Source organism: Variovorax sp. FW301-JW7, assembly GCF_058788795.1.
Map to the genome: position 1 here is coordinate 255820 of NZ_JBYTBC010000005.1, position 111026 is coordinate 366845.

The 111026-nt window shown below is 68.1% G+C and carries 101 protein-coding genes, 1 tRNA gene and 1 pseudogene (2 of these 103 only partly in view); 46 read left to right on the plus strand and 57 right to left on the minus strand.

Annotated features, from left to right (window positions below; translation table 11 throughout):
* A protein-coding gene (locus tag AC3WQM_RS16345) for a helix-turn-helix transcriptional regulator (protein WP_492680138.1) crosses the window boundary here: on the minus strand, positions 1-83 show its 5' portion. Its footprint begins 1078 nt before the window's first position; only the first 83 of its 1161 coding nucleotides appear in the window; its start codon is at positions 81-83; its stop codon lies off the left edge, out of view.
* 184 nt (positions 84-267) lie between these two features.
* Between AC3WQM_RS16345 and AC3WQM_RS16350 the strand changes: the two genes are divergently transcribed.
* Complete coding sequence (locus AC3WQM_RS16350) at positions 268-1920, plus strand: hypothetical protein (RefSeq protein ID WP_492680140.1); 1653 nt, start codon at positions 268-270, stop codon at positions 1918-1920.
* The gene (locus AC3WQM_RS16355) at positions 1917-2306 is read left to right on the plus strand and encodes a hypothetical protein (protein WP_492680142.1); all 390 of its coding nucleotides are present in this window, start codon (positions 1917-1919) and stop codon (positions 2304-2306) included. Before AC3WQM_RS16350 ends, AC3WQM_RS16355 begins: the two co-directional genes overlap by 4 nt.
* Here the strand turns inward: AC3WQM_RS16355 and AC3WQM_RS16360 are convergent.
* Positions 2257-3804, minus strand: a complete 1548-nt coding sequence (locus AC3WQM_RS16360; protein WP_492680144.1) for a cryptochrome/photolyase family protein — start codon at positions 3802-3804, stop codon at positions 2257-2259. The genes AC3WQM_RS16355 and AC3WQM_RS16360 overlap by 50 nt on opposite strands.
* On the opposite strand from AC3WQM_RS16360, the gene AC3WQM_RS16365 reads away from it, so the two are divergent.
* From AC3WQM_RS16365 to AC3WQM_RS16390, 6 genes are read left to right on the plus strand one after another with little or no spacing between them, the layout of a single operon-like run.
* Positions 3805-4404 carry a YqgE/AlgH family protein gene (locus AC3WQM_RS16365; RefSeq protein ID WP_492680146.1) on the plus strand — a complete coding sequence of 200 codons (600 nt, stop codon included), beginning with the start codon at positions 3805-3807 and terminating at the stop codon, positions 4402-4404.
* Positions 4401-4853: a Holliday junction resolvase RuvX gene (ruvX, locus tag AC3WQM_RS16370; protein WP_492680148.1), complete on the plus strand. Its 453-nt coding sequence runs from the start codon at positions 4401-4403 to the stop codon at positions 4851-4853. The genes AC3WQM_RS16365 and ruvX overlap by 4 nt, the downstream gene beginning before the upstream one ends.
* Positions 4850-5347, plus strand: a complete 498-nt coding sequence (gene pyrR / locus AC3WQM_RS16375) for a bifunctional pyr operon transcriptional regulator/uracil phosphoribosyltransferase PyrR (RefSeq protein ID WP_447747116.1) — start codon at positions 4850-4852, stop codon at positions 5345-5347. The genes ruvX and pyrR overlap by 4 nt, the downstream gene beginning before the upstream one ends.
* Positions 5347-6309 carry an aspartate carbamoyltransferase catalytic subunit gene (locus AC3WQM_RS16380; RefSeq protein ID WP_056577783.1) on the plus strand — a complete coding sequence of 321 codons (963 nt, stop codon included), beginning with the start codon at positions 5347-5349 and terminating at the stop codon, positions 6307-6309. Before pyrR ends, AC3WQM_RS16380 begins: the two co-directional genes overlap by 1 nt.
* Complete coding sequence (locus tag AC3WQM_RS16385; protein ID WP_492680150.1) at positions 6306-7589, plus strand: dihydroorotase; 1284 nt, start codon at positions 6306-6308, stop codon at positions 7587-7589. The genes AC3WQM_RS16380 and AC3WQM_RS16385 overlap by 4 nt, the downstream gene beginning before the upstream one ends.
* Before the next feature lie 56 nt (positions 7590-7645).
* Positions 7646-8392 (plus strand): lysophospholipid acyltransferase family protein, encoded by a 747-nt coding sequence (locus AC3WQM_RS16390; RefSeq protein ID WP_492680152.1) that lies wholly within the window; start codon positions 7646-7648, stop codon positions 8390-8392.
* A gap of 201 nt (positions 8393-8593) precedes the next feature.
* Here AC3WQM_RS16390 and AC3WQM_RS16395 read toward each other — a convergent pair whose 3' ends face one another.
* A complete protein-coding gene (locus tag AC3WQM_RS16395) occupies positions 8594-9391 on the minus strand; it encodes an IclR family transcriptional regulator (RefSeq protein ID WP_492680154.1) in 798 nt (265 codons plus the stop codon).
* Between the two features lie 191 nt (positions 9392-9582).
* Between AC3WQM_RS16395 and AC3WQM_RS16400 the strand changes: the two genes are divergently transcribed.
* The 11 genes and pseudogenes from AC3WQM_RS16400 (at position 9583) to AC3WQM_RS16450 (ending at position 20730) form a co-directional block, all read left to right on the plus strand.
* Positions 9583-11337, plus strand: coding sequence for an FAD-dependent oxidoreductase (locus AC3WQM_RS16400; protein ID WP_492680156.1), 1755 nt, complete (start codon positions 9583-9585; stop codon positions 11335-11337).
* A gap of 33 nt (positions 11338-11370) precedes the next feature.
* Positions 11371-12147, plus strand: coding sequence for an SDR family NAD(P)-dependent oxidoreductase (locus AC3WQM_RS16405; protein WP_139704791.1), 777 nt, complete (start codon positions 11371-11373; stop codon positions 12145-12147).
* A 61-nt stretch (positions 12148-12208) separates the two neighbouring features.
* Positions 12209-13408, plus strand: a complete 1200-nt coding sequence (locus AC3WQM_RS16410) for an ABC transporter substrate-binding protein (RefSeq protein WP_489061643.1) — start codon at positions 12209-12211, stop codon at positions 13406-13408.
* Positions 13409-13463: 55 nt separating this feature from the next.
* Positions 13464-14387, plus strand: a complete 924-nt coding sequence (locus AC3WQM_RS16415; RefSeq protein ID WP_062469725.1) for a branched-chain amino acid ABC transporter permease — start codon at positions 13464-13466, stop codon at positions 14385-14387.
* The gene (locus AC3WQM_RS16420; RefSeq protein ID WP_492680158.1) at positions 14384-16165 is read left to right on the plus strand and encodes a branched-chain amino acid ABC transporter ATP-binding protein/permease; all 1782 of its coding nucleotides are present in this window, start codon (positions 14384-14386) and stop codon (positions 16163-16165) included. The genes AC3WQM_RS16415 and AC3WQM_RS16420 overlap by 4 nt, the downstream gene beginning before the upstream one ends.
* 20 nt (positions 16166-16185) lie before the next feature.
* On the plus strand, positions 16186-16896 hold the full coding sequence (locus tag AC3WQM_RS16425) for an ABC transporter ATP-binding protein (RefSeq protein WP_095746774.1): 711 nt from the start codon (positions 16186-16188) through the stop codon (positions 16894-16896).
* Positions 16897-16924: 28 nt separating this feature from the next.
* Positions 16925-17893 carry an MBL fold metallo-hydrolase gene (locus AC3WQM_RS16430; RefSeq protein ID WP_095746773.1) on the plus strand — a complete coding sequence of 323 codons (969 nt, stop codon included), beginning with the start codon at positions 16925-16927 and terminating at the stop codon, positions 17891-17893.
* Between the two features lies 1 nt (position 17894).
* Positions 17895-18818, plus strand: a complete 924-nt coding sequence (locus tag AC3WQM_RS16435; protein ID WP_492680160.1) for a DMT family transporter — start codon at positions 17895-17897, stop codon at positions 18816-18818.
* 93 nt (positions 18819-18911) lie between these two features.
* Positions 18912-19112 (plus strand): annotated as a pseudogene (locus AC3WQM_RS16440) (oxidoreductase); the annotation flags it as partial.
* A 98-nt stretch (positions 19113-19210) separates the two neighbouring features.
* Positions 19211-20011 carry an oxidoreductase gene (locus tag AC3WQM_RS16445; RefSeq protein ID WP_492680162.1) on the plus strand — a complete coding sequence of 267 codons (801 nt, stop codon included), beginning with the start codon at positions 19211-19213 and terminating at the stop codon, positions 20009-20011.
* Positions 20008-20730 carry an EthD domain-containing protein gene (locus AC3WQM_RS16450; RefSeq protein WP_492680164.1) on the plus strand — a complete coding sequence of 241 codons (723 nt, stop codon included), beginning with the start codon at positions 20008-20010 and terminating at the stop codon, positions 20728-20730. The genes AC3WQM_RS16445 and AC3WQM_RS16450 overlap by 4 nt, the downstream gene beginning before the upstream one ends.
* On the opposite strand, the gene AC3WQM_RS16455 is transcribed toward AC3WQM_RS16450, so the two are convergent.
* Positions 20693-21094, minus strand: a complete 402-nt coding sequence (locus AC3WQM_RS16455) for a hypothetical protein (RefSeq protein ID WP_492680166.1) — start codon at positions 21092-21094, stop codon at positions 20693-20695. The genes AC3WQM_RS16450 and AC3WQM_RS16455 overlap by 38 nt on opposite strands.
* A gap of 457 nt (positions 21095-21551) precedes the next feature.
* On the minus strand, positions 21552-21755 hold the full coding sequence (locus tag AC3WQM_RS16460) for a hypothetical protein (RefSeq protein ID WP_492680168.1): 204 nt from the start codon (positions 21753-21755) through the stop codon (positions 21552-21554).
* A 13-nt stretch (positions 21756-21768) separates the two neighbouring features.
* Between AC3WQM_RS16460 and AC3WQM_RS16465 the strand changes: the two genes are divergently transcribed.
* Entirely contained in the window at positions 21769-22134 is a 366-nt protein-coding gene (locus AC3WQM_RS16465) for a hypothetical protein (protein WP_492680170.1), read from the plus strand.
* A 207-nt stretch (positions 22135-22341) separates the two neighbouring features.
* Here the strand turns inward: AC3WQM_RS16465 and AC3WQM_RS16470 are convergent.
* The 7 genes from AC3WQM_RS16470 to AC3WQM_RS16500 all read right to left on the minus strand — a co-directional run bounded on the left by AC3WQM_RS16470 (position 22342) and on the right by AC3WQM_RS16500 (position 31520).
* Positions 22342-22416 (minus strand) — tRNA-Arg (locus AC3WQM_RS16470).
* 58 nt (positions 22417-22474) lie between these two features.
* A complete protein-coding gene (locus tag AC3WQM_RS16475) occupies positions 22475-26572 on the minus strand; it encodes a translocation/assembly module TamB domain-containing protein (protein ID WP_492680172.1) in 4098 nt (1365 codons plus the stop codon).
* An 8-nt stretch (positions 26573-26580) separates the two neighbouring features.
* Complete coding sequence (locus tag AC3WQM_RS16480; protein ID WP_489061632.1) at positions 26581-28512, minus strand: autotransporter assembly complex protein TamA; 1932 nt, start codon at positions 28510-28512, stop codon at positions 26581-26583.
* A gap of 58 nt (positions 28513-28570) precedes the next feature.
* Positions 28571-29758: a vWA domain-containing protein gene (locus AC3WQM_RS16485; protein WP_489061630.1), complete on the minus strand. Its 1188-nt coding sequence runs from the start codon at positions 29756-29758 to the stop codon at positions 28571-28573.
* Positions 29759-29779: 21 nt separating this feature from the next.
* A complete protein-coding gene (locus AC3WQM_RS16490; RefSeq protein ID WP_492680174.1) occupies positions 29780-30367 on the minus strand; it encodes a GNAT family N-acetyltransferase in 588 nt (195 codons plus the stop codon).
* 46 nt (positions 30368-30413) lie between these two features.
* Positions 30414-30629 carry a hypothetical protein gene (locus AC3WQM_RS16495; protein ID WP_492680176.1) on the minus strand — a complete coding sequence of 72 codons (216 nt, stop codon included), beginning with the start codon at positions 30627-30629 and terminating at the stop codon, positions 30414-30416.
* A gap of 36 nt (positions 30630-30665) precedes the next feature.
* On the minus strand, positions 30666-31520 hold the full coding sequence (locus AC3WQM_RS16500; protein ID WP_056577821.1) for an AAA family ATPase: 855 nt from the start codon (positions 31518-31520) through the stop codon (positions 30666-30668).
* Positions 31521-31670: 150 nt separating this feature from the next.
* Between AC3WQM_RS16500 and AC3WQM_RS16505 the strand changes: the two genes are divergently transcribed.
* Positions 31671-32363: a c-type cytochrome gene (locus AC3WQM_RS16505; protein WP_489061626.1), complete on the plus strand. Its 693-nt coding sequence runs from the start codon at positions 31671-31673 to the stop codon at positions 32361-32363.
* 88 nt (positions 32364-32451) lie between these two features.
* On the opposite strand, the gene pcaG is transcribed toward AC3WQM_RS16505, so the two are convergent.
* The gene (gene pcaG, locus AC3WQM_RS16510; RefSeq protein ID WP_095948067.1) at positions 32452-33063 is read right to left on the minus strand and encodes a protocatechuate 3,4-dioxygenase subunit alpha; all 612 of its coding nucleotides are present in this window, start codon (positions 33061-33063) and stop codon (positions 32452-32454) included.
* A 12-nt stretch (positions 33064-33075) separates the two neighbouring features.
* A complete protein-coding gene (gene pcaH / locus AC3WQM_RS16515) occupies positions 33076-33798 on the minus strand; it encodes a protocatechuate 3,4-dioxygenase subunit beta (RefSeq protein WP_062482599.1) in 723 nt (240 codons plus the stop codon).
* A 103-nt stretch (positions 33799-33901) separates the two neighbouring features.
* Here pcaH and AC3WQM_RS16520 point away from each other — a divergent pair, with 103 nt between their 5' ends.
* On the plus strand, positions 33902-34900 hold the full coding sequence (locus AC3WQM_RS16520; RefSeq protein WP_492680178.1) for a LysR substrate-binding domain-containing protein: 999 nt from the start codon (positions 33902-33904) through the stop codon (positions 34898-34900).
* A gap of 7 nt (positions 34901-34907) precedes the next feature.
* Here the strand turns inward: AC3WQM_RS16520 and AC3WQM_RS16525 are convergent, their stop codons facing one another.
* A complete protein-coding gene (locus AC3WQM_RS16525) occupies positions 34908-35342 on the minus strand; it encodes a DUF1841 family protein (protein WP_062482964.1) in 435 nt (144 codons plus the stop codon).
* 286 nt (positions 35343-35628) lie between these two features.
* Here AC3WQM_RS16525 and AC3WQM_RS16530 point away from each other — a divergent pair, with 286 nt between their 5' ends.
* The 7 genes from AC3WQM_RS16530 to AC3WQM_RS16560 all read left to right on the plus strand — a co-directional run bounded on the left by AC3WQM_RS16530 (position 35629) and on the right by AC3WQM_RS16560 (position 49096).
* Positions 35629-40137 carry a hypothetical protein gene (locus AC3WQM_RS16530; protein WP_492680180.1) on the plus strand — a complete coding sequence of 1503 codons (4509 nt, stop codon included), beginning with the start codon at positions 35629-35631 and terminating at the stop codon, positions 40135-40137.
* A gap of 90 nt (positions 40138-40227) precedes the next feature.
* Complete coding sequence (locus tag AC3WQM_RS16535; RefSeq protein WP_492680182.1) at positions 40228-40725, plus strand: OmpA family protein; 498 nt, start codon at positions 40228-40230, stop codon at positions 40723-40725.
* Positions 40726-40836: 111 nt separating this feature from the next.
* Positions 40837-43932 (plus strand): glutamate ligase domain-containing protein, encoded by a 3096-nt coding sequence (locus AC3WQM_RS16540; RefSeq protein ID WP_492680184.1) that lies wholly within the window; start codon positions 40837-40839, stop codon positions 43930-43932.
* The gene (locus AC3WQM_RS16545) at positions 43929-44222 is read left to right on the plus strand and encodes a hypothetical protein (protein ID WP_489061614.1); all 294 of its coding nucleotides are present in this window, start codon (positions 43929-43931) and stop codon (positions 44220-44222) included. The genes AC3WQM_RS16540 and AC3WQM_RS16545 overlap by 4 nt, the downstream gene beginning before the upstream one ends.
* A gap of 91 nt (positions 44223-44313) precedes the next feature.
* The gene (locus AC3WQM_RS16550) at positions 44314-46143 is read left to right on the plus strand and encodes a peptidase domain-containing ABC transporter (RefSeq protein WP_492680186.1); all 1830 of its coding nucleotides are present in this window, start codon (positions 44314-44316) and stop codon (positions 46141-46143) included.
* Between the two features lie 83 nt (positions 46144-46226).
* Positions 46227-47522 (plus strand): HlyD family type I secretion periplasmic adaptor subunit, encoded by a 1296-nt coding sequence (locus AC3WQM_RS16555; RefSeq protein WP_489061759.1) that lies wholly within the window; start codon positions 46227-46229, stop codon positions 47520-47522.
* Positions 47519-49096, plus strand: coding sequence for a TolC family protein (locus tag AC3WQM_RS16560; protein WP_492680188.1), 1578 nt, complete (start codon positions 47519-47521; stop codon positions 49094-49096). The genes AC3WQM_RS16555 and AC3WQM_RS16560 overlap by 4 nt, the downstream gene beginning before the upstream one ends.
* Before the next feature lie 136 nt (positions 49097-49232).
* Here the strand turns inward: AC3WQM_RS16560 and AC3WQM_RS16565 are convergent, their stop codons facing one another.
* The 16 genes from AC3WQM_RS16565 to AC3WQM_RS16640 all read right to left on the minus strand — a co-directional run bounded on the left by AC3WQM_RS16565 (position 49233) and on the right by AC3WQM_RS16640 (position 65669).
* Complete coding sequence (locus AC3WQM_RS16565; RefSeq protein WP_492680190.1) at positions 49233-50645, minus strand: sigma 54-interacting transcriptional regulator; 1413 nt, start codon at positions 50643-50645, stop codon at positions 49233-49235.
* A 24-nt stretch (positions 50646-50669) separates the two neighbouring features.
* Positions 50670-52439, minus strand: a complete 1770-nt coding sequence (locus tag AC3WQM_RS16570) for a TadG family pilus assembly protein (RefSeq protein WP_492680192.1) — start codon at positions 52437-52439, stop codon at positions 50670-50672.
* A 13-nt stretch (positions 52440-52452) separates the two neighbouring features.
* Positions 52453-52938, minus strand: coding sequence for a TadE/TadG family type IV pilus assembly protein (locus tag AC3WQM_RS16575; RefSeq protein ID WP_492680194.1), 486 nt, complete (start codon positions 52936-52938; stop codon positions 52453-52455).
* Positions 52935-53420: a TadE/TadG family type IV pilus assembly protein gene (locus AC3WQM_RS16580; protein ID WP_492680196.1), complete on the minus strand. Its 486-nt coding sequence runs from the start codon at positions 53418-53420 to the stop codon at positions 52935-52937. The genes AC3WQM_RS16575 and AC3WQM_RS16580 overlap by 4 nt, the downstream gene beginning before the upstream one ends.
* A 46-nt stretch (positions 53421-53466) precedes the next feature.
* A complete protein-coding gene (locus AC3WQM_RS16585) occupies positions 53467-53880 on the minus strand; it encodes a DUF3613 domain-containing protein (protein WP_492680198.1) in 414 nt (137 codons plus the stop codon).
* A gap of 8 nt (positions 53881-53888) precedes the next feature.
* Positions 53889-54812, minus strand: coding sequence for a tetratricopeptide repeat protein (locus tag AC3WQM_RS16590; protein ID WP_492680200.1), 924 nt, complete (start codon positions 54810-54812; stop codon positions 53889-53891).
* The gene (locus tag AC3WQM_RS16595) at positions 54809-55774 is read right to left on the minus strand and encodes a type II secretion system F family protein (protein ID WP_492680202.1); all 966 of its coding nucleotides are present in this window, start codon (positions 55772-55774) and stop codon (positions 54809-54811) included. The genes AC3WQM_RS16590 and AC3WQM_RS16595 overlap by 4 nt, the downstream gene beginning before the upstream one ends.
* Positions 55771-56775, minus strand: coding sequence for a type II secretion system F family protein (locus AC3WQM_RS16600; protein ID WP_492680204.1), 1005 nt, complete (start codon positions 56773-56775; stop codon positions 55771-55773). The genes AC3WQM_RS16595 and AC3WQM_RS16600 overlap by 4 nt, the downstream gene beginning before the upstream one ends.
* Entirely contained in the window at positions 56768-58084 is a 1317-nt protein-coding gene (locus tag AC3WQM_RS16605) for a TadA family conjugal transfer-associated ATPase (protein ID WP_492680206.1), read from the minus strand. Before AC3WQM_RS16605 ends, AC3WQM_RS16600 begins: the two co-directional genes overlap by 8 nt.
* Before the next feature lie 3 nt (positions 58085-58087).
* Complete coding sequence (locus AC3WQM_RS16610) at positions 58088-59371, minus strand: CpaE/TadZ family protein (protein ID WP_492680208.1); 1284 nt, start codon at positions 59369-59371, stop codon at positions 58088-58090.
* 41 nt (positions 59372-59412) lie between these two features.
* Entirely contained in the window at positions 59413-60786 is a 1374-nt protein-coding gene (locus AC3WQM_RS16615; protein ID WP_492680210.1) for a type II and III secretion system protein family protein, read from the minus strand.
* 48 nt (positions 60787-60834) lie between these two features.
* The gene (gene cpaB / locus AC3WQM_RS16620) at positions 60835-61836 is read right to left on the minus strand and encodes a Flp pilus assembly protein CpaB (RefSeq protein ID WP_492680212.1); all 1002 of its coding nucleotides are present in this window, start codon (positions 61834-61836) and stop codon (positions 60835-60837) included.
* A 71-nt stretch (positions 61837-61907) separates the two neighbouring features.
* Complete coding sequence (locus tag AC3WQM_RS16625) at positions 61908-62411, minus strand: A24 family peptidase (RefSeq protein ID WP_260685069.1); 504 nt, start codon at positions 62409-62411, stop codon at positions 61908-61910.
* A gap of 12 nt (positions 62412-62423) precedes the next feature.
* On the minus strand, positions 62424-62642 hold the full coding sequence (locus tag AC3WQM_RS16630) for a Flp family type IVb pilin (protein ID WP_313906287.1): 219 nt from the start codon (positions 62640-62642) through the stop codon (positions 62424-62426).
* 373 nt (positions 62643-63015) lie between these two features.
* Positions 63016-64416: a L,D-transpeptidase family protein gene (locus AC3WQM_RS16635; protein ID WP_492680214.1), complete on the minus strand. Its 1401-nt coding sequence runs from the start codon at positions 64414-64416 to the stop codon at positions 63016-63018.
* A 77-nt stretch (positions 64417-64493) separates the two neighbouring features.
* Positions 64494-65669, minus strand: coding sequence for a nuclear transport factor 2 family protein (locus tag AC3WQM_RS16640; protein WP_492680216.1), 1176 nt, complete (start codon positions 65667-65669; stop codon positions 64494-64496).
* A gap of 205 nt (positions 65670-65874) precedes the next feature.
* Between AC3WQM_RS16640 and AC3WQM_RS16645 the strand changes: the two genes are divergently transcribed.
* Positions 65875-66879 carry a Bug family tripartite tricarboxylate transporter substrate binding protein gene (locus AC3WQM_RS16645; protein WP_492680218.1) on the plus strand — a complete coding sequence of 335 codons (1005 nt, stop codon included), beginning with the start codon at positions 65875-65877 and terminating at the stop codon, positions 66877-66879.
* Between the two features lie 125 nt (positions 66880-67004).
* Here AC3WQM_RS16645 and AC3WQM_RS16650 read toward each other — a convergent pair whose 3' ends face one another.
* Positions 67005-67802 carry an IclR family transcriptional regulator domain-containing protein gene (locus AC3WQM_RS16650; RefSeq protein WP_492680220.1) on the minus strand — a complete coding sequence of 266 codons (798 nt, stop codon included), beginning with the start codon at positions 67800-67802 and terminating at the stop codon, positions 67005-67007.
* Positions 67803-67939: 137 nt separating this feature from the next.
* On the opposite strand from AC3WQM_RS16650, the gene AC3WQM_RS16655 reads away from it, so the two are divergent.
* The 6 genes from AC3WQM_RS16655 to AC3WQM_RS16680 all read left to right on the plus strand — a co-directional run bounded on the left by AC3WQM_RS16655 (position 67940) and on the right by AC3WQM_RS16680 (position 75992).
* Positions 67940-68641 (plus strand): 3-oxoacid CoA-transferase subunit A, encoded by a 702-nt coding sequence (locus AC3WQM_RS16655; protein ID WP_492680222.1) that lies wholly within the window; start codon positions 67940-67942, stop codon positions 68639-68641.
* A complete protein-coding gene (locus AC3WQM_RS16660; protein WP_447747030.1) occupies positions 68638-69285 on the plus strand; it encodes a 3-oxoacid CoA-transferase subunit B in 648 nt (215 codons plus the stop codon). The genes AC3WQM_RS16655 and AC3WQM_RS16660 overlap by 4 nt, the downstream gene beginning before the upstream one ends.
* Positions 69286-69315: 30 nt before the next feature.
* Positions 69316-70521, plus strand: coding sequence for a 3-oxoadipyl-CoA thiolase (gene pcaF / locus AC3WQM_RS16665; protein WP_070062661.1), 1206 nt, complete (start codon positions 69316-69318; stop codon positions 70519-70521).
* Positions 70521-71498, plus strand: a complete 978-nt coding sequence (locus AC3WQM_RS16670; RefSeq protein ID WP_492680224.1) for a Bug family tripartite tricarboxylate transporter substrate binding protein — start codon at positions 70521-70523, stop codon at positions 71496-71498. Before pcaF ends, AC3WQM_RS16670 begins: the two co-directional genes overlap by 1 nt.
* Before the next feature lie 56 nt (positions 71499-71554).
* A complete protein-coding gene (locus AC3WQM_RS16675; RefSeq protein ID WP_492680226.1) occupies positions 71555-72568 on the plus strand; it encodes a Bug family tripartite tricarboxylate transporter substrate binding protein in 1014 nt (337 codons plus the stop codon).
* Between the two features lie 301 nt (positions 72569-72869).
* Positions 72870-75992: an autotransporter domain-containing protein gene (locus tag AC3WQM_RS16680; RefSeq protein WP_492680228.1), complete on the plus strand. Its 3123-nt coding sequence runs from the start codon at positions 72870-72872 to the stop codon at positions 75990-75992.
* 20 nt (positions 75993-76012) lie between these two features.
* On the opposite strand, the gene AC3WQM_RS16685 is transcribed toward AC3WQM_RS16680, so the two are convergent.
* The 3 genes from AC3WQM_RS16685 to AC3WQM_RS16695 all read right to left on the minus strand — a co-directional run bounded on the left by AC3WQM_RS16685 (position 76013) and on the right by AC3WQM_RS16695 (position 77692).
* Positions 76013-76435, minus strand: coding sequence for a ribbon-helix-helix domain-containing protein (locus tag AC3WQM_RS16685; protein ID WP_492680230.1), 423 nt, complete (start codon positions 76433-76435; stop codon positions 76013-76015).
* A gap of 75 nt (positions 76436-76510) precedes the next feature.
* Positions 76511-77089 carry a DJ-1/PfpI family protein gene (locus tag AC3WQM_RS16690; protein ID WP_492680232.1) on the minus strand — a complete coding sequence of 193 codons (579 nt, stop codon included), beginning with the start codon at positions 77087-77089 and terminating at the stop codon, positions 76511-76513.
* Between the two features lie 132 nt (positions 77090-77221).
* A complete protein-coding gene (locus tag AC3WQM_RS16695; protein ID WP_099792795.1) occupies positions 77222-77692 on the minus strand; it encodes a hypothetical protein in 471 nt (156 codons plus the stop codon).
* A 142-nt stretch (positions 77693-77834) separates the two neighbouring features.
* Here AC3WQM_RS16695 and AC3WQM_RS16700 point away from each other — a divergent pair, with 142 nt between their 5' ends.
* Both AC3WQM_RS16700 and AC3WQM_RS16705 read left to right on the plus strand, forming a co-directional pair.
* The gene (locus tag AC3WQM_RS16700) at positions 77835-79106 is read left to right on the plus strand and encodes a TonB C-terminal domain-containing protein (protein WP_492680234.1); all 1272 of its coding nucleotides are present in this window, start codon (positions 77835-77837) and stop codon (positions 79104-79106) included.
* Positions 79107-79292: 186 nt separating this feature from the next.
* Entirely contained in the window at positions 79293-80696 is a 1404-nt protein-coding gene (locus AC3WQM_RS16705) for a WD40/YVTN/BNR-like repeat-containing protein (protein ID WP_492680236.1), read from the plus strand.
* Between the two features lie 70 nt (positions 80697-80766).
* Here the strand turns inward: AC3WQM_RS16705 and AC3WQM_RS16710 are convergent, their stop codons facing one another.
* Positions 80767-81036: a hypothetical protein gene (locus AC3WQM_RS16710; RefSeq protein WP_492680238.1), complete on the minus strand. Its 270-nt coding sequence runs from the start codon at positions 81034-81036 to the stop codon at positions 80767-80769.
* Positions 81037-81343: 307 nt separating this feature from the next.
* Between AC3WQM_RS16710 and AC3WQM_RS16715 the strand changes: the two genes are divergently transcribed.
* Complete coding sequence (locus AC3WQM_RS16715) at positions 81344-83557, plus strand: TonB-dependent receptor domain-containing protein (RefSeq protein WP_492680240.1); 2214 nt, start codon at positions 81344-81346, stop codon at positions 83555-83557.
* A 33-nt stretch (positions 83558-83590) separates the two neighbouring features.
* Here AC3WQM_RS16715 and lhpI read toward each other — a convergent pair whose 3' ends face one another.
* The 5 genes from lhpI to rtcR are packed head-to-tail and all read right to left on the minus strand — an operon-like array spanning position 83591 to position 88763.
* A complete protein-coding gene (gene lhpI / locus AC3WQM_RS16720) occupies positions 83591-84541 on the minus strand; it encodes a bifunctional Delta(1)-pyrroline-2-carboxylate/Delta(1)-piperideine-2-carboxylate reductase (RefSeq protein ID WP_492680242.1) in 951 nt (316 codons plus the stop codon).
* Positions 84538-85407, minus strand: a complete 870-nt coding sequence (locus AC3WQM_RS16725) for an alpha/beta hydrolase (RefSeq protein WP_492680244.1) — start codon at positions 85405-85407, stop codon at positions 84538-84540. Before AC3WQM_RS16725 ends, lhpI begins: the two co-directional genes overlap by 4 nt.
* The gene (locus AC3WQM_RS16730) at positions 85404-85976 is read right to left on the minus strand and encodes a 3'-5' exonuclease family protein (protein WP_159272961.1); all 573 of its coding nucleotides are present in this window, start codon (positions 85974-85976) and stop codon (positions 85404-85406) included. The genes AC3WQM_RS16725 and AC3WQM_RS16730 overlap by 4 nt, the downstream gene beginning before the upstream one ends.
* Complete coding sequence (locus tag AC3WQM_RS16735; RefSeq protein ID WP_492680246.1) at positions 85973-87127, minus strand: 2'-5' RNA ligase family protein; 1155 nt, start codon at positions 87125-87127, stop codon at positions 85973-85975. Before AC3WQM_RS16735 ends, AC3WQM_RS16730 begins: the two co-directional genes overlap by 4 nt.
* 13 nt (positions 87128-87140) lie before the next feature.
* A complete protein-coding gene (gene rtcR / locus AC3WQM_RS16740) occupies positions 87141-88763 on the minus strand; it encodes an RNA repair transcriptional activator RtcR (RefSeq protein ID WP_492680248.1) in 1623 nt (540 codons plus the stop codon).
* Between the two features lie 692 nt (positions 88764-89455).
* On the opposite strand from rtcR, the gene AC3WQM_RS16745 reads away from it, so the two are divergent.
* From AC3WQM_RS16745 to rtcA, 4 genes are all read left to right on the plus strand, one after another.
* Entirely contained in the window at positions 89456-90607 is a 1152-nt protein-coding gene (locus AC3WQM_RS16745) for a slipin family protein (RefSeq protein WP_492680250.1), read from the plus strand.
* A gap of 301 nt (positions 90608-90908) precedes the next feature.
* A complete protein-coding gene (locus AC3WQM_RS16750) occupies positions 90909-92129 on the plus strand; it encodes an RtcB family protein (RefSeq protein ID WP_307589349.1) in 1221 nt (406 codons plus the stop codon).
* Between the two features lie 48 nt (positions 92130-92177).
* Complete coding sequence (locus AC3WQM_RS16755; protein WP_492680252.1) at positions 92178-92531, plus strand: zinc-ribbon domain containing protein; 354 nt, start codon at positions 92178-92180, stop codon at positions 92529-92531.
* Between the two features lie 22 nt (positions 92532-92553).
* Complete coding sequence (gene rtcA, locus AC3WQM_RS16760; protein ID WP_492680254.1) at positions 92554-93657, plus strand: RNA 3'-terminal phosphate cyclase; 1104 nt, start codon at positions 92554-92556, stop codon at positions 93655-93657.
* Here rtcA and AC3WQM_RS16765 read toward each other — a convergent pair whose 3' ends face one another.
* Together AC3WQM_RS16765 and AC3WQM_RS16770 are read right to left on the minus strand one after the other, a co-directional pair.
* Positions 93658-94017 (minus strand): alpha/beta hydrolase, encoded by a 360-nt coding sequence (locus AC3WQM_RS16765; RefSeq protein WP_492680256.1) that lies wholly within the window; start codon positions 94015-94017, stop codon positions 93658-93660. It lies immediately after the preceding gene.
* Positions 94018-94134: 117 nt separating this feature from the next.
* A complete protein-coding gene (locus tag AC3WQM_RS16770) occupies positions 94135-95793 on the minus strand; it encodes an adenylate/guanylate cyclase domain-containing protein (protein ID WP_492680258.1) in 1659 nt (552 codons plus the stop codon).
* Positions 95794-95836: 43 nt separating this feature from the next.
* Between AC3WQM_RS16770 and AC3WQM_RS16775 the strand changes: the two genes are divergently transcribed.
* Entirely contained in the window at positions 95837-96562 is a 726-nt protein-coding gene (locus AC3WQM_RS16775) for a Crp/Fnr family transcriptional regulator (RefSeq protein ID WP_492680386.1), read from the plus strand.
* Position 96563: 1 nt separating this feature from the next.
* Here AC3WQM_RS16775 and AC3WQM_RS16780 read toward each other — a convergent pair whose 3' ends face one another.
* The 4 genes from AC3WQM_RS16780 to AC3WQM_RS16795 form a co-directional block, all read right to left on the minus strand.
* Positions 96564-97037 (minus strand): DoxX family protein, encoded by a 474-nt coding sequence (locus AC3WQM_RS16780; RefSeq protein WP_062479555.1) that lies wholly within the window; start codon positions 97035-97037, stop codon positions 96564-96566.
* A gap of 139 nt (positions 97038-97176) precedes the next feature.
* The gene (locus AC3WQM_RS16785; RefSeq protein WP_139699961.1) at positions 97177-98181 is read right to left on the minus strand and encodes a tripartite tricarboxylate transporter substrate-binding protein; all 1005 of its coding nucleotides are present in this window, start codon (positions 98179-98181) and stop codon (positions 97177-97179) included.
* Positions 98182-98230: 49 nt separating this feature from the next.
* A complete protein-coding gene (locus AC3WQM_RS16790) occupies positions 98231-99640 on the minus strand; it encodes an amidase family protein (RefSeq protein WP_492680260.1) in 1410 nt (469 codons plus the stop codon).
* A gap of 118 nt (positions 99641-99758) precedes the next feature.
* Positions 99759-100541: a FadR/GntR family transcriptional regulator gene (locus AC3WQM_RS16795; RefSeq protein ID WP_070061946.1), complete on the minus strand. Its 783-nt coding sequence runs from the start codon at positions 100539-100541 to the stop codon at positions 99759-99761.
* Between the two features lie 169 nt (positions 100542-100710).
* On the opposite strand from AC3WQM_RS16795, the gene AC3WQM_RS16800 reads away from it, so the two are divergent.
* Positions 100711-101469, plus strand: coding sequence for a sulfite exporter TauE/SafE family protein (locus AC3WQM_RS16800; protein ID WP_492680262.1), 759 nt, complete (start codon positions 100711-100713; stop codon positions 101467-101469).
* Between the two features lie 121 nt (positions 101470-101590).
* Here the strand turns inward: AC3WQM_RS16800 and AC3WQM_RS16805 are convergent, their stop codons facing one another.
* The 5 genes from AC3WQM_RS16805 to AC3WQM_RS16825 form a co-directional block, all read right to left on the minus strand.
* Entirely contained in the window at positions 101591-101953 is a 363-nt protein-coding gene (locus AC3WQM_RS16805) for a DUF1428 domain-containing protein (protein ID WP_492680264.1), read from the minus strand.
* Positions 101954-102023: 70 nt separating this feature from the next.
* Positions 102024-103505, minus strand: coding sequence for a DHA2 family efflux MFS transporter permease subunit (locus AC3WQM_RS16810; RefSeq protein ID WP_492680266.1), 1482 nt, complete (start codon positions 103503-103505; stop codon positions 102024-102026).
* 46 nt (positions 103506-103551) lie between these two features.
* On the minus strand, positions 103552-103971 hold the full coding sequence (locus AC3WQM_RS16815) for a VOC family protein (RefSeq protein WP_492680268.1): 420 nt from the start codon (positions 103969-103971) through the stop codon (positions 103552-103554).
* A 47-nt stretch (positions 103972-104018) separates the two neighbouring features.
* Complete coding sequence (locus AC3WQM_RS16820; RefSeq protein ID WP_492680270.1) at positions 104019-104546, minus strand: SRPBCC family protein; 528 nt, start codon at positions 104544-104546, stop codon at positions 104019-104021.
* Positions 104547-104589: 43 nt separating this feature from the next.
* Positions 104590-105033, minus strand: coding sequence for a VOC family protein (locus AC3WQM_RS16825; protein ID WP_492680272.1), 444 nt, complete (start codon positions 105031-105033; stop codon positions 104590-104592).
* Positions 105034-105155: 122 nt separating this feature from the next.
* Here AC3WQM_RS16825 and AC3WQM_RS16830 point away from each other — a divergent pair, with 122 nt between their 5' ends.
* Complete coding sequence (locus AC3WQM_RS16830) at positions 105156-105809, plus strand: TetR/AcrR family transcriptional regulator (protein WP_492680274.1); 654 nt, start codon at positions 105156-105158, stop codon at positions 105807-105809.
* A 30-nt stretch (positions 105810-105839) separates the two neighbouring features.
* Here the strand turns inward: AC3WQM_RS16830 and AC3WQM_RS16835 are convergent, their stop codons facing one another.
* The 5 genes in view from AC3WQM_RS16835 to AC3WQM_RS16855 are tightly spaced (at most 36 nt apart) and all read right to left on the minus strand, a layout consistent with a single transcriptional unit that may run on beyond the window.
* The gene (locus AC3WQM_RS16835) at positions 105840-106337 is read right to left on the minus strand and encodes a MarR family winged helix-turn-helix transcriptional regulator (RefSeq protein ID WP_492680276.1); all 498 of its coding nucleotides are present in this window, start codon (positions 106335-106337) and stop codon (positions 105840-105842) included.
* Positions 106338-106373: 36 nt separating this feature from the next.
* Entirely contained in the window at positions 106374-108113 is a 1740-nt protein-coding gene (locus AC3WQM_RS16840; RefSeq protein WP_492680278.1) for an acyl-CoA dehydrogenase family protein, read from the minus strand.
* 5 nt (positions 108114-108118) lie between these two features.
* Positions 108119-109111: a Bug family tripartite tricarboxylate transporter substrate binding protein gene (locus tag AC3WQM_RS16845; RefSeq protein ID WP_447746960.1), complete on the minus strand. Its 993-nt coding sequence runs from the start codon at positions 109109-109111 to the stop codon at positions 108119-108121.
* 34 nt (positions 109112-109145) lie between these two features.
* Entirely contained in the window at positions 109146-109910 is a 765-nt protein-coding gene (locus tag AC3WQM_RS16850; RefSeq protein WP_062479514.1) for an SDR family NAD(P)-dependent oxidoreductase, read from the minus strand.
* 21 nt (positions 109911-109931) lie between these two features.
* A protein-coding gene (locus AC3WQM_RS16855; RefSeq protein ID WP_492680280.1) for a feruloyl-CoA synthase crosses the window boundary here: on the minus strand, positions 109932-111026 show its 3' portion. 759 nt of this gene lie beyond the right edge of the window; the window shows 1095 of its 1854 coding nt (coding positions 760-1854); the start codon falls outside the window, past its right edge; the stop codon is at positions 109932-109934.

Consider the following 111026-nt stretch of genomic DNA (forward strand, 5'->3'; position numbering starts at 1 on the left):
GCATCGAGCGTGCGCTGCAGTGAGAGATCCCGATTCATTGCAACCTCCTCCCCCGGACGGACGCCGACGTTTTTCGCCGGCATGATGCGCGCCCGCGTCGCCGGGTGTCAACGCGGGCTGCGGCCCTTCTTCTTATCGCGACCGGCCCCGGCCGCGCATCGTGCATTTACACGATGCGCCGTGCAGAACCCCCTCCCACACTGCCCAGAACCCGGATTCGCTGTCAGGCGAACGGGGTACTCGACACACAACCCGGAGGAAAAAACCATGCAAGTTCGTTGGACCAGAGGGGCCGTTCCGTTGGCCTGCGCAAGCTTCCTGTTGGCACTGTCTGCCTGTGGCGGAGGAGGCAGTGGTGGCGGCGGAGGGGGCGGCTTTCCGTTCGGCCTCGGCGGCGGCGCCGGGCCAGGCACCAACCCGCCGCCGACAACGCCGGGCGAGGTCACCGTCTCCGGCAAGGTGATGGTGCTCGGTGCGGTGAGCGGGGCGCTGGTCTGCGTGGACCGCAACCTCAGCGGCACCTGCGACGAAGGCGAGCCCGTCGCTGCTGCCAAGACCGGTGAAGACGGCGCCTACAGCTTCGGCTACACGCCGGCCGACGAGGCCGCCGCGACCGAACTCGCCGCCGCGCCGCTGCTGGCGCTGGTGGATGGCGACAACCCCTCGCTGCCCGCGTTCTCCAAGGCCTTCACGCTGAGCGCGCCGGCCGGCCACCGCACGCAGGTCAATCCGCTGACCACGCTGCTGCAGGCCGGCATCGCGGCAGGCCTTGCGCCCGAGCGGGCCGAGGCGCTGGTGCTGCTGCAACTGGGGCTGCCCGAGGTCGCTCAGCTGTACGACTACCAGGGCGTGGCCGTGACCGACGGTGGCCGTTTCGAGGACAACGCCTTCAGCGCCGCGCTCATCGTGGCCGATGCACTGGACCAAGGGGTCAAGTTGCGCCTGCTCGATCCGGCCACCGTCACGCCGTCGGCCTCGGACCAATTGGCGCGACTGGATTTCACGAAATTCGATCAGTACGTTGCCCGGACCTACCCGACCGATGGCGTGCCCGATGCGGCCACCGGCAAGATCAAGCTCACCGACCGGCGCGAAGGCCAGACCGCCGGCGCACCGGCCACGCACGACACGCTCTACGGCAACTACCTGCAGCTGGGGCCCAACGGCTGGGTGCGTTGCGACGAGAACTCGGGCTTCACCAGCACCCTCGGCACACCGAGCCGCAGCGAGTATTGCGGGGGCACCTCGGTCAGCCTGGGTCATTCGGTGTCGACCGACATCGCCGGCCGCAAGATGGCGGAGGTTGTGGCCGAGATGCAGGCGGCCGATGGCAACAGCATCTTCGGCGTCGCGCCGGCGGTCGCCTTCGGCAACCAGGACCCCACCTTCCCGGCCGGATCGATGCTGCGCTATCGCCGGGGCCTGGAGCTGACACAGCCCTATTCGATCAACCTCCCCGGGGACAAGACCAACTTCGCGACGCTCGAGGCGTTGATCGCGGCATACCCCGCCGCCAGCGTCGGCCTGCCCGCTGGTTCGGGCACCAACAGCCTGGGGCTGATGGACGAAGCGCAGACCCAGAACCTGCGCTTTGCATTCACCAGTGCCAGCACCGTGCAGTACTACGCCTGCACGTTCCACCCCGCCACCAACACCTTCGACACCTGCGCGGCCGCCGGCACCGGCAAGGTGGAAATCCGCACGCTGGGCGGTGCGCGCGTGATGGTCTTCGACGGCGGCCGTCCGCCGAGCACCGTGCGCACGCTGCGCAGCTTCGGCGAATACGACGGGGCGGTCTACGTGGCGCGCGGCGTCAAGCCCGACACGCGCTACAACGTCGGCACGTCGCGCCGCCTGAACGGCGTGGCCTGGGAGGCGATGAAGCCCCGGCTGGGCATCACGACGGGCGGTGCGCCATGAAGCGCGCCCTGGGGGCGCTGTGCGCGGCCGGCGCCGCCGCGCTGGCCGCCGGCGGGGCCGCGGCCCAGGCGCCCGATGGGCTGGAGGGCGAGTGGAAGGGGCGCATCACGATCAAGAGCGGTCGCCAGTTCGATGCGGACCTGCAGCTGCAGGCCACGGGCGGGACCTGGCGGACGCTGTTCCAGAGCCCCGCCGACCCCTGCGTCGGCATTCCGACGCCGATGCAGTGGCGGCGCCTGGAGGGCGGCGACTACGAACTGCACTTCCAGCCCAGCAAGACGCTCGCCGGCTGCCGCGACACCCTGGTCACGTTCCAGCGCGTCGATGCGAGCACGCTCAAGGGCCAGTCCGACGCGGGCGCGCAGATCGTGCTGACGCGCCGTTGAGCGGCGCCTGTGCGGCGGCTCGCGCCGTCGCATAGCGCTGCATCGTCTTCTCCCGCGCCTCGGCGTGGTCCACCACCGGCTTGGGGTAGTTGTCGCCCAGCCTGACGCCTGCCGCTTCCAGCTCGACCGGCGTGGCCATCCACGGCGCATGGATCGCCACGTTCGACAGGCCCGCGAGCTGCGGCAGGTAGCGGCGGATGAACTTGCCCTCGGGGTCGAAGCGTTCGCTCTGCGTCACCGGGTTGAAGATGCGGAAGTAGGGCTGGGCGTCGCAGCCGGTCGAGCTGGCCCATTGCCAGCCGCCGTTGTTCGAGGCCAGCTCGAAGTCGTTCAGGTGCTGCGCGAAGTAGCGCTCGCCGCGCCGCCAGTCCAGCCCCAGGTCCTTGCACAGGAAGCTCGCCACCACCATGCGCAGCCGGTTGTGCATGTAGCCGCTCTGCCGGATCTGCAGCATCGCCGCATCGACCAGCGGGTAGCCGGTGCGGCCCTCGCACCAGGCGTCGAAGAGCTGGTCGGCGTGCTTGCCGTGGTGCCATTGGATCTTGTCGTACTCGGGGCGGAAGCTCTTCGACTCGCCGTTCGCGTGCACGTGCGGAAAGTGCGCCAGGATCTGGAAGTAGAAGTCGCGCCAGACCAGCTCGCTGAGCCAGGTCGCGGCCCCGCTGTTGCCCTGCAGCGCCAGCTGGTGCGCCACGCTGGCCAGCTGGCGGATCGACACCGTGCCGAAGCGCAGGTGCACGCCCATGTAGCTGGGCCCGCGCACGGCCGGGAAGTTGCGCGCCTCGTCGTAGCGGTCGATGCGCTCGAAGAAATCTTCGAACAGTGCGCCCGCGCCGCGCGTGCCGGTGGGAATCTCCAGCGTCTGGAGGTTGGTGCTTTCAAAACCGATGTCGGCCAGCGTGGGCACGGGCCCGTTCAGGGCCGGGGGCGGCGGGGCGAGCGCGTCGGCGTGGCTGCGCACGGGGTACGACTTCAAAAAGAACGAATCCACCTTCGCCAGCCAGGCCCGCTTGTACGGCGTGAACACCGTGTAGGGCAGGCCGGCCTTGGTCATGACCTCGTCGCGGTCGAAGACGGTGCTGTCCTTGAAGGTGTGGAAGCTGATGCCCGTGTTGGCCAGCGCGCCGAGCACGCGGGCGTCGCGCGCCAGGGCGTCGGGCTCGTCGTCGCGGTTGGCGAACACCGCCTGCACGTCGAGCGTGTGGGCCAGCGCCGGAATCTCTTCGGCGGCCACCGCGTGCCGCACGATGAGTCCGCTGCCCAGGCCGCGCAGCTCGGCTTCGAGCTCCACCAGCGACTCGCGGATGAATTCGACCCGCCGGTCCGCGCGGGGCAGGGCGTCCAGGATTGCCCGGTCGAACACGAAAACGCACACCACCTGCCGGCAGGCCCGCAGCGCCCGGTACAGCGCTGCGTTGTCGTCCACCCGGAGGTCCCGGCGAAACCACATGAGCCCTTTGGGATAGGTCTTATCGACGGCCAGTAAAATCGGGGGCATATGGCTGCTGATTCTGCCCCGATGAACCTGACGCATCACTTTCTGATCGCGATGCCGGGGATGGAAGACAAAACTTTCAACCGCAGCGTCGTTTACCTCTGCGAACACAGCGAGCGCGGTGCGCTCGGGCTGGTGATCAACAAACCCAGCGACATCAACCTCAAGGTGCTGTTCGAGAAGATCGAGCTGCACCTGGCCCGCCCCGAGCTGGGCGAGGCCCCCGTTTTCCAGGGCGGCCCGGTGCAGACCGAGCGCGGCTTCGTGCTGCACGAGCCGGTGTTCACCCAGGCCGAGAAGCCCGAGGAATCGGTCTACGCCTCGACCATGACCATCCCCGGCGGGCTCGAAATGACCACCTCCAAGGACGTGCTGGAGGCCCTGGCCACCGGCGCCGGCCCGCGCAAGGTGCTGGTCTCGCTGGGCTATTCGGCCTGGGGCGAGGGCCAGCTGGAGTCCGAACTGGCCGAGAACAGCTGGCTCACCGTGCTGGCCGACCCGGTCGTGATCTTCGATACACCGGTGGAAAAGCGCTACGACAAGGCGTTGATGCTGCTGGGGCTCGAGGCTTGGACCTTGTCTCCCGACGCGGGCCACGCATGAGCGACGTCATGTCCGACGCGCCCGCATCCGCCCCTGTTCCTGTCCCCGCCGCCGTTCCCGCGCATTTCCAGAGCTTCCTGGGCTTCGACTTCGGCGCCAAGCGCACCGGCGTGGCCAGCGGCAACCGGCTGCTGCGCACGGCGACCCCGCAGACCACCATCAAGGCCGAGGGCGCCGACGCCCGCTTTGCCCAGGTCGAGGCGCGCATCAAGGAATGGCAGCCCGACGCCCTGGTGGTCGGCGTGCCCTACCACCCCGACGGCGCCCCGCACGAGAACACCCGCCGCGCGCAGAAGTTCGCGCGCCAGCTGCGCGGCCGTTTCAATCTCCAGGTGTTCGAGGTGGACGAGCGCTACAGCACCACCGAGGCCTTGTCGTCCGGCGCCCGCGATGCCGACGCCGCCTCCGCCTGCATCATCCTGGAACAGTTTTTGAGGAGTCTCCCGTGAGTTCAATCCCCGATGCCGAAGCGCTCTACACGACGCTGCTGTCCGGCGTGAAGGCGCTGATGCGCCCCGAGACGAAACTGGTGGGCATCACCTCCGGCGGCGCCTGGCTGGTCGAGCGCCTGCAGAAAGACCTGGGCCTGGCCGGTGCCCCCGGCGTCATCTCGTCGGCCATGCACCGCGACGACTTCGCGCGCCGCGGCCTTTCGGCCAGCGCGCAGACCGCGCTGCCCTTCGACGTGAACGGCGCCGACGTGCTGCTGCTCGACGACGTGCTCTATACCGGCCGCACCATCCGCGCCGTGCTCAACGAGCTGTTCGACTTCGGCCGTCCCGCCTGCGTGCGCCTGGCGGTGCTGGTGGATCGCGGCGGTCGCGAACTGCCCGTGGCCGCCGACTTCGCCGCGACGACGCTCACGTTGCCGAACACCCAATTGCTCGCCCTCGCACGCGCCGACGACGGCGCCTTCAGCCTCAAGGTGGAGGACAACACCTAATGCTCTACAAGCGAAACCCGCAGCTCAACAAGAACGGCGAGCTGATCCACCTGCTGTCGATCGAGGGCTTGCCCAAGGACATCGTCACGCACATCCTCGACACGGCCGCCAACTTCACGAGCGTGAGCGACCGCGAGGTGAAGAAGGTGCCGCTGCTGCGCGGCAAGAGCGTGTTCAACCTGTTCTTCGAAAACAGCACGCGCACGCGCACCACCTTCGAGATCGCGGCCAAGCGCCTGAGCGCCGACGTCATCAACCTCGATATCGCGCGTTCCTCGGCCACCAAGGGCGAGTCGCTGCTCGACACCATCGCCAACCTGAGCGCCATGGCCGCCGACCTGTTCGTGGTGCGCCACAGTGAGTCGGGCGCGCCGTACCTGATCGCGCAGCACGTCGCGCCGCACGTGCACGTGGTGAACGCCGGCGACGGCCGCCACGCGCACCCGACGCAGGGGCTGCTCGACATGTACACGATCCGCCACTACAAGAAAGACTTCTCGAACCTCACGGTCGCGATCGTCGGCGACGTGCTGCATTCGCGCGTGGCGCGCTCCGACATCCACGCGCTCACCACGCTCGGCTGCGCCGAAGTGCGCGTGGTCGGCCCGAAGACGCTGGTGCCCGCCGACATGGCCGGCATGGGCGTGCGCGTGTGCCACACGCTCGAAGAAGGCATCAAGGACTGCGACGTCGTCATCATGCTGCGCCTGCAGAACGAGCGCATGAGCGGCGCGCTGCTACCCTCGTCGCAGGAGTTCTTCAAGACCTTCGGCCTCACGCAGGAAAAGCTGCAGCTGGCCAAGCCCGACGCCATCGTGATGCACCCGGGCCCGATCAACCGCGGCGTCGAGATCGACTCCGCCGTGGTCGACGGCAAGCAGAGCGTGATCCTTCCGCAGGTCACCTTCGGCATCGCCGTTCGCATGGCCGTCATGAGCATCGTGGCAGGTAACGAAGCATGAACATCCTCATCACCAACGGCCGCGTCATCGACCCCGCCTCGGGCACCGACAAGCTCACCGACATCGCCATCGTCGACGGCAAGATCGCCGGCATCGGACGCGCACCGGCGGGCTTCAAGCCCGAGCGCACCCTCGACGCCACGGGCTGCATCGTCACCCCCGGCCTCGTCGACCTCGCCGCGCGCCTGCGCGAACCGGGCTACGAGCACGAAGGCATGCTCGAAAGCGAAATGGCCGCAGCCATCGCGGGCGGCGTGACCAGCCTCGTGTGCCCGCCCGACACCGACCCCGTGCTCGACGAGCCCGGCCTGGTCGAGATGCTCAAGTTCCGCGCCGAAAAGCTGCAGTGCGCACGCCTGTTCCCGCTCGGTGCGCTCACGCGCAACCTGGCCGGCGGCGTGCTCACCGAGATGGCCGAGCTCACCGAGGCCGGCTGCATCGGCTTCGGCCAGGCCGACGTGCCGCTGGCCGACACGCAGGTGCTGCAGCGCGCGCTGTCGTACGCCAGCACCTTCGGCTACACCGTGTGGCTGCGTCCGCAGGACCGCGACCTCGGCAAGGGCGTGGCCGCCAGCGGCGCGCTCGCCACGCGCCTGGGCCTGGGCGGCGTGCCGGTGGCGGCCGAGACCATCGCCATCTTCACCATCATCGAGCTCATGAAGAGCACCGGCGCGCGCGTGCACCTGTGCCGCATTTCCAGCGCCCGCGGCGTGGCGCTGGTGCGCGAGGCCAAGGCGCAGGGCCTGCCGATCACCTGCGACGTCAGCATCAACTCGCTGCACCTGGCCGATACCGACATCGGCTTCTTCGACAGCCGCGCGCGCCTGAACCCGCCGCTGCGCCAGCAGGGCGACCGCGACGCGCTCTCGGCCGCGCTGGCCGACGGCACCATCGACGCGCTGGTGTCCGACCACACGCCGGTCGAGGCCGACGCCAAGACGCTGCCTTTTGCCGAAGCCGAACCCGGCGCCACCGGCCTTGAACTGCTGCTGCCGCTCGCGCTGCAGTGGGGCGAGCGCAGCGGTGCGGGCCTGGCGCGCGCCATCGAGGTCGTCACCTCGGCACCGGCGCGGCTGCTGAACGCGGCCGACGCGGCCAGCGGCATCGGGCGCATCGTGCAGGGCGGCGTGGCCGACCTGTGCATTGCCGATCCGTCGCTCGAATGGCAGGTGGTGCCCGAAGCGCTGCGCAGCCAGGGCAAGCACACGCCGTTCTCCAGCTACCCGATGCAGGGGCGCGCGCGCCACACGCTGGTGGCCGGTCGCATCGTGCACGGCTGATCGACGCGCCCGCCACACGGCACGCCGTCAAAAAGAAGAAGAGGGCCCGCGTCCAGATGCTGCACTCGTTGAAGGCCGGCTGGCGATTGCTGCATGCGGCGTCGCATGCGCTGTCGGGCTGGTGGACGATTCGCTTCACCTTTCCGCGGCTGTCGCCCGACGAGCGCAGCGCGCGCGTGCAGGCCTGGTCGCAGCGCATGCTGCAGATCATGGGCGTCACGCTGCGCGTGCAGGGCGAGCCGCCCGTGCACGGGCCCGCGCTGCTCATCTGCAACCACCTCTCGTGGCTCGACATCACCGCCATCCATGCGGCGCGCCATGTGCGCTTCGTGTCGAAGTCGGACGTCAAGCAGTGGCCGGTGATCGGCACGCTGTCCACCGGCTCGGGCACGCTCTACATCGAGCGCGAACGCCGGCGCGACGCCATGCGCGTGGTGCACCACATGACCGAGGCGCTGCGCGGCGGCGACCTGATCGGCGTGTTCCCCGAAGGCACGACGAGCGACGGGCGCGGGCTGCTGCCGTTCCACGCCAACCTGCTGCAGGCCGCGATTTCCTCGGGCGCGCCGGTGATTCCGGCCGCGCTGCGTTTCGCCGACGCCGCCACCGGCGAAACCAGCCAGGCGCCGCGCTACATCGACGACGACAGCCTGCTGACCTCGGTGTGGAACACGCTGCGCGCGCCGCCGCTGTTGGCCATCGTGCGCTTCGGCGAGCCGCAGCCTTCGTACAGCCGTGAGCGCCGCAGCTGGGCGCATTCGCTGCATGAAGACGTGCAGCAGCTGCGCCGCGACACGCACTGACCTGATCGCACGGCGGCGCCGGGCATAAAAAAGCGCCTCCCGGGTGGGGAAGCGCTGAACGACGCCGGGGGGGCGCCGTGAGGAGGAATCGGGCAGTTTCCGTTTCGAAGGCCTTCAGCATGAGGCCCCTGGCATGCGCCGCATGCGGGAAAAGTCAGGCCCCGCGCGTGAGCGCCTGCCTACACGGCACGGGCCGGCGGTTCAGCCCGCTTCGTCGGTGGGCACGAAGCCCAGGCGGCGCGAGATTTCGAGTGCGCAGGCCTTCAGCGGCACGGCCACGCGGCCGTTCCAGTCGCTGTCGAAGGTGGCCTCGGGGCCCATGGCCGTGATGCCCAGCACGAGGTTGTTGGTCGAGTCGAACACCGGCGCGCAGAAGGCGTCGATGCCCGGAATCGGCTGGCCCAGCGTGCGCGACACGCCGTGCAGCCGCGTCTCGACCAGGAGCGCCTCGATCTGCGACTTCGACAGTTCCTCGCTGGCGCCGCGCCCGTCGGCCGGGCGCGTGCGCGCCAGGTCTTCGAGCATCATTTTTTCCACCACCTTCGGCGGCAGATACGCCGCGAAGAGACGCCCTGTGGCCGTGTAGGCCAGCGACATCACGGTGCCGGTGCGCAGGTTCACGTGCAGCGGGTGGATCGGTTCTTCCAGCCGCACCACGGTCGGCCCGAAGTTGCCCCAGACCGCGACCGCGATGCTCTGTTCGGTCTCGGACGCGAGCGCCTCGATGAGCGGCGACGCCTCCTTGATCGGGTCGAGCCGCTGCAGCTTGGCCAGGCCCAGCTGCAGGGCCAGCGGGCCCAGCTCGTAGCGGCCGGCGCCGTCCTGCACCACGAAGCCGACCTTCAGAAAACTGACGAGGTAGGGGTGCGCCTTGCCGACCGGAATGCCGGCCGATTTGCCGAGGTCGCGCAGCGCCATGGGCGCCACGTGCCGCCCGAGCGCGACCAGCAATTGCGTTCCGATTTCGACGGATTGAATGCCACGTCTTGGCTTTTCCATGGGGCGCCCGGCGTGGGGGTTGAGAGTGGGAGCGAGTATAGCCATCAGGGTTTCTACTGAAATTGTCGTGTTCAATCGACGATGACTGATCATCTGATAGTAACTAAACGACTTGACCATATCAACATCGCTGCCTACACTCCGCCGCAACTTAAGTCGTACACACAACACGAGAGCGAACAGAGGCAGAGATGGAACAGAACACGTGGGAATGCGATGTCCTCGTCGTCGGCAGCGGCGCATCGGGCATGGCCACCGCCGTCACGGCGGCGTCGCAGGGTTTGAAGGTGCTGGTGGTCGAGAAAGAGCCGCGCTTCGGCGGCACCACCGCGCGCTCGGGCGGCTGGCTGTGGATTCCGGGCACGCGCCTGGCCACGGAGCAGGGCATCCATGAGCCGCCCGGCGCCGCGCTCGCCTACATGCAGCACGAGACCACGACGCACTTCGACGCCGCGCGCGTGGGCGCCTTCCTCGACATGGGCCCGAAGGCCATCGACTTCTTCACGCGCAACACCTGCGTGCAGTTCGACATGCCGGCCGTCTTCCCCGACTACCACGCCGAAGCGCCCGGCGGCCAGCCCGGCGGACGCTCGATGGTCACGCGTCCGTTCGACGGGCGCGAGCTCGGTGCGCGCATCAAGCACCTGGCACCGCCGCTGCCCGAGCTCACGGTGTTCGGGATGATGTTGGGCTCGGGCCCCGAGATCAAACACTTCATGCGGGCCTTCAAGTCGCCGACCTCGTTCTGGTACGTGACCAAGCGCCTGACCCGGCACTTCCTGGACGTGGTGCGCCACGGCCGCGGCATGACGCTGACCAACGGCAACGCGCTGGCCGGTCGCCTCGCCAAGGCCGCGATGGACCTGGACATTCCCGTGTGGCTCTCGTCGCCTGTGAAGAAGCTCATCGTTGAGTACGACGGCGTCTCGGGCGCCGTGGTGCAGCACGAAGGCAAGACGGTGCGCATCACCGCCAAACGCGGCGTGGTGCTGGCCTGCGGCGGCTTCCCCTACGACGTGGAGCGCCGCAAGCAGCTGTTCCCGCACGCACCGACCGGCAAGGAGCACTACTCGCCGTCGCCTTCCACGAACACCGGCGACGGCCTGCGCCTGGCCGAGGCCGTGGGCGGCCGCGTCGACGGCACCATCCCGCACGCCGCGGCCTGGGTGCCGGCGTCGGTCACCACGCGGCCCGACGGCAGCAAGGGCGTCATGCCGCACTTCATCGACCGCGCCAAGCCCGGCGTGATCGCGGTCACGCCCAAGGGCAAGCGCTTTGCCAACGAAGGCAACTCGTACCACGACTTCGTGCAGGCGATGGTCAAGGCCTGCGAGGGTGAGCCCGAGGTCACGGCCTGGCTGCTGTGCGACCACAAGGCGCTGCGCGACTACGGCCTGGGCTGCGTCGCGCCCGCGCCGCTGCCCATCGGCCGCCACCTGAAGACCGGCTACCTCAAGCGCGGCGCGAGCATCGGCGAGCTGGCGAAAGAAATCGGCATCGCCCCCGCCGCACTCGAAGCCACCGTGCAAACGTTCAACGAAGGCGCGCGCACCGGCGACGACCCCGCCTTCGGCAAGGGCAGCAAGGCCTACAACCGCTACCAGGGCGACGCCAACGTCACGCCCAACCCCTGCGTCGCGCCGCTGGACAACGGCCCGTACTACGCGATCAAGCTCGTCATCGGCGATATCGGCACCTTCGCCGGCCTCGTCACCGACGAGAAGACCCGCGTGCTCGACGCCGACCGCCAGCCGATCAAGGGCCTGTACGCCGTCGGCAACGACGCGGCCAGCGTGATGGGCGGCAACTACCCCGGCGCGGGCATCACGCTCGGCCCGGCGCTCACCTTCGGCTACGTCGCAGGCCTGCAGGTCGCGCAGGCCGAAGTGGCCGTGCCCTTGCACGTCGAACAGCGCGAAGCCGTCGCTGTGCCGCGCGGCGCCTGACCCCGTTCCGATAGTCAACCCAAGGAGCCGACCATGCCCTTTCCTCCTCACGTCGCACCGCGCCTGCTCGAGGGCCGCCTCGCGCTGATCACCGGCGCCGGCCAGGGCAACGGCCGTGCGCTCGCGCTCGGCCTGGCCCAGGCGGGCGCGCGCGTCGTCGTCACCGACATGAACGAAGCCACCGTGGCCGAGACCGCGCAACTGGTGCGCAACGAAGGCGGCGAGGCCTGGTCGTTCGTGCTCGACGTCACCGCGCCCGAGGCCTGCCAGGCACTGGCGGCGCGCGTGGCGCAAGAGGTCGGCCACGTCGACCTGCTGGTGAACAACGCCGGCATCATCATCCGCGAGACCACCAGCAGCCCGAACGCCGCGGCCAACTGGAAGAAGACCATCGACGTGAACGTGCACGGCACCTTCAACACCACGCTGGCCTTCATTCCCGTGCTCAAGCAGACGAAGGGCTCGATCATCAACATCGCCTCCATCGCCGCCTATGCAGGGCAGGCCGCGAGCCTGGGCTACTCGCCCTCGAAGGGCGCCATCAAGATGCTCACGCAGTCGCTGGCGCAAGAACTCGCACCGGCCGGCGTGCGCGTCAACGCACTGGCACCCGGCGTGATCGAGACGCCCATGACCGCCGCCACGCGCGAGAACCCGCAGCGCCTCGAGTCGTTCATGACGCGCATTCCGCTGGGCCGCGTCGGCCAGACCGAAGACCTGGTGGGCCCGGTGATCTTCCTGGCCAGCGACATGTCGCGCTACGTCACCGGCATCACGCTGCCGGTGGACGGCGGCTTCCTCGCCGTCTGACCCACGCCCCTTCCTTTTCGATTTCCCGTTCCCCGTCCGTCAACCCTTCAGGAGACAAAGAATGAAAACGATCCGTCTGTACAAGACCCTGCTCGCGACCGCCGCCTTCGCTGCGTTCAGTGCCGGTGCTTACGCACAAGACATCAAGCTCGGCTACAACGGCGACCTCTCGGCGTCGCCCTCGGCGCAGAGCGGCCAGGCCGCGGTGCTGGGCATGGAAGCGGCCATTGCCGACCTGAACGCCGCCGGCGGCGCGCTCGGACGGAAGTTCACACTGGTCACGCGCGACGACGTCTCGGCGCCGCCGAAGTCGATCCAGAACATGAGCGACCTGGTCGACAACGAGAAGGTCGTCGCCGTGTTCGGCCCCACCAACTCGGGCAACGCCATGGCCTGGAAGCACATCGCCAACCAGAAGAAGATCCCCGTGCTGGGCAACGTGGGTTCGGGCACCGACATCACCAAGCCGATGAGCGCGGGCGCCGACAACTACATGTTCCGTGTCTCGATGGTTGACCGCGAACAGGTCGCCGCGCTCATGGCCTACGTGAAGCGCAACACGGCCGGCTCCAAGGTCGTGGGCCTCATGGCCGAGACCACCGGCTACGGCCAGGGCGGCCTGAAGGACATGGAAGACATCGCCAAGCTGCAGGACATCAAGATCGCGGCCACCGAGCGCTTCGGCGTCGGCGACACCGACATGACCTCGCAGCTCTCCAAGATGAAGGCCGCCAACGTCGACACCGTGGTGGTGTGGGCGCAGGGCACGCCCATCGCGCAGCTGGTGCGCAGCATGGAGAAGATCAACTACTTCCCGCTGACGCTTACTTCGTGGGCCGCCGACAACATCACCTTCTACGACGCGGCTGGCAAGGCGCTGGCCGAGAAGCCGATCTTCATGCGCACCGTGAGCGAGACGCGCACGCCCGTGCAGCAGAAGCTGTTCGACCGCATCGGCAGCAAGCTGAAGGCACCGGGCTCGTTCTCCTTCGCGCTGCACGGCTACGACTCGGTGCTGCTGCTGGCCCAGGCCATGAAACAGGCCAACAGCACCGACGGCGCCGCCGTGCGTGCGGCACTCGAAGACCTGAAGACGCCGGTGCAGGGCGTGCTCAAGACCTACGAGAAGCCTTTCAGCAAGACCAACCACGAAGCCCTGACGGCCAAGGACCTGGTCTGGATCCGCTGGAAGGACGGCAAGCTGCTGCCCTACAGCGACGCGCTGATCGGTGCGCTCAAGCCGGCCGACTTCAAGCAATAAACGTCTGAGACAAAGGAACGGGGCACCGCCCCGTTCCGCAACGGAGATACACACCATGGTTGAAGCGCTCCTGCAGGCGCTCATCAGCGGGCTCGCCGTCGGCGGTGCCTATGCGCTGGTGGCCCTCGGATTCAGCATCACGTTCACGACGACCAAGACGCTGAACTTCTCGCACGGCGAGTTCGTCTCGGCCGGTGCGTTCATCGGCATGAGCGCGCTGTTCCTCGTGCTGGGCAAGCCGCTCAGTTCCACCACCTTCGGCGACGCCGTGCCCGGCGCGGGCGCGCAGCTGTTCGCGCTGGTCGCCGCCCTCGGCGTGATGGGCCTGTTGGGCTGGCTGCTCTACGTGCTCGGCGTGCGCCCGTTCGCGGGCCGCCCGGGCATGGCCTGGGTCATGAGCACGCTGGGCTTCGGCGTGATCCTGCAGAGCGTGGGCCTGGCCATCTGGGGCCCGAAGCCCGTGGTGGTGCCGGCGCCCGTGGGCGACACCGTGATCCGCATGTTCGGCGTGGGCGTGCGCCCGCAGGAACTGCTCACGCTGGGCGTGGCCGTGGTCGTGATGATCGGCTTCGACCGCGTGATGAACCGCACCATGATCGGCAAGGCCATGCGCGCCGTGGCGCAGAACGGCAACGTGGCCAGCCTCATGGGCATCAACACCAACGCCATGATGATCGGCGCCTTCGTCGTCAGCTCGGCGCTGGCGGGGCTGTCGGGCTTTCTGCTTGCGCCCATCGCGCAGGCCTCGCTCTTCATGGGGCTGACCGTGGGGCTCAAGGGTTTCTCGGGCGCCATGATCGGCGGCCTGAGCAACCCGCGCGGCTGCGTCATCGGCGGCTTCCTGCTGGGCGTGCTCGAGTCGATGGTGAACCTGTGGCAGGCGCAGTGGCGCGAGGTGGCGGTGTTCGCGCTCGTGATCCTGGTGCTGGCCTTCCGGCCCACGGGCCTGTTCGGCCGCTCGACGGTGGAGAAGGTATGAAGCGCCTCGCCCATCCCGCCGCCGTGGTGCTGGTGGCGGCCGTGCTGTGCGGCCTCGTCTCGCTGTCCGGCAACGACTACTACCTGCGCATCGCTTTCATGATGTGCGTCTACTACCTGTGCGCGGCCGGCATGAACGTGCTGGTCGGCTACGCGGGCCAGAAATCGCTGGGCCAGGCCGGCCTGTTCGCGGCCGGCGCCTACGCGGTCGCGCTCATCACCTCGCGCACCGAGCTGAGCCCGTGGCTCGCGCTGGTGATCGCGGCGGTTGTCTCTGGCGTGTGCGGTGTGCTCATCGCGCTGCCCTCGCTGCGCGTGAAGGGCCCGTACCTCGCGATGGTCACGCTGGCCTTCGGCATCGTGGTCGAGAAGCTCGTGGGCGAATGGACCGACGTGTTCGGCGGCGCGCAGGGCATCTACGGCATCCGCCCGCTGACCTGGAACGGCCAGCCGCTGAGCAGTGTGCAATGGGTGATCCTGGGCATCGTGCTCAGCGCCGCGCTGCACCTGCTGCTGCGCAACCTGCTGCAGGGCCGCTTCGGCCGCGCGCTGCTGTCGCTGCAGGCGGACGAGATCGCCTCGTCCTCGGTGGGCGTGCGCGTGTACCGCGCCAAGGTCATGGCCTTCGTGGTCGCGGCCGTCACCTGCGGCATCGCGGGCGCGCTCGTGGCGCAGCAGAACCAGTACATCAACTCCGACTTCATCACCTTCCACCTGTCGATCTTCATCCTGCTCCTGGTGCTGTTCGGCGGCGCAGGCTCGATGTACGGTCCCATCGTGGGCGCGGTGCTGCTCACGGCGACCGACGCGCTGCTCGCGCGCTGGCCCTCGGCGCAGCACTTCCTGTACGGCTTCCTGCTGCTGTTCGCGCTGTACGTCATGCCGGGCGGCGTGGTGGGCCTGTTCAACAAGTGGTTCCTGAAGTCGCGCCATCGCGGCGAAGGGGCGGCCGGCAACGGCGTGCCGGGCCGGATCGGTCCCGGCGGCGAAGGCGAGCTGCTGGTGGTGCAGGGCGTGACCAAGTCGTACGGCGGCGTGAAGCCCGCGCAGGACGTGTCGTTCCGCCTGCAGCGCGGCCACATCCATGCGCTCATCGGCCCGAACGGTGCCGGCAAGAGCACCATGATCAACATGCTCACCGGCGTGGTCGAACCCGACGCGGGCGTGATCCGCTTCCTGGGCCGCAACATCGTGGGCCAGCCGGCGCACACCATCTGCTGCCTGGGCATGGGTCGCACCTTCCAGAACCTGCGCCTGTTCGCCGACCTCTCGGTGCTCGACAACGTGATGCTCGGACGGCACAGCCGCATGAGCAACGGCTTCCTGTCGTCGCTCGTGGCCTGGCCCACGGCGGGCAAGCAGGAGCGCGCCACGCGCGAGCGCGCGCTGCAGCTGCTCGACCTCGTGGGCCTGGGCCACCTGGCGCACTGGCCCGCCGGCAGCCTGCCCTACGGCCTGCAGCGTCGCGTGGAGCTGGCGCGCGCGCTGGCCACCGAGCCGCAGCTGCTGCTGCTCGACGAGCCCGCCGCCGGCCTCAACCCGCAGGAAACCGCCGAGCTCGGCGAACTGCTGGTGCGCATCGGCAAGTGCGGCGTGTCCATTCTGATGGTGGAGCACCACATGGACCTGGTGATGTCGATCTCCGACCACGTGATCGTGCTCGACTACGGCGTGAAGATCGCCGAAGGCAAGCCCGCCGAGGTGCAGTCGAATCCGCGCGTGGTCGAGGCCTACCTGGGCGTGGACGACGAAGAAGACATGGCCGCCGTGCCCGCCTGAGCCAGAGGACCGAAACCATCATGTTGAAAATCGAATCGGTGAAGGTCTCATACGGCGCCATCGAGGCCGTCAAGGGCGTGAGCCTGGAAGTGCGCGCGGGCGAGGTCGTCACCATCATCGGCGCCAACGGCGCCGGCAAGAGCACGCTGCTCAAGAGCATCGTCGGGCTGGAGCCCGTGGCCGAGGGCCGCGTGCTCATCGACGGCAAGGACTGCACGCACGTGCCCGCGCACCAGCGCGTGGGCCTGGGCGTGGCGCTGTCGCCCGAGGGGCGCGGCGTGTTCCCCGACCAGACCGTGCGCGAGAACCTGATGCTCGGCGCCTACTCGCGCCGCAACGACAAGGCCTTCGTGGAGCGCGCCATCGAGCGCGAGTTCGCGCGCTTCCCACGCTTGAAAGAACGCGCGCATCAACTGTCCGGCACGCTGTCGGGCGGCGAGCAGCAGATGCTCGCGATTGCCCGCGCGCTCATGAGCGAGCCGCGCCTGCTGCTGCTCGACGAGCCCTCGCTGGGCCTGGCGCCGCTCATCATCAAGGACATCTTCGACGCCATCCGCCAGCTGCGCAGCTCGGGTCTCACGATCCTGCTGGTGGAGCAGATGGCCAAGCAGGCGCTGGGCGTGGCCGACCGCGCCTACGTGCTCGAAACCGGCTGCATCACGCTCGAAGGCTCCGGCCGCGAGCTGCTCGACAACCCCAAGGTGAAGTCGGCGTACCTCGGTACGCATTGAATTCATCGCTCACATCAAAGGACCACTCATGACCACCAAGAAATTCGCCAGCCAGGCCGACCTCGAAGAAAAGAAGGTCTCGTTCACCCGCCTCTCGGAGAACGCCTACGCCTACACCGCCGAGGGCGACCCCAACACCGGCGTCTTCATCGGCGACGAGGCCGTGATGGTGGTCGACACCCAGGCCACGCCCGCGATGGCGCAGGACGTGATCCGCCGCATCCGCGAAGTCACGCCGCTGCCCATCAAGTACGTGCTGCTGAGCCACTACCACGCGGTGCGCGTGCTGGGCGCGTCGGCGTACTTCAAGGAAGGCGCCGAGCAGATCCTGGCCAGCCGCGACACCTACGACCTGATCGTCGAGCGCGGCGAGCAGGACAAGGCCAGCGAGATCGGCCGCTTCCCGCGCCTGTTCCGCAACGTCGAGTCGGTGCCCGCTGGCCTCACCTGGCCCACCATGACCTTCGACGGCACGATGAGCGTGTGGCTCGGCAAGAAGCTCGAAGTGAAGATCGCGCAGGTGGGGCGCGGCCACACCAAGGGCGACACCATCGCCTACCTCGAAGACCAGAAGATCTGCTTCGCCGGCGACCTCGTCGAATACCAGAGCACCGCCTACGCGGGCGACTGCTACTTCCGCGACTGGCCCACCACGCTGGATCGCCTGGCCGGCTTCGGCTTCGAGAAGCTGGTGCCCGGCCGCGGCGCCGCACTGGAAAACGCCGCCGACGTGCGCAAGGCCATCGCCTCCACGCGCGCCTTCATCTCCGACGTCTACACGCTGGTGAACAACGGCGTGGCCGAGGGCAAGTCGCTCAACGTGATCTACAAGGAAACCGTGGCCGCGCTGCGCCCGACCTACGGCCACTGGGTGATCTTCGACCACTGCATGCCCTTCGACGTGACGCGTGCCTACGACGAGGCCACCGGCCACGTGCACCCGCGCATCTGGACCGCCGAGCGCGACATCGAGATGTGGAACGCGCTCGAGAGCTGAGGTGAGCCAACCCGCGCCTTCGCACGGCGCCACGCCCGCGTCCGTGCAGGGCTGGATGCTGCTCGCGATGCTGGTGTGGGGCGTGAACGTCTCGGCCGTGAAGGCGCTCACCGCGTCCTTCGAGACGCTGCCGCTCGCGGCACTGCGCATGGGCGTGGCGTGCATCGCGCTCAGCGCCATCGTGCTGTGGCGGCGCGGCGGCGTGCCCCGGCTCACGGCGCGGCAGCTCGCGGTGATGGCGGGCTGTGCGTTCCTCATGGTCTACGGCAATCAGATCCTGTTCGCGCAGGGGCTGCTGCGCTCCACCGCCACCAACGGCGCGCTCATCATGGCGCTGAGCCCGCTGGTGTCGGCGCTGATGGCCGCGCTGGTCTTCGGCGAGCGCTTCACGCCGCGCCGCATGGTGGGCGTGGCGCTGGGCTTCGCGGGCGTGGCAGCGGTGGTGCTGAGCCACCCGGGCGCGGGGCTGTCGAGCGCCGGCATCGGCGACCTGATGCTCGCGCTGTCGGTGATGAGCTTCGCGGTCGGCGGCGTGGGCGTGCAGCGGCTGGCGCGGCAGATCGATCCGCTGTCGATCAGCTGGGTCATCTACCTCATCGGCACGTTCATGCTCGTGGTGCACACCCTGCTCGGGCCGTCGCGGCTCGGCGCGGCGCAGCTCTTTCCCGGCCTGTGGCCGTGGGCACTGGTGCTGTTCTCGGGCATCGCGGCCACCGCCGCGGGCAACCTCATCTGGAACCGTGCGATCTCCGTCATCGGCGTGGCGCGCACGGCCGTCTTTCTCTACTGGGTGCCGGTGTTCGGCGTGCTGTTCGCGGCGCTGCTGCTGGGCGAGGTGCTCACGTGGTGGCACCTGTTCGGCTTTGCCGCGGTGATGAGCGGCACCTGGCTCGGCACGCGGCCCGTGGCTGCGCCGGCCCCTTGATTCCTTCACATGCCTGATTCATCTCTTCCCCTGCTGTTCCAGCCCTTGCAGCTGCGCGAGCTCACGCTGGCCAACCGCATCGTCATCTCGCCCATGTGCCAGCACGCCGCCGAGCGCGGCCATGCCACGCCGTGGCACCTGGTGCACCTGGGCAAGTTCGCGCTCGGCGGCGCGGGCCTGATCCTCACCGAGAGCACCGCCGTCGATCCGCGCGGGCGCATCGGCACCGCCGACCTCGGCCTGTGGAACGACAGCCAGATCGCGCCGCTGAAGGCCGTGGTCGATTTCGTCCACGCGCAAGGCAGCGCCATCGGCGTGCAGCTGGCGCACGCGGGCCGCAAGGCCGGCAGCGAGCCGCTGTGGGAGGGCGGGCGGCCATCGACCCGGCGCGCATGGCGGCCGATGACGAACCCTGGGAGCGCCTGGGCCCCAGTGCGCTCGCGGCCGGCCCCGGCTGGTCGGCGCCGCGCGCGCTCGATGCCGCAGACATGGCCGAGGTCGTGCAGCGTTTTGTCGATGCCACCGTGCGCGCCCACCAGGCCGGCTTCGACGTGGTCGAGCTGCACTTCGGCCACGGCTACCTGGTGGCGAGCTTCCTGTCGCCCAACGCCAACCACCGCGACGACGCGCTCGGCGGCAGCCGCGACAACCGCATGTCCCTCGCACTGGAAATCGCGCAGCGCGTGCGCGCCGCATGGCCCGCCGGCAAGCCGCTGTTCTGCCGCCTCTCGGCCGTGGACGGCACGCTCGACGGCTGGAGTCTCGACGACTCGGTGGTGCTCGCGCGCGCGCTGAAGCGCTGCGGCGTCGACGTGATCGATTGCTCGTCGGGCGGCCTCACCGAAGAGACGCGCGCGCTGCCCGTGCCGCGCGGCCTGGGCTTCCAGGTGCCGTTCTCTGAACGCATCCGGCGCGAGGCCGGCGTCGTCACGCAGGCCGTCGGGATGATCGTCGACGCGCAGCAGGCCGAGGCCGTGCTCGCCGCCGGACAGGCCGACCTCGTCGCGCTCGGCCGCGAAGCCCTGTTCGACCCCTACTGGCCGCACCACGCGGCCGTCGCGCTCGGCGCCGATCCGCAGTACCAACGCTGGCCCGTGCGCCACGGCGTGTGGCTCGCCAAGCGTGCGCCCGGCCTGGCGCGTGCGCGCGCCGAAGCGCAGAACGCGCCACCCCACAAGGAGACAGACCGATGACCGAACCCACGACGACCACGACCCTGCGCATGGGCCTGATCCGCAAGCAGCCCGGCTGGACCGACGAGGCCTTCAGCCGCCACTGGCGCGAACGCCACGGCCCGCTCGTCGCGCGGCTGCCCACGCTGCGCGCCTACCGCCAGAACCGCGTGACCGACCGGCTGCAGCGCGGCATCGACTTCGCACGCGGACCGTGGGACTTCGATGGCTTCTCGCAGCTGCAGTTCGACGCCGCGGCGCAGGCCGATGCGGCCTTCAGCACGGGTGAACTGGCGGCAGAGATTCGCGCCGACGAGCGGCACTTCCTGGGCGGGCTGCACATCGTGACGGTCGAGCAGACCGAGGTCATCGCGCCGCCGTCGCCTGCATCGTCGGCGGGGCCGGCGATGCTCAAGCGCATCTCGACCCTGCGCCGCCCGGTCGCGCAGTCGGAAGAAGACTTCCGCCGCGAATGGAAGGTGCACGCCGACCATGTGCGCCGCATGCCCGGCGTGGCCGGCTACCGCCAGAACGTGGTGGTTGCGCGCGAGTTCGAGAAGGGCACGCCCTGCGGCTACGCCGAGCTGCCGATCGACGGCATCGTGGAACTGTGGTTCGAGAACACCGACACGCTGAACGCCGCGTTCGCCTCGCCCGAAGGCCAGCGCACTATGGCGCACGCCAAGACCTTCCTGGCGGAGATCACGGCCTTTGTGGTGGAGGAGTTTCGGGTGGTGTGAAGGCCGCGCGCGCGTAGTGCACCGACGTGCTCAGCGCCGGGATCACCGGCTGGTAGGCGGCGGGGTGCGAGACCCGCGCGGGGACGGTGCCGATGGGCGCGATCTCGCGGACCCGGGCGGGCGCCGTGGCCTCTTCGGGCTCCATGCCGCGCCCGGGCGGCTCGGGCAGGAACACCCCGCGCCGCAGCGACCAGATGCAGGCGCCCAGGCGCAGCAGCTTTTCGACCTTCGCGTCATGCGCCGGATCGTCCGGCGACTCCTGCGCAATCAGCTCGCCCAGCTGCGTGAGTGCGTCGGCGGGCGTCAAGCCGCGCCCGATCCGCGCCACTTCCACCATGGCCGCCAAGGCCTCGGTCTTGTTCATCGTGTGCCCCCTGTTGTTTGTCTCTTGCTACGAAGGAAAGCATGCCGTTACGCAGTGCATCCAAAAGTAGTCCATCGCGCCGTCGGGTCGTCGATTGAAATCTCGTCCGTGCGCGGGGCGGGGCGTACGCGGGGTGCGGCGCAGTGCGTCCCGCCGGGGGAGTGACAACAGATCAGGGGGGGCGCCACCGTTCGAGTCGCCGGGGTGGCGGTGGTCGGCTCAGTGCGCGCCATTCGCTCCGGATGGCAGGAAGACCAGACTCTGGTCACGTCCATCTCTCATTCAGGAAATTCAAGCACTGTGTTCTGGCCGTGTGCAGTAAGTGGCGCCAGGGGCCTCAATTTGCCGGCACTCAGACTTTGGGGCATTTTTTCAGTACCGCGACGGAACAATCCGTGACCGTTGACGCTGAGGCATCGGCAGTACATCACATCACCCGTTGCGAGGTGTGCTGCAGTCATGTTGAGTGATCGGGGAGAAAGGCGCGGTGAGAAGAGATATCCACCGGGCCATCTGAAGCGCGGCGCGCGCCATGAATATTGATTCTGGGAATCAGAGAAATACCGAGAATGAAAATAAAAAGAGCCATCGCCAACGTCCTTTTGGCATGCGCATTAATCGCTGCCGCTGGCTGCACGAGCCTGCCATCGCCGGAAGCCATGAAGACTGCCACCATGGACTTCCAGCTTCCGAAGCTGCCGAGCAACGACGAAGCCATGGTCTATGTGGTGCGCCCGTCTTGGGAGAGCGGCTTGAATCGCTTCGATGTCTCTGTTGGTACTCACGACGTGGGCTCCACGCGAGGTGGCCAGTACATCTACTTCAGCGTGCGGCCGGGAGAGCACATGATTCGTTCAAAGGCCGACAACTGGGGCGGCATCTCGGTCTATCTCAGGCCCGGCGAAATCAAGTTCCTCCGGCAGGACCCATTCTTCTTTGTCTTCGGCACTTGGAACCAATTGAATGAGCTCGAGGACTTGCCTGGCAGATACCTCGTGAAGAACCTGCTTCTCGGGACGATTCCCAAAGGCGCAAAGTAGTCCCTCCTGATGAAATACCGATCCATCAGCGCCGTCTTGTTGACGTGCGTTGTGCTCGCCGTTTGCCGAACCGCATCTCGTCGGCGACTACTTGCCCGAGAGCGAGGACGGCGCGGAAATCGCCTGGTGTCGAGTTCCGTTGATCTCTGACCCGGGATTTCCGTCGAATACACACCCTGCGTGATGAGACTCCTTGAATCGGTCTCATGGTGCCTTCGACAGGAATCGAACCTGTATCTGAGTCTTAGGAGGACCCCGTTCTATCCATTGAACTACGAAGACGATGTGCGCCGCTGCTGCAGCGCGGCCCGCACTTTACCAGCTTGGGGCATCCCGGCCCTCAGTCGTACTTCACCGTATAGATCAGGTCCACCCCGCTCGTCTGCCCCGCCTGCCCCCGCAGCGTGAGGCGTTTCGTCAGGTCGTAGAAGATGAAGATCGTGCCGAAGGTGCCGCCCAGGCTGCGTTCGTAGGTGATGTAGAAGTCTTTGGACAGCCGCTTGCCGAGCGTGACGGCCGACTCGCGCAGGTCGCCGCCGTTGCCGGGGCCCTTGAAGCCGAGTTCGTCCAGGCCGAAACGGCTGGCCAGGCTGCCGCCGGTGGTGGTGCCGCCGATCTTGCCGAGCAGCGACAGGGCGGCCTGCTGCAAGAGAGCCGACTCGCCGCCGCTGGTGGCCGAGGCGCGGCCCAGGATGACCCATGACAGCGTCTCGGCGTCGGACAGCGCAGGCTCGGCATAGAGCTTCACGCGCGGCGACTGCGCGGAGCCGGTGATCTGCACGCCGGCGCGCTGCGAGATGTTCGGGCGGATGGCCAGGATGTCGAGCGCGGGGTTGTCGAAGGGGCCGTTGAAGCGCGCGATGCCGGTCTCGACGTCGAGCTGCTGGCCGTAGGCGCGGTACTGGCCCTTGACGGTCTTCACTTCGCCGGTGATGCGCGGCGGGGCATCGAGGCGGGTGCTGCGGATCTCCAGTTCGCCCTCGAGCCGGGTGGTGATGCCGCGGCCCTGCACGGCGAAGTCGTCGCCGAGGTCGAAGGTGACGACGATGTCGGGCGGCTTGGCGGTCTGGGGCTTGTTGGCGGCCTTGGCCGCCTGGGCGTCGGCCTTGGCGGATTCGCGCTGCGCGGCCTCGGCGGCGGCCTTGTCCTTGGCGGCCGAGCGCACGACGACGTCGCTGCCCAGGCTGGGCGCGGTCTCGTCGGGCAGGATGATGACGGCGCGGTCGGTCTTGAGCTTGCCGCGCACGTTGAACTGGCCGTCGTCCAGCCGCGCCTGCAGGTTGCCCGACAGCGACACCTGGCGGTCGGTGCGCACCAGCACGCGCAGGGCGCGCAGCTCGGCCTGCAGCGCCATGCGGATGCCGGTGCTGGTCGTGCTGTTGTTGCTGCCCCAGCTGAGGTCGCCGCGCGCGGTGAGCGAGCCGCCGTCGGTGCGTGCTTCGCTGGCGGCGGTGCTGCGGTTGCCGCTCTGGCCGCCGATGCGCGCGTTGCTGCCGGCGCCGCCCTTGAGCGTGAACTCGGCAATCTCGAGGCGGTCGCCGGTGAGCGAGGCGCGCAGGCGGCCGTCGCGCAGGTCGAGGCCTTCGACCGGGGCGCGCAGCGCGAGCTGGTTGGCGCCGAGGGTGCCGTTCCAGCGCGGCGCGGTGCGGCTGCCCGACAGGGTGGCGTTGGCGTCGAGCGTGCCGGCGATGCGCCAGCCGGGCGGCGCGAGCATGGACCACACGCCCAGGTTGGGCAGCGCGGCGCGCAGGGTGCCGTTCAGGGGCGCGTCGGGCGCCCATTGCCAGCCGCCGCTGCGCTGCTGCATGCGGGTGCCGAGTTCGGCGTCGAGGCGGCCGGCGCGTTCGCTGTCCCAGGCCAGGGTGGCGCGCACGGCGTCGCCCTGTGCGTCGAGCTGCAGTTCGGCGCGGCGCAGGCCGGCCGGGGTGGCGGTGACATCGACGCCGTTGACCTCGTTCTTGCCGCTGGCCGAGCTCATGGTGCGTTCGCTCGCGGTGCCGGTTCCGGTGCTGGTGATGCGGGTGACGAGCGCGGCCTCGCCGGCCTGCACGCGGATGTCGCCGCTCTGGCGCGCGAGCCGGGCCTTGGCGCGCAGGGTGTCGCCGGCGTCGATGTCCCAGTCGCCGTTGAACAGCAGGTCGCCGCTGATGCCGAGTTCGCTCAGCGTGGCGTTGGCGCCGAACGCGCCGGCCCAGGCCATGGGCAGGCCCTGCATCTGGCCCTTGGACTGCAGGCGGAACACGCGGTTGGGCGCGGCGCCGCTCTGGTTGAAGCGCAGCGGCTGCCAGTCGATGCGCACGGTGCCGGGCAGCGGGCCGCGCAGGGTGGCGTCGGCGCCGGAGGCTTCGATGTCGAGGCGGTTGTCGGCGGCGCGCACGGTGGCCGTGACTTCGCGGCCCAGCTCCAGCACCCAGGGGCCCTGGCCGGGGCGCGCGGTGGCGGTGTCCTGCGCTTGAAGCCGCAGGCTGGCGAGGGTGGCGCGCCACTGGTTGGCGCTGGCGAGGCCGCCGCTGGCGTGGGTGTCGAGCGCGAGCTTCTGCGCGCCGGTGGTGGCTTCGCCCTTGAGCGTCAGCGTGGCCTGGGCGATGCTGCCGGCGAGGTCGGCCTGCAGTGCGCGCAGTTGCACGCTGGTGGCCGTGCCGCCGGGCTGGGCCGCGGGCAGGTGCAGGTCGAGGCGCGGCACGGCGAGCGCGGCCTTGAGGCTGGGCTCGGCGTTGCCGCGCGCGGCAGCGCCAGGGTTCTCGATGCGGCGCTGCACGGTCTGCCAGCCGCCTTGCCAGCTGGCGTCGAGCCGGGCGCTGCCCTTGGCACTGGCGTTCGCGAACACGCTCGACAGGCCCGGCAGGCCTTGCACCCAGCGCTGCATCGCTTCGGCATCGTCGATGCGTGCCTGGAGGTCGCCGCCGCCGGTGGTGGGCGCGATGCGGCCGTCGAGCTGCGCGCTGCCGCCCGGCAGCGAGAGGGCGAGCTTGCCGCTGGCGGCCTGCTCGGCCACGCGCACCTGCAGCTTGCCGTCGATGCTGGCGCGCATCGCTTCGACGCGCAGCGTGCGCAGGTCGAGCACCTGGTCTTTCCACTGGCCCTGCGCCAGCGCGCGGTCCAGGCCGAAGCCGGGCAGCGCCTTGCTGCCGGCGCCGCCGTTGCCTTCGGCGCGGAGGGCCACGTCGAAGACGAGGGCGTCGGAATCTTCGGCCTGCCGTGCGCTGATCTGCCCGCCGACGGGCGCACCCGACAGCTCGCTGTACAGCGCGCCGGGCCGCACGCCGCGCACGGTGGCGCGCACCTGCCAGGGCGAAGGCGCGGGGCTCCAGCTGCCTTCGGCGTCGATGCGGCCGCCGCCCGCGCGCACGGTGGCGTCGGGCACGGTCCAGGTCGTGCCGTCGAAGCCGACCTGCGCCTGGACCTGCTCGACCGGCAGCTTCTGTTCGTCCCACGGGCCGGCGACGGCGTTGCGGATGTCGGCCGAGGCCTTCCACGCGGCGGGGCCGGTGGCGGCGTCGGGTGCGAGTTCGACGGTGCCGGTGAGCCGGGTCCGGGGCGCACCGGGCCAGAGGCTGGCGGCGTCGACGTTGCGCAGGTCGGCCTTGGCGTCGACCACGGGCTGCGGCAGCCAGGGCGCGATCTGCGCGCGCAGCTGGGCGGCCATGGGCGCCTCGGCGTCGGGCTCGGTGGGCTGCAGGTCGGCGGCGACCTGCAGGCGCGCCTCGGGGCCGGCCAGCGTGCCTTTCACGGAGGCCTTGGCCTGCACCTCGATGTGGCGGTCTTCGGCGAGCGGGGCTTTCACGCGGCCGTCGAGCGTGGCGTCGAGCGCCATCGGCGCGGGGCCTTGCAGCCGCACGCGGGCGCTGTAGTGGCCGTCGGCGATGTCGACGCCTTCGATGTCCAGCGCGTGCTGCGCGCCGAGGTAGCTGTAGCGGCCCGCGAGGCCTTTGGCTTCCAGCGCGGGCGGTCCGGCCCAGCGCACCTCGTCGATGCGGAAGGGCACCTCGGCCACTTCGACGGGCAGCGCGACCTGCATGAGCGGCTCGGTCGGCGTGTCGCTGGGCGGGCCGCGGCGTTCGATCGACAGGCTCGCGGCGTGGATCTCGCCGAGCTGCACCTTGCGCTGGAACAGCGGCGCGAGTTGCCAGCCGAGCGTGGCGTCGTTCACCTCGACGGCGAGGCTCTCGCTTTGCCACTTGAGCCAGCCGATGCGGCCGCCGGTGCGCAGTGAGCCGGTCACGTCGCGACTCTCGAGCGTCTGGCCCGCGGGCAGGCGCTGCGCGGCCTGCGCGAGCGCGAAGGCCAGCGATGTGTTCGAGCCGAGCCACCACCAGGTGCCCGCGGCGAGCAGCAGCACGACGAGCAGCAGGCCCGTCAGCGTCCAGCCCAGCGCGCGCAGCACGCGGCGGGTGCGCGAGCGGGGACGGGGCGTGGCTGTGGTGGGCGTGGACGGCATGGAGCGGGTCAGAAGGTGAAGCCGAGGCGGAAATGCAGGCGGAATTTCTTCGAGTCGACGCCGTAGGCCAGGTCGGCCTGCACCGGGCCGACCGGGCTGCGCCAGCGCGCGCCGACGCCCACGCCGACCTTGGGCTTGAGCTCGCCGGGCTTGTCGGCCACGGCACCGGCATCCACGAACACCACGCTCTCCCATTCGGTGAGCTTGTCCTTGTAGACGAAGGGGCGCTGCCATTCGAGGCTGGCCACGCCGAGGTAGCGGCCCGCCACGGTCTTGCCGTCGGCGCGCACGGTGCCGATCTGCTTGTAGCTGTAGCCGCGCACGGTGGTGTCGCCGCCGGTGAGGAACATCAGCGTGGACGGGATCTGCGCGCTGTCCTTGGCCGCGACGGCGCCGGCCTCCAGGCGCATCTGCAGCCGGCTGCGACGCGCGCGGGCGTTCTTGTCCTCGGCCGCGCCCAGCGGCAGCACGCCGAGAAAGCGCGCGTAGGTGCGCGTGAAGGGCAGTTGCTGGCCGGTGAGCGTGTAGCCCGCGGCCATTTCGAGCGCCAGGCCGTAGCCGCGCGAGGGCGCCGAGTTGTCGTCGAAGTAGCGCCCGGTCCAGCCCCAGTTGGCGGTGACCGCCGAGGCCGAGGGCGGCGCGTCGGTGCCGCGGTTGTGGGCGTAGTCGTACTGCAGGAAGAGGCTGCGGTCGATGTGGTCGCTCGACTTGCTTTGCCCGCCGCGCAGCCGGCCGCTGTCGACCACGTAGCTGCCCGACTGCTCGCTCTTGAGTTCGCCACCGGCAAACCAGCGCCAGCCGCGGTCGTTGGGCACGGCGTTCCACTCGGTGCCCAGCGACTGGATGTCGTTGTCCAGCGAGAGCCGCGACACCGCGCGCCAGCCGAGCAGCGGCATGCGGTTGTGGGTGTGGTCGATCGACAGGCGCGGGCCGTTGTCGGTGGTGAAACCCACGCCCATCACGACCTTCTGCAGCGGTGCCTCGCGCAGCTGCGCGATCACGGGCGCGGCCAGCGGCGTGTGGCTGTCGGTGTCGAGCGTGAGGAACACCGAGTCGTAGTAGCCGCTGCTGGCCAGGCGCTGCTGGGCGTCGAGCAGCTTCTGCTGGTCGTAGTCGGTGCCGGTGGGCAGGCGCGCGATGCGGCGTGCGGCGTCGGCGTCGTAGCGCTCCACGCCGCGCAGCACCAGCGGGCCGAACTTGTAGGCGGGGCCCGACTGGTAGGTCACGCCGAGGCGGGCCTCGTGGCGGTCGGCGTCGATCTCGGCGCGGCTGATCTCCACGCTGCCGGTGGGAAAGCGTTTGGCCGTGAGGCTGCGCAGCGCGGTGGTCTTGGCGTCGTCCCAGGCGCCTTGCGTGAAGGGCTCGCCGGCGCGCAGCGCCCAGCCGGTGCGGATGGCGTCGCGCTGGGCTTCGGCGCTGGGGTCGTTGGCGATCTGGCCGGCGTAGCGGATCTGCACCGTCGACACCTTCGTGCGCTCGCCGGGTGCCACGGTGATGACGACCTCGCGCGGGGCCTCGGTGCTGTCGGGCGTCTCGTTGAGTTCGAGCGTGAGCGTGGGCGTGAAGTAGCCCAGCGTGCCCAGCAGCTCGCGCGCATTGGCCTCGGCCGCGACCATGAGGCGCGAGACCTCGGTCACGCCCAGGTCGTCGAGCTCGCGGTAGCGCTGGATTTCGAGGTGACGCGCCAGGTAGTCGCGCTCGGTTTCGGGGCCGCGCACGTCGACGGTGAAGGCGCGGCGCCGGCCGTCGGCCTTGGCCTTGTCGTCGTCCTTGGCGGTGTCGCCGTTGGTGTCGCCGCTGCGCACCACGCCCGCGGTGGACGCGCCCGTGTCTGCCGCCTCTTTTTTAGGCAGCAGGCTGCAGCCTTGCAAAAGCAGGACGCCGGAAAAAAGCAAAGCCGGCCACAACGCCGGCGAAAGAACGGATGCCACCCTGACCATGGCGGCATTCTGACAGCACCGGTGCGGGCGGTGCCCCCCACTTGTGCGGGGCCGCGGGTTACTTGGACAGCATGCGCATCGCCTCTTCGAGGCCGCGCAACGTGAGCGGGTACATGCGGTTGGACATGAGCTGCTGCATCACCGCGATGCTCTGGCGGTACTGCCACACGCCCTGGGGCTCGGGGTTGATCCAGGCGAACTTGGGGAAGGTGTGCGTGAGGCGCTGGATCCACTCGGCGCCGGCCTCTTCGTTGTTGTATTCGACGCTGCCGCCAGGTTGCAAGATTTCGTAAGGACTCATCGTGGCGTCGCCCACGAAGATCAGCTTGTAGTCCTTGTTGTACTTGCGCAGGATGTCCCAGGTCGCGAACTTCTCGGAGAAGCGGCGCTTGTTGTTCTTCCACATGAAGTCGTAGACGCAGTTGTGGAAGTAATAGAACTCCAGGTGCTTGAACTCGGTCTTCACGGCCGAGAACAGCTCTTCGACGCGCTGGATGTGCTCGTCCATCGTGCCGCCCACGTCCATCAGCAGCAGCACCTTGACGTTGTTGTGGCGCTCGGGCCGCATCTTGATGTCGAGGTAGCCGGCGTTGGCCGCGGTCGAGTGGATGGTGTTGTCCAGGTCCAGCTCTTCCACGTGGCCCTCGCGCGCGAACTTGCGCAGCCGCCGCAGCGCGACCTTGATGTTGCGCGTGCCCAGTTCCTGCGTGTCGTCGTAGTCCTTGTAGGCGCGCTGGTCCCACACCTTCACGGCACTGCGGTTCTTGCCTGCGCCGCCGATGCGGATGCCCTGCGGGTTGTAGCCGCCGTTGCCGAAGGGCGAGGTGCCGCCGGTGCCGATCCACTTGCTGCCGCCTTCGTGGCGTTCCTTCTGCTCTTCGAAGCGCTTCTTGAGCGTTTCCATGAGCTCGTCCCAGCCCATCTTCTCGATCTTGGCTTTCTCTTCGGCGGTGAACTCGCGCTCCAGCGTCTTCTTGAGCCAGTCGAGCGGCACTTCCTTGGTGAAGTCGGTGAGCATCTCGACGCCCTTGAAGTAGGCGGCGAAGGCACGGTCGAACTTGTCGTAGTGCTTCTCGTCCTTCACGAGCGCGGTGCGCGAGAGGTAGTAGAAGTCGTCGATGCCGTAGGCGCCGTCGGAGTTCGGGCCCACCACGTCGGACTTGAGCGCCTCGAGCAGCGTGAGGTATTCCTTGACCGACACCGGCAGCTTGGCCGAACGCAGGGTGTAGAAGAAGTCGATGAGCATGGAGCGCTCCTTGTGTTTCGTTCAGCCGCGCGGCTTGTCGAGCAGGTACTGCAGCTGGGCCTTCACCTCGGACCATTCGCCCGCGCGCAGGCTGTACATGACGGTGTCGCGGATGGTGCCGTCGCGGCGCATCACGTGGCCGCGGATCACGCCGTCTTTCTTCGCGCCCAGGCGCTCGATGGCGCGCTGCGAGGCGAAGTTGAAGTTGTCGGTGCGCCAGCCCACCACGTTGCAGCCGAGCGTGTCGAAGGCGTGCGTGAGCATCAGCAGCTTGCAGGTGGTGTTGACGTGGGTGCGCTGGCAGCGCTCGGCGTACCAGGTGTAGCCGATCTCGACGCGCTTCACGCCCGGCAGGATGTCGTGAAAGCTGGTGCTGCCCAGCACGGTGCCGCTGGCCTCGTCGGTGACGGCAAAGGCGAAGCGGTCGGCCGTCTTCAGGGCGGTCTCGATGTAGGCGCGCGTGTCCTGCGGCTCGGGCACGGAGGTGACGCGCAGCTTCCACAGCTCGCCGTCGGCGGCCGCGGCACGCAGGCCGTCTTCGTGGGTGAGTGCCAGCGGCACCAGCGCGAGGCCGCGGGCCTTCAGCGTGACGGGTTCGACGAACGCCATGTGCAAACTCTCCGTGTCTCCGTGCAGGTCTCGGTGGATCTGGGGCTCAGGCGCGCGGGTCGCCGTACTTGTGCACGTACCAAGCACGCGCGGCCTGTGCACCGGCGCCGCCACCCAGGCCGATCAGCGCAATGCCGACGATCTCGCGCGTGCCGTACTTGCTGTCGGTGCCGAAGGCGTCGAGCCCGAGCAAGAGCCCGATCCCGCGCCCGATCAGCGCGCCCACCACGAACAGCACCGCCTGGGCGATGCCCAGCTTCATCAGCTGTCTGGTGGAATGCGGTTGCCGGCTCATGGCCTAGCGGTTGTTGCGTTGCATGAAGACGAGCTTCTCGAACAGGGTCACGTCCTGCTCGTTCTTGAGCAGCGCGCCCACCAGCGGCGGCACGGCGACCTTGTCGTCCTTGCTCTGCAGGGCTTCGAGCGGGATGTCTTCGGCCACCAGCAGCTTGAGCCAGTCGAGCAGCTCGGAGGTCGAGGGCTTCTTCTTCAGGCCGGGCAGGTTGCGCACGTCGTAGAAGGTCTTCATCGCCGACGTGAGCAGCTCCTGCTTCAGGTTCGGGAAGTGCACGGCGACGATGTGCTTCATCGTCTCGGCATCGGGGAACTTGATGTAGTGGAAGAAGCAGCGGCGCAGGAAGGCGTCGGGCAGTTCCTTCTCGTTGTTCGAGGTGATGAACACCAGCGGACGGTGCTTGGCACGAATGAGTTCGCGCGTCTCGTAGCAGTAGAACTCCATGCGGTCGATTTCGCGCAGCAGGTCGTTCGGGAATTCGATGTCGGCCTTGTCGATCTCGTCGATCAGCAGCGCGACCGGCTGGTCGGCCGTGAAGGCCTGCCACAGCACGCCCTTGATGATGTAGTTCTGGATGTCCTTGACGCGCTGGCCGCCGTCCACATCGGCGAGCTGCGAGTCGCGCAGGCGGCTCACGGCGTCGTATTCATACAGGCCCTGTTGCGCCTTGGTGGTCGACTTGATGTGCCACTGCAGCAGCGGCATGTCGAGCGCTTGCGCCACTTCCTCGGCCAGCATGGTCTTGCCGGTGCCGGGCTCGCCCTTGACGAGCAGGGGGCGCTGGAGTGTGATGGCCGCATTGACCGCCAGCATCAGGTCCTGAGTGGCGACGTAGTTGTCTGAGCCCTTGAATTTCATGAGTGGAGCGGAGGCAGGGTGGAGAAAAGAACACACTCGAACTGCATTGCGCAGCCTCTTGTGCAGCTCGCGCGAGGTTCCCGTGGGACCCTTGCATATAATCGAATGTTGATTCGAAAAACTGTATCTCCACGAGATTGTGCGCGCAAAATGAACAAGTTGTTGACCACGATGTTTGCCCTTGCTGTCGCTTGCGTGACGCTCTCGGCACAAGCCCAGCAAGTCACTGGCAAGGCCCAGGACGGCGCCAAGAAGGTCCAGATGTGCGTGGGCTGCCACGGCATCATCGGCTACCAGGCGAGCTTCCCCGAGATCCACAAGGTCCCGATGATCGCGGGCCAGAGCGCCACGTACATCTCGTCCGCGCTCACCGCGTACAAGGGCGGTGACCGCAAGCACCCGACGATGCGCGCCATCGCCGACAGCCTCACCGAACAGGACATCGCCGACCTCGCGGCCTACTACAGCCAGCTGGGCGTGAAGGAAGGCGATGCGCCTGCGGCCACACCGGCCAAGGCCGCGTCCGAGAACGTCCAGGCGCTCATCGCGCGCGACAAGGACAACAGCTGCACCAAGTGCCACGGCGCCAACTTCAACACGCCGAACGACGGCACCGTGCCCAAGCTGGCCGGCCAGCACGCCGACTACCTGTTCGTGGCACTGAAGTCGTACCGCGTGAAGAACAACCCCCACCTGGGCCGTTCGAACGCCGTGATGGCCGCACAGGTCGAACCCAAGAAGTTCACCAATGCCGAACTGAAGACCCTGGCCACCTACATCAGCTCGCTGCCTGGCGAACTGAAGATCGTGCCGGAGTCGCGCCTGCATCACGCGCCTCAGTAAAAAGAGGGAGCCAGACGGGCACTGACCCGTTGCCCCAAAGAAAAAGCCCGCATCAGCGGGCTTTTTTTCGTCCGGACTTTCCCGGGGGTCAGACGTCGAAGAAGGCCGTCTCGTCGGCGCCCTGCATGCGGATGTCGAAGCGGTACGTCACCGCACCGCCTTGTTCCACGCGCTCGGCGATCAGCGTGTGACGGCGCTCGGCCGGCACGCTCTGCAGCACGGCGTCCTTCGCGTTGGCTTCGGCCTCGTCGCTGAAGTACACGCGCGTGAAGGCATGCAGCAGCAGGCCGCGCATCAGCACGATCACGTTGATGTGCGGGGCTTCGCCGGGCGTTTCGGCGCCGGGCTTGACGGTGTGGAACACGAAGCGGTTCTGCGCGTCGGTGCCCGTGCCGACACGGCCGAAGGCGCGAAAGCCCAGGGCGCGCGCCTCGTCGGGCGTCTGTGGGTAGCGGCCTTCGCCGTCGGGCTGGCTGATCTCGACCAGCGCGTCGTTGATCGGGTTGCCGTCGCCGTCGATCACGCGGCCTTCGAGGCGGATGCGCTGCCCGCTGGCGGTGTCCAGCGCCAGCACGGCGTCGAAGGGCTGGTTGAAGTTGTAGCCGTACTGCGTGGCGGTGAGGCCGTAGGCGAAGTAGGGACCCACGGTCTGCGAGGGCGTCTGGCCGAAGTCGGCTTCCTGTGCGGTCATCAATGGCATGGGGAATTCCTTTCAGCGGTTCTCGAACGGCGTTTCATCGGCGCCGCGCAGCACCATGTCGAACTGGTAGCCCAGGGCATAGCCTTCCTCGGTGATGTCGAGGCTGAAGTCGGCAATGAGGCGGTTGCGGTAGCGCTCGGGCGTGCCGGTGACCATCGGGTCGTACTGCAGCAGCGGGTCGCCGGGGAAGTACATCTGCGTCACGAGGCGGCTGGCAAAGCTCTGGCCGAACAGCGACAGGTGGATGTGCTGCGGGCGCCAGGCGTTGGGGTGGTTGCCCCAGGGGTAGGCGCCGGGCTTGATGGTGAGGAAGCGGTAGCGGCCTTCGCTGTCGGTCAGGCAGCGGCCCGCGCCCAGGAAGTTGGGGTCCAGCGGGGCGTCGTGCTGGTCGACCTTGTGCACGTAGCGGCCCGAGGCGTTGGCCTGCCACAGCTCGACCAGCGTGTTGGCCACCGGGCGGCGGCGCTCGTCGAGCACCTGGCCCGTGAGGATCATGCGTTCGCCCAGCGGCTCGCCGTTGACGCGCGCGTTGCGCGTGAGGTCGTGGTCGAACTCGCCGATGCTGTCGTGGCCGTACACCGGCTGCTGCAGCTCGCCGAGCGAGGCCTTCAGCGGAATGAGCGGCTTCTGCGGGCCGCGCTTGCCGGTCGACTTGTAGCCGGGATAGATGTAGCTGGGATGGGCGTCCCAGTCGCGCGGGGTGAGGGTGGGCTGAACGCCGCTGGTCTTGGTCATGTACGTTGTCTCCTGTCGTGGGACGAATCCGAAGCCCGCACTGTAGAAGTCGCGATCAATGATGTAAATTGAAGATTGTTCCAGTTTCAATAACCAGAAGGCATTGAAAAAGTCTCCCACCGAGCTTCGCCAGGATTTCGTGCGCAACGTGCAGCTGCGGCACCTGCGCGCCTTCGTCGCGGTCGCGCAGGAGCGCCACCTCGCGCGCGCGGCCGAGCGGCTGGCGCTGAGCCAGCCGGCGGTGTCCAAGACGCTGTCGGAGCTCGAGGCCGTGGTCGGCACCCGGCTGGTGGAACGCAGCCAGGCCGGCCGCCGTGGCGTGCAGGGCCTCACGCCGGCCGGTGAACAGCTGCTGGCCCACGCCCTGCGCGTGCTCGAAGCGATGGACGCCAGCGCCCAGGCCGTGGCGCCGGCGGCGGGCGGGCGCATCGAACGCCTGCGCATCGGCGCCTTGCCCAGCGTGGCGCCCGCGCTGCTGCCGGTGGCGCTGGCGCGGCTGCGCGAGGGCTGGCCGGCGGTGCAGATCCTGGTGAAGAGCGCGGCCAACGCGGTGCTGCTCGACGAGCTGCGCGCCGGCGAGCTCGACCTCGTGGTGGGCCGCATGAGCGATCCGCGCCTCATGGGCGGCCTGAGCTTCGAGCTGCTGCACACCGAGCCGCTGGTGTTCGCCGTGCGCGCCGGCCATCCGCTTGCACTCAAGGCAGCGCCGGTGCAGGCAGTGCTCGACTATCCGTTGGTCGTGTACGGCGAGGGCACGATCCCGCGCCACAACACCGAGAGCTTTTTGTCGGCACGTGGCCTGGCGCTGCCGCGCAATGCCCTGCAGACGCTCGACGTGGCGGTGGCGCGCGCGCTGGTGGCGGTGTCGGACGCGGTGTGGATCACGCCGCTGGGTGCTGCCCGCAGCGAGCTGGCCGACGGCCGCCTGGTGCGCCTGCCGATCGACACCACCGGCACCGAGGAGCCGGTCGGCCTCCTGCAGCGCAGCGAGGCCGAACCCTCGCCGTTGCGCGCCGCGATGGCGGGGCTGCTGCGCGAGGCTGCGAAGGCGCAGGGCGCGTTGCCGGCGCGCAAAGGAACAACCCTGCGCGCGACCGGCTGACGGTTCGTCAGTCCTTCGTGGCGCGGCGCTGCACGCACGCCACATAGCCATCGCCGTCCGGTGGGCGTCCCGCGCGCTGGCTCTCCCACATCATCTGGCCCAGGCAATCCATCGCCTCGTGGTGCGCATGCAGCAGCGAGCCGCGGCGCGCGGCCAGCAGCTCGACGGCCTGGCGGATGCCGCGCGGCTGGTCGATGGAGCACTGCTCGCTGATCGACAGGTGCATCGACAGATGCAGGAACGGGTTCTCGCGGCCGTTCGATCCGTCATAGACCCGCGCCACGGCCGCGTCGGCGTCGATCAGGTCCTCGTGGTACTCGGGGTGCTCGTCGATCCAGCCGGCCGCGATGGTCTCCAGCGGCTCCATCGGCAGGCCCTGCCGGTGCTTGGCGTACACGTCGCAGAAGAAGCGGCGCACGTCTTCCTGGGAGGGATTGAACATATATAGAAGAGAGAAGAAGAGAAGAGAAAAACGGGCAGCGCCGGGGCTGTTGAAAGTGCGCGGGACACGTCCGGCGTTCCGGGTACGAAGGGTTACACCGTAACGTAACGAATCGCGAAATGACCTCCTTACGGCCTGTTTCGGGTGTCGGTGCGCGCGGCGGTTTTCAGAAAAATACCCATGTAAATCAATCACTTGAATCGCGGATGGCGCGGCATTGGCACAGCGGCAGAAAAGCGGCACGCAAGTTGCCCCTGTAGATGCATCTTTTGTCACAGAGGCTGCCATGACCGCTCCACAAGCATCGACCGTTTCGACCGAAGGGCTCTCCGCCAATGGCGCTGCGCCCGTGCTTCTTGCCCAAGCCACCGTCACGCCGCTAGGCACGCCGGGCATGAGCGCCGGCGCCTCCGCCGCGCCTGCGGCCGTGGCGTCTTCCAGCGTGGGCACATTGTCCAATGCTACGCCCGGCGTTGCAGTGATGCGCGAGGGTGTCCGCATTCCGGTGGACGGCAATCAGACCCTGATGGCCGGCGACCGCGTGATCGTGCCGGACGGCGGCCAGGCCAACGTGCTGTTCCCTGGATCGGCCTCCAACAAGGCGCCGCTGGCCGGCGTCTTCACCGGCGGCACCGATGCAACCATCGGCTCGACCAAGCTGCCCGGTGGCCTCGAACAAGTGAATGTGGACGTCGCCTCGGGCGACCTGCAAGTGACCCCGCCGGACAGCGACGCCGATGCGGCTGCTCTGGCCGTGACCAAGAAGACCGCGGCCGGCAGCGGCATCGGCCTCGGTGAATTCGCGCTGGGCGCCCTGGGCGCCGTGGCGCTGGGCGCCGCGCTCAGCGGTGGCGGCGGCGACGGTGGCACCACCGGGTTCCCGCTGTTCGTGGGCGGCCCGGGCGGTGACTCCGATGCGGACGCTGATTCGGACTCGGATTCGGACAGCGACTCTGACTCCGATTCGGACTCGGATTCGGACAGCGACTCTGACTCCGATTCGGACTCGGACTCGGACAGCGACTCGGATTCGGATGCCGATTCGGACAGCGATTCGGATTCGGACTCCGACAGCGACTCGGATTCGGACTCTGACTCCGATTCGGACAGCGACTCGGACTCGGACAGTGACTCCGACTCCGACAGCGATTCGGACTCTGATTCGGACTCCGACAGTGACTCGGACTCGGACAGCGACTCCGACTCCGACTCCGACTCCGACTCCGACAGTGACTCCGATTCGGACAGCGACTCCGATTCAGACTCCGACTCGGACAGCGACTCCGACAGCGACTCCGACAGCGATTCGGATTCCGACTCCGATTCCGACAGTGACTCCGACTCGGATTCCGACGCAGACGCCGACCACCTGCTCGACCCCGCCGACGGCATCGTGGGTGGCGTGCTCGACGGCGTGGACGACGCGCTCGGCCTCGGCGGCGCGCTGACCCCGGTGACCGATGTGGTGGACAACCTGACCGACGTCGTCGACGACGTGCTGGCGCCGCTGCTCGGCGAAGAGTTCCAGGCCAACAACCCGAACCAGCTCGACCCGGTGGACGATCTCGTGGGCAGCATCACGAATCCGCTGGGCGGCACGCTCAGCCCGATCCTCGATCCGCTGCTGGGTGCCGGCGCGGCCGGTGCCATCACCGGCGGCCTGCTCCACCAGGTCGACTACGTGACCGACGCGCTCAACAACGGGCTCGAGAACCTCATCGGTGACAACGGCATCGTCAGCGGCCTGACCGACGCCCTCGGCCTGGGCGGCGTGACCGACCAACTGCTGGGCGACGACGGCGCACTCGGCGGCCTGCTGCAGAACGTGATCGGCGAAGGCAGCCTCGTGCAAGGCCTGCTGGCCGAAGACGGCCTGGTCGGCGGCCTGCTGGCACCCGACGGCCTCGTGGGCGGCCTCATCGGTGAAGGCAGCGCCGTCGGCGGCCTGCTGGACACCGTGCTCGGCGACGACGGCCTGGTCGGCGGCCTGCTCGGCGACGGCGCCCTCGGCAACCTCACCGGCGGCCTGCTCGGCGCGGATGGCCTGCTGGGCGGCCTGCTCGGCGACGACAGCGCACTCGGTGGCCTGCTGGGTGACGACGGCCTCGTGGGCGGCCTGCTCGGCGGCGACGGCGTGCTGGCCGGCCTGGCCGGTTCGGAAGGCCTCACCGGCGAACTGCTCGGCCATGGCGGTCTCATCGACAACCTGCTCGGCCAGGACGGCGCACTGTCCGGCCTGCTCGCCGACAGCCCGCTGGGCGGTCTGCTCGGCGGCGACGACGGCCTGCTGGGCGGCCTGCTCGGTGGTGTCATCGGCGAAGGCGGCCCCCTCGGCGGCCTGCTCGGCAACGACGGCCTGGTCGGCGGCCTGCTGAGCGACGACGGCCTGCTGGGTGGCGTGCTCGGCAGCGACGGCCCGGTGGGCGGCCTGCTGGGTGACGACGGCCTGCTCGGTGGCCTGCTCGGCGATGCCGGCCCCATCGGCGGCCTGCTCGGCGAGGACGGCGTGCTGGGCGGCGTGCTGGGCGACAACGGCCTGGTCGGCGGTCTGCTCGGCGGCACCGGCCCCATCGGTGGCCTGCTCGGTGACGACGGCCTGCTCGGCGGCCTGCTGGGCGACAACGGCCCGCTGGGTGGCCTGCTCGGCGGCGACGGCGCCGGCGGCCTGCTTGGACCGGACGGCATCGTCGGTGGTCTCCTGGGCAATGACGGCCCCGTGGGCGGCCTGCTCGGCGAAGAAGGCCTCATCGGCGGTCTGCTGGGCGGCGTGCTCGGCGGCATCGGCGGTGGCGGCACCCCCGGCACCGGCGCGGCCCTGCTCGACCCGGCCGACAGCGTGGTGGCCGGCCTGGTCAACGGCCTGAACAACGGCGTGCTCGGCGACCTCGGCCTGGGCGACGTGCTGGCCCCGGTCTCGCAACTGACCGACAGCCTGACCGACACGGTCGACGGCCTGCTGGCCCCGGTGCTCGGTTCCAGCTTCACGCCGAACGACCCGAACGTGCTCGACCCGGCCGACAGCCTCGTTGACGACGTGACGGACGGCGTGGGCGGCCTGGTCAGCCCGGTGGTCGACCAGCTGCTCGGCGCCGGCGCGACGAACGGCCTGCTGAACGCGGTCGACACGCAGGTCGACTTCGTGACCGACGGCGTGGCCAACCTGATCGGTGGCGATGGCCTGCTGGGTGGCGTCCTTGGCGGCGACGGCGGCCTGTTGGGCGGCGTCCTCGGCGGTGAAGGCGGTCTGCTCGGCGGCGTGCTGGGTGAAGGCGGCCTCCTGGGTGGCGTCCTCGGCGGCGACGGCGGTCTGCTCGGCGGTGTGCTGGGTGAAGGCGGCCTCCTGGGCGGCGTCCTCGGCGGCGACGGCGGTCTGCTCGGCGGTGTGCTGGGTGAAGGCGGCCTCCTGGGTGGCGTCCTCGGCGGCGACGGTGGTCTGCTCGGCGGCGTGCTGGGTGACGACGGCCTGCTGGGCGGCTTGCTCGGCGGTGAAGGCGGTCTGCTGGGTGAAGGCGGCCTCCTGGGCGGCGTTCTCGGCGGCGACGGTGGCCTGCTCGGTGGCGTGCTGGGTGACGACGGCCTGCTGGGCGGTGTCCTCGGCGGCGACGGTGGCCTGCTCGGCGGTGTGTTGGGCGACGACGGTCTGCTGGGCGGTTTGCTCGGCGGCGACGGCGGCCTGCTCGGTGGCGTGCTGGGTGACGACGGCCTCCTGGGCGGCGTCCTCGGCGGTGACGGTGGTCTGCTCGGCGGTGTGCTGGGTGACGACGGCCTCCTGGGCGGCGTCCTCGGCGGTGACGGTGGCCTGCTCGGCGGCATCCTGGGTGACGACGGTCTGCTGGGTGGTGTTCTCGGCGGCGACGGCGGTCTGCTGGGTGGCGTTCTCGGCGGTGACGGCGGCTTGCTCGGCGGCATCCTCGGCGACGACGGCCTCCTGGGCGGTGTCCTCGGCGGCGTGACCGGCGGCGATGCTGGCGGCCTGCTCGGTGGCATCCTGGGCGACGACGGCCTGCTGGGCGGTGTCCTCGGCGGCGTGACCGGCGGCGATGCTGGCGGCCTGCTCGGCGGCATCCTCGGCGACGACGGCCTGCTGGGCGGTGTCCTCGGCGGTGTGACCGGCGGCGATGCTGGCGGCCTGCTCGGCGGCATCCTGGGTGACGACGGCCTGCTGGGTGGTGTCCTCGGTGGTGTGACCGGCGGCGATGCTGGCGGCCTGCTCGGTGGCGTCCTGGGTGACGACGGCCTGCTGGGTGGTGTCCTCGGTGGTGTGACCGGCGGCGACGCTGGCGGCCTGCTCGGTGGCGTCCTTGGCGGTGACGGCGGCCTCCTGGGCGGCGTCCTCGGCGGTGACGGCGGCCTCCTGGGCGGCGTCCTCGGCGGCAGCGAAGGTGGCCTGGTCGGCAGCCTGCTCGGTGCGGACGGCCTCGTGGGCGGCCTGCTCGGCGGCCTGACGGGTGGCGCCGAACCGGTCGCGGGCATCCTGGAGCCGGTCACCAGCATCCTCGACGGCGTAACGGGTGCGACGGGTGCAACGGGCTCGGCAGGTTCTGCCGGCTCGCTGGTCTCGACGGTGGTCGACACGGTGACCCATGCCGCAGCCCCGGTGACCGACATCCTCGCCGGCACGCCGGCAGCCCCGGTGGCCGCGGTCGTGACCGGTGTGCTGGACACGGTCGAACACACGGTGGCCCCGGTGCTCGACAACGTGCTCACCCCGATCACCAGCCTGGTCGATCACAGCAGCCCGGCCGGTGGTGCCCTGGCACCCGTGACCAACATCCTGCACGGCCTGCTGGGCTGATCCAAGGGACACGAAGAAGGAGGAAGGGAAACCTCGATAGCAAGCAGAAAGGGACAGGCCGGCACCGGCCTGTCCCGCGAAAGGACCGTCATGAACAAGAATTTCCGGATACTGGCCCTCGTGGCCATGGGCGCAAGCCTCGTGGCCTGCGGCGTGCCTCCCAAGGGCGGTCGCGACGACGCGACCTACTACTACTCCAACAAGAGCGTGCGCGAAGTGCCCAAGGTGGAGCCGGCGCCGCCACCGCCGCCGCCGAACACGCCGGCCAAGATCGTCTACTTCGACTTCGACAAATACGACGTCAGGGCCGGCGACCGCAACATCGTCGAGGCGCACGCGGGCTACATGCGCAACCGGCCGGCGAGCCGGGTCGTGATCGAAGGCCACACCGACCTGCGCGGCGGCCGCGAGTACAACCTCGCGCTCGGCCAGCGCCGCGCCGAGGCCGTGCAACGCATGCTCACGCAAATGGGCGTGCCGGGCGAACGCATCGAAGCCATCAGCTGGGGCCTTGAAAAGCCCGCATCGCTTGCCACCACCGAGGAGGGCCATCAGCTCAATCGTCGCGCCGAGTTCAGCTACCGCTGAATCGGGAGCACGCGATGATTTCACGGGCGGCTTCCGGTCCGCGATCACGTCATTCAAGCGAGAGCAGATGACGGACGCGACCGGCCTTCGCCCGCATTCGACCGGGGCCGAATGATGTCCTTCTCAGACCAGCTCCACGCCTGCCACGAGCGCCTGGTGTCCGTGTGCGCGGCGTTGCCTGCCCCGTACCCGGCCTTCACGCTCTTCTTCTCGGTGAGCGACGGCGCGCAGCGTGCACACGTGGTGCATGCGCGCGCCGACGACTTCGAGACCGCCTGGCGCGAAGGCGCCGACCTGGTCGAGCGATGGGTGCGCGAGCGCGGCATCGTCTCGCCTTGGCTGCGCATCGACTGGGTCGAGGGCGCCAGCCCGATGGACTGGACACAGTTCAAGACCCAGCTCACCGCGGTCAAGCGCAACTACTTCCGGCTCGGCCTGGCCTTCGACCAGGACTTCGGCTTCGCCTTCACCGAGCAGGAACTCAACGCCAACGCCATGCTGTGCGGCGATTCGACCATCGCGCATTCGGTGGTGAACGCGCGCAACTTCGACGTCTATGCGCAGGCCCGCTTCGAGCGCACGCTGCCGCTGGAAGAGTCGTCGGAACGCACGGTGTACCTGCTGGCCACGGTCGGCGTGTTCTGCCAGCCCGACGGCGTGGTGCACAAGCTCGTGGGCACGGGGCTCGACGCGGGCCGCCGGCAGCTGCCGGCGCTCAACCCGCAGTCGGTGCTCGAGCTGGTGCGCAGCGGCTCCTCGTACCTGGCGCGCCAGATGCAGAGCGACGGCCTGTTCGTGTACGGCTACTTTCCGTGCTTCGACCGCCGCATTCCGACCTACGACGCGATGCGCCACGCGGGCACCGTGCACGCCATGCTCGAGGCCTGGGAGCTCACGCGCGACGACACGCTGCGCGCGGCCATCGACCGCGCCATCGACCACCTCAGCGACGCGCTGATCCGCGACTACACGCTGCCCGACGGCCGCGAGGTCGCGTACCTGGTCGACACCGGCGGCGAGATCAAGCTGGGCGGCAACGCGGCGTGCGTGCGCATGTTCGTGCGCTACTGCGAGCTGATGGAAACGCGCCACTGGCTGCCGCTGCTCGAGAAGCTCGCGCTGGGCATCGTGGCGCTGCAAGACCCCGCCAGCGGGCGCTTCGACCACGTGCTGCACGCGGCCGACCTCACGCTCAAGCAGGCCTCGCGCGTCATCTTCTACGACGGCGAGGCGGCCTTCGGCCTCATGCGCCTGTACGGCCTCACGCGCGATCCGCGCTGGCTGGCCGCGGTCGAGAAAGCCTTCGACCATTTCATTGCGAGCCAGCACTGGCAGTCGCACGACCACTGGCTCAGCGGCTGCGTGAACGAGCTCACGCAGTGGAGCCCGCAGGAGCGCTACTTCCGCTTCGGGCTGCAGAACGTGGCGGGCTACCTGGACTTCGTGCTCGACCGCAAGACCACCTTTCCCACGCTGCTCAGCCTCATGCTGGCGGCGCAGCAGATGCTGCAGCGGCTCGAAAGCATGCCCGCCATGCGGCACCTGCTCGACGAGCTGGACACCGAGAAGTTCTACCGCGCGCTCGACTACCGCGCGCACTACCTGCTCAACGGTTTCTTCTGGCCCGAGATGGCGATGTACTTCCGCCGGCCGTCCACGGTCGTCGGCGCCTTCTTCGTGCGGCACCACTCGTTCCGCGTGCGCATCGACGACGTCGAGCAGTACGTGACGGGCTTCGCGGCCTACCACCGCTACCTGCTGGACCGGCGCAGCCAGCCCGGCGGCGCCGGCCCTGGGGGCGGTGGTGGTGGTGGCGTGCGCGATGACGGCGCGGTCTGGACGGCCAGCGAGATGGCCCGCGTGACCGGCGGCGAGTGGGTCGTCAAGCCCGAAGACGGCTGGCGCGCCACCGGCGTGACCCAGCGCACCTTCATGCGCAAGGGCCGCGTCGTGTTCGAACACCAGGCCCGGCCCTCGAAGACGCCGCTGGCCGCCGTCACGCTCAAGGGCGTGCTGCAGCCGGCCGCGGCCGTGTTGTGCACCGACCCCAAACCGCACCTGGACAAGCGCGTGCCCGTGCTGAAGGTGGCCAACGTGCTGCAGGCCGTGCTCGAGCTGGGCGACCATGCGCGCACCGAATTCACCGGCCGCGTGTGCGGCGTGCTCGGCAGTGGCGCGGGCAGCAGCACCGTGGCCGCCATGCTGGCCGGCGCACTCACCGTGTGGGGCGAGGTGGCGCAGCCCGAAGGCAGCATCAGCCTGCCGTCGGGCATTGCGTGGAACCTCACCTGCATGCCGCGCCATGCCGCCTACTGGGTGCTCGAGATGGGCACCTCGCACATGCCCGCATCGGCGCAGCTCATGCGGCCGTCGCTCATCGTGGTGACGGGCATTTCGGCCGCATCGCAGAAGCACCGCGGCCCGTCGGAGGCCGCCGCGCGGCTCGACTGCCGCATGTTCCAGGCCATGGCCGCGGGCGACCGCGTGGTGCTCAACCGCGACATGCCCGAGTTCGCCACCTTCGCCGAAGCGGCGATGGCGCACCAGCTGCAGATCGTGACCTACGGCGAGCACAAGGACGCCGACGTGCGCCTGCTCGCCTTCGACCACGGCGAGGTGCAGGCCGAGGTGGCGGGCGAGCTCTTTCAGCTGCGCCTGAATGCGCCGGGCCGCCACATGGGCGCCAGCGCCGTCGCCGCGCTGGCCGCACTGCAGGCGCTGCGCCTGCCGCTGGCCGCGGCCGTCGAACCCTTTGCGCACTTCGAGCCGCCGGGCGGACGCGGTGCGCTGCACACCATTCACATCGGCGGCGGGAGCTTCAAGCTGATCGATGAAACCTACGACGCCAACCCGAGTTCGATGCGGGCGGCGCTGGAGTTGCTGTCACAAGCCCCCTGCGAGCCTGCGCGCCGGGTGGCCATTCTGGGCGACATGCAGGAGCTGGGGCCCGCGGCGCAACGCCATCACCTCGATCTGGAGGCCGAGTTGCTGGCGTCGCAACCTGACCGCGTGCTCCTGTGCGGACCCTTGATGCGGGCGCTTCACACGCGCATCCGTACCAAGGTCCGCTCCCATTGGTTTGTCGATGTGTCCGACCTCTCCACCGCACTCGGCGGGCTGCTGCAACCAGGTGACTGGGTGCTGGCCAAAAGCTCCGCCGGTGTCGGTCTTTCCCGGCTCGCCCGGGTTCTGAAAGCACTGCCATGAGATGGAACGCACTGGTCCACATTCCCTATGAATCCGAACGCGAGGCACCGCCACGGCGCTGGTGGCTGGGCTGGTTGCAGCTGCTGTGCGCCTGGGTGCTGCTCATGCTGCTGTGCGCCAACATCGCGCTCGTCTTTGCCGAAGGCCTGCCGGGCACATCCGGCCGCACCGCGACCCACAGTTACACGCATAAAACGATGAATTGCACGCTCAGGGAAAACGCCGCGCCACAAGGAACGCGCGGCGTGGAATCGACCGGTCCGGCGCAGGTTCGCGCACACCGATGCTGAGAGGCATCAGAGGCGAATTTTTGCCTTGTAACAGACGGGTAACAGTTGATAATGGCGCTGGCGTCGTTGCCCGACGGATCGGTCTTTCTTCATGATCAAGTTCCTCTTGCCCAGCCAGCTGGTTGCCGACAGGCCGGAAACGCCCGGCGCCAGTCCGTATGCCGGTGCGCTGAGCGATGCGTTTCGTGCGGCCTACCCCCTCGTCAAGAGCGCGGCGTGGCTGTCGCTGCCCGTCAGCCTGTTCGGCCTGCTGCCTTCCATCTTCCTGCTCCAGGTGTATGACCGCGTGCTCTCGCGCAGCGGCGTCTCCACGCTCGCGGCGCTGGTGTGCGGCATCCTCTTTTTCCTGTGCATCGAGTTCTGGCTGCGCACGCGGCGTTCGCGCCTGCTGCGCAACGCGGGCGCGACCGTCGACCACGGCGTGTCGAGCGCGCTGCTGCACTCCATGCTCGGTCGCCCGCTGCGCGCGCTCGAGGCGCGACCGGCCTCGTCCTGGCAGCTGTACTTTCGCGACGTGGGCGCCGTGCGCGGCACCGTCACCGGCGGGCTCGCGCAGTCGATCTTCGATCTGCCGATGGCGATCTTCGCGCTCGTGGTGATCGGCATCGTCGCGCTGCCGGTGCTGCCGGTGGTGGTGGCCTTCCTGGCCATCATGTCGTTCCTGGCCTGGTGGTGGGCCGACGAAGTGCGCGCCGGCCGCGTGGAAGAAGTGCTGCGCGGGCGCGGCCTGGACCGCATCACCTCCGAGATCTGCCATGCGCGCGAGACGCTCAAGGCGCAGTCGAACGACGGCCCGACCATCGAGGTCTGGCAGCAGACCTACAACGCCTGGCTCAGCGAGAGCTTCGGCAAGAACGGCCAGATCGAAACCGCACGCGACGGCACCACCGTGCTGCTCACCGTGTTCTCGGTGATCGTCGTCACTGTCGGCGCCATCTCCGTCATGCAGCAGTGGATGACGGTGGGCGGCCTCGTCGCCTCCAACATGCTCGCGCTGAAGGCGCTGCAGCCGGTGGCCGGGCTGGTGTCGAACTGGCGCTCGCTGGCCACCGCCAAGGAAGCCGCCAAGCGCCTGGAGACCGTGCTCGGCGAGCCGGTCGAGAAGGCGCCCACCGGCATGGCGCTGCCGCAGCCGCTGGGCCGCGTCACGCTCAAGGACGTGAGCTTCAGCTTCACCGAAGACGCACCGCAGCCCGTGCTGGAAAACGTCGACCTGGACATCGGTCCCGGCGGCCTGCATGTGATCGTCGGGCGCAACGGCGCAGGCAAGTCGACGCTCGTGAAGCTGCTGTCGGGCCTGTACACGCCCACGCACGGCGTGGTGAGCATCGGCGAGTACGACCTCTCGCAGTTCGGCCGCGAAGAGCTGTCGCGCTGGATCAGCTACCTCTCGCAAGAGGTCTACTGGTTCGGCGGCCCGCTGGTCGATACCATGCGCCGCGGTGCGCCGGGCCAGAGCGACGAGCAGATCGTCGCGGCCTGCAAGCTCTCGGGCGCGCACGACTTCATTTCGCGCCTGCCCGACGGCTATCGCACCGTGGTGGGCGAGGGCGGTACCGGCTTCTCCGTGGGCGAGCGGCGCAAGCTCGCGCTGGCCATGAGTTTCCTGCGCAAGCCCTCGGTGCTGGTGCTCGACGAGCCCAGCAACGACCTCGACTTTCAAAGCGAGCGCAACCTGCTCGCGACCATGCTCGCGGTGGCCAAGGTGCGCACCGTGGTCGTGGTCACGCACTCGCTGCGCATCGTGTCGGCGGCCACCACCGTCTATCACGTCACCGGCCAGGGCAACGTGGAGATCGGCTCCGCTGCCATCATGGTGCCCAAGCTCTTCGGCGTGAAGAAGCCGCTGGTGGCGCTGGGCGACAGCGAGGACGGCAGCAGCAATGCCGGTGTCTCCACCGCTTCGCGCTCGATGGCCTGAGCGACTTGCTTGCGTGATCGATTGATTGACCGACTGACAGACAGAGACAGGGGTACGGGATTTTGAAACCAGACTTGCCGCAGGTGCTTCAGGGCGAGAGCGAGAAACAGGCGGCGCAGACCACGCCGCAAGGCCGGCGGCGCCAGTGGATCATCGGCGGCGCGGTCGCGGTGCTGGCGGTGGTCGGACTCGGCTTTCCGATGGAAACCGTCGTCGTCGCGCCGGGCCGCGTGATCCCCTCCGACCGCGTGAAGTCGATCCAGCACTTGGAAGGCGGCATCGTCAGCAACGTGCTCGTGAAAGAAGGCGACAAGGTCAAGCAGGGCCAGTCGCTCGTCGAGATCGACCTGGGCGGCAGCGGCCTGAACTTCGAAGAGCTCACCGCGCGCAACGCCGCCACGCAGGCCACCCGCGTGCGGCTCATCGCCGAGAGCCGCGGCCAGCCGCTCAAGCGCGATTCGTTCGATGCCGACATCGACGAGGCCGTGCTCGAAGGCGAGGTCGGTGCCTACCAGGCGCGCGCGCTCGAACAGCGCGGCGTCATGGCCGGCGCCGTGTCGAACCTGGAGCAGGCACGCAGCAAGCAGCTCGAACAGCAGGCCAAGGTCAAGGGCCTGGGCGACCGGCTGGAGCTGATGCAGAAAGAGCAGGAGATCTCCGAACAACTGCTCAGCGAAAAACTCGTCGGCCAGGTCGAGGTGCTCGAGAAGCGCCGCCAGGCCGAAGGCGTGCGCAGCGAACTCGCCGTGGCGCGCCAGGGCGTGATCTCGGCGCAGGCCGCCATCACCGAAGCACAGGCCAAGATGGCCGAAGCCGAGGGCCGCTTTCGCCGCCGCGCCTCGGACGAACTCGCCACCGTCGAACGCCAGTTCGCCAGCCTGAGCGAAGACCTTGCACGCGCCCGCACCCAACGCTCGCGCACGGTGGTGAAGGCGCCGGCCGACGGCATCGTGAAGGGCCTGCGCAGCGGCAGCCCTGGCTGGGTCGTGAAGCCCGGCGAATCCATCCTGGAAGTGGTGCCCGACGAGGACGAGATCATGGTCGAGGCACGCCTCAACCCGAACGACCGCGGCTTTGTCGAAGTGGGGCAGGAGGCGCGCGTGAAGATCACCGCCTACGACTACCTGCGCTACGGCGCCGTCGACGGCAAGGTCAAGCTCGTGGCGGCCGACGCCGACCGCGATGCCGCCATTGCCAACGGCACGCCGTACTACCGGCTGCTCATCAGCATGTCGCAGTCGCACGTGGGGCGAAAGGAAAACCGCATCACCGCCGGCATGGAGTCTGAAGTCGACCTGCGCGTGGGGACCGATCCGTTCATCTGGTACATCCTGCGGCCTGTGCTCAAACTGCGGCGCGAAGCCTTCCGCGAACCATGAGCAAGCCCGTGTTGCCGGGCCGGCGCGTGCGCATCGCCCCGGGCGTGCTCTGCGCGACCTTGTGCGTCAGCATGGCGCTGCCGCCCACCGCGCATGCCCAACAGACATCCGCTGAACAGGACGAGCCACCTGCCGCGCTCGCGTTCTCGCGCCGCCTGTCTTCGCCTTCTCTGGGCGCCGCGAGTTCTGCGCAGCGCGTGAAGCAGGCGCTCATCGCGCTGTCGCAGGAATACCCCGAGGTGCTGACCGCACAGGCCACCGCCAGCACCAGCAGCTTCGGCGTGGATGCGGCCCGCATGGCGCGCTACCCGCGCTTCAAGGTCGGCACGTCGTCGGGCACCTACAACAGCGGCGCCAAGGATGCGCAGAGCCAGAGCTACACCGTGCTCACCGCCGAGGCGCGCGTGAGCCTGATCGACGGCGGTGCCATGAGCGCCGCGCAGCGCGCCGCCGAACTGGCCAACCAGGCCGATGACGAAGCCGTCGTCACCACCTCGCAGAAGGTCGTGCTGGACGCACTCACCGCCTACCTGCAGGTGCAGCGCTTCGATCTGAAAAAGCAGATCGCGCACCGCGCCACCGAGGTCGTGGCCGAACTGTCGAAGGCCGAGGCGCGCCGCGTGGCGCTCGGCGTGAGCGGCGACAACGACCTCAACATGGCCGCCTCGCGACGCGCCCTCGTGGCCGCGCGCGAGTCCGACTTCGAGGCCCAGCGCGACGAGGCGTTGGCCAAGTTCCGCAACTACTTCAAGTTCTCGCCCAACCCCGAGTCGCTGCCCGTGCTCGCCGCGCCGTCGCACTGGCGCATCGGCTCGCAGGAAGAAGCGCTGCGCCGCGCCGAAGCGCGCAGCACCGAACTGGCCGAAGCCCAGGGCCGCGTCGCGCGTGCGCGCGCGCTGGTCGACCAGACGGAGGCCAGCCTGTACCCCACGCTCGACGCCGTTGTCGTGAAGAGCAAGGACCCGCGCGGCGTGTCGCCGCAAGACCCGACGCGCGCCGCGTTCGAATTGAACTGGAACTTCGGCAACGGCTTCGACCGCCAGCTCAAGCTCAAGGGCGCCCTGGCCGAAGTCGCGAACCAGGAAGCCAAGATGGAGGGCGTGAAGCTCAACCTGATGGAGCTCACCGCGTCGTCGTGGTCCCGCACCGTGGCCGGCCGCGAACGCGAGCGCCAGTTGATGGAAGCCGTCAGCACGTCAGGCCAGGCCTTCCGCGGCCGCCGCCGCCTCATGGAGTTCGGCCGCGAGACCCTGCCCAAGGTGCTCGACGCGCAGCTGGACTACTACACGCTGCTGTTCGACTACATCGACGGCGTGTTCGACCTGCGCATTTCGGAGCTGCGCCTGGCGCGCACCACCGGCGAACTGCGCATCGACCCCATCGGCAGCAACGGCTGGATCGACCGCATCTTCGGCCCCCCGAGCCGCAACGTTTTGACCGAAGACGGCCTGCTGGGCGCGCTGTGCATCTCGAGCAACACAACGTGTGCCACCGAACCCGTGGTCGACCGCTCGCCGGGTGCATCGTTCGCGAACCCGCCGCTGCGCAGGACGACGCGTCTCTCGATTCCTTGAGCTTGCCCCGAGGCGAGCAACGCGAAGCCCGTTCGTGAAACACCGAGGAACCGGCTTTGCCGGGCCTCAGGTGTTGCCCCCGGTAGAGGGAAGGAGAAGCGGACACGAAGTGCCGCGCAGCCTGGGGGCGAGCTAGTTACGTCTCTTCTGGGATGCCAGGCTCGCCGTCGAGGATCTGGTACTTGCGCATCTTTTCCCACAGCACTTTGCGGCTGATGCCCAGGTGCTGCGCGGTGTCCTGACGCTTCCAGTCGTTGATCTCCAACGCCGCGATGATGCGATTGCGCTCGCTGCTGTTCCAGCCCTTGCGGTCGCCGTTCGCGTCGAGCGCGACCCCTGTGCCGTTGCGATCGGTAGCGAGCGTCGCCGGTGCCGGCGTGCCACGCGTGAGCGCGATCGCGCGCTGGATGAGGTTCTGGTCCCAGCTGTGCAACTGCCGCGCGATCACGCCCACGCGCTCCGCAAGGTTGCGCAGCTGCCGCACATTGCCCGGGAAGTAGGTTTCGGCCACCGCATCGCTGAGCCAGTGCGGCGTTTCGCCCAAGGCTTCGAGCTCGTCACCCAGCACGTTCGTCAGCAGCGCCTTGAAGATCGCGATCTTGTCGATCTCGCCGCGCTCTTCGAGGCTGGGCACATGCAGCTCGATGACCGCGAGCCGGTAGAACAGGTCGGCCCGGAACTCGCCACTCGCCACCATCTCGCGCAGGTTGCGGTTCGTCGCCGCCACGAGCCGGAAGTCGACGCGGATCGGCGAGGTGGCTCCCAGCCGCGTGACAGCACTGTCTTCAAGCACGCGCAGCAGCTTGACCTGCTGGTAGCGCGGCAGGTCACCGATCTCGTCGAGGAACAGCGTGCCGCCCGTGGCCTGCTCGAAGTACCCGCGGTGTGCGTGCACGGCGCCCGTGAACGAGCCCTTCGTGTGGCCGAAGAACAGCGACTCGAACAATCCGTCAGGAATCGCGCCGCAGTTCACTGCCACGAACGCGCCCTTGCCGTACTGCTGGTGCCCGATGTGAAGTTGTTGTGCGATGCGCTCCTTGCCGACACCGGTCTCGCCGCGCACCAGCACCGGATGGTTGCAGTCCGCAAAGGCGCCCACTTCAGCGAGCAGCCCCTTCATCGCATCGGAATGCGCCACCAGCATGTCGGGCGCCTGCGGCGCGACATCGCGCGCACGCAGCTGGCGCACCAGCTTGGCCACCATCGTGCGCAGCTCGGCGCAGGTGAAGTCGTAGGGCAGAACGTGCAGGTACTCGGGCGGATACGTGCGCGAATCGCGCTCGCGCGAAGCCGCAGCGACCCAGATCACGGGCATGCCTTGCAGCAGCTCGGTCGCATGCGGAAGCCCGCCACCATCGATGACAGTGACGCTGATGATCGCGACGGAAGGACGCAACGCGATGCCGCGGTCCTGCTGCGGAGGCGGCAGGCCATCGGCCCGGATGACTTCCACGTCGAAGCTCGCCATGCACCGCGCAATGCGGTCGAGGATGTCGGCTTTGCCTTCCCAGACAAAGAGGTCGAGTTCGTCGAAGTTGGAGGCACTCATGTATCGAAAGGCAATGGCGAAGTGCTAGTAGACGAGCTTGGATTCGCCGCACAAGAGAGAGAGGAACCGGACATCGCTATAGCCAAGCTGAACCCCAAGCAGGTTGAGCAAGGGAACGATGATCGCATCGAGCAAACTGAACAACGGGCTCAGGATGCTCAAGACAAAGGACAACAGGGGAGAGAGGATCCCGCCCAGTGGAAGTGGGAGCGCGCCGAGAAGCACGGTGGTGAGGGTCCACTTCGAGCCATCGGTGAAGTTGCTGAGTGTGTTGGACAGTACGGAGCCGACGGCATTGGAATTCACGGTCTGGACATCGTCTGTGTCTCCGATGACACCATTGAACGTGAGTTTTTGATAGCTGGTATCAGGAGTTTCTGCTTGCACCGGAACCTTGGCGTAGACCTGCAAGACTGGAATTCCCAGTGCACTGATCTCACTGATCATGGCGGGCGGCATTGCGCTGCAATTTATCGGGGTAGTCGTGTTTGACATCAGTGCATCGGAAACGCCCGCAATGCAGATGCTCGCCAGTCCTGGTTTTGCCTCGATGTCAACACGGCAGTCGGCCAAGGTACTTGCACACTTGATACTACTCAGTCGCCCATGCCCTTGGGCCACTTCGAGATAGATGGGCAAACGCAAGAGGGTCACCTTTACCAACCACGAGAGGCCCGGAATTTCATTGGTGTCCACCAGCTTGACATCGAGCAGCAGTCTTACCGCGGCCGAATGTGCTTGCGTCCGCCAGTTGCCGTTGGCGTCCTTGCCTGCAGGGCCGATGGCGATAGATGGTGGCTCAATGACTACGAGTTGCACATCGGCCTTGGCCAATGCACCCAGATCAACAGTTGAACCGAGCTTGACGAGATTCTTTCCGTTGGCGATCTGAGCCGTGGTGGTCAGCAAATCCAGTACGTTGATCGCCGCGTTGGCTGCGCCCTCCCGAGAAGGAGTGGTGACCTTGAGTAGATCACCCAGCTTGATCTCCACGGACTTCACATTGGCGGAGATGATCGAATTGAGTGCCTGCACCGCCAACGCATTGGAGTTCCCGAGGGCCTGCACCATGGCCAGCATCAGGTCGTTCAACTTGATGGGAGTGTTGAGAAGCTCGTCCACGGTCCCGACATTTGGGATTGCGGAGATCAGGTCAAGCAGCCGAACCTGTGCTTTGGCCAGACCTTGGTAGTCCACCAGCTTGAGACTGATCTTGTTGCCGGTGCCGAGTAGTGCATTCAAGAGCTGATTGGCAACGCCTTCATTCAAACTGGCGAGGCCGGTTCCCAACGAGAACGAGGCGATCGGATCGTTGGCTGCGACTGCCTTGCTTTGAACCGTTCGATCCGCTTCAAAAAATGGCAGAAGAGAAATCGGTGTCCTCTTGATCGTGACACGAACGGCATTCAGCTCGGTCGTTGCAACTTCAAAATGATCAACCGTTGCCTTGTCGGGAGACCATCGACCGCATTCAATGTCGTCATCGACCAGAGAGAACACTGGCGGAAGATTTCGCTTGGTGTCGGTGGTCCCCGTTCCGTTGGCACTGAGTTTGGCGGCGGTTTTCGCATCTGTGCAACCGTCCGCGCTGGAGATCATCTGGGCGCCGGCGAGGGCGGCCAGATCGGTCGCCTTTTGTATTTCTCTCTTCACGAAGAAGAGGTACCCCAGTTCAACACCGACGAGGGTGATGACGATGAGGCTCATCGCGATGGCCGTGTTGATGAGGATCGAACCTCGGCCGCGGCGTCGGGAAGATGCGATAGCGACCGGTCGGGTGAATACTGCGGTCATTTCATCGAGCCTCTCATGATGTCGCCAGCGCGGCAGTTGCTTTGCCTTGCAGCTGCTTTATCCAGTTGCTGGCATCGAAAAGCGGCATCTGAGGAAGGAAGCGAGCGTCGGCCTCATAGGGGTAGGTGACGGTCACGGCGCAAGTGGGCGTGCTCGGTGCGACAGGACAGGATTCGATCGTGATGTGAGCCGAGATCCAATTCTTGCGGCTGGTCAGATTGCCGTTTGCCGATGCCGGAACGATGAGCGAACGAGCCAGGGACTCAACCACGGCCTGCTTCACCTTGACCGGATCGGGTGGTCGCGGCAGCAGGGTCGCCGCGCGAGCGCCATCTTCAGCAGCACGAGAAACGACCTGCTGCGTGTAGAGGGCCGCACCGAAGGTCAGTAACGCGTACAGCACAAGAAAAAGGACCATGATCACCAGCGCAAACTCGATGGCCGCAACGCCACGTTGCGTACGGCAGCCCCTACAGATGTCCTGTGCAACTGCCTTCATGACCCGGACCTCATGTCCAGAAGCATGCTGGCGTTGCCCACAATCTGGGCGGGCAGCGCAAAGCTTGGCAATGGGGGCAGGAGCGAACTCAAATTGTTCGCCTGCACGAGGACCACGACCTGGCAGCGATGGCTCCAGGCGACCCCACATCTGGCGGGCTTGGTTGGATCGCAGTTGTTGGTTTCTGCGGCGCAAATCTGGGCGGACACAACGGGTTGCACCACGGCAGGCATCCACTTGCTCTGGGCGGTTGCAATGGCGACCGCATGTTGCCTGCGCTCCTCGAGGCTGCTCTGATAGCGGAGTGCAGCCCTTGCACCGTCTTCTGCCGCGTTCTGCAGACCAAGCCGGAACGCGAAAAGCATGCCGTAGCAGATGACGGCATAGAGAAGGCTGAAGAAGATCATGAACACCACGGCGAACTCGATCGCGTACACGCCGCGTTGAGCGTGTGATGATGTGGAAGCGCGGTTCGCTTGCATGGCTGTTCTTACCGGGGACTGATAGCGGGAGGGACCGCCTTCCTTGCTACTTGGCACCGCCTGTTCCGGAGGACGTCTTTACCGTCGAGCTCATCCGCTCCGGAATCGGAAACTCGAAACTCTTCAGATAACGCTCGTAGCTTCGTTGCGCAACATTGCCCGCAATGGGGCGCGCTGTCTTGGACGCGATGTCGCCGCTGCGTTGCCAGGCAAGCAACCCTTGAGTGGAGTCGCCTACCTGGAGCGGCGCATGGTCAAGCTCTTCAGCGTCCGTGGTGTCGTTCCGGGACGGGTTGGCAGACGCTTCTGTCGTCGCTTGCGTGCTTTGCGCCGTGGAGGAGGGAGACGGCTCGGATTGCGTGGCGCCTTGTGCCATCGCCATCGACGAGGAGGTGAGGAGGACGATGGCCCAGCTCAACCCGGACAGGGTGCGAAAAACCGTGCCGCATTCTTTTTTCATGGTGTACCTCATGGAGTCGGGCTCGATGGCAAGGGTGTCGAAGAGGCGGTTGCTGCCGGATTCGACTGAATGGCGGTGCGGAGGCCGGACGGGGTGGACCAGCGGGATGCTTTCAGCGCGAGGGGGACCGCGGCTTCGTCGGGAAGCGGCATGCCAGTTGTGGAGCGCAGGGGCATGGCGGTTGCGCTAGCGCGGAGTTGCTGTGCAGCCTCCTTGATCGCCGATCGCGCCGCGGGAGACATGCGGTTCGCGTCCATCATGGCGGCCGTTTGCTCCTGCTGATTGGTGAGCTCAAGATACAGCGCAAGATTGGCTTGAGCCTGCGCACTGTCCGGCCGCAGTTGAAGCGCCTGCATCAATGGAAGCCGTGCTTCCTCGGTCGAGCCCGCACGCAGATGGGCATAACCGAGATCGCTCAACAGAAGTGCATCGGTTGGTGCGTGGCGCTGGGCTTGCTTCAGAAGCTGTACGGCTTCGGGGTAGTTGCCACGGGCTCCCGCCAGAAGTCCCAGTCCGCGATAGCCAGCGCCTTCAAGTGGCGTTCCCATCAGACGCTTGTAGGCGGCTTCGCTCAGGGCCGCCTGCCCTGTCTGCCGCAAGGCATCGGCGCGCAGGCGCGTGGATTCGGGCGAGGTCCCCCAGCGCTGCTCGAGGGCATCGATGTGCGCCAGCGAGGCGAACCACAGGCCTTCTCGCTGCATCTGCTCGACAAGCTTGAGGTAGGTCTCTTTCGTGTCGACTGAATTCCCCGCCTTGGTATCGGCAGCGGCTTCGGCGGCCATGCGTTGCTGGGCCTCGGCGCTGGCCGCGTACTGATCCTTCTGGGTGGCGCAGCCAACGAGCGCAAATGCCATCAAGCACGCTGCGGCTTGCACCGTGATACGACCCCGCACGCCTCGGAGCTTCTTTCCAAGGAGACGAATGTTCTTCATTTGGCGACTGCTCCAAGAGAACGGAAGACGGCAATGAATCCAGGACCGGCGGTCACTATCACCAGCGCAGGGAGCAATGTGCCCACCATGACGGCCGTCATCTTCACGGTGATCTTTCCGATCCGCTCCTTCATTTCCGAGCGGCGCCGTTCGCGCAGCCGCTCGCCAAAGACGCGCAGGGGCTCTTGCACCGCTCCCCCATGGCGATCGACCTGAACGAGCAGCGAGACCAGACCGCGGAGATCTTCATTGCCATGAAGCGTGGCGAGTCGATGCAGCGAGTGCTCGCGTGTTCGCCCCTGGCTGTATTGGCGATTCGCGAGAGTCAACTCATGGCCGAGCACGCGGAGCACGTGGGAAAAGTCATCGGCCATGATCTGCAGGCTTTGATCGAGACTGAGGCCCACGCCCTGCAGGAGTTTCAGCAGATCCACAAAGAGCGGAAGCTCACGATGGATGCGTTCACGTCGGCCGGCGGCAATGCGGCCGAGCACCCACTTTGGGATCATGAAGCCGACCACGAGGGCGCCGGCCAGCGCAATGATCATGGCGCGTTCGGCGAGTGCGCCTTTCCAGGCGACATAGGCGAATGCCGGCAGGAAAAATGCAAGCAGAAGGCGAGTAACCAGGAAGATCAGTTGCGTCCGCTTGGAGGGGTATCCACACTGATCGATGAGCCGTCGGTCCTCGTCGGCCACGAGGGCCCGCCCGACGCGAGAGTCGAGCCAATGAAAAGGGAGTTCGATGTCGGTGCGTAGTGGATCGCCGGGACCTGGGGTTGCATCAAGGGGGGTCCTGAGGTCGATCTGCGCCGTGGTGTCGCGTCGAAGCGCGCGGCCAATCACCTGGCCGCTACGGCTGCGGCGAAGCTCTGTCGCGATCAGGGCGCCGGCCGCAATCACCAGCCCCAGTGCCAAGAGCGCAAGGCTGAGAATGGCGAAGTGATTGGAAGTGAAGCTCATGCCAGCTTTGCCAATCGATACAGGAAGAAGGTACCGAGCACCTGCAACCCGGCAGAAGAGAAGATCAGCGTGCGGCCGATCTCATCGTTCCACATTCCCAGGAAGTAAGCCGGGCTGCTCAGGATCATGAAGGTACCCACGCCAATAGGAAGGAGGCCAAGAATCCAGGCGGAAAGCCGGGTTTCCGCAGACATCGCAACCAATTCGTGCTCCGCCTGCTCGCGGTCGCGCATGAAGTTGGCCACCCGTTCGAGAAGAAGATCGGCGCGCCCGCCATAGCGCACGCCAAGGCCGAGGATGGACGCCAGAAGGAACATTTCTTCCACCCGCACATTGGTCGCCGTCTGGTGCAACGCGCGGTCGAGATCCACCCCCGCACGAACCAAGGCGGCCGAGCGCTCCATGTGACCGCGCAGAGGCTCCTGCGTCGTCGCAATCGCGAGTTGAAACGCAGCCTGCGTGGAATTTCCGATGGTGATCAAACGCACCATCGCGTCGATGTACGCCGGCAACTGGCTGATCAACTGGCGACGGACTTTTTGGAGCCGCAGCCAGACCGCAAAAGCCGAAACCAGGACAAGCAGGAACAGAACGCCAGCCGCTGCGATTGCCCCGGCGAAGAGTCCCGCCAAAAGGCACAGCACGACGATGCCGACCACGGCAAGCGTGGCGGCTTTCGGCGAGATAACCCCGAGCAGCCACTCGGGCAAGACCGTTTCCATCAGGCCCTTGCGGGCCGGCGTGCCGGTCGTCGCCTCCGTGTTGAGCCAAGGATCCGAAGTGATGCCGGAGACATAGCTGTCCGATGACGGATCGCGCAATGGCATCGGCACGTTCGCAACGGATGGCACCGCGTCGGCACTGCTCGCCAGAATCTGCTGCTCAAGGTGACGCCCGGTCGCCTGGCGGGTCTGCCGGCTTCTTGCCCATTGCCAGAGCAACAGGCCGCCGGCTGCCAGCAGCAGCGCGATGCAGGTCACGATGAGCAGGGCTTCACGCACGGCCTTCTCCGTTTTGCGCGCGCGCCATCGATTGGCGGAAACGGGTGATCTTCGGAGAGTGCGGCGCGATGCCGAGGGAGACCCAGCGATCGCGCTCTTCGCCGTCCGGCGAAACGATCGGCTCGTAGCGGTAGAGCTCCTGCATCGCCACCACGTTGTCGTTCACGCCGGTGACTTCGCTGAGCGAAATGATGCGGCGCTGCCCGTTGGAGAGCCGACCGATCTGCACGATGAAGTCGATGGCGTTGGCAATCTGGCGGCGCAGGCTGACCTCGCTGCCTTGATAGCCAGCAAAGCCGGAGAGCATTTCCAGGCGGTACAGGCATTCGCGCGGCGAGCTCGCGTGGATGGTGCCCATGGAGCCTTCATGCCCGGTGTTCATGGCCTGCAGCATCTCGATGACTTCGGCGCCTCGCACTTCGCCCACGATGATTCGGTCCGGGCGCATGCGCAGGCTGTTGCGCAGCAGGTCGCGGATCGACACCACGCCGGTGCCGTCGAAGCCGCCGGGGCGGCTTTCGAGGCGCACCACGTGGCTGGTGCCCAGCGAAAGCTCGGCCGTGTCTTCGATGGTGATCACGCGCTCGCGCGAGGGGATAAAGCTGGCCAGTGCGTTGAGCAACGAGGTCTTGCCCGAACTGGTGCCGCCGCTCACGAGAATGTTGCAGCGCGCACGCACTGCGATCTCGAGCAGTTGCGCCATACCGGCATCGAAGGTGCCGAGCTTCACCAGGTCTGCGGGTGTCAGGGGCTCCTTGCGGAACTTGCGAATCGAGACCGACAAGCCATCGATGGCCAACGGCTCGATGATGACGTTGATGCGGCCGCCGTCGGGCAGGCGCGCGTCGACCATCGGATTCGACTCGTCGAGGCGGCGTCCCAGCGGAGCCAAGATGCGACGCACGATCCGCATCACGTGCTCGGAATCCGCGAAGCGCAGCGTCTCGCGCTCCAGCATGCCGTGCCGCGACACATAGACGTTCTGGTAGCCGTTGATCAGGATGTCTTCGACCGCAGGATCGTTGAGCAAATCCTCCAGCGGCCCGAATCCCGCGAGCTCCTTCGTCAGCGCATCGGCGATGAGCTGCATCTCGCGGTCGTTGATCGGCACGCGGCGCAGGCGCACGAAGCTGTCGACCTCCAGCTCGACGAACTGCTGGATCGAGGCGCGCGACCAGCGGCCGAACTCCGCGCCCAGTTCTTCGATGCGACTCAACAGATGGTCATGCGTCCAGCTCTTGATGTCCTGGAACTGCTGGGAGTTGATGAACGCCTGGTCGTCGTCGGCAAATTCGATATCAGTGGACATGGATCAGCCTTCGTTATCTCTCTTCCAGAGCCCCGTGATCTGCGCCATCAGTGCCACCCAGCGAGGGTCCTTGGCAGGCGGTTGACCGGAGACGGACATGTATTCCTGGTGCAGGGTGCGAGCCAGGCCGCCGACGGCCTGTGCATACGGATCGTTGCGGGCGGTGCGCACGAGCATTTCGCCGCGGCAACCGGCGGCAAGCAATTGGGTGCTGCGGTCGGGCAGCACATGCTGCAGCGGCAGTTCAAGGCGCTCGGCGATGTCCTTGGCCGACAGGCCGACGCGAGCGTCGAACTTGTTCACGACCAGGGTCATCCGCTCGGTCTCGACGTTGCGAGCGCGCAGTTCCTTGAGCATGTTGGCCGTCGAGACGATGGCGCCGATGCTCTGGTCGCACACCACCCAGGCGTTCTGTGCTTCGCGCACGGTCTGGGCGATGAAGTCGATGGTCGAGAAGCCGCCGAGGTCGGCGATCTGGAAGTCGAAGAAATCGGCCAGACGCCGGATCAGCGAGACGGAATCGGCATGCGAGATCTCGCGCACCTGCGCCAGATTGGTCGGTAGCGGCAGCACGGCGACGCCGCTGGTGTGATGTGCCAGTGCGGTGTGCAACAGGGTCTGGTCGAGGCGCCGCAGATTGCGCACTCCATCGACGAAGCTGAAGCCGCTTTGCGTGTTCAGGTACAGGAGGCCATCGCGTGCGGGCAGGCCCAGGTCGAGCAGCGCCACGCCATGGCGGCCGTTGCGGCCCGGCGGACGTGCAGGCGCTTGCCCCAGTTGGTCGTACAGCGTGAGCGCCAGGCTCGTGGCCAGCGTGGTGACGCCCAGGCCGGCACGCGCGCCCAGCAGGGCCAGCGTGCTGCCGCGCAGGCCCCCGGGGAGCGAGCGCCGCTTTTCGAGAAGCGCGCGCAGGGTGCCCACGGCTTCATCGGGCGCGGCCGAGAGGTCGATGAAGTCGTCCACGCCGGCGCGAAGGGCAGCCAGCATCGCGGCGGGTTGCGAAGACACGCCGGCGGCCAGCACGGGCAGGGTGGGCCAGTCGCGCTTCAGGCGTTGATGGAGTTCGCTGGCTGCGGCGGCTTGCTCGGGAGAGAAATCGATGAACACGGCCACAGGGCCGAGCAGGGAAATGCGCTCGTCGATGGTCTTCGTGTCCTGGCTCAGGACGACGACCGAGCCTTCGTGGCTCAGGGCGTCGGTCAGCCAGGTGATGTGGCCGCCGTTGGCTGACGCGAACAGGTAGGTTTCGCTGCCAGTTTCCGGAAGGTTGTCGCGTGGGGCGTTCATGGTGCCGTTCTGCGATGTGCGATTCGTAAGACCGTCATCCATCAGCGGGAGAAGCCCGGCACCGCCGTGTTGGCTGCGCCGCCGAGGAAATGCGAACGCCACACGGGGCCGTCGCGCTGCTCGGCGCCGCCTGGGAGGTAGGGCGTCAGATCGGTGTTGCGGGCAATGGGCTTGACCAGATGCGGGGTGACGAGGATCACCAGTTCCTTCTCGCTCATGTGGTACTTGTTCTGGCGGAAGAAGGTACCCAGGATCGGCAGGTCGCCAAGGAGCGGGACCTTGTCGACATTCGAGGTGGTAGTGCGGCTGACGAGGCCGCCGATGATGAAGCTTTCTCCGTCGCCCAGTTCTACCGTGGTGTCGGCGCGCCGGGTGCTGATCGCGGGTACGGCGACGCCGCCGATGCTGAGCGAGTTGGTGTAGTCGAGGTCGCTGGCTTCAGGAGCCACCTTGAGCACGATGCGGTCGTTCGACAGCACAGTGGGCGTCAAGGTCAGGCCGATACCGAAGGGCTTGTACTCGATGCTCGTGGTACCCAGACCCTGAGGAGCTGGAACGGGCAGTTCTCCGCCGGCCAGGAAGCTGGCGCTCTGGCCCGACATTGCGACCAGTGTGGGCTCGGCGAGCACGCGCGCCATGCCATTGCCCTCAAGAAAGCCGACGTTCAGCCCGATACCGGCCTTGCCGAAGTTGAACAGAAGGCTGAAAGCTTGTGCGAGAGGGTTGCTGTATTCACCACTGATGCTTCCATCCGACGCGAAAGTTGCAGACTTCAGCGACGACGGCGTGAAAGAACCAAAGCTGAATCCATTGGAGTTGGCGCGCGTGCTGAAGATGTTCAGGCCAGCTTGCTTGAGCACACTGCGGTTGAACTCGACGACCTTCACTTCAACCTGGACGGTATTGCTTCGCACGTTGACGACAGAGCGGTCGATGAGTTCCGTCTTATCGCTCGCGCCGGCCAGGGCCGTGTCGCGTGCTTGCTGGTGCGCCGCGACGCTGTCCATGGTGCCCGAAACAGTGGCGCTACGACGCCGCACTTCCACGGCATAGGTCGTCGCTGCTGCATTGCCCTTCTCCCAGACCATCAGCGTGGTGCGTCCTGCCGCCTTGCCGGTGATGATCAGTCGTGCTGCGGGAGAACTCGGTGTCTTGCGGGTGACGGTGACGGCCGCGACGGCCTCGTCGGCGATGGCCATCCGCTCAATGCCCTTGTCGATCAGAAGCTCCTGCTGCGTGCCCGCATTGAGAATCAGCGGCCGCTGGGGCAGGGTGCGCACAGCCTGGGTGTCTGCGGCGTTGGTGGCGAGCGGCCAGGCGGCCTGGGCCAGCGCACACAAGGCGATCAGCGACGAACGCAACAGCGGCGGGGCGCCCGCAGGGCTGCTCGACGGTTCGCGTGGCGTGTAGGGCATGTGGCTTCTTTCCTGGATGACAGACTTGACGGCTGAAGTGCGCTGCACTCAATAGCTCATGGTTTCGCTGCGGTCGCCGCGAATGACTTCGACTTGAAGGCCGCCGCGAGCGGTACCTGATTGGGGTGTCCGTGTCGCAGTTGAGATGGCGCGGGCTTCAGTCAAGGCGGGACGACTGGCGACGTTCTTGCCGCCAGTCACAAGATCGAGTGCCGTCAAGCCTGCTTGTGCACGGTCAAGTCCTTCCAGAGGCGGGCGGCGAGGCTCACCGGGTCGGACCGAGGCAGGCTGCAGTGCGGTCGGGAGATCGGCAAAGAGCTTGGGGTCGGGCTCACCCGTGTCGTTGGGGTTGCGCAGCGCGAGCATCAGTCGACCGGTTGCATCGCCGATCGTGAGGCGGTTCACGTCATCGACGGGCACCGCCAGCACGGCGGTGCGGGCAGGCTCGGTGCGCTGGGCTTGTTGTTGTTGCTGCTTGTCCGCCGTCTTCGAAGGAAGACCATCGACGGATGCCGAACCGAAGGCGAGCACGCGCTTGCGCGAAAGAAGCAGGCGTGCCTGACTGCGATCGACGTCCTTGCCGTCCGACTTCAGCGTGATGAACACGTCGACGAAGTCGCCGGGCTGGATCTTGTTGCCGACACCCATGATCTCGTCGGCCTTGATGGCGACGGCGCGTTCGCCTGCTCCCACGCGAAGGGCAAGGCCCGAAACCAGCTGGTTCTCCATCACGGGCGAGCCTTCCGAGAGATCGAGTACCGGAACGCGATCGGCCGCCGCTGCCACCTCTTGAAAAGCGCCCGCGGGATTGACGGTGAGATGCTCGACGCGCAGGGCATCTGCTGGAATGACTTGACCCGCAGGCAGCGGCTTGGCGGCAACGACGACGGGGTAGGTGAGTGCGGGCTGGCTCTTTGTCTGCTCGCTCCCTCGTTCAGAGGCCGCAGGGGCCTTTGGCGTGGGCTGCCGACCGAGCATCCAGGCGTAGACCCCCAGCAGGATGGCCAACAGAACCAGGATGGCAGCGATGATTTTGGTGATATTGATCATGGGCGGCGGAGGGAAGGGAGCAAGCGATCATGAGGAGGGAGATGAAGGGCCTGCGAAACGCAGCAGAGCGGCTAACTCTCTCGTCCCCAAACCATCCACACCACGGCGGCCAAGGCCAGGTAGGCCGCGTAGGGAATGATGCGAAGCCGGCGTGCCGGCGTATTGGATTCAGTGGTGCGCGACGGGCCCGCGAGCATCGAGGTCAATCGAGGGAAAAGAGGCCAGCGCTCCAGATAGCGCCAAAGCATCGCGTGAGCGCAAGCCAGCAAACTGGCGATGACCCAGATCGGGATGAAGGCGGAAAACCCGACCCACAGCCCCAAGGCACCTGCGAACTTCACGTCACCCGCCCCCATGAGGCCGGTGGCGTAGAACAACAGGAGAAAGCCGAAGCCTGCTGCTCCACCAAGGAGCGCCGCTTGCCAATCGAACCCGAGAGGCCCTGTCCCCAGCGCGAGTGCCGCAACTGAAAGGGACGCGCCTGCGACCACAAGCCAGTTGGGGACGCGGCGCTGCTGAAAGTCATAGGCGGCGACAAGTAGCAGCCATAGCAAAAAAGTCGCCGTCAAGATCATCGCAATCGACCTTCAAGTCGTCACGATCTTGGCGAGTTCGGTCGAAATCTTGGTGAAGATGGCACCCAATTTGGAGCCAATCGTGGGAAGAGATACGAGGATTGCAATGGAAATAAGCCCTGCGATCATTCCGTATTCAAGTGCAGTCGCACCTTCTTCATCACGCAGAAAACGAGTAATAGAACTGAGCATGGTGATCTCCTGAAAGGAAGTGTTAACAAAGGCTGGCACGGTGGATGTTATACAGCGTAACTCCGTGTATCAAGGGAAGAAACACATGGGATCGAGTCGCGGATGTGCTACTCGGAGGGGTAAAGCAGGAAGGCGGCCAGCCTCGTTCGGCCCCCACAACGGGGCAGAAAAGGTCACTTATTCACAGTCTGGAGATGTTCGTTTCCCTCTGTAAACCGCATGCACACTGGCATGGACGAGGGGAACGCGTTACGGGCGTGGGAACGTCCGGAAGTTGAGCGTTACGGGAACATGCCCGTTACGTGTTACGTAGCGCGGTACCTAGGGGTGCAATTTGTAACACCCGACAAGGCGGCTTCGTTTGGGCAATAAGTCACACTTTTGGGGTGGAGACCCCTTCGGTGACGTGGGCTCAGCCCAGGATTTCTTCGTGGAAGAGCTTCCACTCGCCCGCCTGGCGCAGCCAGTACTGGCGACGGGTGCGGCCGTTTTTCTCGCCCTCGAACACCTCGCCGAAGGTGGCGACCATGGTGTCCTCGGTGTCGCGCCAGTGGAGGTACGACACGTCCTTGATTTGCACTCGTTTACCTTGTGCGTAGGTCAATTCGTCGCGGAGCACCGAATTGGCGTCGACGGGCTTCCGGCTGGCGCGCTGGAAATCCGGCAAATAGAATTTTTTCAATTGCGCTTCATTGCCGCTGGCTCGTGCGTCTTTCCAGGCGGTAATTGAATCGGCGAATTTCTTTTCTTCTTTTTCGGCCTGCGGCTGCGAAATCCATTGCAGGCTGCGCGCGGTGACGACGGGCGTGGCACCGATCTGTACCTTGCGCAGCAGCTGCTTGAGGTCGGGGTTGGCCATGACGACGCAGCCGTCGCTGGCCAGCGGCGCCCGCGCAAACTGCTGGGGCGGGGTGCCGTGCAGCCAGATGCCGCTGCCGGTCTTGCCGCGCCGCACGTCGTACGGGTTGGGGTAGTTGATGGGCAGGGCGCCGGCGCCGTAGAAGTCTTTCAGCGAGCGCGGGTCGAGGCTGCTGGTGATGTAGTACACGCCCAGCGGGGTGCGCGCGTCGCCTTCGACGGCCTTGTCGGTGCCCGACTTGCCGACCGAGATGTAGTAGTCGGCGACGAGCTTCAGGCCCTTGTCGGCGTTCTCGAACAGGTACAGCCGCGAGCGCGAGGCATCGACGGCAATGGCGAAGCGGCTGCGGGTCGAGAGGGTGAGGAACTGCGAGGGCACGGTGCCGGCGGGCGGGCGTTCGCGCAGGGCCTGCAGGCGGCGGCGCGATTCCTCGTGCAGCTCGACCATGGCCGGGTTGCCGCGCAGGCGCGCGATGCCGGCGGTGTCGGGCATGGCGTTCGACGGCGGCACCTGCGCCGCGAGCAGGTCGCCGTACACGAGCTGCGCGAGCTGGAAGTTCGGGTGGTCGCGCACGAGGGTCTGGGCCTTGGCCAGCGCCTCGCGGGTCTTGCCGCGACCGAACAGTTCGTAGACGCCGATCAGGCGGGCCTCGGCGCCGCTGGCTTCCTGGATCGGCGCGGCGGTTCTTGCGGTCTTGCGGGCCGGGCGCGTGGCGCCCGCGTTGTCCGCGACGGCGGCGCGCTTGCTCTTGGCTTGCAGCTGCGTCTTGCTGGCGCCGCTGCCGGCTTTGCTGCTGCTGCCCTTGGCTTCCTTGGCCGCGGCACGGCTGCCACTCGCCTTGGCGGCCTTCGTGCCGCCGTTCTTGGCGTTGGCCGTCTTGCTGGCGCTGCTGTGGTTGTTACTGGCTGCGAACGCGGCGCCGGGCGTGGCCAGCGCGAGCGCGGAGGCGGCCATCAAGGCCGCGAGCAGTTTCCCGCTCCTCAGCGGGAACGGGAGGGTCTGAAGCCGGCCGCGCCGGACGATGTCTGCCACTAGCCGCCGACGCTTTCCTTGCGAATGTGCCACTGGTTGCCAGAGCGTTGCAGTTCGAGCGTCTTGCGGCTCGCGATGTTGAGGTTGTCGGCGCGGTAGACCTGACGGAACTTGGCGGTGGCGGTCTGTCCGTCGACCTTGATCGCGAGGTTCTCGAGGTTCACGCTGATGCTGGACTTGCCGACGATGCGGGCGCGGCGGTCTTCTTCCCAGGCCTTGCGGTTCTGTCCGCCGGCGGGCACGAAGTCGCTGCCGTAGGCGGCGAGGTAGCGGTCCATGTCCTGGCTGGCCCAGGCCGAGGCCCAGCCGCGCACGACGGATTCGATCTCGGCGGTGGACGCCGACGCAGCGGCGGGTGCCGGTGCCGGGGCCGGTTCAGGCGCCTTGGCAACCGGTGCGGGCGCTGCGGCCACCTTGACGGGCGGCGCGACAGGCGCGGCGGCCGGTGCCGGCGCGGGCGCAGGAGGTGCCTTGGCGACGGGCGCAGGTGCGGGCACGGGGGCCGGAACAGGTGCCTTGGCGACCGGTGCAGGCGCAGGCGCCGGGGCGGGCTTTGCAGCCGGCGCCGGTGCGGGCGTCGTCGTGGCCGAGGCCACGAGGGTCGAGCCGCCCTTCGAGCCGGCCGCTGGCGGGGCGGTGAAGAGTGTGCGGATCACGGCCAGCTTGGGCTGCACGGCGGTGTTGTTCTGGTCGAGCTGCAGCGCCTTGCTGTAGGCCTGGCTGGCCAGCCGCGCGTACACGTCGCCGAGGTTTTCCTGGGCGGTGGCGTAGCTGGGGTTGGTGCGAATGGCGCTTTCGAGGGCGTTGCGGGCCTTGTCGAACTGGTTCTGGCTCGCGTAGATGACGGCGAGGTTGTTGAACGGCTCGGGCAGCTCGGGTGCGTCCTGCGTGAGCTGGGTGAAGGCGGCGATGGCCTCGGCGCGCTTGCCGGTGTCGAGCTGGATCACGCCCTTCAGGAAACGCATCTGCGGATCGCGCGGCTTGTCCTTGAGGAAGGCCTCGGCCTTGGTCATGGCCTCGTCGAGCTTGCCGGCCTGCATCAGGCGGTCGACGTCCTCGTGCTCGGTTGCGGCCAGCGCGGGAAGCGCAGTGCCGCAGGCCGCGGCGGCCAGGAGCAGGGCGCGCACGGTGGGGGAGAAGCTGAAGCGGGCGCGAGGCCGGGGGCTCTTGGGCATTGCGGACAAGACCTCGTTGGTGGGGAAGGGGAATGCGGCAGGCATTGTAAATGCGCCCGTCACCTCTGGATACCAAGCTGACGGAGCCGTCGAACGGCCCTATTCACAGTTGTGCCGAACTTGTGCAATGCAGCATCATCATGTAACTTCACGTAAGCAAAATTTGCGTCCAGCCCCTGATTTTTCCAACCCTCCGGAGTCCGTTTTGAAGATCACCAAACGCCGCCTGCTCGAAGGCGGCGCTGCAGCCATTGCCACTTCGCTGTTCACGCCGGCCTCGTGGGCCCAGCGCGCAGCAGGCGGCGATGCCGCCTGGCCAACCAAGCCCGTGCGCATCCTCGTGGGCTTTCCGGCCGGTGCCTCGCCCGACCTGGCGGCGCGCGCCATCGCCGAGCCGCTCTCGAAGCTCCTGCGCCAGCCGGTGACGGTGGAGAACAAGCCCGGCGCCAGCGGCAACCTCGTGGCCGGCGAAGTGGCCAAGGCCACGGACGACCACACGATCGGCGCGCTGATCAACGGCAACCTCACGATCGCCAAGCTGCTGAACCCGTCGCTGGGTTTCGACCCCGAGAAAGACTTCGCGCCCATCGGTCTGATCGGCACCGCGCCGCTGGTGCTGGTGGTGTCGGGCAGCGCCACGGGCAAGACCGCGGCCGACCTGCTGCTGTGGGTGCGCAACCTGGGCAGCGGCGGCAAGTACGGCACGCCGGGCGTGGGCACCGTGGGCCACCTGGGCATGGAGCTGCTCAAGAGCCGCGCCGCCATCACCGCGCAGCACAAGCCCTACACGGGCAACCCGCAGGTGATCGCCGGCATCCTCGCGGGCGAGATCCAGCTGGCGCTGCTGCCGCCGGGCCTGGCGATGCCGCACGTGAAGTCGGGCAAGCTCAAGGCCATCGGCGTGACCTCGCCCGAGCGCAGCCCGCTGGTCAACGAGCTGCCGACGATCCGCGACGCCGACGTGCGCGGCGCCGACCTCGAGATCTGGACCGCGCTCGCCGCGCCCGCCAGCATGAAGCCGGCGGCCGTGGCCAAGCTGAACGCCGCGCTGGTGGAGGTGATCAGTTCGCCCGAGGTGAGCGAGGCCCTGCTGAAGACCGGCTGGCAGGCGCAGCCCGGTTCGCCCGACGCGCTGGCCAAGCGCATGCGCGCAGACACGACCCGGTTGGGCGGCGTGATCATCATGAAGGGCATCCATTCCGAAACCTGAGCTCGCCCCCAGGCTTCGCGCACTTCGTGTCGCTTCTCCAACCCCCTGCCGGGGGCAACACCAGCGGCCCGGCGAAGCCGGTTCCGCGGTGTTCCTGAAGGGATCGGCGACCGTGCGTGGATGGCCTACAGCAGCGCCGACACCTGCCGTGCCGCATCGATCAGCGCCGGCAGCATCGTCTCCTGCATCACCTTCGCACTCGTGCGATTCGCCTGTCCGCTGATGTTCAGCGCGGCCACCATGCGGCCCTGGCGGTTCACGATGGGCGCGGCCACGGAGATCAGGCCTTCTTCCAGTTCCTGGTTCACCAGGCACCACTGCTGCTTGCGTGCCTGGGCCACCTTGGTCATGAGCGCGTCGATGTCGGTCACGGTGTGCTTGGTCAGCGCCTCGAGGTTCGAGGCCTCGAGTCGCGCGCGCACTTCGTCGTCACTGAGGTCTGCGAGCAGCAGGCGGCCCAGCGACGTGCAGTACGCCGGCAGTCGCGAGCCCACGCCCAGGCTGATGCGCATGATCTTCTGCGTCGGCACGCGCAGCACATAGACGATGTCGGTCGCGTCGAGCACGGCGGCCGAGCACGACTCCTGCACCTGCTGCACCAGCGCCTCCATCACGGGCTCGGCGCGGTTCCAGATCGGCATCGACGACAGGTAGGCAAAGCCCAGGTCGAGGATGCGCGGCGTGAGCGTGAAGAGCTTGCCGTCGGTCACCACATAGCCCAGCGTCTGCAGCGTGAGAAGAATGCGCCGCGCCCCCGCACGCGTGAGGCCGCTGCCGGCGGCCACCTCGCTCAGGGTCTGGTGCGGTGCGCTCGCGCTGAACGAGCGGATCACCTGCAGGCCGCGCGCAAAGGACTGCACGTAGCTGTCGCCGGGGGCGGGCGTGTCGGTGGTGGACGTAGCGGAAACGGGGTGGGTTGCCATGGCGAGCGATCCTCTCTAAAATTCATTATACGAACAAAAGTTCTTTAGACGAACAAATTGCGGTTCGCGAGGATTCGTGAATTCGGCAGGGTGTTCGGACCGTTCGGTTTCTTTCTTCACTCCCGGAGACAAGCTTCATGATCAACAAGATCGCGCGCTCGGTCGCCGATGCCCTGGCAGGCATCCAAGACGGCGCCACGGTGCTCATCGGCGGTTTCGGCACCGCCGGCATTCCAGGCGAACTCATCGACGGCCTCGTCGAGCAGGGCGCCAAGGACCTCACGGTCGTCAACAACAACGCAGGCAATGGAGAGACGGGCCTGGCGGCGCTGCTCAAGGCCGGGCGCGTGCGCAAGATCATCTGCAGCTTTCCGCGCCAGGCCGACAGCCAGGTGTTCGACGGCCTGTACCGCAGCGGCAAGCTCGAGCTCGAACTCGTGCCCCAGGGCAACCTGGCCGAGCGCATCCGCGCCGCGGGGGCCGGCATCGGCGCCTTCTTCTGTCCCACCGGCTACGGCACGCAGCTCGCAGGCAACCGCGAGACGCGCGAGATCGACGGCGTGCAGTACGTGCTCGAGTACCCCATCCACGGCGACGTGGCGCTCATCAAGGCCGAGCGCGGCGACCGCTGGGGCAACCTGGTCTACCGCAAGGCCGCGCGCAACTTCGGCCCGGTGATGGCCATGGCCGCGAAGAAGACCATCGCCACTGTGCACGACATCGCCGAGCTCGGCACCCTCGACCCCGAGACCATCGTGACCCCGGGCATCTTCGTGCACCAGGTGGTGCGCATCGAACGTGTCGCCACGCAAGCGGGCGGCTTCAAGAAGGCAGCATGACCATGGCATACACCCGTCGCACCAAAGACCAGCTGGCAGCCCGCGTCGCACAAGACATCTTCGACGGCGCCGTCGTCAACCTCGGCATCGGCCAGCCCACGCTGGTGGCCAACCACCTGCCGCAGGGCCGCGAGGTCATCCTGCAGAGCGAGAACGGCATCCTCGGCATGGGCCCCGCGCCCGAGGCCGGCGAAGAAGACTACGACCTCATCAACGCCGGCAAGCAGCCCGTCACGCTGCTGCCGGGCGGCTCGTTCTTCCACCACTCGGACAGCTTCGCGATGATGCGCGGCGGTCACCTCGACATCTGCGTGCTCGGCGCGTTCCAGGTGTCGGCCACCGGCGATCTCGCCAACTGGCACACGGGCGAGAAAGACGCCATTCCCGCGGTCGGCGGCGCGATGGACCTGGCCATCGGCGCCAAGCAGACGTGGGTCATGATGGACCTGCTCACCAAGCAGGGCGCGAGCAAGCTGGTGCAGCAGTGCACCTATCCGCTCACCGGCATCGGCTGCGTCAAGCGCGTGTACTCCGACCTCGCCACGCTCGAATGCACGCCACAGGGCCTGAAGCTCGTCGACACCGTCGAGGGCCTGAGCCGCGAAGAGCTCGAGAAGCTGGTCGGCCTGCCGATCGCTGCCTGATCCGTTCCACCCATTCAAGAGACAACTCACATGACCAATCAAGCCTTCATCTGCGACGCCGTCCGCACCCCCTTCGGCCGCTACGGCGGTTCGCTCAGCAGCGTGCGCACCGACGACCTCGGTGCCGTGCCCCTGCGCGCGCTGATCGAGCGCAACAAGAACGTCGACTGGCAAGCGGTGAGCGACGTGCTCTACGGCTGCGCCAACCAGGCCGGCGAAGACAACCGCAACGTCGCGCGCATGTCGGCGCTGCTCGCGGGCCTGCCGATCGAAGTGGGCGGCGGCACCATCAACCGCCTGTGCGGTTCGGGCCTCGATGCACTGGGCACCGCCGCGCGCGCCATCCGCGCCGGTGAAGCTGGCCTGATGATCGCCGGCGGCGTCGAAAGCATGAGCCGCGCGCCCTTCGTCATGCCCAAGGCCGAGAGCGCCTTCAGCCGCAACAACGCGGTGTACGACACCACCATCGGCTGGCGCTTCGTCAACAAGCTCATGAAGGCGCAGTACGGCGTCGACTCGATGCCCGAGACGGCCGAGAACGTGGCCACCGACTACAAGATCGAGCGCGAGGCGCAAGACCTGATGGCGCTGAACTCGCAGCTGCGCGCCGTGGCCTCGCAGAAGTCCGGCTTCTTCGACGCCGAGATCGTGCCCGTGAGCGTGCCGCAGAAGAAGGGCGACGCCCTCATCGTCAACAAGGACGAGCATCCGCGTGACACCACGCTGGAGGCGCTGGCCAAGCTCAAGCCCATCGTGCGTCCCGACGGCACCGTCACCGCCGGCAATGCCAGCGGCGTGAACGACGGCGCCTGCGCGCTGCTGCTGGCCGACGAAGCCAGCGCTGCCAAGCACGGCCTCACGCCGCGCGCCCGCGTGGTCGGCATGGCCACGGCCGGCGTCGCGCCGCGCATCATGGGCATCGGCCCGGCGCCCGCCACGCAGAAGGTGCTGGCGCTCACCGGCCTCACGCTCGACCAGATCGACGTCATCGAACTCAACGAAGCCTTCGCCGCACAAGGCCTCGCCGTGCTGCGCCTCCTGGGCCTGAAGGACGACGACGCGCGCGTGAACATCAACGGCGGCGCCATCGCCCTGGGCCACCCGCTCGGCGCCAGCGGCGCACGCCTGGCCACCACCGCGGTGAACCAGCTGCACAAAGGCGGCGGCCGCTACGCGCTGTGCACGATGTGCATCGGCGTGGGGCAGGGCATCGCCGTGATCCTGGAACGCGTCTGATGGCGCTCGCCCGACGCGAGCTGCTGCTGGGCCTGCTGGCAGCAGCGGGCCTGCCGGCGCACGCGCAGCAGGCCGACGGCAAACCTATCCGCATCGTCGTGCCCTTCGCGGCCGGCGGCGGCAACGACGTGTTCGCACGCCAGATGGCCAAGGGCCTGGGCGAGGTGCGCAAGTCGGGCGTCATCGTCGACAACAAGCCCGGCGCGGGCGGCAACCTCGGCACCGAGCAGGTGGTGCGCAGCACGCCCGACGGCAGCACGCTGCTGCTGGGCCATACGGGCACCGTGTCGATCAACCCGGCGCTGTACAAGGGCCTGAAGTTCGACGCCCGCAAGGACCTCGTGCCCGTGGCCATGTTCGCCTCGTCCGCGCTCGTGCTCGTGGTGCCCGCCGCCTCGAAGGTGCGCAGCGTGGCCGACCTCGTCAAGGAGGCCAAGGTGCGTCCCGGCCTGCTCGACTACGCCTCGAGCGGCAGCGGCACCGGCGGCCACCTCACGGGCGAGCTCTTCGCGCAGCGCACCGGCACGAAGATCAATCACATTCCCTACAAGGGCACCAACCCCGCGCTCACTGACCTTTCGGGCGGCCAGGTGCAGATGATGTTCAGCGTCATCCCGCCCGCGCTTGCGCTGGTCAAGGGCGGGCGCCTGCGCGCCATTGCCGTCACGGGTGCGAAGCGCCTGCCGTCGCTGCCCGATGTGCCCACCGTGGCCGAGTCGGGCCTGCGCGAACTCGCGGGCTTCGAGAGCACGCTCACCTACGGCATCCTCGCGCCGCGCGGCACGCCCGATGCGTTCGTGAAGACGCTGTCGGCGCAGATGCTGCAGGTGGCGGGCGGCGCCGAGTTCCAGTCGCGCCTGGACGTGGAAGGCGCCGTGCCGCTGCTCGGCGGGCCGGCCGACTACGCCGCGCTCATCGCGAAGGAAAGCGCGCTGTGGGCCGACATCGTCAAGGCCTCGGGCGCGTCGGTCGACTGAGCGGCGGCCCACCGCTTCCCACCCATCAACGATTCATCAAACCGGAGACTTCCCTCATGTCCTTCTTCCGTTCGTCGCTTTCGCGCCGCGCCATCGCCGCGACCGTGCTGGCCCTGACTGCGGGCGGCCTGCTGCCGCTGACTGCTTCGGCACAGCAGCAGCCCGCAGCCTTCCCGACCAAGCCCGTGCGCATCATCACGCCGTTCCCGGTCGGCGGTGGCCCGGACGGCGTGGCCCGCCTCGTGGCCGACAAGCTCTCGCGCGCCTGGGGCCAGCCGGTGGTGGTGGAGAACCGCCCGGGCGGCAACGGCTTCATCGCCATCGACGCCTTCAAGCGCGGTGCGAAAGACGGCCACGACATCATCGTGCTCGACAACGTGCACCTGGCCGCGTACCCGGCGCTGTTCAAGAAGCTGCCGTACGACGCCTCGAAGGATTTCGACGCGCTGCTGCCGCTGTTCAAGACCTACTTCTTCTTCACCGTCGCCACCAACAGCAAGTACAAGACCGTGGGCGACCTCATCGCCGACGCCAAGGCCAACCCCGGCAAGCTGGACTACGGCTCGTGGTCGGTCGGCAACCCGGTGCACCTGGGCTCGGAGCTGTTCGAGTCGGCCACCGGCACGCAGATGGAGCACGTGATCTACAAGGAGACCACGCAGCTGTACACCTCGGTCGCCACCGGCGAGCTGGCCTTTGCGCTGGGCAGCAGTGCCACCGCCGGCCCGCTGCAGCGCGCCAACAAGCTGCGCTTCCTGGCTGTGGCCGCGCCCCAGCGCAACGCCGCCTTCCCCGACGTGCCGACCGTGGGCGAATCGGGCGGCCCGAAGGGCTTCGAGGTCATCGGCTGGAACGCCATCGCCGTGCCCAAGGGCCTGCCCGCTTCGGTGACGGAGAAGATCAAGCGCGACATCGAGAAGGGCCTGGCCGAACCCGACGTGCTGGAGAAGTTCAAGAGCTTCGGCTACGAGCCGTTCCCGACCACGCGCCCGCAGTTCGACCAGTTCGTGGCGACGGAAACGAAGCGCTTCACCGACGTGATCCGCAAGGCGAACGTGTCGCTGGACTGATCGCTCGCGCTCGGCGCGGCATCTGCAACGAACAAGGCACCCGCGAGGGTGCCTTTTCTTTTTTTGGGGCGCGTCGGCCGAATGATTTGTGCTGTCCCAAAGTCACATGTTACGTACGGATACGCGCCTGGGTAGACCGTCTACCGCACGCCCTGACAGAGGCGACGCGGCCCCGCCTTCGGCGGATCGCTCCCGCTTCACGGTACCCCCTTGCAGGGATACACGTAACTGGCACCCGTTCTTACATTTTTGACTTGCAAATCCGAAATCGTCGCCCCGTGGCGAAAAGGGAGTTGAAGTCATGAACAAGATCTTCCGAACCCTGTGGAGTCCCACCGTCGGCACCTGGGTGGCCGCGCCGGAAATCGCGCGCGGCCGCGCGCGATCGTGCAGCGGGGGCGGCGTGCGCGCGGTGGCGGCAGCGGCGGCAACGGCTGCGCTGTGGGTCTGCGTCGTGCCGGTGCTCGCGGCCGGCGGCGCGGGCGGCCAGCCGGTCGGGGACACGTCGCTGAACGGGGGCGCCGGCGGCAGCAACGGCACGGGCGGCAGCGGCGCGCTCAACGACACCACGGTCAATGCCTTCGGCGGCGCGGGCGGATCGTCGACGCCGGGTGGCGTCACTGCCGGGGCCAACGCCAACATCGGCAGCTTCGGCGGTGCCACGCCGGGCACCGGCGGCGCGGCCGGCACCACCAGCACGCCCACCGGCCCCGGTGCGTTCCAGGGCGACGCCGGCGGCGCGGGCCAGGCGCAGACCGGCGACCCGGGCAATGGCAACGGCTATGGCGGCGGGGGCGGCGGCGGCTTCCAGGGGATGTCGATCGGCAACAACGTGGCCAACTCGCCCGACAGCTACACCGGCGGCATCGGCGGCGCGGGTGGCAACGGGTACTGGGCCGCGGGCGGCGGCGGCGCGGGCGGCTACGGCTCGATCCTGAGCGGCCCGCTCGGCAGCTACACGGCCACGGGGTCTTCCACGGGCGGCGCCGGTGGCAAGGGCGGCGACGCCTTCTCGCAGGGCGGCGGCGGCGGCAGCGGGGGCGGCGGCTTCTACCTGAACGCGACCAACCCGGGGCTCGGCTTCACCAACACCGGGCCCCTCACGGGCGGGGCGGGTGGCGCCGGTGGTTCCGAATTGCCGGGCTCCCGTGCCAACGCCTCGGGCGGCGGCGGCGGTGCAGGGGGCATCGGCGCGACGTTGACGGGTGTTGCCGTCACCGTCAGCAACTCCGGCGCGATCACGGGCGGCGCCGGGGGCGCGGGCGGTGCGGCCGGCGGCGGAGCGGGCGGTACCGGCTCACCGGGCAGCGGCGGAGATGGCGGGGCGGGCCTCGCATCGACCGGCGCGGGCGCAACCGTCACCAACACCGGCACCATCGCCGGTGGGGCAGGCGGCGTCGGCGGGGCCAACAGCAACGGCGGCCCGAGCGGTGCCAACGGCGTGGGCGGCGTCGGGGTGACGGGCGCGAACCTCGCGCTGACCAACGGCGGAACCATCACGGGCGGCCTGGGCGGCGACGGCATCACGCGCGCCGCGGCGGTCGCGTTCACGGGCGGCACCAACAGCCTCCGGCTGAACACGGGCTCGTCGATGACGGGCGCGATCTCGATCGGCGCGGGCGCGACCGCCAGCGTCATCGCGGGCGCCAGCGGCCTCAGCGTCAGCAACGCCCTGCTGCTGGGCGGCACGGGCACCATCGACACCAACGGGAACAACCTGGCGTGGACGGGTGCGATCTCCGGCGCCAGCGACCTCGTGAAGATCGGCGCGGGCGTGCTGACGCTGAGCGGTGCCGACACCCACTCGGGCGCCACCAACGTCGCAGCGGGCACCCTGCGCGCCGGCGCCGCCAACGTGCTCAGCAGCGTGAGCCCCTTCACCGTGGCCACCGGTGCGACGCTCGACCTGGCCGGCAACAGCCAGACCCTCGCGTCGATGGCCCACAGCGGCACGGTGTCGCTGGTGGGCGCGGTACCCGGCACCACGCTCACCGTCACCGGCCCGTGGGGCGGCAACGGCGGCACGCTGCGGCTGGGCACCGCGCTGGGCGGCAGCGCGAGCGCGAGCGACCGGCTCATCCTGAGCGGCGCCACCGCCGTCGCCAGCGGCACGACGAATGTGCAGATCACCAATCTGGGTGGCCTGGGCGCGCTCACCACCGGCAACGGCATCGAGGTGATCAGCGCCCTCAACGGCGCGACCACCACCGCGCAGACGACCAAGAACGCCTTCGTGCTGGCCGGCACGCACGTCGATGCGGGCGCCTACGAGTACCGGCTGCATGCGGCCGACGCCGTCGGCGCGGGTGAGAACTGGTACCTGCGCTCGACCGCGGCACCCGTGACACCAGTGACGCCCGTGACGCCTGTCCCACCCGTCACGCCGTCTGCCGGCGGTGGCGGCTCGGGCACCGGCGGCACAGGCGGCGTGCCCGTGCTCGTCGTGCCCACCTACCGCGCCGAAGTGCCGCTGTACGCCGCGCTGCCCGAGCAGCTGCGCCAGGCCAGCTTCGCGATGCTCGGCAACAGGCGCCTGCGCATGGGCGAGGACCTCGTCGCGGGCGCGAACCCGGCCAAGCCCGCGCAGGGCTACCGCGAGGCGTGGGGCCGCATCATCAGCACCGACCGCACCATCGGGCAGGGCGGCACCGTGAGCCCCACGAGCAAGGGGCGCCTCACGGGCTTCCAGGCCGGCACCGACCTGTGGGCCACCCCCGACTGGCGCGCGGGCGTGTACGTCGGCCAGCTCGACGGCGACATGCGCGTGAACGGCTTTGCCAGCGGCCTGGCGAACCTCGGGGTGGGCAGCAACAACCAGAAGAGCGAGTTCCTGGGCGCCTATGCCACCTGGACGCACAGCCCCAGCGGCGTGTACGTCGATGGCGTGCTGCAGGCCGGGCGTCACCGCTACAGCGCCTTGCCTGCACTGGGCCTCTCCAGGGGCGGCAAGGGCAACAGCCTGCTGGCGTCCATCGAGGTGGGGAAGTCGATTCCCATTGCACAGAACTGGACCCTCGAGCCGCAGGTGCAGCTGGTGCACCAGCGCGTGAGCCTGAGCGACACAGGCATCTCCGGCGCGCTCGTGCAGCAGAAGAGCCACAACGGCTGGCAGGCACGCGCCGGTCTGCGCGTGAAGGGCGAGTTCGTCACCAGCGCCGGGCTGCTGCAGCCCTATGTGCGGGTCAACTTCTACCGCAGCAGCAGCGGCACCGACGTCACCCGCTTTGTCGGCCCGGCCGGGGTCACGGACATCGCGACGCGCACCGGCGGCCGCAGCACCGAGCTGGCGGCGGGGGCCACGCTGCAGGTGGCCGAGAACACCAGCGTGTATGTGGAGCTGGGCAAGCTGTGGGCGGGCTCCGGCGGCGACTCGCGCATCAAGAGCGGGGTCAATGCGAGCGTCGGCGTGAAGATGCGCTGGTGATCTCGTGCGCCGGGCGGCGTCTACGCATGCCGCCGCACGGCGGCGTGGAGCGTGTGCACGCGCGTCTCGCCCGGCGGCTGCGCAGGCGACGGCCGTCCCCACCCCTGCGGCAGTTCATGCAACACGGCGTTCGCATCGAGCGAGCGGATCGCGACCGAGGTGTCGGCCGGAATCCGCCCCTGCGCCACCATCGCCTCGTAGCGCAACGCGCACACCCGCAGGAACGACGCGAAGTTGCCGACCTCGGCGCGCGCCGCCACCAGCTCGTCGTACAGCCGCTCGATGAGCTGCACCACGGCCATGCCGTCGCGCTGGGCGATCTCTTCGAGCACCTGCCAGAACAGGTTCTCAAGCCGGATGCTGGTGACCACGCCGTGCAGCCGCACCGAGCGCGTGCGCGCGTCGTAGCTTTGCGGATCGGCGCTGATGAAGACTTCGCACATGGGCCATCTCCTCGAGAGGCAGGGTGAATCGGGGCGACGCGGCACTGTAGCGCCGCCCGCGTCCATCCGTTCAGGTCAGTGATCGATGCGGGTGCCGAGCACCACCAGGAATTGCGACAGCCACGCCGGATGCGCCGGCCAGGCCGGTGCGGTGACGAGGTTGCGGTCGGTCACGGCCTGGTCGACCGGGATGCCCATGTACTCGGCGCCGGCCAGCTCCACCTCGACCTGGCAGGCCGGATACGCCGACACCTTGCGGCCCTTGATGAGGCCCGTGGCCGCGAGCAGCTGCGCGCCGTGGCAGACGGCGGCCACCGGCTTGTCGGTGGCCAGGAAGTGGCGCGCGATCTCGACCACGCGGGGGTGCATGCGCAGGTACTCGGGCGCACGGCCGCCGGGGATCACGAGCGCGTCGTAGGCCTCGGGGCGCACGTCGTCGAAGGTCGCGTTCAGCGTGAAGCGGTGGCCCGGCTTCTCGCTGTAGGTCTGCGCGCCTTCGAAGTCGTGGATGGCGGTGTGCACCCAGTCGCCGGCCTTCTTGTCGGGCGCCACCGCATGCACGGTGTGGCCGACGGCCAGCAGGGTCTGGAACGGCACCATGGTTTCGTAGTCTTCGGCGTAGTCGCCGCAGAGCATCAGGATCTTGCGAGCCATCGGGTTTGTCTCCTTCGGATGAGGTGTAGCGAAACCGGCCGGCGCAGGGGGCGCGCCGGCCGTCGCCGCATTATTCGAAGGGGGAGGCTGCAGTGGGTAGCAGCGGGCTGTGATGCCGCTGCGGTCGCTGTGTCAGATCAGCGTGGCGCTCACGCCGCGTTGCACCACGGGCGCGATGCCGGCGTAGAAGAACGCCAGGCTGTCTTCCGGCCCGTTGACGGCGCGCCCGCGCACCTTGGCCATCGCGCAGACGCCGACCTGTGCGCTGTCGGGGCCGATCACGAGAACGAAGGGGTTGTCGTCGTCGCCGCGCAGGTAGCGTCCGCCGAACTCGCGGCGTGCGGTTTCGAACACGTAGGCCGACGCCAGGAAGTGCAGGTCGTCGGGCAAGGGCGCCTGCTGCTGGAAGAAGTCTTCGAGCACCTGGTCGACCAGCACCAGCGAGGCTTCGGAGTAGTCGAGCGCCGCGCCGTCGATGGGCGTGCCGGGTTGCGAAAAAGCTCCGATGAAGTCTTCCGCCTGCGAGGCCATGCCGGCTTCGAGCGTCGACGGCATTTCTACTTCCGGTTCCTTTTTCTTCTTCAGGAAATCGAACAGTCCCATGGTGCGTCTGCGCCTTTCTCTTGTGGATGAAGGAGGTCGCAGGCTAGCGCAGAACGCGCATGCGGCGATGACGCCCCACGGTGGATGAAGACCCGAGCTTGCTTTTGATTGTTGCCGAATGTATGTTCTTCGATGGCGAGGCTTGAGCCCGCCTGAAAGAAAAAAAAGCAACAAGGGGAAGAAGCGCATGGGAGGAGATGCACCGGCTGTCTGCACGATGGCATGCCGATGGGGTCGGCTGCTGGTGGCCACAATTTGTCTGGGTATCGGTGCTGCCGCGTGCATAACGCCTGCGGCCATCCCTTCCGGCGACGCCTCGGTGGTGTCGCCGATCAGGCTCGGCATCGGGTCTTTCTATGGCGATGCCGAGACGGCGAACCTGTTCGTCGAGGTGCTGCGGGCAGACCTTCGGCGAGGCGGAACATCCATCGGAACATTCGACGCCAGCGGAGCGAAGCTGGGCGCTTTCGACATGCCCGATTGGGCTGCTTGGCGGGCGCGTGGTGCGAGCGCCGCGATAGGTGGGCGCGTCGAGATTCGCCCGGACGGCCGGGTGATCGCGCAGGTTCGGATATGGGATGTCGTCGCGCGCCAGGAGCTCGGCGGGTTGCAGTTCGATCAACCCGTCGAAGATCGACGCCTCGTTGCGCATGCGATTGCGAACTTCGTCCAGGAGAAGCTGACTGGCGTCAAAGGCGGTTTCCTCGACAGGCGCGTCAAGATCAGCCTCAAAGGCACGCGCTATGTCATGTCGATCAGCGACAGCGACGGTGCCAATGAACAGGCTGCGCTGAGTTCTCCGAAGCCTCTGTTGATGCCACTGTGGCTGCCCGACCGGAAGTTCCTGACCTACGTGTCGCTGGAAACCTCGACGCCGGCCGTCTGGTTGCAGGAGGCCGCTTCAGGCATGCGGGAGCCCGCAGCGGCGGCCATGCAATTGGTCAAGGCGTGTCCATCCGAGGCTGCTCTTTTCGCTTCTCTTCCCATCCAGACACCGCCCGAGCAACTGCTTGAAGAAGGCTGGGAAAAGCACGCAGGCGCGGCCTGCAAGGCCAGGTTGTTGGCGCTCGCCAACGAGGCCGAGTCAGCACTTGCACGCCGGCGGCTGGGGTTGCCTGCAAGACCCGCCGTCAGGGCGGACAGTGAGTTGAGTTGGGCGGAGCGCGTCGCCAAGGTCATTCGACCGAACATCGTCTTCGACGTTTCGCCGCTGACCGGAAACCCCGCGGTCGATATCAACGCACAGCTGGCGCCCGATGGTCGGGTACTCGGTGCCATCGTGGAGAAACCCAGCGGCTTTCCGGACTGGGATGCGGCGGCCCTTCGTGGGGTGTTGAAGACAGAGCGCCTCCCACTCGACGTGAGCGGGCGGGTGCCACCGGTCTTCGTGCTTCGCATGCGGCCATTGCAGTGAGTGATGGGCCGACTGTCTTCCCCTGAACATGACAACAAGGAAAAACCTGTGAGATCGAGTCCTTCGCTGCTTCAACGCGTGTTCCACCACTTTGTCCTCGCTGCCGCGTTGGCGGTGCTTGCTGCCTGTAACACGGCACCTATTGCGCCCCAGCAGACATTGACGGGGCAAGAGGGCGCCGTGGTCGTGAAGCTCATCACGAACAGCCCAGGCGAAAACGATCCTGCCGAGACCCTCTCGATACTGCACCTGGAGCGCGTGCTGGCGGCGGGTGAGAAGCAGACCGGGCGTGACCTAGTCACCCTGGTTCGCACCCGGCATGCCACCTACACCACGGCGGTTTTCAGCGGCATGGTGATTCCGGGCCGGTACGTGATCAAGACGGCCGGGGGCAATCGCGGCAACGTGACCTACACCTTTCCCATCGACGCGAAATTCGGCAGCTTCGATGTGGTGAAAGGCGAAGTCACCTTGCTGGGCACGCTTCTGATACAGCCCCGAATGGGTACCCGCTTCGTGGTGGCCTATGTGCCGCCGGAAGCAGAGCTGCGACAAACGTTCGAGACGCTCTATCCCGCACTGGCTGCGCAGACCCAGGGCCACCCCACGCACAGCTTCCTTCCCACCATCGACCTCGAGCGGCGCGCGGCATTGGCCTCCGAGGTCAAGCGAAGCGCGTCGCTTTGGAACGGGCTGGCGCAAACGGCCGATGGTGAATTCATGGCCGGTAGCAAGGTGGGCAAGGTGCTGTGGCGCAAGGCCGGCGAGATGCGGTGGAAAGAGCTGGATGTCGGGAGCTGGCGCGAAGTGCTGTCGGTGCGGCCGTTTCGCGGTGGCCTCCTGGCGGCCGGCGAAGAGGGGCTGTTGCGTCATTCGGTTGACGAAGGACGCACCTGGAAGAGCTTGACCCCTCCCGATACCGGCCTCATACAACTGGCGCATCCCTTGCGCGACGGCAGTCTTGTTGTCTTCTCGCGCCGCGAGGGGCTCTGGTCGACCTATGTCGCAGAAGACGTCGACAGCGGCAAATGGCGCAAGCTGGGTGAGTTTCCCGACACCCGTTCGATCAATGTGCCGTGGATGCGAACGATGACCGTCAGCCTTCCGGATGCAGCCGGCGTCATGATGCCCAACGGGGATCTTCACATCACGGACGGTAAGTCCATCACGCGAACGAGCAATGGTCAGTCGACGATCGACGTGAACGCGCTGCCCGACGGCACCTTGATTTCACAGACCATGCTCGTGACCAAGACCACGCTGCTTTCGAAGGACACGGGCAAGACATGGGCCGATCTGGATACCAGCCGGTTCGTGGTCGCGATTGCATTCAAGGATGCGCAAACCGCTTACGCCGTTGCACCCATCGCGCCCGGTTTGCTCCCTGGACCGCTCGGGTTGATGACGACGCGCGATGGCGGAAAGAGCTGGGCGCATACCGGCAGTTCACCTGGGCTGACAGGCGCTTATGCCGTCCGCCAGATGATGGTGGACCGGGCCGATGGTTCGCTTCTGGCCTTCCTGCCCGACAACGCCATCGTCCGATCCGTGGATGAGGGCAAGAGTTGGAAGATCGTGAAGGACAACTAGGGCAGGTTGCGCGTCTGCTTGCGCGCTTGACGCCAAGCTAGAACTCCAAGGCAATGGGGACGACCGGTGCTTAGGCCTGCACCGCAGCTGACAGCTTTCGCAGCATCACCGACTGCCGCGCCTCTTCGGCATCGCGCAGGCTCTTCGCGGCGCGCGCCGCGACGTAGCTGACGTACAGGGTCTCGACGGCCCGTGCCCACTCGTGCGCCTTCTGCGACACGCCTTCCGCCTTGACCGGCGAGCCGGTGGCCATCGGCGTCGACAGGTCGTCCACCGGGCGGGCCGGTACCTCGACGCCGGCCTTCCCGAGGATCACGGCTTTCTGAAGGATGGTGAGCATGGCGGACCTCTCTTTTTTCTTGTTCCAGATTAGCGGCGCCCTTCGCGGGTCGCTATTCGCCAGATGACGTATCCGCCCCCCTAATTCAAGGTGAACTTTCGGCTACATGGGGTTTGCCCGGGGCGGCCGGAAGCAGTGCCTACACGAAGCGCCATCGGCCTCTCGCAATGTCCCTTTGGTGGTTCTGGATGCAAATAATATTTGTTTGCATTCTCAATACAATTGATGCTGATCAGTTGGTACGCAACAACAACAACGCATCCGAGAGCGGCCCTGTTTTTCCTGCCGTTTTCCGTGGAGTTTTTGCATGTTGTTCTCGCGTTGCGGCCGTCGGCCGCGTCCGTCGGTGCTGGCGCTGGCCGCCGCATCCCTTTTTTCTCCCGCCCTGTTCGCCCAGACGCCCGCTGAACAACAACTGCGCGAGGTCGTCGTCAGCGCGACTGGCTTCGAGCAGGAACTCAAGGACGCGCCCGCTTCCATTTCGGTGATCACGCGCCAGGAGCTGGAAACGCGCCAGTTCCGCGACCTGGCCGAGGCGCTGCAGAACGTCGAAGGCATCGACGTGGGCGGTGCCACCGGCAAGACCGGGGGCCTGGACATCTCGATCCGCGGCATGCCCAGCGACTACACGCTGATCCTCATCGACGGCCGGCGCCAGAACGTGGCCGGCGACGTGACGCCCAACGGCTTCGGCGCCGCGCACACCAGCTTCATGCCGCCGCTGGCGGCCATCGAGCGCATCGAGGTCATCCGCGGCCCGATGTCGACGCTGTACGGCTCCGACGCCATGGGCGGCGTGGTCAACATCATCACGCGCAAGGTGGCGCGCGAATGGGGCGGCCAGGTCACGATGGAAACCGGCATTCCGCAGGACAGCGAGTGGGGTTCGCAGACGCGCTCCAGCGTCTACCTGAGCGGCCCCGTCGCCACCGACCTGCTGGGCCTGACCCTGCGCGGCAACATCTACCGCCGCGAAGCCGCCGACTGGGTGCTGGCCCCCGGCCAGGCGCAGCCCGCGACGGCCCGCAACCCCGCGCCCGCCGAGAGCCGCCAGCACAGCGTGGGCGGCCGTTTGATGCTCACGCCCAACCGCCAGCACGACATCTGGCTCGACGTGGAATCGGGCCGCAGCTGGTACGACAACGAAGACGGCCGCCTGGGCACGCGCGACGCCGCCGCGCCCAACCGCACCGGCAACAACCCGCCGGGCTACCTGGACGCGCTGCGCTTCAACCGCGACCAGGTCGCCATCGGTCACACCGGGCGCCTGGGCTTCGGCACGGTGGAAAGCAGCCTGATGCACACCACCACCGAGACCGTCGGCCGCACGATTCCCGGCGGTGCCATTCCGCGCAATGCCGCGGCCCGCCGCACCGTGTACTGGCTGAGCGAAGCCGACCGCGGCCGCGAACGCGAACTCAAGACCACCAACCTCGTGCTCGACAGCAAGCTCGTCGCGCCGGTGGGCGACGCCCACGTGCTGACCGTCGGCGGCCAGTGGTGGGACGCCAAGCTGGTCGACGGCCTGCTGCCGCGCTCGCAGAGCCAGACCATGTGGGCGCTGTTCGCCGAAGACGAATGGCGCCTCGCGCCCGGCCTCACCGCCACGCTGGGTGGGCGCTACGACCACCACAGCGCCTTCGGCGGCCACGTGAGCCCGCGCGGTTACCTGGTCTGGGATGCCACGCCGCAGTGGACCTTCAAGGGCGGCGTCAGCAAGGGCTTTCGCGCGCCGCGCCTGAACCAGCTGATCGACGGCATCAGCGGCGTGAGCGGCCAGGGCGCCACGCTCAACATCGGCAACCCGAACCTCAAGCCCGAGACCAGCACCAGCACCGAGTTGTCGGCGCTGTTCAACAACCAGAAGGGCCTGACCGCGTCGGCGACCCTGTTCCACAACAAGGTGAAGGACAAGATCGCCAGCGGCGGCGACTGCAGCGTGGCGCGCATCTCCAGCTGCGTGGTCGACCCGACCGCCAACTACTCGGTCAACGTCGACCAGGCCAAGACCTGGGGCATGGAACTGAGCAGCCGCGTGCAGCTCACCAAGGCCTGGGGCCTGAAGGCGGGCTACACCTGGACCGACAGCGAAGTGATCGAGGGCGGCGTGAAGAATGGCAAGCTGGCCGACACCGCGCGCCACCTGCTGCATGCGCAGCTCGACTGGAACCCCGACGCCAAGTGGCGCTTCTGGCTGCGCGGCGAGTACCGCGGCAAGAGCCCGCGCTTCACCGGCGACCCGGCGCGGCTCACGGGCAACAACCTGGCGATCTACCGCGCGGTGGGCGACATCAAGGCCTACCACCTGTTCCACCTCGGCGGCTCCTACCAGGTGTCGAAGAACGTGCGCCTGAACGCCAACATCAACAACCTGTTCAACAAGGACTTCCGCAAGTTCCAGCAGGTGAACCTGGCCGGCACCTCGGCCTGGGTCAACGAGTACTTCCAGGGCGGCGCGTCGGTGGCGGGCACCACGCCGGCCGGACGCACGATCTGGCTGTCGGCGAACGTGACGTTCTGACGCTGGCGGCGACCGTGGCGGGCCGTGCGGACCTCAGGGGTTCGCGCGCGCCTGCCACACCAGCGTGGCCGCGCTCAGGTCTTCGAGCGCACTGCCCACGGCCTTGAACACCGTGCGCTCGGCATCGCCCGTGCGCCCGGGCCGCGTGCCACGGCACAGCTCGGCGAGCGTGCCCTGCACCGCGTCGGCACGCAAGGTGCCGGCCGCGATCGCGTCGAGCAGGTCGCCGGCCTTCTGCAAGGCTTCGGGCGTGTCGATGAAGGTGCGCGTGCCGTCGAAACACTGCACATCGGCTTCGCGCATCGCGGGCGTGAAGCTGCCGATCAGGTCCAGGTGCGCGCCCGGTGCGAGCCATTCGCCGCGCACCAGCGGCGTGGTCGCCAGCGTGGCGCAGCTCACGATGTCGGCATTGCGCACGGCCGCTTCGAGGTCGGTGCCGGCCGCCTGCGCGTTCCATCCTTCACTGCGCCATTGCTCGGCCAGCGCCTCGGCGCCTTCCGGCCGGTGGTTCCACACCCACACCTCGTCGATGGGTCGCACGCTCGCGTGCGCGGCGGGCAGCATGCGCGCGATGCGGCCGGTGCCCAGCACCAGCAGCTTGCGCGCATCGGCGCGAGCCAGGAACGAGGCGCCCAGCGCCGATGCGGCCGCCGTGCGCCGCGCCGTGATCTCGTTGCCGTCCATCATCGCCAGCGGCACGCCGGTGCGTGCGTCGTACAGCACGTAGGTCGCGTGCAGCCCCGGCAGGCCGCGCGCGCCGTTGCCCGGAAAGATGTTGATCGTCTTGATGCCCAGGAAGCCCGCGTCGCTCCACGCCGGCATGATCAGCACCGTGCCGCGCGTGGCCGCGTCGCCGCCCGTCTCGATGCTGTGCACGTGGCGCGGCGGCACCTGCGCCTCGGCCGCGAAGGCGGCGCGCAGCGCGGGTACCAGCCGCTCGAAACCCAGGGGTGCGGCGGTGGCGGCTTCATCGAAGTGTTTCATGGGCGGGAAGGCAGCGCCGGGGCGCTGTCGAAGAAGGTGGTGAGGGCTTGCCGGTAGGTGGTGCCGAAGCGCGGCGCCGCCATCGGTTCGAGGTGGCCGGCGCCCGGCACTTCGATCAGCTGCTTGGGTTCTTTCGCGTCGGCCAGCAGGCGTTGCGAGTGGCCGTGCGGAATCACCGCGTCGGCCGTGCCGTGAATCAGCAGCAGCGGAATCGGCGCGATGGCCGCGACGAACTTCGAGGCCGCGTAGTCGTCGCGCACCAGCAGGCCGGCGCCCGGCAGCTTGTCGTTGGCGATCGAGCGGTACGAATAGAAGGTCGACTCGATCGCCACCGCCTTCACGCCGGCCCGGTTGCCCGACCCCACGGCCGCGATCGCGTTCGTGCCGCCCAGGCTCTGCCCGAAGACGAACAGCCGCGACGCATCGACGTCCGCGCGGGCGCGCACATGGTCGAGCGCGGCGTTCGAATCCTCGAACACGCCGCGGGGTTCGGGCTCGCCGTCCGATTCGCCATAGCCGCGGTAGTCGAACACGAAGACGTTGTAGTCCTGCGCGGGCAGCCACGCCACGAAACGCCAGTGGCTGCTCATGTTCTGCGCGTTGCCGTGGAAGTGCACCACCGTGCCCTTGGCCGCTTTCGGGTCGGCCCGGCCTGCGGCGGGAATGAACCAGCCGCTCAGGCGCGTGCCGTCGGCGCTGGTGAAGCGCACGTTCTCGTAGCGCAGGCCCAGCGCGTCGGGCGTTTCGTAGCGCACGCGGTCGGGGTAATAGAACATCGACTGTACGCAGCCGCCGAGCAGGAAGAGGGGCAGGGCGGCGAGCGACATCCACCAGCGGCGAGCGGGTGCGGTGGTGGTGGTCGTCATGCCTGCGGTCCGCCGGCCCGCCGGCTTTCGGCGAGCATGTTGCAGAAGAGGGCGCCTTGCTCAATGGCGTCGTCCAGCGCCACGTGCGTGTGCGGCAACCCGGCGTCGAACCAGCGGCGCGGCATCGCGCGCTTGGTGCTGTCGCGGTAGCCGATCTTCAGCAGGGCCATCGCGAAGCTCTTCATGTCGAGCGCCGAATGGCTGAACGGGCTCTCGCCCGCGAAGCGCATCAGGTACCAGTAGACGAACAGGAAGTCGAAGCCCGCCGGGTACGCCACGAACACCGGCCGCGCCTTCAATCCCTTGAGCCACGCGACGTAGTTCTTCATGGCGTGCGTCGGGTCTTGCAGGTCGGTGCGACACGCGGCCCAGGCCTCGGGCTGCGTCTGCCACCAGGCGGCCGTCTTCGGGTCGGCCTCGGCACCGGGCAGCGTGTGCAGGTTGGCGCTGAAGGTGGACACCAGTTGCTTGTCGGCCGTGTAGGCGGCCGAGCCGAAGCTGAGCATCGAGTGCGGGCCGGGGATGGGGCCGTCGGTTTCGACGTCGGTGCTGATGTAGATCTCGGTCATGGGCGAAGGATCGTCGCGGGGCCGGTGAGTGGGAAGACGTGCATGTCCATCCAGCGCCCCGACGCGTTCTCGAAGAGCGCGATCTCCGTGCAGCGCGCCTGCACCGGCCCCGACGCAAGCAGCCGCGCCTGCAGCTCGATGGCCGCTTCTTCCGCATGCAGCGCGTTGCCGTGCGCCACCGACAGATGCGGAATGATGTCGTCATGCAAGCCGTCGTACGGCGGGAATTCGGGAAACTCTTTCACCAGCGCACGCGTCATCTCGATGAACGGCGCAGCGGGCTCCGGTGCGAGGTAGGCCGTCTCGGGAAAGCGCCCGACCTTGCCGAGCACGAACGAGAACGGCGCCGTGCGTTGCAGCACGCGCCGCGCGCGATCGAGCACCTCGTCGGTGATCAACGCGGGGTCCATGAAAGGAACGAGCAGCGTGATGTGCGCGGGCACGCCGAGTGCCACGGTGGGGTCGAAGCGGCGGCGAAGGTCTGCGGCGATGGTTTCAGCCGCGGGAACCTTCACGGCGAATGCGGAGATGGGCATCGGGCGGAGGATAGCCCATCGATGTCCGGATTCGCTCCCGGAAAACGCGGCGACGAAGGCGCCTTCTGCCTCAAAAGAAATCGGCCTCCCGCAGTGCTTTCGCGGCGACCACCAGCCGTCGGACGGTGATGCCGATCTGTTCGTGTTCCACCCCATTCGACAAGACGGCGCCCGCGTGGAAGTCCGGCTCCAGGGGACCCGGTAGCGCATCTGGAAGCGGATGGCGCTGTTGATGGTTTCGATGACCATGTACAGCGCGTTCTCGTTGAACTGCCTGCCGGTCTTTGCACCAGAGGCCTTGAGCACCTGCCAGTCGTCCTGCTTGTGAGCTCGAAGGTCTCCCAGATCGTGCTGCCAGGCATCCAGTAGCTTGTCGCAGATGGCCAGCCCGATCTGGTCGTCGGGCGCCGATGCGTCGAGCACGATGGGCGTGCCGGTCTCGGCGATGCTCGTGGTCGAGGAGACGATGTACGTGCTGTCCCCGTACAGGTACAAGACCGCGCGCAGTTCCTTGCCGGTACGCAACCTGGCGTCGTTGATCTCGACGGCGGAATGGTCGGGCGACGCCCTCCTGGCGGGCTCTTCCTTGGGGGCTTTCTTCAAGAAGTCGAACATGGACAGGTTCTCCTCAGTGCTTCGCAAGCGTTGAAATCCGGCCCCAGTCCAGCCCCATCTTGGCTAGGTACTTGCGCAGCCGGTCTGCATCGTTGACCACGCTGCGCTGCGTCCGTGAGGCCTGGAACAGCTGGCGCCCCGCCTCCGACAAGCTGCGCGCCGGCCGACACACGCGCACCACCGCTTCGAGCTGCAGGCGATCGAACAGATCGAGCGCGGCGAATTTCTCTTCGCCGAGCAAGGCTTCCAGGTCGACGTCGTCGCCCGCCGCAGCCACCGATGTGCCCATGCCCTCATGCTTCCACAGCCAGCGCAGCCGCGCGATCTCCGCCTCAACCAGCGCGACGGCGATGCGCCCGCCGTCGGCCAGCGTGGCAAGCCGCGTCACGCTCGCCGACAGATCGCGGAAGTTGCCGCGCCAGAGCGCCTCGCTGCTCTGCGCAAAGCGCAGGTAGGCCGTGCGCGCCTCGGCGTTGAAGCGCACCACGCGGTGGTTCTCGGCCGCGTGCAGGGCCAGCAGGTGGTCGAGGTTGGGCTCGATGTCCTCGGGCCGCTGTGCGAGGCCGGGCAGGTCGTAGGTCCAGAGGTTGATGCGCGCGAACAGGTCTTCGCGAAAGCGCCCTTGTGCCACGTCGCGGCGCAGGTCGCGGTGGGTGCCGGCGATGAGCTGGAAGTCGCTCTCCACTTCCTTGTCGGCGCCCACGGGGAAGAAGCGTTTTTCCTCGATGGCCTTGAGCAGCATCGCCTGTTCGTCCAGGCCCAGCTCGCCGATCTCGTCGAGGAACAGTGCGCCCTGGTGCGCGGTGCGCAGCAGCCCCGCGCGGTCGCTCGCCGCACCGGTGAACGAACCCTTCTTGTGCCCGAACAGCGTGGAGGCCGCGCCGTCGCCGCGCAGCGTGGCGCAGTTCACCTCGACGAACGGCCCCGTCACCTGGTGGCGCGCCTGCTTCAGCTCGAACATGCGGCGCGCCAGGAACGACTTGCCCGCGCCCGTCGGCCCCACCAGCAGGATGGGTGCGCGCGAGCGCACGGCCACGCGCTCGATCTCGTCGATGAGCGCGTTGAAGCGCGCATTGCGCGTGGCGATGCCGCTCTTCAAGAAGGCGACCGCGTCGCGCTGGTCGGCGTCGAAGCGGCGCGCGATCGGGTCGTAGCGCGACAGGTCGAGGTCGATCAGCGCGACCTTGCCGGCGTCGCCCTGGCGCTGCTTGCGCGGCGGCGAGGTCTGGGCCAGCACGCCCGGCACCACGCGCGATTCCGACAGCAGGAACATGCAGATCTGCGCCACGTGCGTGCCCGTGGTGATGTGCGTCCAGTACTGCTCGCGCTCGGGCTGGAAGGGGTAGGCGCGCGCCCAGTCGTACAGGCGCGTGTAGACCTCGCCGAAGTCCCACGGGTCTTCGAGGTCGAAGGGCACGAGGTGGACGGTGGTCTCGGGCGACACGGCGGCGATGTCGGCCTTCACCAGCTCGGCCAGCGCCGTGTGCTTGCGCGTGTGCAGCAGCTCGATGCGCGCCACCACCATGTCGTCGTGCTGCGCGAGCGAGACCGTGGGGCGCCACTTGTGCCAGCGACCCGCGCCCTGGCCGGCATCGAGCTGGGTGCCGAGGAAACCGATGACGACGATGGGCTTCATGGATAAAAGACTAGCTGAAATTCTACAAATTATCCGAATGCTAGCAAGGGATGGGCGCCGTGTCACATCGGGCGAAGAAGAAATTTCCCTTGCAGGTCAATGACTTGCATCGCCATCGCCCTGTTTTCAGGCGCCGTGCGCGCAAGTTGGCACGCTCGCTGCAATAGAGAACCTGTCCGGATGCAGTTCATCCGCTCCCAGGTGCCGCATGAAAGCGGCCCGGTGCCGCAGGCCAGACCTGTTCTTGGGTCCGCGGTATGCCGCTGTTGAACTGTGCTGGTCACTGGACTTGATCCAGTCTGCTCATGGTGGAGCACCGTGCTAATCACGCGTCGTGGCGGGTTCGATTCCCGCAAACAACCTTCGGCGGTGTTCGCACCGCCGCTTTGATGGGGGCGAAAGCCCCACCGCCCCGGCACACCGGAGCGAGGCGCAGGGCAGGGCCCGGCCGAGCGACACCGTGCCAGTGCAGGCGGCTTGCGCATCGCGCGTTCTGCAAGGAACCGCATGCAGCCATCGACGCAGAAGGAGGCGATGGCGTAGCCCGAGTGGCCGCGCCACCGCACCGACCCGTCGACCGCTGCGTTGCTGACCTCGCAAGCCACGGTGCCCGCCGCCTGCCCTTCGTGGGCCCCGACACGAAACGTAGACGAACGACAACCGCAACGAAGAAGAAGAGAGAGGAAGAAAAAATGCTGGGATTCACCCAATTCACCGTGAAGAAGAACGAACGCGTGCTGCTGCTGCGCAACGGCGATTTCGAGGGCCTGTATGCCGCCGGCAAGCACCGTGTGTTCACGGGCTTCGACACCGTGCAGCTCGAGCGCTTCTCGCTGGCCGAGCCGGCCTTCGAGCACGAGCTGGCCGACTACTTCCTGGCGCGCGAGCCGCAGCTGGTGCAGCGCGAGTTCGTGCAGGTGTCGCTGGGCGAGACCGAGGTCGGCCTGCGCCATGAAGACGGCGTGCTGGTGCAGGTGCTGCCGCCCGCCACCCGCAAGCTCTACTGGCGCGGCCTGCGCGAGCAGCGCGTCGACGTGATCGACGTGGCCGCCGATGCACGCCTGCCGGCCGAGCTGCTGGCCAAGCTGCAGAGCGTGGCGCTGCGTCCGCGTGCGGTGCAGGGGCTCGAAGGCGTGCTGCTGGTGCAGGTGCCCGAGTTCCACGCCGGCGTGCTGACCCTCGAAGGCCAGATGCAGGCGCTGCTGCCGCCGGGCAACCACGGCTTCTGGCGCTTCAACCGGCAGGTGGCCGTGACCAGCGTGGACCTGCGCTCGCAGATCGCGGAAGTGAGCGGCCAGGAAATCCTGACCCGCGACAAGGTGGGGCTGCGGCTGAACCTGTCGGCGGTGTGGCGTTTCGCCGATGTGCGCCAGGCCCTGGCGCAGATGCCCAAGCCGGCCGAGCATGTGTACCGCGAGCTGCAGTTCGGCCTGCGCGCGGCGGTGGGCGAGCAGACGCTCGACGCGCTGCTGGAGAACAAGTCCGCCATCGACCAGACGGTGCTGGCGCAGGTGCGTGAGCGGCTGGAGGGTTCGGGCCTGGTGCTGGAGAGCGTGGGCGTGAAGGACATCATCCTGCCGGGCGAGATGAAGACCATCCTCGCGCAGGTGGTGGAGGCCGAGAAGTCGGCCCAGGCCAACGTGATCCGCCGCCGCGAGGAAACCGCGGCCACGCGCTCGCTGCTGAACACGGCCAAGGTGATGGAGGGCAACCCCGTCGCCTTGCGCATGAAGGAACTCGAGACGCTGGAACGCGTGGCCGAGCGCATCGACAAGATCTCGGTGGTCGGCGGGCTGGACCAGGTGCTCAACGGACTCGTGACGCTGCGGCCGAACGGGTCCTGAGCGGTGGAGAAAAGAGAAAGAGACACGGGCACGCAGGCACAGAAGGGAGCGCCACTGCCAAGAATGCTTGAAGTTGCCGGCAGCCTGGCTAAGACCAGGTACGGCGGGCAAGTCGGTCGACGAGCAAGGTTGAGGATGCAGGTGCTGGCTCCGATGACGGGTCTGTCACTGGCGCGCGTTTCCAATCGTCGACTGGGCCGCTGGATTCAAACACCACGGTCGCCGTATTGATGCGGGTTCGAATCCCGCCGTGTCCACCAAACGAGTGTGAAGAATAGATAGAGATAGCGAGGAAAGAAAAATGACGAACTACAAACTGCATGAAGTTGCCAACGGCGTCCCCGTGAAGATGTGGACGAACGGTGTGCCCGTGGAAGACGAGGCGCAGAAGCAGCTCGAGAACGCCGCGCGCCTGCCCATCGTGTTCAAGCACATCGCGGCCATGCCCGACGTGCACTACGGCATCGGTGCGACCGTGGGTTCGGTGATCCCGACCTTCAAGGCCATCATCCCCGCCGCCGTAGGCGTGGACATCGGCTGCGGAATGATGGCCTGCAAGACCACGCTCAACGCACGCGACCTGCCCGACAACCTGGGCCCGCTGCGTTCGGCGATCGAGAAGGCCGTGCCGCACGGAAGCAACCCCAAGCGCATGGGCCGCGACAAGGGTTCGTGGGAAACGCCGCCCGATGAAACCGATGCGGCGTGGGCGAAGCTGGTGGACGAGTTCGAGCTGATCTGCGAGGACCATCCGCGCATCAAGAACACGAACAACCACAAGCACCTGGGAACGCTGGGTACCGGCAACCACTTCATCGAGGTCTGCCTCGACGAAGCGGGCGCCGTGTGGTTCATGCTGCACTCGGGTTCGCGTGGCGTGGGCAATGCCATCGGCACGCACTTCATCGAACTCGCGAAGAAGGACGCGCAGCTGCACCAGCGCAACCTGCCCGATCAGGACCTGGCGTACTTCGAGGAAGGCGCCCAGTACTTCGGCGACTACGTGCGTGCGGTGGGCTGGGCCCAGAAGTTCGCACGGGCGAACCGCGAAGTGATGATGCAGCGCGTGGTCGCGGCCGCGCGCAAGGTCATCACGAAGCCGTTCGAGGCGCATGTGGAAGCGGTGAACTGCCACCACAACTACGTGAGCCGCGAGACGCACTTCGGGCAGGACGTGCTCGTGACCCGCAAGGGCGCGGTGAGCGCCAAGCTCGGCGAGCTGGGGATCATCCCCGGCAGCATGGGCGCCAAGAGCTACATCGTGCGCGGCAAGGGCAACCCCGAGAGCTTCATGAGCTGCAGCCACGGCGCGGGCCGGAAGATGAGCCGGACGAAAGCCAAGAAGCTCTTCACCGTCGCCGACCAGATCGCCGCGACCGAAGGCGTCGAATGCCGCAAGGACGCCGACGTGATCGACGAGATCCCGATGGCCTACAAGGACATCGACGCGGTGATGGAGGCACAGAAGGACCTGGTGGAGGTGGTTTACACGCTCAAGCAGGTGGTTTGCGTGAAGGGTTAGACAAAGGCCGTTGGCGTGCGCCCCGGCCGATCGTTGGAGAAACAGGCCATGAAGAGCAACAAGCAACGCCGCGCCGAGATCAAGGCGCACCGCCTTGAACGCGCCGCGCGCGCCGTGGCACTGCAGCAGCGCCAGGTCGATGCGCGCCTGCTGCGCGCCGAAGGCATGGTCGCGGCCGACACGGCCTTGCTGGCCGCGCACAACAACACCTACGGCCCGCTGCCCACCTTCTACGTCGACAAGGCGTTCACCTGCCGCGACCGCGGCGCGCAAGAGGTGTGGACGGCCAAGCAGCAGAAGTGGTGGTACGAGGTGGCGCTCGGCAGCATCCACAGTACGGCGGTGCGCTGCCGCGCTTGCCGGCTCGGAACCGCGCGAACAAGAACAACGACAAACGACTGAACAAGAAAGAAAGACTTTCCCGATGACGGAAGCACAAGAAGAACAACGAGCACGCGATGCCGTCGAACTCGACGGCTCCCAAGGCGAAGGCGGCGGCCAGATCCTGCGCACCGGCCTCGCGCTGTCGATGGTCACGGGCCGGACGCTGGCCATCGCGAAGATCCGCGCGGGCCGGGCCAAGCCGGGCCTGATGCGACAGCACCTGGCGTGCGTGCATGCCGCGGCGCAGATCAGCGGCGCGCAGGTCGAAGGTGCCGAGCTGGGCTCGCAGTCGCTGCGCTTCGTGCCGGGGCCGGTGCGCGCGGGCGACTACCGTTTTGCGATCGCCGGCGCGGGCAGCTGCATGCTGGTGCTGCAGACGGTGCTGCCGCCGCTGCTGCTGCAACCCGCGGGCCAGGTGAGCCGGCTGCGGCTGAGCGGTGGCACGCACAACCCGATGGCGCCGCCGTTCCACTTTCTGGAGCGTGCGTTCGCGCCGCTGGTGCGTCGCCTCGGCGGCGACCTGCAGCTGGTGCTGCGCCGTTGCGGCTTCTATCCGGCCGGTGGTGGCGAGGTGGACGCGACGATCGTGCCGGCGGCGGAAGGCGCGCGACTGCAGGCCTTCGACCTGCTGTCGCGCGGCCAACTGCTGGCGGGCCATGCCGAGTGCCTGGCGCCCGGCCTGCCGCGCCATGTGGCGGCGCGCGAACTCGAGACGGTGGGGGCGGCGATGGGCTGGTCGGTGGAAGCCGAGCAGCTGCGCACGGTGCCGACGCGCCAGAACGAAGGTCCGGGCAATGCGCTGCTGGTGACGCTGGCCTACGCACACCTCACCGAGGTGTTCACGGCCTTCGGCGAGAAGACGCTGAGCGCGGAGCAGGTGGCGCACGGTCTCTTGAAGGAGGTGCGCGCGTTCCAGAAGCATGAAGATGCGGCCGTGGGGCCGCACCTGGCCGATCAGCTGGCGCTGCTGCTGGCGCTGGCGGTGTTCCGGCAACCGGGGCAGTCGGGCGCGTTCACCTGCAGCGAAGTGACGCCGCACACGCGCACGAACTGCGCGGTGATCGAGCGCTTCCTGCCGGTGCGCTTCACGATCACCGAAGAAGGCGCAGGCCGGCGCGCGGCGCGGGTGCAGGTGGCGTCGTGATTACAGGCCGGCCTGACGCGTGAAGCTCACGGCCGGCTTCTTGTAGGCAGAGGGCACTTCGTCGCGGTAGAAGGCGCGGCGGTCCAGGCTTTGCAGCGGGTTGTGGGCAGCAGCCACGGCCTGGTCGCGCACGGCCTGGCGGTCGAGCGTGGAGGTCACGGCGACGGTGCCTTCGGCGGCAGCGTCGGAGTATTCGTTGCCGTTGCGCGCGGCGGCGACGGCTTGGGTGCGCACGTCGGCACGGCTGGCGGCCGAGGTGATGGCGTGCACGCCTTCATAGGTTTCGGCGTGGGCCGCGCCCACGGTGCCCAGCAGGGCGAAGGCGGCGGTGGAAATGGCGAGGAGTTGCTTGCTGTTCATGATGAGATTTCCCTTGAGTCTGTGGGCGGCGGACAGTCGTCGTTGCCACAAGCTGCAGTGTGAAACCGCATCACGGAAGGCGCTGTGCGTTTGCGCACCGAATCCGGCAGGTGGTGCTCAGGGCGCTTTTGCTGCGCGTGAATACATCACGGCCAGCGGCTCGGAGCGCCCGCGCACGTTCAGCGTGTCGACCGGCCCCAGCGTTGCTTCGGCGCCGGCCTGCTGCGCCGTGAACTGCGAGACCACGAGCCGCGCCGAGGCGGTCTTGGAATGGTCCTGCAGGCGGCTCGCGGTGTTGACCACTTCGCCGATGGCGGTGAAGGTGGTGGTCTCGAGGTAGCCGACCTCGCCGACGGCCGCGCGTCCGGCGTGCAGGCCCATGCCGAAGTCCAGGTGCTGGCCGAACTGGGCCTGGAAGTCGACGTTCCATGCGTCCATGCGCTCGCCGATGAGTTGGGTGGCGTGCAGGGCCTGCCGGCAGGCGGTGGGCAGGTCGCTCTCGAGGCCGAAGATGGCCATCACGCTGTCGCCGATGAACTGGTTGGGCACGCCGTCGCTCTCGCGCACGGCGGCGCCCACGATGGCGAAGTAGCGGTCGAGCACGTAGGCCAGGTCGAAGGGCCACTGCCGCTCCGACAGGCCCGACCAGCGCCGCAGGTCGACGAACAAAATCGCCACGTCGCGCTCGTGCCCGAAGCGGCCGACCGGTGCGGGCCGGCCTTCGCGTGGCAGTGGCGCGAACAGCGGCGTCACCTCGATGCTGCCGCGCGGGCGCAGCTGGCAGGCCAGCCGCACGTCGTGCGGGGCGCGCACGCGTTCGAGCGTGCGCTGCTCGTCGCGGCCCGGCGTGCCGATGTGTTCGGGCGCGCCGCTCACGCGCACACGGCAGGTGGAGCAGCGCGCGCGTCCGCCGCAGATCGACACGTGCGCGATGCCGTGCGAGCGGCTGGCTTCGAGCACGCTCCAGCCGGGCGGCACGTGTACGGTGCGGTCGGGGTAGCGCAGCGCGACGGTGGCACCGCTTGCGCGCCGGGCCAGGCGGCTGCGCGCCGCGTAGGCCGCGAGCAGGGCCAGCAGCGCCAGCGCGTAGTAGAGCTTGAGGTTGGTCTCGGCGGCGTTGAGCGCGCGGCCCTGGTCGGGCGTCGGCAGCACGACAGGCGGCACGCCGGTCCACTGGAACTCGCGCCCCATCGACACGAAGCCCATCGCGGCGGTCACCGGCAGCAGCACGGCCACCGCGAGCAGCGGCGCGAACAGGCGCCGGTAGAGCGGGCGCACGCGCAGCGCGAAGTGCAGGCCGAGGCAACCGTGGGCCCAGGCGGCCAGCATCATGCCCAGCTGCGCGCCCGCGCCAGCCAGGTCCCACAGGCCCCAGACCACGCGCACGTACGAACCCTCGATGCCGTAGGCCAGCCAGGCGCCGCGCATGGCGGTGAGGTGGGTGGCCAGCAGCAGCGGCAGCGCAAAGCCCAGCAGCACGCGCAGGCCTTCGAGCGGCGGCATGCGCAGGGTGCGGCGTTCCCACAGGGCGGCCACGGCGAGCACGAGGTGGGTGAGGGCGGCGCCGTACAGCAGCAGCGTGCCGGGCAGGCTGTGCCAGAACTTCTGCACGCCGCGCAGCACGGTTTCGGCCGCGGCGAAGGAGACGATGCCCAGCGAATGGTTCAGCAGGTGCGCCGTGATGTAGGCCATCAGCACCAGCCCGCTCGCCCAGCGGAGGTTGCGCCGTGTCGGCGTTCTCAGCAAAAAAGGCGAAGGAGGGGAACGTCTGTCCATGAACGGGTTCGAAGCGGCACCCGAGCATAATGCGCGCGCCTCGATGACCACCGGCATGGCCCTACCCGAACCCACCCCCCGCTCCAGCCTCGCGCTGCGCCGCATCGCGCTGCTCGAAGGCCTGTCCGACGACCGCTTCGACCATCTGGCGCGCCAGTGCCTGTGGCACAGCGTGGCGGCCGGCAAGCCGCTGATGCTGCGCGCCGACCTGCAGGGCGAGGTGTTCCTGCTGGTGTCGGGCCGCGTGCGCGTGACGACCTACGCGGCCAACGGCCGGCAGGTGACCTTCCGCGATTCGGAGGCCGGCGCGCATTTCGGCGACATCGCCGCATTGGACGGCGGGCCGCGTTCGGCCGACGTGGTCACGCTCGAACCCTGCGTGGTCGCCAGCCTGGACCGCGCGGCCTTCCTGGCGCTGCTGCGCGAGGAGCCGCTGGTGGCCGAGCGCGTGATGCAGCGGCTGGCCGCGCTGGTGCGGCAGCTGTCGGAGCGGGTGATCGACCTGAGCACGCTGGGCGTGCAGAACCGCCTGCATGCCGAGCTGCTGCGCCTGGCGCGCGAGGCCGGCATCGACGGCAACGAGGCCCGGCTGGAGCCCGCACCCAAGCACGCGGCGCTGGCCAGCCAGATCAGCACCAACCGCGAGCAGGTGACCCGCGAACTCAACACGCTGGTGCGCGGCGGCGTGCTGCGCAAGGACGGCAAGGCGCTGGTGGTGGCCGATGCCGATCGCCTCGCGCTGATGGTGTCGCAGGTGCGCGGCGACTAGATCAGTTCCAGCGGCCGTTCGGGCCCGCCACGCTGTAGCGGCCGGCGCCCATCAGCGCCACGCTCAGCGCGCCGAACAGGTACAGGCCCTGCAGCTCCAGCGCCCAGCCGCCCTGCTTGGTCAGCGCGAACAGGTCGGCCATGTGCACGAGGCCGAAGGCGAAGAGCATGTTGATCACCACCACGGCGGCGGCGGCGCGCGTCCACAGGCCCGCGATCATCAAGAGCGGCGCGACGATCTCGCCCACGAACACGAGGTAGGCCAGCCCGCCCGGCAGGCCGGCCTTGGCCAGCATGCCGCTGATGAAGCCGACGCCGGCCGAGAGCTTGAAGATGCCGTGCAGCAGCATCAGCACGCCGACCGACACGCGCAGCACCAGCTTGCCGGCGTCGTCGCGGGCCGCGGGCGTGGCAAGGAACGACGAGGAGGAAGACGCCGAAGCGGCGGAGGCGATCGGGGCAGCCTGGGTGTTCATGGCGAATCCTTGAGTGGAAGAAAAAAGGAAGAAGGCCGCCGCGGACTGCGGCGGTTGCCATGCCAGTGTGAGAGCCCCGCCGCCGCCGGTCGGTGCGTTTACGCACACTTTTCGGCGGTTGGGTCGCTGCTGCCGGGCCTCAGTCGCCCTTGTAGCCCGAGGCCTTGATCACCGGCAGCCAGCGTGCGGCCAGCGCGTCGGTGTAGCGCACCACCTCTTCGGTTGAGGCGCCGGGCAGCAGGTCGTAGCCCACGCGGCCCAGCTTTTCGCGCACGTCGGGCAGGGCCAGCACCTTGCGCACGGCCCGGTTCCACTGCGCCAGCGTGGCGGGCGCCGTGTTGGCGTGGGCGTACAGCACGTAGCGCGACGAGGCCACGAGCGTCGGGTAGCCCGACTCGGCGAAGGTCGGCACGTCGGGCAGGCCGTCGGCGCGCTTGTCGCCGGCCACGGCCAGCACGCGCAGCTTGCCCGCGCGGTGGTACTCGGTGAGGGTGGTGGTGGCGTCCATGCCCGAGGCCACCTGGCCGCCGATCAGCTCGGTGACCATGGCCGCGCCGCCGCGGTAAGGCACCAGGGTGGCGCCGCTGCGCGACAGGGCCACGAAGTCCATGGCCAGGAAGTGCAGCAGCGAGCCCACGGTGGTGATGCCGATCGAGCCCTGGTCGGGGTTCGCCTTGGCGGCCTGGACGAACTGGGCCAGCGTCTTCACCGGCGAGGCGGCGCTCACGGCCAGGCCGAACTGGATGCCGCTCACGTCGGTCACGGGCTTGAAGTCGGTGGCCGGGTTGAAGCGCATGTTGGCGTAGATGGCGGGGCCGATGAACATCGGGTCGACCGGCGCCAGCAGCATGGTGGTGCCGTCGGCGGGGCTGTTCTTCAGCACCTCGGCGGCCAGCCGCGTGCCGGCGCCGGGGCGGTTGTCGACCATGACGGGGCGGCCGAGCTCGTCCTTGAGCTTTTCGGACAGCAGCCGGCCCATGAAGTCGGCCGGGCCGCCGGCCGGGAAGGGCACGATCAGGCGGTTGACCGCCGGCTGCGCGTTCGCGCCGTACGGCAGCAGGCCGCCCAGGCCCGTGGCCGCTGCCGCGCGGATGAGGCCGCGCCGCGAGAGCGCCGCGCCGGTGGGGAAAGTGAAGGGGGTCATCGAAAGTCTCCGGGTGGTTGGAATCGTTGGAAGAACGGGAAAAGAAAGGTCACTGCGCGACCAGCGGCTTGAAGCGCGCCGCGTCTTCGATCGCCTGGCCGGCCTCCAGCAGCAGGTCTTCGCGGAAGCGCCAGGCCAGCAGCTGCACGCCCATGGGCGCGCTGCCGGCCATGCCGGTGGGCACCGCGAGGCCGGGCATGCCCAGCGCGGCGGTTGCGAGCAGCGGGCTCTGGGCGTCGATGAGGGCGCGGGCGCGCTCCAGGCTGGCGACGTCTTCGTCCTGCGGGCAGGGGCGCTGCCACGACACGGGCATCAGCACCAGCGGATGGGTCTGCATGAACACCGACCAGCTGCGCAGCAGCGCCTGGCGCCGCGCGAGCGCATCCAGAAAACCGTCGCGGTCGGTCTCGGCCATGCCTTCGAGCAGGTAGCGCTGGCTGCGCCGCATGAGCTCGTCGCCGTGCTGCTCGACGCCCGCGATGATGTTGCGGCGGGTGTCGTCCACGATCAGCGTGCGCCACAGGGCCGCGGCCTCGCCGAAGCAGGGCAGCTCGGCTTCGTCGACCGCGTAGCCCGCCTGCTGCAGCCAGCGCGCGGCGTCGTCCAGCGCCTGCGTGACGGCCGGGTCGACCGGGATGCCCGGCGTGCGCTTGAACAGCGCCACGCGGATCGGGCCGGCGGGGCGCGGCAGCTCGTGCGGCATCGGCACCCAGTTCGGGTCGCGCGCGTCGGGGCGCGCCATGGCTTCGTAGCCCAGTCGCAGGTCGGCGATGCTGCGCGCCAGCGGCCCCTGCACCGACATGAGCTGCGGCGTGATGCCGCGCTCGCTGGTCGCGCTCGGGTTGAAGGCCGGCACGCGGCCGGCCGTGGGGCGCAGGCCGGCCACGCCGCAGGCGTACGCGGGGTAGCGGATCGAGCCGCCGATGTCGTTGCCATGCGCCAGCGCGCCCATGCCGGCGGCCACCGCGGAGGCCGCGCCGCCGCTGGAGCCGCCGGGGGTGATGGCCGCGTCCCACGGGTTCAGCGTGCGGCCGTGCACGCCGTTGTCGGTGAACCAGCGCGACGAGTAGGTCGCGGTGTTGCTGCGCCCCACGATGACGGCGCCTGCGCTGCGCCAGTGCGCCACCACCGGCGCGTCTTCGCGGGCGATGTGGTCCTTCAGCGGAATCACGCCGTTGGTGGTGGCGTGGCCGGCCTGGTCGACGTTGACCTTGATGCTCACCGGCACGCCGTGCAGCGGGCCCAGCGGCTCGCCGCGCAAGGTGCGTACGTCGGCGGCGTCGGCGCTGGCCAGGGCTTCGTCGGCCAGCACCTCGGCCAGGGCATTGAGGCGCGGGTTGAGTTCGGCGATGCGCGCGAGCACGCTGGTCGTCACTTCGCGGCAGGACAGCTCGCGGCGGCGCACGGCGTCGGCGAGGTCGGTGGCGCTGCGCTGCCAGAGGGCGGGGGATGCAGTCATGGGAGGTCTCGAGGAAAGTTCAGGCAAAGGAAACCCCGCACCCCGGCGCAACCGGGGTGAAGGCAAGAGAGAGCAGGGGGAAGAAGGCGGCGGCGGATCAGCCCGCGCCGCGCAGGCGTCAGCCGGTCGGTTTCTTCATGAGCAGGCTGCCGCGATCGACGCGGGATTCGGCCTCCAGGGCCAGGGCTTCGGCGTGTTCCATGTGCACGCGCATGACCTCGCGCGCACGCGCGGGGTCGCGGGCGCGCAGCGCGTCGAGCAGTTCGGTGTGGCTGTCGACGATCTCCTCGTCGAACTGGTCGAACTCCGTGAGCGCGTTGCGCACGATGATCACGCGGCGGATCACGTCGTTGAGCAGGCGGCACACCAGCGCCAGGAAGGGGCTGCTGCAGGCCTCGGCCAGGCGGTCATGGAACAGCAGGTCGGCCTCGCGGCGCTCGTTCCAGTCGGCGCTGCCGCCGTGCGCCGGGTGGCTGTGGCCGATCAGCGCTTCCAGCGCGGCCAGGTCGGCCTCGGTGAGGCGCGTGGCCACGTTGGCGGCCAGCTCGGGCTCGACCACGCGCCGCAGCGCGTACAGCATCGTGATGTCGACCGGCTGGAAGTACAGGAAGTTCGACACCGCCTGCAGGCACTGTTCGTACGAGGCCTGCGTGAGCGTGGCGCCGCCGTTGGGACCGGTGCTGATCGCGACCAGCCCCTGCACCTGCAGCGCGGCCAGCGCCTCGCGCACCGTGCCGCGCGACACGCCGAGCTGCTCGATCAGCTCTTTCTCCTGCGGCAGCTTGTTGCCGACCTGCTGCTGGGTCTGCACGACCCAGCGCTTGATGTTGTCGACCACCTGGTCGGAGCGCTTCACGCGCTTGTCGCGCGTGAGCGAAGGCTTGGGTTGGGAAGGGGGCATCTGCGTTTCGGGTATTTATGATCATAAATGTCATAAATCTCTAAAACGCTGTCAAGCGGGTTGTCCCGCGAGGCGTGGCCGGCCGTCGGCAGGCAACCGGGCTTCCTGCTACGCTCCCGGACGGCCCGCCTGCCCCTGGCGGGCTTTTTTCTGCGCTGCTGGTTTCCCCATGGTTTTTCCCCTCATCACCGACCCGTCGTTCTACGCGGTCGCCGTCCCCGCCGTGCTGCTGCTCGGCATCAGCAAGAGCGGCTTCGGCGCCGGATTCGGGTCGCTGGCCGTGCCGATGATGGCGCTGGCCGTCACCGTGCCGCAGGCGGCGGCGATCCTGATGCCGCTGCTGCTGCTCATGGACCTGCTCGGCCTGGCCGCGTTCCGGCGCGACTTCGACCGCTCGCTGCTCAAGTTCCTGATTCCGTTCGGGCTGGTCGGCACGGTGATCGGCACGCTGCTGTTTCGCGTGCTGTCGGCCCACACGGTGGCGGGCATCGTGGGTGTGTTCACGCTGGTGTTTTTGGCGCAGCGCCTGCTGTTTCCGCCCAAGCCCAACGACCCGCTGCCGTCGCGCGCGGTGGGCGCGGTGCTGACGACCGTGTCGGGCTTCACCAGCTTCATCGCGCATGCGGGCGGGCCGCCGATCAATGCCTACGTGATTCCGCTGCGGCTCAAGCCCGTGGTGTTCACGGCGACGATGGCCTACTTCTTCTTCGTGGTGAATCTCAGCAAGTGGATTCCCTATGCGTGGCTCGGCCTGCTCGACTTTCGCACGCTGGCCACCTCGCTCGTGCTGATGCCGATCGCACCGCTGGGCGTGTGGATCGGCATCCGCATCGCACGCCGCATCGATGCGACGTGGTTCTATCGCTTCGTCTATCTGGGCATGCTGCTGACAGGCCTCAAGCTCGTCTACGACGGCTTCCTGGCCTGAGGCCGGCCGCAGGCCAGGCCCCTTCGTGAAACACCGAGGAACCGGCTTTGCCGGGCCTCAGGTGTTGCCCCCGGTAGGGGGTTGGAGAAGCGACACGCAGTGCGCGAAGCCTGGGGGCGAGTCAAAGTTCCACGATCGATTTGAAGCCGCCGAAGATCATGCGTTTGCCGTCGAACGGCAGGTTCTTCATGTCCATCATGGCCTCCAGGCGCGGGTCTGCGAAGACCTTCTTGTTCACCGCGTCGCGGTGCTTGCGCGACTTGTAGGTGATCCACGAGAAGGCCACGGTCTCGTCGGCCTTGAGCTTCACGCTTTGCGGAAACGAGGTGAGCTTGCCGGGCTTCACGTCGTCGGCGATGCATTCCACGTACTCGAGCGCGCCGTGCTCCATCCAGATCTTTCCGGACTTGCGCGAGAGCTTGCGGTAGGCCTCGACGTTCTTGGTGGGAATGGCGACGATGAATCCGTCCACATAACGAGCCATGTCTGTTCTCCTGAAGAGTGTGTAGAACCGTTGAAGAAAGAAAAGCGGGGGCTGCATGGCGCCGTCGCGTTCACGACGACGCCGTGTTGCCCGCCGCGCCCGGGGCCGACGCTGCTTCGTTGCTGTTGTTGTTTTGGGTGTGCCCCGGCGCAGCCGGGCGAAGCAGCAGGACCCCGATCAGACCCGCCGCCGCCGCGAACACGGCGCCGACCAGGAATGCCAGGTTGTAGCCACCGGTGAGCGCCAGCGGCGTCTGCGCGCCGGCGGTGGCCATGGCGGTGGTGCGTGCCGCCGCGGCGCTGGCCAGCACGGCCAGGCCCAGGGCGCCGCCCATCATGAAGGCGGTGTTGACCACGCCCGAGGCCAGACCCGAGTCGGCCGGGTCGACCTCGCTCATGGCCGCCAGCAGCACCGGGTTGAAGGCCATGCCCGCGCCCAGGCCCAGCAGCACCATGCCGGGCAGCACGTCGAGCACGAAGCTGCCGTTGACCGGCGCGCGCGCGAACAGCGCCAGCCCGAGGGCCGCGAGCCACAGCCCCGCCGCCAGCGGCTTGCGGATGCCGAAGCGCATCACGATCTTGGCCGACAGGCCCAGCGAGAACACCGCCATGATCACGTTGGCCGGCAGGAAGGCCAGCCCGATCTGCATCGGCGTGTACTGCAGCACCAGCTGCATGTACAGCGCCGAGATGAAGAACCACGCGAACATGGCCGCGGCCCAGAGCACGCCCACCACGTTGGCCACCGACACGCTGCGCAGTTTGAACAAACCCAGCGGCATCAGCGGATGCTGCACGCGCGCCTCGATGGCGATGAAGACGGCCAGCAGCACCACGGCCGCGCCGAGCAGGCCCATCGTCTGCGTGGAGCCCCAGCCCGCCTCGTTGCCGTTGACCACGCCGTACACCGCCAGCATCAGCGACGAGGTGACGGTGATGGCGCCGGCCACGTCGAGCTTCTCGCCATGCGCATGGCCGCGTGCATTGGGCAGCAGCGCCACGCACAGCGCATACACCGCGACGCCGATCGGCAGGTTGACCAGGAAGATCCAGTGCCAGCTCAGCGTGCTCGTGAGCAGGCCGCCCAGCAGCACACCGATGCTGCCGCCGCCCGCGCACACGAAGCCGTACACGCCCATCGCCTTGGCGCGGTCGGCCGGCTCGGTGAACAGGTTCATGATCAGCGAGAGCGCCACGGCCGACACCACCGCGCCACCCAGGCCCTGCACCGCGCGCGCTGCCACCAGCAGGCCCTGCGAGGTCGAGACCCCGCAGGCCAGCGAGGCCAGCGTGAACAGCACCAGGCCCGCGAGGAACACGCGGCGGTGGCCGTACAGGTCGCCCAGCCGCCCGCCCAGCAGCAGGAAGCCGCCGAAGGTCAGCATGTAGGCGTTCACCACCCAGACCAATGACGTCTCGGAAAAACCGAGGTCGGTGCGGATCGAAGGCAACGCCACGTTCACGATCGTGGTGTCCAGCACGATCATCAGCACGCCCAGGCACAGCACCATCAGGGCGAGCCAGCGCTTTCGGTTGTCGAGGGTTTCGGTCATGGAAGGTGAGCTCCTGCAGACAGGACGATGAGGAAGAAGAAAAAGGTCAGACCAGCGGCTTGCCGCCGTTGATCAGCCATGGCGTGCCGAAGCGGTCGGTCACCATGCCGAAGGCTTCGACCCAGAAGGTCTTCTCGAACGGCATGCCGATCGAGCCGCCGTCGGCGAAGGCGTCGAAGATGCGCCGCGCTTCGGCCACGGTGTCGAGCGTGAGCGCCACGCCGAAGCCCTTCATGCCGTCGAAGGGCTGGCCCGGCATGGTGTCGGAGGCCATGAGGATGCCGTCGCCGTAGACCAGCGACGCATGCATGATCCGCTTCTTGGCGTCGGCCGGCATCTGCTCGGTGCCGGGCGCTTCGCCGACGGTCATCATCATCTGCATGGTGCCGCGCAGCGTCTTCTCGTAGAAGCGCATGGCCTCGGCAGCGTTGCCGTCGAACGTGAGGTAAGCGTTGATGGGGGACATGAGAGTTCCTTGAATGAGTGAGGTGAGTCGATGGAGGAAAGAGGCGTCTACTTCTCGGTGGCGCTCTTCAGATTGGCCAGGCCCGCCTCGAAGTCCTTGCCGATCATCTGGTCCATGTCGAAGAAGATGCCCATGAGCTTGGCCATGTAGGGGCTCGGGCCGTACATGGCCCAGGTGACCTGCGTGGCGCCGCCCTGTGGTTGCAGCGTGAACTCGGCCGTGTTGTGGCCTTCGAAGGGCTTGATGAAGTCGAGCTTGATCGCGACCTTCGACGCCGGTTGCGACTCGGTGATTTCCATCGTGCCCGCGCCCGCCTTGCTGTTGCCTTCCCAGGCGTAGGTCGCGCCCTTGCCGCTGGCGGCGCCGCCGTAGCTGCGCTTCATGGCCGGGTCGAGCTTTTCGTAGGGCGACCACGCGCCCCAGCGGTGGAAGTCGTCGATCAGCGGAAAGATTTTTTCGGCCGGTGCATCGATGCGCGTGGTGCGCTCGACGCGGAAGCTGTCGGGCCGCGTGGCGCCGTAGATGAGCAGCGCGGCAATCAGCGCGAGCACGGCGAGGACGATGGTCTTGAGCATGATGAAAAACGTGTGAGAAGAAGGAAGAGCAAGCCCTCGCGCATCACGCGGCGGGCGGGGCCACCACCAGCAGCCAGCCCACGCCGAAGCGGTCGCTGAGCATGCCGAAGCTGGAGGTGAAGAAGGTCGGCATCAGCGGCTGGATCACCTGGCCGCCGTCGGCCAGTGCGTCGAACCACTTGCGGGCGTCGGCGTCGCTGTTCGCGGTGAGCGACAGCATGATTCCCTTGAACTCCGCGTGGCCCGAGCAGCTGCCGTCGGACAGCATGAGTTCGGTGTCGCCGACGCGTACCACCGAATGCATCACTTTCTCGGGGCTGGGCATGCCGCCGGCGCAACCGGCTTCGGGGTTGCCTTCGGGGCCGCCGCTGGCCGGCGCCTCGCTGTAGCGCATCAGCTGCACGACTTCGGCGCCGAGCGCCTTCTTGTAGAAGGCAATCGCTTCGTCGCAACGACCTTCGAAGGACAGGTAAGACTGGACTTTCATGGCGTTTCCTTTCGGTTGGTTCACGGGCACAGCGGGTCTGCGCGAAAACAATGGAATTACTTTGTGTACACCGTCCACAAAGAATAGCAGAGATAATGGACAGTGTCCACATGGGAGAAGCAATGAAGCTCAACAACGTGCCCGAAAGCCTGCCGCCCGCGCGCAGCACCTACCGCCATGGCGATCTGCGCCGTGCGCTGCTGGATGCGGGCATCGAACTGGCACGGGACGGTGGCCCCGATGCGGTGGTGTTGCGCGAGGCCACGCGCCGCGTGGGCGTGGTGCCGAACGCGGCCTACCGCCACTTCGCCAGCCGGCACGACTTGCTGCTGGCGGTGCGCGCCGCGGCGCTGTCGGAGGCGGCCAAGGCGATGGAAAGCGAACTCGCCGTGCTGCCCTGCGACCAGCCGCCCGCCGACTTCGCGCGCGCCCAGGTGCGCGCCATCGGCACCGCCTACCTGCGTTTTGCGCAGGCGCAGCCGGGGCTGTTCCGCACGGCCTTCGTGGTGTCGGAAGAGGCGCAGGGCGATGTCGGTGCCGACGGCGCGGGCGCCAGCGGGCTCGACCCGTTCCAGCTGCTGGGCGCGGCCATCGACCGGCTCGTGGATGCGGGCGTGCTCGACCCGGCGCGGCGCCCCGATGCCGAATACCTCGCGTGGTCGGCGGTGCACGGGCTGGCGCTGCTCATCATCGACGGCCCGCTGCGCGGGGTCGACGCCACGGCCACGCATGCGCTCGGACAGCGCCTGATCGACATGGTGGAGCGAGGGCTGTAATTGCCGCGCTCAGTGCTCAGTGCTCAGTGCTCAGAGATAGATCTTCTGCAGCAGCTTGATGAGCGTCTCGCGCTCGCGCGTGCTCAGGCGGCTGCTGGCTTCGGTTTCCAGTTGCACCACGGCCTGCTCGGCCTCGCGGATCAGCGTCTCGCCGGTCGGCGTGAGGTGCAGGCCGACGGCGCGGCCGTCGTACGGGTGCGGGCGGCGCTCGATGAGGCCGCGGCCGTCGAGCGTGGCCACCAGGCTCACGAGGTTGGGCGGCAGGATGTCCAGCGTGTTGCACAGCTGCCGCGAGGTGGCGCCCGGGTTGTGCGCCAGCAGCGAGAGCACCGAGAAGTCGATCTGCTTGAGGCCGTAGGGCGCCATGCGGTCGGCGAACACGGTGCTCACGATCAGCCAGGCGCGCCGGGCGTTGTAGCCGACCAGCCCTTCGAGCACGCGGGCGTCGAGCCGGTCCGACCGGGGGGAGGGCGTGGCGGCGGCGGTGTCGATCCTGGCGGAGGGCTTTTTCGCGGGAGAAGGGGGCATGCGGCGAGCGTAACCGCGCGTTGCTTTCTCGAACAACTAGCGTGACGCCTCTTGTGCGGAATGCGCCAGTGCGACACCCTCACAAGCCCGCTTGACGATGCCCAGGCGCATCTCGAACTCCGGCAGCACCCAGCGCCGAAAGGCCGCCGCGGCGCGAACGCGATCCGCATCATCGGGCGCGGCCACCTCGATGCGGGCCCAGGCCCACGCCATCAGCGTGAGCGCCGTCACGCGCAGGAAGTCGTCCGCCACCTCGTAAGGCAGCACGGGGTTGGCGTGCGCCGCCATCGCCACCGTGGTGCCGAGGTAACGCAGCTGCGCCAGCCGGCGCTGCACGTCGGCATCGGCCTCGCGCGAGGCGTCGAGCGTGTCGCGCAACTCGAGCAGCACGGCCGACAGCGCCGCGCCGCCGTCGGGCAGTACCTTGCGCACCAGCAGGTCGATGGCCTGGATCTCGTTGGTGCCCTCGTAGATCATGGTCACGCGCGCGTCGCGCACCACCTGCTCGGCGCCCCATTCGCGCACGTAGCCGTGGCCGCCGAACACCTGCAGGCAGTCGCTCGCGCCGTGGAAGGCCTGGTGCGTGCAGGCGGCCTTGAGCACTGGCGTGACGAGCGAGCACCAGCGCTGCGCGCGCTCGCGGGCCTTGGGGTCGCTGTCGTGCGTGGCGATGTCGAGCATCAGCGCGCTGCGGTAGGCCAGTGCGCGCGAGCCCTCGATCCAGGCGCGCTGCGTGTCGAGGATGCGGCGCACGGCCGGGTGTTCGGCGATCAGGTCGGCCGCTTCGGTGCCGCGGCTGGCGGGCACAGGGCCGGGCGCGCGCATCTGGCGGCGCTCGGCGGCGTAGGCGTCGGCCTTCTGCCACGCGGCGTCGAGCAGGCCGATGCCCTGCAGCGCCACATGCAGGCGCGCCGCATTCATCATCACGAACATCGCGGCCAGCCCGCGACCGGGCTCGCCGACCAGCCAGCCGGTGGCGTCGTCGAAACGCATCGTGCAGGTCGGGCTGCCGTGCAGGCCCATCTTTTCTTCGATGCGCTCGCAGTGCACCGCGTTGCGCGCACCGTCGGGCAGCCGCTTCGGAACGAGCGCCAATGACAGGCCCTTGGGCCCGGCCGGTGCATCGGGCAGGCGGCACAGCACGAGGTGCACGATGTTCGCCGTGAGGTCGTGCTCGCCGCCTGAAATGAAGATCTTGCTGCCGTTCACGCGCACGCTGCCGTCGGCCTGCGCCGTGGCGCGCGTGCGCACCTGGCCGAGGTCGCTGCCGGCATGGGCTTCGGTCAGGCACATGGTCGCGAGCCATTCGCCGGTCGCGATCTTCTGCAAATAGCGCGCCTTCAACTCGTCGCTGCCATGGTGCTTGAGGCAGGTGTACGCGCCGTGCAGCAGCCCCGGCGCCATGGTGAAGCCGTGGTTCGCGGCGCTGAGCCATTCGTAGAGGATGGCTTCGAGCACCGCGGGCAGGCCCTGGCCACCGTCTTCGGTGGCGGCGGAGAGCGCCGGCCAGCCGCCGTCCACGAAGGCCTGGTAGGCCGCGCGAAAGCCCGGTGGCGTGACGACCTCGCCGCCGTCGAAGCGGCAACCCACCTCGTCGCCCTCGCGGTTCAGCGGCGCGATCACCTCGCCGACGAAGCGCGCGGCTTCTTCGAGCACCTGCGACTGCAGCGGCGCGTCGACCTCCGCGAAGGGCGCGAGGGCACGCAGGCGCGTGGGCGCATCGAGCACCGCGTTCAACAGGAAGCGAGCGTCTTCGGGGCGAGGCTGGTAATGCATGGGGCTCAGGACTCGGCGGTGAAGCCGATCTTCTTGACCAGCGGACCCCAGCGTTCGTACTCGGACTGCAGCGACTTCTTCATCTCCTCGGGCGAGGAGCCGTGCGCGATCAGGCCCACCGACAGCAGGCCGTCGGCCACGGCCTTGTCCTTCAGCGCGGCCTGGATCGCGGTGCTCGCCACGGCGATGGTCGCGGCCGGCGTCTTCGCCGGCGCGAAGAAACCGAACCACTCGTCAGCCACGATTTCCGGGAAGCCCTGCTCGGTGAAGGTGGGCACGTCGGGCAGGTAGGCCGGGCGCTGCGCGCCCGAGGTGGCGAGCACGCGCAGCTTGCCGGCCTTGGCGAAGGGCAGGCAGTCGCCGGCGGGTGTCAGGCACGAGGCGATCTGGCCGCCCACCACGTCGTTGATGCCGGGCAGCGAGCCGCGGTAGGGCACGTGGCGCAGGTCGGTGCCGGTGCTCAGGCCCAGCAGCGCGCCCAGGAAGTGCGGCGTGGAGCCCGCGCCCGGCGAGCCGTAGCTGGCCTGGCCGGGGTTGGCCTTGGCCCAGGCGATGTAGTCCTTCAGCGTCTTCACGCTGGCCGGCACCATCGGGCCCACGGCCAGGCCGTGCGTCATCACGGCACCGATGGAGATGGGCGCGAAGTCGGGGATGGCGTAGCTGAGCTTGGTGTAGATGTGCGGGTAGATCGACAGCGCCGAGGCCTGCGCGAGGCACAGCACCGCGCCGTCGGCCGGCGAGGTCTTGAGCGTGTCGAGCGCGATGCGCCCGCCCGCGCCGGGCTTGTTCTCGACCACCGGGTTGGTGGCGGTGAAGGGCGTGTTGCCCAGCTTGTCGGCCACGCGGCGGGCCACGCTGTCGCCCGCGCTGCCGGCCGGGAAGCCGTAATAGATCTTCACCTGCTGCTGCACCGCCTGGGCGAGTGCGGCAAGGGGATGCAATGCGGCGAGCGCGGCGGTGCCGCCGAGCGCCGCCGTGAATTGGCGTCGGGTGGTCATGGTCTTGTCTCCTGGTTGTCTGCGGGGGCGGGAATCAGCGCGGCGCCATGCGCAAGGCGCCGTCGAGGCGAATCACTTCGCCATTGAGGTGGCCGTTGGTGACGATGTGGCAGGCCAGCTCGGCGAACTCCGACGGCTTGCCCAGGCGCGGCGGGAACGGGATCGACGCGGCCAGCGAGTGCTGCACCGGCTCGGGCAGCTCCAGCAGCAGCGGCGTGGCGAAGAGGCCGGGCGCCACGGTGCACACGCGGATGGCGTGCTGCGCGAGGTCGCGCGCCATCGGCAGGGTCATGCCGACGAGGCCGCCCTTCGAGGCGCTGTAGGCCTGCTGGCCCACCTGGCCGTCGAAGGCCGCGACCGAGGCGGTGAAGAGCATCACGCCCTTCTCGCCGTTGTCGAGCGCGTCGAGCTTCGCGCAGCGCGCCGCAAAGAGGCGCGCCATGTTGTAGCCACCGATGAGGTTGATGTTGACCACGCGCACGAAGTCTTCGAGCGGCGCCGGGTTGCCGTCCTTGCCGACGATGCGCTTGGCGCTGCCGATGCCGGCGACGTTCATCAGGATGCGCGCGGGGCCGTGTGCGGCCTGCGCCTTGTCGAGCGCGGCGTTCACGCTGTCGGTGTCGGTGATGTCGCAGACGCAGGCGACGCCGCCGATCTCTGCGGCCACTTTCTCTGCGAGCGCGGCATTGCGGTCGAGCACCGCGACCTTGGCGCCCAGGCGAGCGAGTTCGCGCGCGGTGGCCTCGCCGAGGCCCGAGGCGCCGCCGGTGACGAGTGCGGCTTGTCCTTCGATCTTCATGGGTGTGTCTCCTGGATGGGGTTAGCGGGGCTTGAGCGTGAAAGGCAGCGTGTCGGCGTGCAGCGCGTCGGCCAGCGCGGCGCGGTGCTTGAGCACGGCGCGCTGGTTGATCGAGCCCTTGTCTGTCACTTCGCCCTTGTCGATCGACGGCGGCTCGGCCATCAGGTGCAGCCGCGCGATGCGGTTGGCGCTGCCGGTGGCGCCGGCCGCGAGCGTGTCCACCACCTGCTGGAAGTGCGCCTGCACGGGTGTGCTTTCGAGCACCTGCTGCAGCGGGGCGTCGGCGGGCAAATCGCAGAGCTGGCGCACCTTCTGCGTAGTGAAGATCAGCGCGCCGACTTCCTTCAGGTTGATGCCCGTGAGCACCGCGTCCTGCACATAGGGCGAGCCGGCCGCGATGATCTTCGCGCGCAGCGGGCCCACGCTCACGAAGGTGCCGGTGGCGAGCTTGAAGTCTTCGGCGATGCGGCCGTCGAAGCGCAGGCCGCGGTGGATGTCGCGGTCGTCGATCCACTTCACCGCGTCGCCGGTGGAGAAGAAGCCTTCCTCGTCGAAGGCCTCGGCGGTGGCTTCGGGCGCGCGCCAGTAGCCGGGCGTGATGTTGGGACCGCGGTAGCGCACCTCGGTCTTGCCGTCGACCTCGATCAGCTTGAGCTCGATGCCGGCGGCCGGCAGGCCCACGTCGCCCGACTTCACGTCGGGGCCGGTCACGTACAGCGCGAAGGGGCCCGACTCGGTCATGCCCAGGCCGGTGCCCATCACGATGCGCTCGCCGACTTCCGATTCCTGCGTGCGGTGCAGGCTGTCCCACACGGGCTGTGCAAGCGCCGCGCCCGAGTAGAAGAACATCTTCACGCGCGACAGCAGGTTGCGACGCAGCACGGCATCGCTTTCCATCGCGTTGGCGATCGCCTCGAAGCCGGTGGGCACGTTGAAGTAGATGGTGGGTGCGACTTCGCGCAGGTTGCGCAGCGTCTCGGCCATGCCGGCGGGCGTGGGCTTGCCGTCGTCGATGAACAGCGTGCCGCCGTTGTCCAGCACGATGCCCACGTTGTGGTTGCCGCCGAAGGTGTGGTTCCAGGGCAGCCAGTCGACCAGCACCGGCGGCTCGTCGCC

What these genes read in the sequence shown, in the direction of transcription:
- AC3WQM_RS16765 (WP_492680256.1), bottom strand. Translation starts at nt 94,017, where the DNA reads ATGAACAGCAAGCAACTCCTCGCCATTTCCACCGCCGCCTTCGCCCTG.
- AC3WQM_RS16575 (WP_492680194.1), bottom strand. Translation starts at nt 52,938, where the DNA reads ATGAAGGCAGTTGCACAGGACATCTGTAGGGGCTGCCGTACGCAACGT.
- AC3WQM_RS16410 (WP_489061643.1), top strand. Translation starts at nt 12,209, where the DNA reads ATGAAAACGATCCGTCTGTACAAGACCCTGCTCGCGACCGCCGCCTTC.
- AC3WQM_RS16770 (WP_492680258.1), bottom strand. Translation starts at nt 95,793, where the DNA reads ATGGACAGACGTTCCCCTCCTTCGCCTTTTTTGCTGAGAACGCCGACA.
- AC3WQM_RS16445 (WP_492680162.1), top strand. Translation starts at nt 19,211, where the DNA reads ATGGCGGCCGATGACGAACCCTGGGAGCGCCTGGGCCCCAGTGCGCTC.
- AC3WQM_RS16420 (WP_492680158.1), top strand. Translation starts at nt 14,384, where the DNA reads ATGAAGCGCCTCGCCCATCCCGCCGCCGTGGTGCTGGTGGCGGCCGTG.
- AC3WQM_RS16810 (WP_492680266.1), bottom strand. Translation starts at nt 103,505, where the DNA reads ATGACCGAAACCCTCGACAACCGAAAGCGCTGGCTCGCCCTGATGGTG.
- AC3WQM_RS16430 (WP_095746773.1), top strand. Translation starts at nt 16,925, where the DNA reads ATGACCACCAAGAAATTCGCCAGCCAGGCCGACCTCGAAGAAAAGAAG.
- AC3WQM_RS16570 (WP_492680192.1), bottom strand. Translation starts at nt 52,439, where the DNA reads ATGACCGCAGTATTCACCCGACCGGTCGCTATCGCATCTTCCCGACGC.
- AC3WQM_RS16680 (WP_492680228.1), top strand. Translation starts at nt 72,870, where the DNA reads ATGAACAAGATCTTCCGAACCCTGTGGAGTCCCACCGTCGGCACCTGG.
- pcaF (WP_070062661.1), top strand. Translation starts at nt 69,316, where the DNA reads ATGACCAATCAAGCCTTCATCTGCGACGCCGTCCGCACCCCCTTCGGC.
- AC3WQM_RS16355 (WP_492680142.1), top strand. Translation starts at nt 1,917, where the DNA reads ATGAAGCGCGCCCTGGGGGCGCTGTGCGCGGCCGGCGCCGCCGCGCTG.
- AC3WQM_RS16500 (WP_056577821.1), bottom strand. Translation starts at nt 31,520, where the DNA reads ATGAAATTCAAGGGCTCAGACAACTACGTCGCCACTCAGGACCTGATG.
- AC3WQM_RS16690 (WP_492680232.1), bottom strand. Translation starts at nt 77,089, where the DNA reads ATGGCTCGCAAGATCCTGATGCTCTGCGGCGACTACGCCGAAGACTAC.
- AC3WQM_RS16825 (WP_492680272.1), bottom strand. Translation starts at nt 105,033, where the DNA reads ATGAAAGTCCAGTCTTACCTGTCCTTCGAAGGTCGTTGCGACGAAGCG.
- AC3WQM_RS16535 (WP_492680182.1), top strand. Translation starts at nt 40,228, where the DNA reads ATGAACAAGAATTTCCGGATACTGGCCCTCGTGGCCATGGGCGCAAGC.
- AC3WQM_RS16465 (WP_492680170.1), top strand. Translation starts at nt 21,769, where the DNA reads ATGGACTTCCAGCTTCCGAAGCTGCCGAGCAACGACGAAGCCATGGTC.
- AC3WQM_RS16745 (WP_492680250.1), top strand. Translation starts at nt 89,456, where the DNA reads ATGCTGGGATTCACCCAATTCACCGTGAAGAAGAACGAACGCGTGCTG.
- AC3WQM_RS16850 (WP_062479514.1), bottom strand. Translation starts at nt 109,910, where the DNA reads ATGAAGATCGAAGGACAAGCCGCACTCGTCACCGGCGGCGCCTCGGGC.
- ruvX (WP_492680148.1), top strand. Translation starts at nt 4,401, where the DNA reads ATGAGCGACGTCATGTCCGACGCGCCCGCATCCGCCCCTGTTCCTGTC.
- AC3WQM_RS16490 (WP_492680174.1), bottom strand. Translation starts at nt 30,367, where the DNA reads ATGGCGTTCGTCGAACCCGTCACGCTGAAGGCCCGCGGCCTCGCGCTG.
- AC3WQM_RS16455 (WP_492680166.1), bottom strand. Translation starts at nt 21,094, where the DNA reads ATGAACAAGACCGAGGCCTTGGCGGCCATGGTGGAAGTGGCGCGGATC.
- pcaH (WP_062482599.1), bottom strand. Translation starts at nt 33,798, where the DNA reads ATGACCAAGACCAGCGGCGTTCAGCCCACCCTCACCCCGCGCGACTGG.
- AC3WQM_RS16635 (WP_492680214.1), bottom strand. Translation starts at nt 64,416, where the DNA reads ATGGCCGCCTCCGCGCTCGCGCTGGCCACGCCCGGCGCCGCGTTCGCA.
- AC3WQM_RS16580 (WP_492680196.1), bottom strand. Translation starts at nt 53,420, where the DNA reads ATGCAAGCGAACCGCGCTTCCACATCATCACACGCTCAACGCGGCGTG.
- AC3WQM_RS16480 (WP_489061632.1), bottom strand. Translation starts at nt 28,512, where the DNA reads ATGGTCAGGGTGGCATCCGTTCTTTCGCCGGCGTTGTGGCCGGCTTTG.
- AC3WQM_RS16790 (WP_492680260.1), bottom strand. Translation starts at nt 99,640, where the DNA reads ATGACTGCATCCCCCGCCCTCTGGCAGCGCAGCGCCACCGACCTCGCC.
- AC3WQM_RS16785 (WP_139699961.1), bottom strand. Translation starts at nt 98,181, where the DNA reads ATGACCCCCTTCACTTTCCCCACCGGCGCGGCGCTCTCGCGGCGCGGC.
- AC3WQM_RS16495 (WP_492680176.1), bottom strand. Translation starts at nt 30,629, where the DNA reads ATGAAGCTGGGCATCGCCCAGGCGGTGCTGTTCGTGGTGGGCGCGCTG.
- pcaG (WP_095948067.1), bottom strand. Translation starts at nt 33,063, where the DNA reads ATGCCATTGATGACCGCACAGGAAGCCGACTTCGGCCAGACGCCCTCG.
- AC3WQM_RS16390 (WP_492680152.1), top strand. Translation starts at nt 7,646, where the DNA reads ATGCTGCACTCGTTGAAGGCCGGCTGGCGATTGCTGCATGCGGCGTCG.
- AC3WQM_RS16655 (WP_492680222.1), top strand. Translation starts at nt 67,940, where the DNA reads ATGATCAACAAGATCGCGCGCTCGGTCGCCGATGCCCTGGCAGGCATC.
- AC3WQM_RS16730 (WP_159272961.1), bottom strand. Translation starts at nt 85,976, where the DNA reads ATGACCGAGATCTACATCAGCACCGACGTCGAAACCGACGGCCCCATC.
- AC3WQM_RS16615 (WP_492680210.1), bottom strand. Translation starts at nt 60,786, where the DNA reads ATGCCCTACACGCCACGCGAACCGTCGAGCAGCCCTGCGGGCGCCCCG.
- AC3WQM_RS16565 (WP_492680190.1), bottom strand. Translation starts at nt 50,645, where the DNA reads ATGAGTGCCTCCAACTTCGACGAACTCGACCTCTTTGTCTGGGAAGGC.
- AC3WQM_RS16540 (WP_492680184.1), top strand. Translation starts at nt 40,837, where the DNA reads ATGATGTCCTTCTCAGACCAGCTCCACGCCTGCCACGAGCGCCTGGTG.
- AC3WQM_RS16475 (WP_492680172.1), bottom strand. Translation starts at nt 26,572, where the DNA reads ATGCCGTCCACGCCCACCACAGCCACGCCCCGTCCCCGCTCGCGCACC.
- AC3WQM_RS16505 (WP_489061626.1), top strand. Translation starts at nt 31,671, where the DNA reads ATGAACAAGTTGTTGACCACGATGTTTGCCCTTGCTGTCGCTTGCGTG.
- AC3WQM_RS16750 (WP_307589349.1), top strand. Translation starts at nt 90,909, where the DNA reads ATGACGAACTACAAACTGCATGAAGTTGCCAACGGCGTCCCCGTGAAG.
- AC3WQM_RS16710 (WP_492680238.1), bottom strand. Translation starts at nt 81,036, where the DNA reads ATGCTCACCATCCTTCAGAAAGCCGTGATCCTCGGGAAGGCCGGCGTC.
- AC3WQM_RS16795 (WP_070061946.1), bottom strand. Translation starts at nt 100,541, where the DNA reads ATGCCCCCTTCCCAACCCAAGCCTTCGCTCACGCGCGACAAGCGCGTG.
- AC3WQM_RS16360 (WP_492680144.1), bottom strand. Translation starts at nt 3,804, where the DNA reads ATGCCCCCGATTTTACTGGCCGTCGATAAGACCTATCCCAAAGGGCTC.
- AC3WQM_RS16780 (WP_062479555.1), bottom strand. Translation starts at nt 97,037, where the DNA reads ATGAACACCCAGGCTGCCCCGATCGCCTCCGCCGCTTCGGCGTCTTCC.
- AC3WQM_RS16590 (WP_492680200.1), bottom strand. Translation starts at nt 54,812, where the DNA reads ATGAAGAACATTCGTCTCCTTGGAAAGAAGCTCCGAGGCGTGCGGGGT.
- AC3WQM_RS16450 (WP_492680164.1), top strand. Translation starts at nt 20,008, where the DNA reads ATGACCGAACCCACGACGACCACGACCCTGCGCATGGGCCTGATCCGC.
- AC3WQM_RS16735 (WP_492680246.1), bottom strand. Translation starts at nt 87,127, where the DNA reads ATGTTCGACTTCTTGAAGAAAGCCCCCAAGGAAGAGCCCGCCAGGAGG.
- AC3WQM_RS16660 (WP_447747030.1), top strand. Translation starts at nt 68,638, where the DNA reads ATGACCATGGCATACACCCGTCGCACCAAAGACCAGCTGGCAGCCCGC.
- AC3WQM_RS16405 (WP_139704791.1), top strand. Translation starts at nt 11,371, where the DNA reads ATGCCCTTTCCTCCTCACGTCGCACCGCGCCTGCTCGAGGGCCGCCTC.
- AC3WQM_RS16385 (WP_492680150.1), top strand. Translation starts at nt 6,306, where the DNA reads ATGAACATCCTCATCACCAACGGCCGCGTCATCGACCCCGCCTCGGGC.
- AC3WQM_RS16675 (WP_492680226.1), top strand. Translation starts at nt 71,555, where the DNA reads ATGTCCTTCTTCCGTTCGTCGCTTTCGCGCCGCGCCATCGCCGCGACC.
- AC3WQM_RS16670 (WP_492680224.1), top strand. Translation starts at nt 70,521, where the DNA reads ATGGCGCTCGCCCGACGCGAGCTGCTGCTGGGCCTGCTGGCAGCAGCG.
- AC3WQM_RS16485 (WP_489061630.1), bottom strand. Translation starts at nt 29,758, where the DNA reads ATGCTCATCGACTTCTTCTACACCCTGCGTTCGGCCAAGCTGCCGGTG.
- AC3WQM_RS16380 (WP_056577783.1), top strand. Translation starts at nt 5,347, where the DNA reads ATGCTCTACAAGCGAAACCCGCAGCTCAACAAGAACGGCGAGCTGATC.
- AC3WQM_RS16595 (WP_492680202.1), bottom strand. Translation starts at nt 55,774, where the DNA reads ATGAGCTTCACTTCCAATCACTTCGCCATTCTCAGCCTTGCGCTCTTG.
- AC3WQM_RS16650 (WP_492680220.1), bottom strand. Translation starts at nt 67,802, where the DNA reads ATGGCAACCCACCCCGTTTCCGCTACGTCCACCACCGACACGCCCGCC.
- AC3WQM_RS16775 (WP_492680386.1), top strand. Translation starts at nt 95,837, where the DNA reads ATGACCACCGGCATGGCCCTACCCGAACCCACCCCCCGCTCCAGCCTC.
- AC3WQM_RS16585 (WP_492680198.1), bottom strand. Translation starts at nt 53,880, where the DNA reads ATGAAAAAAGAATGCGGCACGGTTTTTCGCACCCTGTCCGGGTTGAGC.
- AC3WQM_RS16685 (WP_492680230.1), bottom strand. Translation starts at nt 76,435, where the DNA reads ATGTGCGAAGTCTTCATCAGCGCCGATCCGCAAAGCTACGACGCGCGC.
- cpaB (WP_492680212.1), bottom strand. Translation starts at nt 61,836, where the DNA reads ATGATCAATATCACCAAAATCATCGCTGCCATCCTGGTTCTGTTGGCC.
- AC3WQM_RS16725 (WP_492680244.1), bottom strand. Translation starts at nt 85,407, where the DNA reads ATGACGACCACCACCACCGCACCCGCTCGCCGCTGGTGGATGTCGCTC.
- AC3WQM_RS16800 (WP_492680262.1), top strand. Translation starts at nt 100,711, where the DNA reads ATGGTTTTTCCCCTCATCACCGACCCGTCGTTCTACGCGGTCGCCGTC.
- AC3WQM_RS16605 (WP_492680206.1), bottom strand. Translation starts at nt 58,084, where the DNA reads ATGTCCACTGATATCGAATTTGCCGACGACGACCAGGCGTTCATCAAC.
- rtcA (WP_492680254.1), top strand. Translation starts at nt 92,554, where the DNA reads ATGACGGAAGCACAAGAAGAACAACGAGCACGCGATGCCGTCGAACTC.
- AC3WQM_RS16525 (WP_062482964.1), bottom strand. Translation starts at nt 35,342, where the DNA reads ATGTTCAATCCCTCCCAGGAAGACGTGCGCCGCTTCTTCTGCGACGTG.
- lhpI (WP_492680242.1), bottom strand. Translation starts at nt 84,541, where the DNA reads ATGAAACACTTCGATGAAGCCGCCACCGCCGCACCCCTGGGTTTCGAG.
- AC3WQM_RS16415 (WP_062469725.1), top strand. Translation starts at nt 13,464, where the DNA reads ATGGTTGAAGCGCTCCTGCAGGCGCTCATCAGCGGGCTCGCCGTCGGC.
- AC3WQM_RS16830 (WP_492680274.1), top strand. Translation starts at nt 105,156, where the DNA reads ATGAAGCTCAACAACGTGCCCGAAAGCCTGCCGCCCGCGCGCAGCACC.
- AC3WQM_RS16815 (WP_492680268.1), bottom strand. Translation starts at nt 103,971, where the DNA reads ATGTCCCCCATCAACGCTTACCTCACGTTCGACGGCAACGCTGCCGAG.
- AC3WQM_RS16460 (WP_492680168.1), bottom strand. Translation starts at nt 21,755, where the DNA reads ATGGCTTCCGGCGATGGCAGGCTCGTGCAGCCAGCGGCAGCGATTAAT.
- AC3WQM_RS16350 (WP_492680140.1), top strand. Translation starts at nt 268, where the DNA reads ATGCAAGTTCGTTGGACCAGAGGGGCCGTTCCGTTGGCCTGCGCAAGC.
- AC3WQM_RS16545 (WP_489061614.1), top strand. Translation starts at nt 43,929, where the DNA reads ATGAGATGGAACGCACTGGTCCACATTCCCTATGAATCCGAACGCGAG.
- AC3WQM_RS16835 (WP_492680276.1), bottom strand. Translation starts at nt 106,337, where the DNA reads ATGCCCCCTTCTCCCGCGAAAAAGCCCTCCGCCAGGATCGACACCGCC.
- AC3WQM_RS16365 (WP_492680146.1), top strand. Translation starts at nt 3,805, where the DNA reads ATGGCTGCTGATTCTGCCCCGATGAACCTGACGCATCACTTTCTGATC.
- AC3WQM_RS16560 (WP_492680188.1), top strand. Translation starts at nt 47,519, where the DNA reads ATGAGCAAGCCCGTGTTGCCGGGCCGGCGCGTGCGCATCGCCCCGGGC.
- AC3WQM_RS16805 (WP_492680264.1), bottom strand. Translation starts at nt 101,953, where the DNA reads ATGGCTCGTTATGTGGACGGATTCATCGTCGCCATTCCCACCAAGAAC.
- AC3WQM_RS16425 (WP_095746774.1), top strand. Translation starts at nt 16,186, where the DNA reads ATGTTGAAAATCGAATCGGTGAAGGTCTCATACGGCGCCATCGAGGCC.
- AC3WQM_RS16530 (WP_492680180.1), top strand. Translation starts at nt 35,629, where the DNA reads ATGACCGCTCCACAAGCATCGACCGTTTCGACCGAAGGGCTCTCCGCC.
- AC3WQM_RS16625 (WP_260685069.1), bottom strand. Translation starts at nt 62,411, where the DNA reads ATGATCTTGACGGCGACTTTTTTGCTATGGCTGCTACTTGTCGCCGCC.
- AC3WQM_RS16715 (WP_492680240.1), top strand. Translation starts at nt 81,344, where the DNA reads ATGTTGTTCTCGCGTTGCGGCCGTCGGCCGCGTCCGTCGGTGCTGGCG.
- AC3WQM_RS16845 (WP_447746960.1), bottom strand. Translation starts at nt 109,111, where the DNA reads ATGACCACCCGACGCCAATTCACGGCGGCGCTCGGCGGCACCGCCGCG.
- AC3WQM_RS16755 (WP_492680252.1), top strand. Translation starts at nt 92,178, where the DNA reads ATGAAGAGCAACAAGCAACGCCGCGCCGAGATCAAGGCGCACCGCCTT.
- AC3WQM_RS16610 (WP_492680208.1), bottom strand. Translation starts at nt 59,371, where the DNA reads ATGAACGCCCCACGCGACAACCTTCCGGAAACTGGCAGCGAAACCTAC.
- AC3WQM_RS16395 (WP_492680154.1), bottom strand. Translation starts at nt 9,391, where the DNA reads ATGGAAAAGCCAAGACGTGGCATTCAATCCGTCGAAATCGGAACGCAA.
- AC3WQM_RS16820 (WP_492680270.1), bottom strand. Translation starts at nt 104,546, where the DNA reads ATGCTCAAGACCATCGTCCTCGCCGTGCTCGCGCTGATTGCCGCGCTG.
- AC3WQM_RS16400 (WP_492680156.1), top strand. Translation starts at nt 9,583, where the DNA reads ATGGAACAGAACACGTGGGAATGCGATGTCCTCGTCGTCGGCAGCGGC.
- AC3WQM_RS16640 (WP_492680216.1), bottom strand. Translation starts at nt 65,669, where the DNA reads ATGCCCAAGAGCCCCCGGCCTCGCGCCCGCTTCAGCTTCTCCCCCACC.
- rtcR (WP_492680248.1), bottom strand. Translation starts at nt 88,763, where the DNA reads ATGAAGCCCATCGTCGTCATCGGTTTCCTCGGCACCCAGCTCGATGCC.
- AC3WQM_RS16840 (WP_492680278.1), bottom strand. Translation starts at nt 108,113, where the DNA reads ATGCATTACCAGCCTCGCCCCGAAGACGCTCGCTTCCTGTTGAACGCG.
- AC3WQM_RS16695 (WP_099792795.1), bottom strand. Translation starts at nt 77,692, where the DNA reads ATGGGACTGTTCGATTTCCTGAAGAAGAAAAAGGAACCGGAAGTAGAA.
- AC3WQM_RS16550 (WP_492680186.1), top strand. Translation starts at nt 44,314, where the DNA reads ATGATCAAGTTCCTCTTGCCCAGCCAGCTGGTTGCCGACAGGCCGGAA.